Annotated in this window: 99 protein-coding genes and 1 riboswitch (2 of these 100 only partly in view); of the genes, 17 read left to right on the top strand and 82 right to left on the bottom strand. The window is 27.7% G+C overall.

Translation table 11 applies throughout. From position 1 onward, the window contains the following. From IC213_RS07540 to nrdE, 16 genes are all read right to left on the bottom strand, one after another. Window positions 1-107, bottom strand: partial view of a hypothetical protein gene (locus tag IC213_RS07540; RefSeq protein ID WP_227851189.1) — the 5' portion only. 103 nt of this gene lie to the left of the window's left edge; 107 of the gene's 210 nt are visible here — the first part of the coding sequence; its start codon is at window positions 105-107; its stop codon lies beyond the left edge, outside the window. Between the two features lie 287 nt (window positions 108-394). Further along, window positions 395-829, bottom strand: a complete 435-nt coding sequence (locus tag IC213_RS07535; RefSeq protein WP_227824359.1) for an N-acetyltransferase — start codon at window positions 827-829, stop codon at window positions 395-397. A 265-nt stretch (window positions 830-1,094) separates the two neighbouring features. After that, a complete protein-coding gene (locus tag IC213_RS07530) occupies window positions 1,095-2,048 on the bottom strand; it encodes a WYL domain-containing protein (RefSeq protein WP_227862945.1) in 954 nt (317 codons plus the stop codon). A 235-nt stretch (window positions 2,049-2,283) separates the two neighbouring features. After that, window positions 2,284-4,200: an ABC transporter permease gene (locus IC213_RS07525; RefSeq protein WP_227851197.1), complete on the bottom strand. Its 1,917-nt coding sequence runs from the start codon at window positions 4,198-4,200 to the stop codon at window positions 2,284-2,286. Continuing rightward, a complete protein-coding gene (locus tag IC213_RS07520; RefSeq protein ID WP_227433941.1) occupies window positions 4,200-4,946 on the bottom strand; it encodes an ABC transporter ATP-binding protein in 747 nt (248 codons plus the stop codon). The genes IC213_RS07525 and IC213_RS07520 overlap by 1 nt, the downstream gene beginning before the upstream one ends. 103 nt (window positions 4,947-5,049) lie before the next feature. Further along, window positions 5,050-5,901, bottom strand: coding sequence for an undecaprenyl-diphosphate phosphatase (locus IC213_RS07515; protein ID WP_227433940.1), 852 nt, complete (start codon window positions 5,899-5,901; stop codon window positions 5,050-5,052). Between the two features lie 266 nt (window positions 5,902-6,167). Next, a complete protein-coding gene (locus tag IC213_RS07510) occupies window positions 6,168-7,160 on the bottom strand; it encodes a sensor histidine kinase (protein WP_227862944.1) in 993 nt (330 codons plus the stop codon). 9 nt (window positions 7,161-7,169) lie between these two features. Then, window positions 7,170-7,862 (bottom strand): response regulator transcription factor, encoded by a 693-nt coding sequence (locus IC213_RS07505; RefSeq protein WP_227433938.1) that lies wholly within the window; start codon window positions 7,860-7,862, stop codon window positions 7,170-7,172. A gap of 519 nt (window positions 7,863-8,381) precedes the next feature. After that, entirely contained in the window at window positions 8,382-9,341 is a 960-nt protein-coding gene (locus IC213_RS07500) for an NrtA/SsuA/CpmA family ABC transporter substrate-binding protein (RefSeq protein ID WP_227862943.1), read from the bottom strand. 31 nt (window positions 9,342-9,372) lie between these two features. Then, complete coding sequence (locus IC213_RS07495) at window positions 9,373-10,242, bottom strand: ABC transporter ATP-binding protein (RefSeq protein ID WP_227482014.1); 870 nt, start codon at window positions 10,240-10,242, stop codon at window positions 9,373-9,375. Then, entirely contained in the window at window positions 10,235-11,017 is a 783-nt protein-coding gene (locus IC213_RS07490) for an ABC transporter permease (protein WP_227482013.1), read from the bottom strand. Before IC213_RS07490 ends, IC213_RS07495 begins: the two co-directional genes overlap by 8 nt. Continuing rightward, the gene (locus IC213_RS07485) at window positions 11,018-11,647 is read right to left on the bottom strand and encodes a hypothetical protein (protein WP_227482012.1); all 630 of its coding nucleotides are present in this window, start codon (window positions 11,645-11,647) and stop codon (window positions 11,018-11,020) included. A gap of 341 nt (window positions 11,648-11,988) precedes the next feature. After that, complete coding sequence (locus tag IC213_RS07480; protein ID WP_227862942.1) at window positions 11,989-12,888, bottom strand: helix-turn-helix transcriptional regulator; 900 nt, start codon at window positions 12,886-12,888, stop codon at window positions 11,989-11,991. 63 nt (window positions 12,889-12,951) lie between these two features. After that, a complete protein-coding gene (locus IC213_RS07475; RefSeq protein WP_227862941.1) occupies window positions 12,952-13,578 on the bottom strand; it encodes a GyrI-like domain-containing protein in 627 nt (208 codons plus the stop codon). 84 nt (window positions 13,579-13,662) lie between these two features. Further along, on the bottom strand, window positions 13,663-14,634 hold the full coding sequence (gene nrdF, locus IC213_RS07470; RefSeq protein ID WP_227862940.1) for a class 1b ribonucleoside-diphosphate reductase subunit beta: 972 nt from the start codon (window positions 14,632-14,634) through the stop codon (window positions 13,663-13,665). Window positions 14,635-14,646: 12 nt separating this feature from the next. Further along, window positions 14,647-16,746, bottom strand: coding sequence for a class 1b ribonucleoside-diphosphate reductase subunit alpha (gene nrdE / locus IC213_RS07465; RefSeq protein ID WP_227830908.1), 2,100 nt, complete (start codon window positions 16,744-16,746; stop codon window positions 14,647-14,649). Window positions 16,747-17,171: 425 nt separating this feature from the next. Here nrdE and IC213_RS07460 point away from each other — a divergent pair, with 425 nt between their 5' ends. Then, window positions 17,172-17,897 (top strand): pentapeptide repeat-containing protein, encoded by a 726-nt coding sequence (locus tag IC213_RS07460; protein WP_227824368.1) that lies wholly within the window; start codon window positions 17,172-17,174, stop codon window positions 17,895-17,897. A 174-nt stretch (window positions 17,898-18,071) separates the two neighbouring features. Here the strand turns inward: IC213_RS07460 and IC213_RS07455 are convergent, their stop codons facing one another. The 8 genes from IC213_RS07455 to IC213_RS07420 all read right to left on the bottom strand — a co-directional run bounded on the left by IC213_RS07455 (window position 18,072) and on the right by IC213_RS07420 (window position 26,607). Beyond that, window positions 18,072-19,268, bottom strand: coding sequence for an ABC transporter ATP-binding protein (locus IC213_RS07455; protein WP_227862939.1), 1,197 nt, complete (start codon window positions 19,266-19,268; stop codon window positions 18,072-18,074). A gap of 2 nt (window positions 19,269-19,270) precedes the next feature. Then, window positions 19,271-20,296, bottom strand: coding sequence for a FecCD family ABC transporter permease (locus tag IC213_RS07450; RefSeq protein ID WP_227433927.1), 1,026 nt, complete (start codon window positions 20,294-20,296; stop codon window positions 19,271-19,273). 72 nt (window positions 20,297-20,368) lie between these two features. Next, a complete protein-coding gene (locus IC213_RS07445; protein ID WP_227862938.1) occupies window positions 20,369-21,499 on the bottom strand; it encodes an ABC transporter substrate-binding protein in 1,131 nt (376 codons plus the stop codon). 202 nt (window positions 21,500-21,701) lie between these two features. Then, window positions 21,702-21,882, bottom strand: a riboswitch (cobalamin riboswitch). Window positions 21,883-22,004: 122 nt separating this feature from the next. Further along, window positions 22,005-22,898 carry a dihydrodipicolinate synthase family protein gene (locus IC213_RS07440; RefSeq protein ID WP_227830910.1) on the bottom strand — a complete coding sequence of 298 codons (894 nt, stop codon included), beginning with the start codon at window positions 22,896-22,898 and terminating at the stop codon, window positions 22,005-22,007. Window positions 22,899-22,981: 83 nt separating this feature from the next. Continuing rightward, a complete protein-coding gene (locus tag IC213_RS07435) occupies window positions 22,982-23,884 on the bottom strand; it encodes a fumarylacetoacetate hydrolase family protein (RefSeq protein ID WP_227433924.1) in 903 nt (300 codons plus the stop codon). Window positions 23,885-23,936: 52 nt separating this feature from the next. Beyond that, window positions 23,937-25,097 carry a UxaA family hydrolase gene (locus tag IC213_RS07430; protein ID WP_227433923.1) on the bottom strand — a complete coding sequence of 387 codons (1,161 nt, stop codon included), beginning with the start codon at window positions 25,095-25,097 and terminating at the stop codon, window positions 23,937-23,939. A 152-nt stretch (window positions 25,098-25,249) separates the two neighbouring features. Then, window positions 25,250-25,555 carry a UxaA family hydrolase gene (locus IC213_RS07425; protein ID WP_227851203.1) on the bottom strand — a complete coding sequence of 102 codons (306 nt, stop codon included), beginning with the start codon at window positions 25,553-25,555 and terminating at the stop codon, window positions 25,250-25,252. A 77-nt stretch (window positions 25,556-25,632) separates the two neighbouring features. Next, window positions 25,633-26,607, bottom strand: a complete 975-nt coding sequence (locus tag IC213_RS07420) for a 2-keto-3-deoxygluconate permease (RefSeq protein ID WP_227482003.1) — start codon at window positions 26,605-26,607, stop codon at window positions 25,633-25,635. 568 nt (window positions 26,608-27,175) lie between these two features. Between IC213_RS07420 and IC213_RS07415 the strand changes: the two genes are divergently transcribed. Together IC213_RS07415 and IC213_RS07410 are read left to right on the top strand one after the other, a co-directional pair. Then, on the top strand, window positions 27,176-27,952 hold the full coding sequence (locus IC213_RS07415; RefSeq protein ID WP_227433920.1) for an IclR family transcriptional regulator: 777 nt from the start codon (window positions 27,176-27,178) through the stop codon (window positions 27,950-27,952). A gap of 263 nt (window positions 27,953-28,215) precedes the next feature. Continuing rightward, the gene (locus IC213_RS07410; RefSeq protein WP_227835652.1) at window positions 28,216-29,361 is read left to right on the top strand and encodes an iron-containing alcohol dehydrogenase; all 1,146 of its coding nucleotides are present in this window, start codon (window positions 28,216-28,218) and stop codon (window positions 29,359-29,361) included. 143 nt (window positions 29,362-29,504) lie between these two features. On the opposite strand, the gene IC213_RS07405 is transcribed toward IC213_RS07410, so the two are convergent. The 10 genes from IC213_RS07405 to IC213_RS07360 form a co-directional block, all read right to left on the bottom strand. Continuing rightward, window positions 29,505-30,374, bottom strand: coding sequence for a L,D-transpeptidase family protein (locus tag IC213_RS07405; protein ID WP_227862937.1), 870 nt, complete (start codon window positions 30,372-30,374; stop codon window positions 29,505-29,507). 81 nt (window positions 30,375-30,455) lie between these two features. After that, a complete protein-coding gene (locus IC213_RS07400) occupies window positions 30,456-31,169 on the bottom strand; it encodes a DUF434 domain-containing protein (RefSeq protein WP_227862936.1) in 714 nt (237 codons plus the stop codon). 235 nt (window positions 31,170-31,404) lie between these two features. Next, window positions 31,405-32,787, bottom strand: a complete 1,383-nt coding sequence (locus tag IC213_RS07395; RefSeq protein ID WP_227862935.1) for an FAD-dependent oxidoreductase — start codon at window positions 32,785-32,787, stop codon at window positions 31,405-31,407. 93 nt (window positions 32,788-32,880) lie between these two features. Further along, window positions 32,881-34,179 carry a cytochrome c biogenesis protein/redoxin gene (locus IC213_RS07390; protein ID WP_227433915.1) on the bottom strand — a complete coding sequence of 433 codons (1,299 nt, stop codon included), beginning with the start codon at window positions 34,177-34,179 and terminating at the stop codon, window positions 32,881-32,883. Window positions 34,180-34,303: 124 nt separating this feature from the next. Beyond that, entirely contained in the window at window positions 34,304-34,636 is a 333-nt protein-coding gene (locus IC213_RS07385) for a winged helix-turn-helix transcriptional regulator (protein ID WP_227433914.1), read from the bottom strand. Window positions 34,637-35,058: 422 nt separating this feature from the next. Then, window positions 35,059-37,659, bottom strand: a complete 2,601-nt coding sequence (locus IC213_RS07380; RefSeq protein ID WP_227862934.1) for a glycoside hydrolase family 38 C-terminal domain-containing protein — start codon at window positions 37,657-37,659, stop codon at window positions 35,059-35,061. A gap of 131 nt (window positions 37,660-37,790) precedes the next feature. Beyond that, the gene (locus IC213_RS07375; protein ID WP_227433912.1) at window positions 37,791-38,891 is read right to left on the bottom strand and encodes a PTS fructose transporter subunit IIC; all 1,101 of its coding nucleotides are present in this window, start codon (window positions 38,889-38,891) and stop codon (window positions 37,791-37,793) included. A gap of 15 nt (window positions 38,892-38,906) precedes the next feature. Further along, window positions 38,907-39,227, bottom strand: coding sequence for a PTS fructose transporter subunit IIB (locus IC213_RS07370; RefSeq protein WP_227433911.1), 321 nt, complete (start codon window positions 39,225-39,227; stop codon window positions 38,907-38,909). 2 nt (window positions 39,228-39,229) lie between these two features. Next, complete coding sequence (locus tag IC213_RS07365; RefSeq protein ID WP_227433910.1) at window positions 39,230-39,688, bottom strand: PTS sugar transporter subunit IIA; 459 nt, start codon at window positions 39,686-39,688, stop codon at window positions 39,230-39,232. Next, entirely contained in the window at window positions 39,688-41,652 is a 1,965-nt protein-coding gene (locus tag IC213_RS07360; protein ID WP_227862933.1) for a BglG family transcription antiterminator, read from the bottom strand. Before IC213_RS07360 ends, IC213_RS07365 begins: the two co-directional genes overlap by 1 nt. Window positions 41,653-41,817: 165 nt before the next feature. Between IC213_RS07360 and IC213_RS07355 the strand changes: the two genes are divergently transcribed. Next, the gene (locus IC213_RS07355; protein ID WP_227862932.1) at window positions 41,818-42,672 is read left to right on the top strand and encodes a GRP family sugar transporter; all 855 of its coding nucleotides are present in this window, start codon (window positions 41,818-41,820) and stop codon (window positions 42,670-42,672) included. 378 nt (window positions 42,673-43,050) lie between these two features. On the opposite strand, the gene IC213_RS07350 is transcribed toward IC213_RS07355, so the two are convergent. The 16 genes from IC213_RS07350 to trxA all read right to left on the bottom strand — a co-directional run bounded on the left by IC213_RS07350 (window position 43,051) and on the right by trxA (window position 59,096). Beyond that, entirely contained in the window at window positions 43,051-44,001 is a 951-nt protein-coding gene (locus IC213_RS07350; protein ID WP_227824374.1) for a DUF1848 domain-containing protein, read from the bottom strand. A 125-nt stretch (window positions 44,002-44,126) separates the two neighbouring features. Beyond that, window positions 44,127-45,701 carry a ClC family H(+)/Cl(-) exchange transporter gene (locus IC213_RS07345; RefSeq protein ID WP_227851208.1) on the bottom strand — a complete coding sequence of 525 codons (1,575 nt, stop codon included), beginning with the start codon at window positions 45,699-45,701 and terminating at the stop codon, window positions 44,127-44,129. A 416-nt stretch (window positions 45,702-46,117) separates the two neighbouring features. Further along, the gene (locus IC213_RS07340; protein ID WP_227862931.1) at window positions 46,118-46,405 is read right to left on the bottom strand and encodes a 4Fe-4S binding protein; all 288 of its coding nucleotides are present in this window, start codon (window positions 46,403-46,405) and stop codon (window positions 46,118-46,120) included. A gap of 86 nt (window positions 46,406-46,491) precedes the next feature. Beyond that, entirely contained in the window at window positions 46,492-46,779 is a 288-nt protein-coding gene (locus tag IC213_RS07335; RefSeq protein ID WP_227862930.1) for a hypothetical protein, read from the bottom strand. A 67-nt stretch (window positions 46,780-46,846) separates the two neighbouring features. Beyond that, window positions 46,847-47,593, bottom strand: a complete 747-nt coding sequence (locus IC213_RS07330) for a DUF2087 domain-containing protein (RefSeq protein ID WP_227862929.1) — start codon at window positions 47,591-47,593, stop codon at window positions 46,847-46,849. A 341-nt stretch (window positions 47,594-47,934) separates the two neighbouring features. Further along, on the bottom strand, window positions 47,935-48,405 hold the full coding sequence (locus IC213_RS07325) for a PTS glucose transporter subunit IIA (RefSeq protein ID WP_227481992.1): 471 nt from the start codon (window positions 48,403-48,405) through the stop codon (window positions 47,935-47,937). A 23-nt stretch (window positions 48,406-48,428) separates the two neighbouring features. After that, complete coding sequence (locus IC213_RS07320; protein WP_227481991.1) at window positions 48,429-49,028, bottom strand: KpsF/GutQ family sugar-phosphate isomerase; 600 nt, start codon at window positions 49,026-49,028, stop codon at window positions 48,429-48,431. A gap of 19 nt (window positions 49,029-49,047) precedes the next feature. Next, entirely contained in the window at window positions 49,048-50,229 is a 1,182-nt protein-coding gene (locus IC213_RS07315) for a MalY/PatB family protein (RefSeq protein ID WP_227481990.1), read from the bottom strand. Continuing rightward, window positions 50,222-51,799 carry a PTS transporter subunit EIIC gene (locus IC213_RS07310; protein ID WP_227830917.1) on the bottom strand — a complete coding sequence of 526 codons (1,578 nt, stop codon included), beginning with the start codon at window positions 51,797-51,799 and terminating at the stop codon, window positions 50,222-50,224. Before IC213_RS07310 ends, IC213_RS07315 begins: the two co-directional genes overlap by 8 nt. A gap of 434 nt (window positions 51,800-52,233) precedes the next feature. Further along, window positions 52,234-53,070 carry a PRD domain-containing protein gene (locus tag IC213_RS07305; RefSeq protein WP_227481988.1) on the bottom strand — a complete coding sequence of 279 codons (837 nt, stop codon included), beginning with the start codon at window positions 53,068-53,070 and terminating at the stop codon, window positions 52,234-52,236. 791 nt (window positions 53,071-53,861) lie between these two features. Then, a complete protein-coding gene (locus IC213_RS07300; protein WP_227433899.1) occupies window positions 53,862-54,548 on the bottom strand; it encodes an ATP-binding cassette domain-containing protein in 687 nt (228 codons plus the stop codon). Window positions 54,549-54,558: 10 nt separating this feature from the next. Further along, on the bottom strand, window positions 54,559-55,929 hold the full coding sequence (locus tag IC213_RS07295) for an FtsX-like permease family protein (protein WP_227862928.1): 1,371 nt from the start codon (window positions 55,927-55,929) through the stop codon (window positions 54,559-54,561). Window positions 55,930-55,986: 57 nt separating this feature from the next. Then, complete coding sequence (locus IC213_RS07290) at window positions 55,987-57,051, bottom strand: sensor histidine kinase (RefSeq protein WP_227862927.1); 1,065 nt, start codon at window positions 57,049-57,051, stop codon at window positions 55,987-55,989. Beyond that, entirely contained in the window at window positions 57,039-57,710 is a 672-nt protein-coding gene (locus IC213_RS07285) for a response regulator transcription factor (RefSeq protein ID WP_227433896.1), read from the bottom strand. The genes IC213_RS07290 and IC213_RS07285 overlap by 13 nt, the downstream gene beginning before the upstream one ends. 772 nt (window positions 57,711-58,482) lie before the next feature. Further along, a complete protein-coding gene (locus IC213_RS20970; protein ID WP_255606358.1) occupies window positions 58,483-58,608 on the bottom strand; it encodes a hypothetical protein in 126 nt (41 codons plus the stop codon). A gap of 170 nt (window positions 58,609-58,778) precedes the next feature. Further along, window positions 58,779-59,096 (bottom strand): thioredoxin, encoded by a 318-nt coding sequence (trxA, locus tag IC213_RS07280; protein WP_227862926.1) that lies wholly within the window; start codon window positions 59,094-59,096, stop codon window positions 58,779-58,781. A gap of 370 nt (window positions 59,097-59,466) precedes the next feature. On the opposite strand from trxA, the gene IC213_RS07275 reads away from it, so the two are divergent. After that, window positions 59,467-60,213 (top strand): TrmB family transcriptional regulator, encoded by a 747-nt coding sequence (locus IC213_RS07275; protein WP_227481983.1) that lies wholly within the window; start codon window positions 59,467-59,469, stop codon window positions 60,211-60,213. After that, the gene (locus IC213_RS07270; RefSeq protein WP_227862925.1) at window positions 60,206-61,087 is read left to right on the top strand and encodes a PhzF family phenazine biosynthesis protein; all 882 of its coding nucleotides are present in this window, start codon (window positions 60,206-60,208) and stop codon (window positions 61,085-61,087) included. Before IC213_RS07275 ends, IC213_RS07270 begins: the two co-directional genes overlap by 8 nt. A 204-nt stretch (window positions 61,088-61,291) precedes the next feature. On the opposite strand, the gene IC213_RS07265 is transcribed toward IC213_RS07270, so the two are convergent. From IC213_RS07265 to pepI, 6 genes are all read right to left on the bottom strand, one after another. Further along, window positions 61,292-62,647: a peptide MFS transporter gene (locus tag IC213_RS07265; protein ID WP_227433892.1), complete on the bottom strand. Its 1,356-nt coding sequence runs from the start codon at window positions 62,645-62,647 to the stop codon at window positions 61,292-61,294. 2,405 nt (window positions 62,648-65,052) lie between these two features. Then, window positions 65,053-65,550 carry a CarD family transcriptional regulator gene (locus IC213_RS07260; RefSeq protein ID WP_227433891.1) on the bottom strand — a complete coding sequence of 166 codons (498 nt, stop codon included), beginning with the start codon at window positions 65,548-65,550 and terminating at the stop codon, window positions 65,053-65,055. 232 nt (window positions 65,551-65,782) lie between these two features. Then, complete coding sequence (locus IC213_RS07255) at window positions 65,783-67,192, bottom strand: VWA-like domain-containing protein (RefSeq protein WP_227830925.1); 1,410 nt, start codon at window positions 67,190-67,192, stop codon at window positions 65,783-65,785. Between the two features lie 3 nt (window positions 67,193-67,195). Further along, window positions 67,196-68,326, bottom strand: coding sequence for an AAA family ATPase (locus IC213_RS07250; protein WP_227433889.1), 1,131 nt, complete (start codon window positions 68,324-68,326; stop codon window positions 67,196-67,198). Window positions 68,327-68,338: 12 nt separating this feature from the next. Beyond that, window positions 68,339-69,142, bottom strand: coding sequence for a hypothetical protein (locus IC213_RS07245; RefSeq protein WP_227862924.1), 804 nt, complete (start codon window positions 69,140-69,142; stop codon window positions 68,339-68,341). A gap of 397 nt (window positions 69,143-69,539) precedes the next feature. Then, window positions 69,540-70,421, bottom strand: coding sequence for a proline iminopeptidase (pepI, locus tag IC213_RS07240; protein WP_227835639.1), 882 nt, complete (start codon window positions 70,419-70,421; stop codon window positions 69,540-69,542). Window positions 70,422-71,076: 655 nt separating this feature from the next. Between pepI and IC213_RS07235 the strand changes: the two genes are divergently transcribed. Next, the gene (locus tag IC213_RS07235) at window positions 71,077-72,051 is read left to right on the top strand and encodes an aromatic acid exporter family protein (protein WP_227481978.1); all 975 of its coding nucleotides are present in this window, start codon (window positions 71,077-71,079) and stop codon (window positions 72,049-72,051) included. A 128-nt stretch (window positions 72,052-72,179) separates the two neighbouring features. Here the strand turns inward: IC213_RS07235 and IC213_RS07230 are convergent, their stop codons facing one another. The 7 genes from IC213_RS07230 to IC213_RS07205 all read right to left on the bottom strand — a co-directional run bounded on the left by IC213_RS07230 (window position 72,180) and on the right by IC213_RS07205 (window position 85,615). After that, window positions 72,180-73,199, bottom strand: a complete 1,020-nt coding sequence (locus tag IC213_RS07230) for a sensor histidine kinase (protein ID WP_227862923.1) — start codon at window positions 73,197-73,199, stop codon at window positions 72,180-72,182. Further along, on the bottom strand, window positions 73,199-73,873 hold the full coding sequence (locus IC213_RS07225; RefSeq protein ID WP_227433884.1) for a response regulator transcription factor: 675 nt from the start codon (window positions 73,871-73,873) through the stop codon (window positions 73,199-73,201). The genes IC213_RS07230 and IC213_RS07225 overlap by 1 nt, the downstream gene beginning before the upstream one ends. Window positions 73,874-74,024: 151 nt before the next feature. Next, window positions 74,025-75,932 carry an FtsX-like permease family protein gene (locus IC213_RS07220; protein WP_227862922.1) on the bottom strand — a complete coding sequence of 636 codons (1,908 nt, stop codon included), beginning with the start codon at window positions 75,930-75,932 and terminating at the stop codon, window positions 74,025-74,027. Then, window positions 75,933-76,685 (bottom strand): ABC transporter ATP-binding protein, encoded by a 753-nt coding sequence (locus tag IC213_RS07215; protein ID WP_227433882.1) that lies wholly within the window; start codon window positions 76,683-76,685, stop codon window positions 75,933-75,935. A 390-nt stretch (window positions 76,686-77,075) separates the two neighbouring features. After that, window positions 77,076-77,264 carry a hypothetical protein gene (locus tag IC213_RS07210; RefSeq protein WP_227830931.1) on the bottom strand — a complete coding sequence of 63 codons (189 nt, stop codon included), beginning with the start codon at window positions 77,262-77,264 and terminating at the stop codon, window positions 77,076-77,078. 88 nt (window positions 77,265-77,352) lie between these two features. After that, window positions 77,353-77,481 carry a hypothetical protein gene (locus IC213_RS20965; RefSeq protein ID WP_255612965.1) on the bottom strand — a complete coding sequence of 43 codons (129 nt, stop codon included), beginning with the start codon at window positions 77,479-77,481 and terminating at the stop codon, window positions 77,353-77,355. 52 nt (window positions 77,482-77,533) lie between these two features. Continuing rightward, the gene (locus tag IC213_RS07205; protein WP_227862921.1) at window positions 77,534-85,615 is read right to left on the bottom strand and encodes a DUF11 domain-containing protein; all 8,082 of its coding nucleotides are present in this window, start codon (window positions 85,613-85,615) and stop codon (window positions 77,534-77,536) included. A 188-nt stretch (window positions 85,616-85,803) separates the two neighbouring features. Here IC213_RS07205 and IC213_RS07200 point away from each other — a divergent pair, with 188 nt between their 5' ends. Further along, on the top strand, window positions 85,804-89,235 hold the full coding sequence (locus tag IC213_RS07200; RefSeq protein ID WP_227862920.1) for an isopeptide-forming domain-containing fimbrial protein: 3,432 nt from the start codon (window positions 85,804-85,806) through the stop codon (window positions 89,233-89,235). A gap of 99 nt (window positions 89,236-89,334) precedes the next feature. Here the strand turns inward: IC213_RS07200 and IC213_RS07195 are convergent, their stop codons facing one another. From IC213_RS07195 to IC213_RS07185, 3 genes are all read right to left on the bottom strand, one after another. Next, window positions 89,335-90,252 (bottom strand): DUF11 domain-containing protein, encoded by a 918-nt coding sequence (locus tag IC213_RS07195; RefSeq protein ID WP_227830934.1) that lies wholly within the window; start codon window positions 90,250-90,252, stop codon window positions 89,335-89,337. A 45-nt stretch (window positions 90,253-90,297) separates the two neighbouring features. Further along, window positions 90,298-90,801 (bottom strand): hypothetical protein, encoded by a 504-nt coding sequence (locus IC213_RS07190; RefSeq protein ID WP_227830935.1) that lies wholly within the window; start codon window positions 90,799-90,801, stop codon window positions 90,298-90,300. An 818-nt stretch (window positions 90,802-91,619) separates the two neighbouring features. Next, a complete protein-coding gene (locus IC213_RS07185; RefSeq protein ID WP_227830936.1) occupies window positions 91,620-92,276 on the bottom strand; it encodes a pentapeptide repeat-containing protein in 657 nt (218 codons plus the stop codon). 175 nt (window positions 92,277-92,451) lie between these two features. Here IC213_RS07185 and IC213_RS07180 point away from each other — a divergent pair, with 175 nt between their 5' ends. Then, on the top strand, window positions 92,452-92,637 hold the full coding sequence (locus tag IC213_RS07180) for a hypothetical protein (protein WP_227830937.1): 186 nt from the start codon (window positions 92,452-92,454) through the stop codon (window positions 92,635-92,637). On the opposite strand, the gene IC213_RS07175 is transcribed toward IC213_RS07180, so the two are convergent. Further along, entirely contained in the window at window positions 92,598-92,741 is a 144-nt protein-coding gene (locus IC213_RS07175; protein WP_413927296.1) for a helix-turn-helix transcriptional regulator, read from the bottom strand. The genes IC213_RS07180 and IC213_RS07175 overlap by 40 nt on opposite strands. Window positions 92,742-92,881: 140 nt before the next feature. On the opposite strand from IC213_RS07175, the gene IC213_RS20960 reads away from it, so the two are divergent. From IC213_RS20960 to IC213_RS21285, 3 genes are all read left to right on the top strand, one after another. Further along, the gene (locus IC213_RS20960; RefSeq protein WP_255612966.1) at window positions 92,882-93,109 is read left to right on the top strand and encodes an EFR1 family ferrodoxin; all 228 of its coding nucleotides are present in this window, start codon (window positions 92,882-92,884) and stop codon (window positions 93,107-93,109) included. A 16-nt stretch (window positions 93,110-93,125) separates the two neighbouring features. Continuing rightward, entirely contained in the window at window positions 93,126-93,632 is a 507-nt protein-coding gene (locus IC213_RS07170; RefSeq protein ID WP_255612967.1) for an EFR1 family ferrodoxin, read from the top strand. A 358-nt stretch (window positions 93,633-93,990) separates the two neighbouring features. Beyond that, a complete protein-coding gene (locus IC213_RS21285; protein WP_413926939.1) occupies window positions 93,991-94,056 on the top strand; it encodes a hypothetical protein in 66 nt (21 codons plus the stop codon). Window positions 94,057-94,271: 215 nt separating this feature from the next. On the opposite strand, the gene IC213_RS07160 is transcribed toward IC213_RS21285, so the two are convergent. The 4 genes from IC213_RS07160 to IC213_RS07145 all read right to left on the bottom strand — a co-directional run bounded on the left by IC213_RS07160 (window position 94,272) and on the right by IC213_RS07145 (window position 96,981). Further along, window positions 94,272-94,463 carry an ATP-binding cassette domain-containing protein gene (locus IC213_RS07160; RefSeq protein ID WP_227830938.1) on the bottom strand — a complete coding sequence of 64 codons (192 nt, stop codon included), beginning with the start codon at window positions 94,461-94,463 and terminating at the stop codon, window positions 94,272-94,274. Window positions 94,464-94,603: 140 nt separating this feature from the next. Beyond that, window positions 94,604-94,960, bottom strand: coding sequence for a DUF4180 domain-containing protein (locus IC213_RS07155; protein WP_227830939.1), 357 nt, complete (start codon window positions 94,958-94,960; stop codon window positions 94,604-94,606). 20 nt (window positions 94,961-94,980) lie between these two features. After that, window positions 94,981-95,442, bottom strand: coding sequence for a helix-turn-helix domain-containing protein (locus IC213_RS07150; RefSeq protein WP_227433880.1), 462 nt, complete (start codon window positions 95,440-95,442; stop codon window positions 94,981-94,983). 339 nt (window positions 95,443-95,781) lie between these two features. Next, on the bottom strand, window positions 95,782-96,981 hold the full coding sequence (locus IC213_RS07145; RefSeq protein ID WP_227830940.1) for a S41 family peptidase: 1,200 nt from the start codon (window positions 96,979-96,981) through the stop codon (window positions 95,782-95,784). A gap of 605 nt (window positions 96,982-97,586) precedes the next feature. On the opposite strand from IC213_RS07145, the gene IC213_RS07140 reads away from it, so the two are divergent. The 3 genes from IC213_RS07140 (at window position 97,587) to IC213_RS07130 (ending at window position 100,456) form a co-directional block, all read left to right on the top strand. Continuing rightward, entirely contained in the window at window positions 97,587-98,360 is a 774-nt protein-coding gene (locus IC213_RS07140; protein WP_227860596.1) for a sulfite exporter TauE/SafE family protein, read from the top strand. 111 nt (window positions 98,361-98,471) lie between these two features. Then, window positions 98,472-98,639 (top strand): DUF1254 domain-containing protein, encoded by a 168-nt coding sequence (locus IC213_RS07135; protein WP_227862919.1) that lies wholly within the window; start codon window positions 98,472-98,474, stop codon window positions 98,637-98,639. Window positions 98,640-98,725: 86 nt separating this feature from the next. Further along, complete coding sequence (locus IC213_RS07130) at window positions 98,726-100,456, top strand: alkyl sulfatase dimerization domain-containing protein (protein WP_227862918.1); 1,731 nt, start codon at window positions 98,726-98,728, stop codon at window positions 100,454-100,456. A gap of 176 nt (window positions 100,457-100,632) precedes the next feature. Here IC213_RS07130 and xylA read toward each other — a convergent pair whose 3' ends face one another. Both xylA and xylB read right to left on the bottom strand, forming a co-directional pair. After that, window positions 100,633-101,970: a xylose isomerase gene (gene xylA, locus IC213_RS07125; protein WP_227862917.1), complete on the bottom strand. Its 1,338-nt coding sequence runs from the start codon at window positions 101,968-101,970 to the stop codon at window positions 100,633-100,635. 69 nt (window positions 101,971-102,039) lie between these two features. Next, the gene (gene xylB, locus IC213_RS07120) at window positions 102,040-103,587 is read right to left on the bottom strand and encodes a xylulokinase (RefSeq protein WP_413927174.1); all 1,548 of its coding nucleotides are present in this window, start codon (window positions 103,585-103,587) and stop codon (window positions 102,040-102,042) included. A 206-nt stretch (window positions 103,588-103,793) separates the two neighbouring features. Here xylB and IC213_RS07115 point away from each other — a divergent pair, with 206 nt between their 5' ends. Beyond that, the gene (locus tag IC213_RS07115; RefSeq protein WP_227481969.1) at window positions 103,794-104,975 is read left to right on the top strand and encodes an ROK family transcriptional regulator; all 1,182 of its coding nucleotides are present in this window, start codon (window positions 103,794-103,796) and stop codon (window positions 104,973-104,975) included. 475 nt (window positions 104,976-105,450) lie between these two features. On the opposite strand, the gene IC213_RS07110 is transcribed toward IC213_RS07115, so the two are convergent. The 5 genes from IC213_RS07110 to IC213_RS07090 are packed head-to-tail and all read right to left on the bottom strand — an operon-like array spanning window position 105,451 to window position 110,044. Next, window positions 105,451-105,855: a PTS sugar transporter subunit IIA gene (locus IC213_RS07110; RefSeq protein WP_227862916.1), complete on the bottom strand. Its 405-nt coding sequence runs from the start codon at window positions 105,853-105,855 to the stop codon at window positions 105,451-105,453. 20 nt (window positions 105,856-105,875) lie between these two features. Then, entirely contained in the window at window positions 105,876-106,358 is a 483-nt protein-coding gene (locus IC213_RS07105) for a PTS sugar transporter subunit IIB (protein ID WP_227481967.1), read from the bottom strand. A gap of 20 nt (window positions 106,359-106,378) precedes the next feature. Next, window positions 106,379-107,194, bottom strand: a complete 816-nt coding sequence (locus IC213_RS07100) for a PTS system mannose/fructose/sorbose family transporter subunit IID (protein WP_227835629.1) — start codon at window positions 107,192-107,194, stop codon at window positions 106,379-106,381. Continuing rightward, window positions 107,181-107,960: a PTS mannose/fructose/sorbose/N-acetylgalactosamine transporter subunit IIC gene (locus IC213_RS07095; RefSeq protein ID WP_227481965.1), complete on the bottom strand. Its 780-nt coding sequence runs from the start codon at window positions 107,958-107,960 to the stop codon at window positions 107,181-107,183. Before IC213_RS07095 ends, IC213_RS07100 begins: the two co-directional genes overlap by 14 nt. Beyond that, the gene (locus IC213_RS07090) at window positions 107,960-110,044 is read right to left on the bottom strand and encodes a TIM-barrel domain-containing protein (RefSeq protein WP_255619062.1); all 2,085 of its coding nucleotides are present in this window, start codon (window positions 110,042-110,044) and stop codon (window positions 107,960-107,962) included. Before IC213_RS07090 ends, IC213_RS07095 begins: the two co-directional genes overlap by 1 nt. A 531-nt stretch (window positions 110,045-110,575) precedes the next feature. On the opposite strand from IC213_RS07090, the gene IC213_RS07085 reads away from it, so the two are divergent. Then, window positions 110,576-110,788, top strand: coding sequence for a hypothetical protein (locus tag IC213_RS07085; protein WP_227845992.1), 213 nt, complete (start codon window positions 110,576-110,578; stop codon window positions 110,786-110,788). Window positions 110,789-111,112: 324 nt separating this feature from the next. Here IC213_RS07085 and gatY read toward each other — a convergent pair whose 3' ends face one another. From gatY to IC213_RS07065, 4 genes are all read right to left on the bottom strand, one after another. After that, entirely contained in the window at window positions 111,113-111,985 is an 873-nt protein-coding gene (gene gatY, locus IC213_RS07080) for a tagatose-bisphosphate aldolase subunit GatY (protein WP_227862914.1), read from the bottom strand. A 19-nt stretch (window positions 111,986-112,004) separates the two neighbouring features. Beyond that, window positions 112,005-113,921 (bottom strand): PTS fructose transporter subunit IIABC, encoded by a 1,917-nt coding sequence (locus IC213_RS07075; RefSeq protein WP_227862913.1) that lies wholly within the window; start codon window positions 113,919-113,921, stop codon window positions 112,005-112,007. Window positions 113,922-113,923: 2 nt separating this feature from the next. Next, entirely contained in the window at window positions 113,924-114,844 is a 921-nt protein-coding gene (locus IC213_RS07070) for a 1-phosphofructokinase family hexose kinase (protein ID WP_227835162.1), read from the bottom strand. A gap of 102 nt (window positions 114,845-114,946) precedes the next feature. Continuing rightward, on the bottom strand, window positions 114,947-115,343 hold the 3' portion of the coding sequence (locus IC213_RS07065) for a MurR/RpiR family transcriptional regulator (RefSeq protein WP_227851227.1). Its footprint extends 356 nt past the window's final position; 397 of the gene's 753 nt are visible here — the last part of the coding sequence; its start codon lies beyond the right edge, outside the window; it ends in the stop codon at window positions 114,947-114,949.

Genomic DNA, 115,343 nt, shown 5'->3' with positions numbered 1-115,343 from the left:
ACATACTTTGTTTCTTCTATTAAATTATCATATACTTTAGAATTATATATTTCATGTCTTGATTCAAATAATTCTTTATCATAAATAGTTTTAGTATTACTATTCAATTTAAACAGCACGAAATTATGGCTACTTATATAAGGTATATTTTTCTATCTTATATAAGATTATGTTATAGGTTTTTGTAAAATAGCCACAACTTGTGCGCTATCCTCTTATTCTAAAATAATACATAAATGCTCTTTTATTCATTATTTTATCCTCCCATAGTTATATATTTTGTAATATTGATTAAATTACAAGCATATATAATTCATGATTTTAAAGTTTACTATTATAAAAATACATCTATTCGAGTAATAAATTCTTTTATTACTATTCTAATGTGAATATACTAAAGTTGTTTACTATATTCCATTATATATTCTTTAAATCCTGAATCTTCATTTATTTGTTCTTTTACTATATTAAAACCTTTTTTGATATAAAATACAACTGCCTTTTTATTATCTTTATATACTGCTAAACTTAGATTTTTATATTCTTTAAGTGCATAGTCTAAAAGTTTACTTCCTATTCCTAAGTTTTGATAATTTGTACTTATAAACAATGCTCCTATAAATTCATTGTCTATAATACTTATAAATCCTTTTATTTCTTCTTCGTCATCATATACAAAAGTTTCAGATATAGGCATATATTCGTTTTTGACAGTATTGTAGTTATTTTTCCAATAATCTTTATTTATAAAATCATGTGCTTTGATTGTACTTTCTTCCCATATTTCCATTATTTTTTCTATATCTTTGTTATTTGATTTTCTTATCATAAATTTTATTTCACCTCATTTTTTTATTGCTTTCTTATTATTATTTATAGAATACGTATGTTTTATTTAGATATTATTTAGTTAATATAAAACCTAATAGCTTCGAAACTTCTTCTACTTTCCAATCCACTTTACATACAACTTAGTTAATATAAAACTACTATCATGATTAAAAGACATAAATCGTACACAAATCTCTCTCAACTACTATATTAACACTAGACCGTGAACTATACCTGTCTTAATATAAAACTAATTAAAAAAATTAGTAAAGTTTTCTCAATTTTTCAATTTCAGATAAGATATCATTCTTCAGTCTCTCAGGTTCTATGACTTCAACATAAGCTCCCATACTTAAAATCCAGCTTTTTATTTCCTCATAACCTCTCATTTTAGCTTTAAACAATATAGATTCTTCATCAACATCACTAATTTGTTGATTATTAACCCATACCTTTTCCCTTATAATTGTTGCAAATGGTTGCTTAATTTTTATAGCTATATTAATTTCTTCTCCTTTGTAAATATCTATACTATTCTTACTATATTCGTTCCAATTGAAATTTCTATCTACAATATATTTTTCGTCTAAAACAATATAATCTTTAATTCTACATAATTTAAAATCTATAAACTTAAGTCTTTTTTCACAAAAAGCTACCATATAAGTATCTGATTTATAGTTAAACAAACCATATGGATGTACAACTCTTTCACTATTTCCAGAATTCAAAGAATAATATTTTATCTTAATTTTACGTTTTGTTGTATATGCTCTAGTTATTTCATTGCATTTCTTTTTTTCAAATCCATAATCACAATTACATTTTGCTTGTATTGTGAAATAATCCATATATGTATCGCTTTTTTCCCCTGTATTTAATACTGCTTTTATTTTGTCTACAATATTATTAAATTCATTTTTATAAATATCATTATTATACTTTAGTTGTGAATTTATCATATCTAGAATTGAAACTTCATTATCTAATAATCTAATGTATGAAAGGCTATTACATTTATCTATTTCATAACCACCATAAATTCCAGGTGTTGAGTTTACAAATATGCCTGCTTGTTCCAAATATTCTTTGTAACTTTTTATTTGCCTTTCACTTACTTCCAACTCTTCTGCTAACTCTTTGCATTTCATTTTACCTCTACTTTGAATTAATATCATCATTCTCAATGCATTAGCTAATTTACTAATAAATAACACCCCCTAATAACATTAATTAATATTTTATATTATTTATTTCTACAGATATGTGCATATAACCTCTTTATACTTTATATAAGTAGAATATTTTTATAATTTTGACATTTATTATGTCATATTCGTATAGAATCTTAATAATTAATACAATAAAAAATATTACTGAAAAAATAAACATTTATAATTTCAGTAATATTAATTAATTTTAAACCTTTTTGTTATTAGTTAATTATATCCATTAAAAATTGACTAAATTTAATCTTATCTCTTTTAAATAACTATTTCTTACAAGTAAGAAATACACTATTTGAACTATAAACAAGCTTCCCATTACTAAAATCGCAGATGACGCAACCTCTATATCAAATGAATTTTTCAGTGCAGTAAGTGCAAATATCGAATGTATAACAGCTACTACATAAGGTAACAAAAACACAATCCCAATCTCAATGGTTGAAGCTCTCTTAATCTCCTTATATGTCATCCCCAATTTATTTAACTGTTCATACTTTTTCTTGTCAACTTGACAATCCATATAAAACTTATTATATAAGAAACTGCTTGTAGTAACAAAGAAAATTAAACCTATAAATATTGCTAAAAACATAAATGTAGAATATGTTAGTTTACCAGTTTCTATCATTAATTCTTTGGAGAAAAACAAATATGGTTGCATTCCAGACTCATTATCAAATTTATCTTCGAATTGTTTACATACATCTATAGTTTCACTTGAACCTTTTACCTCAAATGCTGAGAATCTATCTACTATAAATTTTGATTTTATACTATCATAAAAATTATCCTTTACCACATACATATTTTTATAATATGCTGGCATAACACATTCTTCTACCTGTTTTGCCACTCTTAAGCTTATATTCCCTATAATGACATTTTCTTTTACCTTTTTATTACCAGGTAGTCCTGATGAAAATAATGATATACATTCATTATCTTCAAAATTTATAGGCTTAACCCCTATACTCTTCGTAATTTCTAAGTACTTGGATTCTTTAATTATTCTTACATTAAAATCACTTTTCTTAGGAAATACAGTTTTAAACTCACCATTAACTCTTTCATAATCTATACCTTCTTTTTTTAACTTACTTTCTATAAAACTCATTCTTTCCTTATCTTTCTTTTTACTATCAGGTTTATTAGTGTCATTATGCAGAGTCATTGTTGAATAATATATTGTGTTAGGGTATATTAAATTAATTTGACGTTTTACATCTTTCCAAAATGAGTAAACTGTACCTATAGCAGTGAATGCCACTGCAGAAGTTATAGTTATCAAAAAGAATATCCTAGCATTATCCTTTACCTTATAAATTAAATTTGAAATCCAAAGCATATTTGTATTTCTTCTATAAAAACTTTTCTTCATCTTCAATTTTTTTATAAAGTACACACTAAATTGAGAAAAGAATAAATAAGTTGCTACTATAGTAAGAGATGTAACTGGAACTAATCGTAAATAAGTTGTATACTGGTCAGTTGATGTAACAGCACTATAATATGCTATTACAAACAGGCAAATACTTAATATAGCAAGTATTAGTGATGTTTTAGGCTCTGGTTTTGGAGTTTTTGTACCTTTAAGTAACCTCAATACTTGATTTTCTTTAATTATAAAAGAAGTAAATATAGATGTTAATATAGCTAAAACCATAAAATAAATTAAAGTGGAAAACATTGCATTTAATGGTATATAAAAGTTTAGAGGTGATAATTCTAAAAAGGTAGACATAACTACTAAAAATACCTTTGAAAAAATTAAACCTACTATTATTCCAATTAAAGAAGATACTATATTTATTACTATATTTTCTATAAGAACCAATTTCATTACTTGTCGTTTTGATATACCTGTAATATAGAGTATTCCAAACTCTTTATATCTACTTTTAAGAAAAACACTCACTGAATAAAATACAAAGAAGAATAAAAACAAATATGCAATTATTTTACTCATCTTAAGCCCTTCTTTTAAATAGTCAGGAAATTGAGATATATCTAAATCTGGATGACCTGTAAACATAATAAAAGAAAAAAGTAGTGACGAGGATATAACAATACTTGTTAAATATCCTAGATATGCTTTAATATTTCTTGAAATATTATTAATGGCAAATTGTTTTATGTTCATTAATTATCTCCTCCCAATAATGTAAGCACATCCATTACTTCTTGATAAAATTGTTCTCTACTATTTTCCTTATATATTTCATTGTATATAGCTCCATCCTTTATAAATAAAATACGATTACAATAGCTTGCTGCTAATGGGTCATGAGTTACCATCATAGTAGTGACTTTATTGTCTTTATTTATCTTTTGAAATAGTTCCATTACAGTCTTTGATGACTTTGAATCTAAATTACCTGTTGGCTCATCTGCCAAAAGTATTGATGGTTTATTGATTAAGGCCCTAGCAATAGCAGTTCTCTGAGCTTGACCGCCAGACACTTCAAAAGTTCTTTTATTTAATAAGTCTTCTATACCTAAAATTTTAGATACTTCATTTAGCTTTTCATCTTGCTCTTTTACACTTACCTTATCCAATGTCAATGGCAATACTATATTTTCGCCAATAGTTAAAGTATCCAATAGATTAAAATCTTGAAATACAAACCCCAACTCTCTTCGTCTAAATAATGCAAGTTCTTCACCTTTTAGTGATAATGGATTTTTACCTTTTAATTCTATTTTTCCTGTAGTTGGCTTATCTATAGTAGAAATCATATTTAAAAGAGTGGTCTTTCCACTTCCAGATGGTCCCATAATTCCTACAAATTCTCCATCATCTATACTAAAACTTATATTGTTTAATGCATTAAAAATCATTTTTTTACCATATACCTTGCTCAAATTACTCACAATTAAAGTTTTCATTATTTATAGCTCCTTTATAAGTTATAAAATGACATGCAGTATATATTAAATACTACTCATATTAATTAAAGAAATTTTATATAAATACTGAATTTATTTTAGTTTATATACTAATTATGTTAGTAAAAGCTAATACAGCAAGTACTATACCTGCCACTATTCTATATACAGCAAATACTCTCATTGGTTTTTTCTTTAAAAAATTTACGAACTTTTCCATAACTACTATAGACACAAGAAAAGCTACTATAAACCCAACAATTAAAGCAATCCATAAAGTTGGTGTCATTATTGAATAATCAAATTCAAATAAATCTAGTCCTGAAGAAGCTACCATTGCTGGTATAGCTAAGAAAAAAGAAAATTCCGCTGCTGTAGGAGAATTAAGCCCTGCTATCCATCCACCCATAATAGTGGATGCACTTCTTGACATTCCCGGCCACGCAGATAAAACTTGTAATACACCAATCTTCAAAGCTTGTACTGGAGTAATTTTATCTATATTATCTGTTGAGTGCTTCTTTTTTCTGAATAGAGTTTCTACAACTAATAATAAAATTCCTCCAACTATAAACCCTACAATTACAGATTGTAAATTAAACAATGCTTTTATGTTATCATAAAATATAACTCCCACAATTCCAAATGGTATGCAACCTACAATAACATTTATTCCAAACTTAAATCCAATTTTTCCTTCCTTTCCTCCAGTAAATATAAATTTAAAAAACTCTATAACACTATTCTTTATTTTTTTCCAATAAAGTACTACTACTGCTAGGATAGCTCCAAGTTGTATTACAACTTCAAACATTTCAGCAAATTGACCTTTAAAATCTATCAAACTTCCCACCAAAATCATATGACCTGTAGATGATACTGGAATAAATTCTGTAAGTCCCTCCACTATAGCTATTATTATTGATTTTAATATAAAAATGATATCCAAACTCATTGATAAACACCCTTTCCCTACTATATAATCTTCTTAAAATTTCTTTTCTTATGTCATTTCTTATACTAATTTTAATTGACATTAGAAAGTTTCACTATCTACAAACATTACACAAACATTACATCTATGTAATGTTTGCAAAAAATAAACTATTTTAAAATTAGATTGTATAATTATAAATCTCATTAAAATATATGGACATATTAATTTTAACAAGATATTTAAATTATAAATACAATATTAATCCATCTTAAAATAGCCTCTTATTAGTTTATATTATCTTTACTGAATATTATTGAAACTTCAGTTCCTTTCCCAACTTCTGATTTTATATTGACCCTATGACCTAAGTTGTCACATACTTTTTTTACTAAATAGAGCCCCATACCTGTGGATTCTCCAAATTTACGTCCATTTTCTCCTGTAAAAAATGGGTCAAATACTCTTTTTATATCTTTAGATACAATTCCAACACCTTTGTCTATTATACTTAAAATTATAGACTTATTATTTTCTTCAGATTTTATAATTAAATCTTTACTGTAATCTTTGGAATATTTAACTCCATTTGTAATTAACTGATTTATTATAAATTTCATCCATTTTATATCTGTATAAATATAAATAGATTTATCTATATGTATTTTAGGAATTATACCATTCTTTATGAATAATCTCTTTTCCTCATTTATAGTATCTACTATGATATCATTCAAATTAGCTTTTTCAACCACAAAATCTTTCTGAAATTCATCCACTCTTGCGAAATACATGGCCATGTTTAAGCCTTTATTAAGTCTATCTATCTCTTTTTTTATATTTTCAGTAACTTCTTCACCTTCATATTCCTGAAGTTGAAGACTTATAACTGATATTGGAGTTTTCATTTGATGAATCCATTGGTTGATAAAAGTTAAGTGTTCACTATGTATTTTTTTATGTTCTTGAATCATTGATTGATATAATCTATGTTGTTGTTTTAAAATAACTGATATGTTTTCTCCGAAAAAAGAGTTCCCTAAATATAAAAAGGATTCATCTAAGGAGTTTATACCTTTTGTAAATATAGTATATACTTCTCTGTTTTTATAATATTTATATACCAAAAAACATAATAATATAAAAGTACTAAACAATAAGATATACAAAGCTTCTTCTACATTAATAAATTTCATAAGACTACAATAAATAATTGTCATAGATATTCCTAAATAATATATAAAAATATAGCCTTTACAATCTTTAAATAATAATTTCATATTTTCTCCTTACCAATTTTTATTTAATTTATATCCTACTCCTCGTACAGTTTGAACAGCATCATTTATACCTAACTCCTCAAATCTTTTTCTTATTCTGCTAACATTTACATTTAGAGTATTTTCCTCTACAAACTCAATATCATCCCATATCTTTTCTAATAGATAATCTCTACTTACTACTTTAGGGTATTTTTTTATAAGACACTCAAGTAATATTCCTTCTTTTTTGGTGATAACCAAAGTCTTATCCTCTAACTCTATCTCTAATCTTTCTGGATAAAATTTTAGTCCATCTAGTTCTAATATTCTCTCATCTATTTTAGGCGAATATTCACCATATACCCTTCTTATCTGACTTTTTATCTTTGCCATTACTACATCATAATAAAAAGGCTTTGTTATATAGTCATCTGCTCCACTTTCTAAAGCTCTAATCTGGTCTAAATTACTATCTCTAGCTGATACAAAAATTATAGGAATGTTTGACTGTTGTCTAATACATCTACACCAATAGAATCCATCAAATTTTGGTAAATTTACATCTAAAAGCACTAAGTCTGGCTTGAAATTTGCAAATGTAGTAATTATATTATCAAAGTTTTCTTCAACCATTACTTCAAATCCATATTTCTCTATATAATCTTTAAGTAATGTACTTATTGATATATCATCTTCTACAATATATATTTTATGACTCATATAATTCCTCCATATTTTAGTTTTCTTATTTACCATATATTCATATAACTTTCACATATGGCTTTATGTATAGTATAGATACCTACTCAGATATCTATCAATTTATTAAATTTCAAAATACAGTATATTAATATTTATTAACAATTATTGGTAATATTTATACTTATAATTTTCTAATTTTTTGTTTGATATACACTTATTTACATAATATTATATATTATATTTATACCTGTATACTATCTATATTAAGCATGATATCTTTGTATCTATATATAATAAAATATTATTGTTAACTTTATTAATATAATTGTATTATAAAATACCTTATATAAAATACTATAAAAATATCTTCTTCTATCTGTAAATAAATATATTATATATTTAAAAACACTCTAATAATTTAAAATTAAAACATATCTCTTCGCTATATAAACATACCATTAGCATATATTTTTATCAATAGAATAGAAAAAGTTACCTTAAATAAGGTAACTTAAACTTTTAACACTATTATCACTACTACTTAGCATTATATATTAATTCTTTTATGTTTACTTTTTTCTCTTGTAATCCATTTTTTATTAAGAAGTCTTGTGTCTCCTCAAGAGAAGATATATCTTTGTCTGTTATATCTAAACTAAAATCATACCAAGCATATAATTCTTTAGTTTCTTCAACGCTTAAATCAACTTCTTTTGCTACCTTTTCCATAGCTTCATCAAAGTTATTATCTACATATTCTAAAGTTTCTTTTTCAACTTTCATAAATCTTTCAACTACCTCTGGATGTTTTTCAGCAAAATCCGTACTAACAGCAGTTACTATTATGCCATCTACTAAACCTTCACCATTTGCTACAAGTTTACTTCCAGACTTCATGGCTTTAAGAGCTGCTGGTCCAGCAATCAATGCAGCATCAACACTACCATCAGAAAGAGCTGCTGATGCTTCTGGAATACCCATGTTAACAAACTCTACACCATCCATACTTAATCCTTCTTTATCAAGTGCTGCAATTAATACTTGATGTAATATAGTCCCTTTTGGTCCTGCTACTTTCTTACCTTCTAAATCTGCTGCTGATTTTATTGAATCATTATTTGTTAAAATCATAAATCCTTTTGGTGACCTACTATAAGTGTTTAGTATCTTTAATTCCACTCCATTAGATGCAGCTATCAAAGCTGATGTACCACCTAATGCGTGTAAAAAGTCTATTTCTCCAGCAGCTAAAGCCTGTGTTTGCTCTGGTCCTGTAGTAATTTCATGAAAATTAACTTTTATATTATCCTTTTTAAATTCTTTCCCAAATAAATCATCCTGTTTTTGAATTATAGAAGGTACATTTAGTGGTGATTTTACATAAGTTAAATTTATTTCTGAAAGATTTTCACTATCATTCTTTTTTGCACATCCAGCTAAAGATGCTGTCGCAAGTGTCAATATTGTTATACCTATCAATAGTTTTTTTAATTTCATATTTTTACTCCTTAAAATATTATTAATTTCTTTAAATGCCTTTATTTGATTTCATTGTCATTAAAATATCTTTTTTTAATTTAATATAGTAATTTGAAGTTAAATCTCTATTATAATCATCCTCTATATTAAATTCTTCTATTTTTCTTTCATTTGTAAAAACAACTATTTTCTTGCCTATCTTTAATGCTTCATCAATATCATGAGTTACAAATATTACACCTTTATTGGTTGACTTATGTATTCTTACAACTTCATTTTGCATATCAATCCTTGTAAAATAATCTAGTGCTGAAAAAGGCTCGTCCATAAACAACATATCTGGATTAAAAGAAAGTGCTCTAGCTATACTTACTCTCTGTGCCATACCTCCTGAAAGCTCATTTGGATAAGAATTTTTAAACTTCTGTAAGTTCATCATTTTAAGATATTTTTCTATATCAATACTGTCTTGCTTATTTGATTCACTTACTTTGTTCTTCTCATTTAAATAAATATTATTATCATGCCTATCTTTATTAATGGTACTTTTTGAGTGATTTAATTTATTGAATATTTTATTTAAAAGATTACTTTTTTGTTGATTGTGAAAAGCTATGTTTTCGCTCACATTTAGCCAAGGCATCAATCTACTTTCTTGAAATACAAAACCAACATTAGGTTTATACTCTTTATTATCTTTTACAAACCTAATATCACCACTATTTATATCTTCAAGTGATGCAATTGCCCTAAGTAAAGTAGTCTTCCCACATCCACTTTCACCTAAAATTACAGTTATATGACTTCTGTCTATATCTAAAGAAATATCACTAAGCACTACATGTTCTTCATTATCAACTTTATAACTTTTAGATAGATTTCTGATTATATACCCAGAATTACATACTGTATTACTCATATGCTTCCACCATCTTTCCCTTACTTACCTTTTTTACAATAATTGAAAATATATAGTCTGTAATTATTCCTAGAAGTCCAATTACAATTATTCCTACAATAACAACATCTGTCCTAGACATTTCTTTTCCATCAGATATTAAGTATCCAAGACCAGATGAAGCAGCTACAAGCTCAGCTCCTATAATTGCTCTAAAACTATATCCAAGTGCTAACTTTAGACCAATAGCAATATCGAGAATTGCATTAGGAATAATTATTCTAAATATTATCTGAAGCTTTGACAATTCAAATACTCTACCTACTTCAATTAACTTTGAATCACAATTTCTAATCCCCTTTAATGTACTTGTAAAGATTGGGAAAAAAGATGCCAAAATTATAATTATTATTTTTGATTCTTCACCTATACCAAACCACAATATAAGCATTGGTATTAAAGCAAGTGGTGGTGTATTTCTCAAAAAATTTATTAATGATTTAAAGTACTCATAAACTTTACCATAAATTCCAAAGAATATACCTAAAGGAACACCTATAATTGTACTTATTACAAACCCTATCAAAACTCTTTTCATACTTGCATATACATTAACAAATATTGAACCATCATTTATCATATTTAAAAATGTACTATACACTTTTTCAGGTGGTGGTAATATATATTCACTCCAAATACCAAGATAATTTGTAATTTTCCACAATACAAGAATTATAAAAAATATCAAAACACTTTTTATTAACCTTAAAAGTTTATCATTAATTTTATTGCCCATTTACAAACCATCTCCATTATTACATCCATCTTTACAATAAAACATTTCTACTATATCATACTTATCCTCAGAGCCATTTTTAATTTCTTGTATTTTACTTAATATTTCATCTTCGCTTGACACTTCAAGAACTTTTTCAAAAGAATCCTTAAAATACCCTAATGGAATTGGAGATTCATCTATTTTTCCAAGTGATTTTATACCTTCTTTTTCAGCAAATTCCTTCCATGTATAAAATAGAGCATTATCTTTATCCTTAAATTTTTCACTAGCAAAATCTCTTAATTGTGTACATGGACAGGTTACTATTAACATATCCTCTTTACTCTTAATATATTTTTCGTATAAAACTCTACAAGTCCTTACTAATATTGGTTCTATCATAGGAACTTCAAAACCATCTATCAAATTATTTCTTTTTAAAAGATTTATGCTTTCTGGACATCTACAATCTAATATCGTGTTTTCAGTCTTTTTTGCATATTCTTTGTACTGATTCTTTACATATTCTAATTGTGCCTCACATTCAACCATTATGTACCCTTTTTTTATCAAAGTTTCTTTAATAGTATTAAACTTTTCCTCATACATTTTTTCTGCTACTGGATTTATTAGAAGATATTTATTCATAGCTCCTCCTATTATTTAATATTGAATATTATTCTCAACTATTAGTTTAAATGAGTACTTTATTTTTGTCAATATATTAATTTTTTCTTTAAAAAATAATGTTTATTTACAATTTTTCACTTTTTTACTTACAATATTAAAATAATACATTCAATTTATTTTAACAATAAGATATACATTTTACTATTAATCTACTTATAATGACAAATATATAATTAGTTTCGATAATTTGATGTCAATGTTACACATGTAAAAATATACATATTATACAAAAATCAAACTGGGTTTTACCAGTAAACTAAAAAAGTGAAGTCTAATTAATACTTCACTTTTTACAATAATTATAAATATTTTATTTTAATATCATCAACAATCTGTAAAATCTTATCTCTAACATCTATGGGTTCTAATACTTCAATGTGATTTCCAAAAGAGAGCACATATCCATAAATCCAATCATTTTGAGGATACTGTACATTTACAATAAAATTTCCATCGTTATCGTATAATATATTATCAATATCAAATTCATCATAAACTCTATATGCTATATCTTTAGAAATTTTCAATTTTAAAATAATATTTTTATTCTTATCTTCTTTTATCTCTCCCACTTCAATTGGTATGCTTCGTATAAATGTCTGCTCACAAATACAGATATTCTTCATCCTTACGACCTTAAAAATTCTATAATCATTTTTTTGACGACAATAAGCTTTAATATACCATGACTTTTCTTTAAACCAAAGCATAAGTGGCTCTACACAACGTTTAGTTATCTTTCCATAAGTACTTATATACTCAAAAGTTATAATATTACAATCTAATATAGCTGATTTTATCTTTATAAATTTATCTTTTTCTACATTATTACTACACCAATGAGAAAAATCAACAGTTATCCAATTTAAATCTGATTTACAAAACAAGGCTCTAAGTTTTGCTAATGTAGAATTCATATCTGGATATTTAAGCATATTTAAACCCTCTAATGATGCTAGAATTTCTTTCTGCTCTTGCTCAGATAAAATAGATTTATCAAAAGTAAAATTATCTAAAATACCTATACCACCATTTCTACCTTTATCAGTATAAATTGGAATACCAGAAGATGACAATATTTCAATATCTCTACAAATAGTTCGCCTAGATACTTCAAAGTGTTCAGCTAACTCCTTTGCAGTTACTCTTTTCTTATCTAACAGGATATAAATAATTTCAAATAATCTATTACTTTTCATATAATCACCTCATTGCTTTATTATAGTATAAAAATAAAGCAATCTAATATCATAATATAATGCTTACATTTCCCTTTCTACTTCAAAACGCAAAACAGTTTTCAATGACTCAGGAGATACTTTTCTAGCATCACTTATATAAATTTCACGATGTATATAAGATTTTCTTAGAAGCTTATTTTTTTTACAAAATTCTCTCATAATGTCAAAGCTTTCTGGTTCATCATCATATGAGCCTATATGAAGCATTTGAACACATAGACCTTCATTAATAGACCCAAATCTAACTTTTTCAAGAAGATTATGTGGTTTCTTCTTTTTTAATATATCAATAGCTTTATTTAACAGGTCTTGTGTAACAAAATCTGGCTGACGTATCATTATAGTATAAATCAAATCTTCTTTAATAAGTATATCTGAGCATTTACTTTTTTCTCCCTTATCCCATATACCTTCTAAAGGAAAAACAGTATAATCAAAATACCCTTCTGGTACAATTCCCTTTTTGGGCATGGTTTTTATTGCATATGCCAAAGAGTAAAGTACTCCTATTGCTTCAGTAAATTCTTTAGTATTTGGGTCTCCACTCCCTTTTAACATGATAAATTTCTGCTCTGGTACTTCAACTATCACAGGATTCTTCTTAGGTAAATATAACTCTTTATCTTTTTTTCTCCATTCATATTTCATAAAAAATACCTCCGTATATACATTTTATACATTGATATTATCATGCTAAAGGTGACATCAGCGTGTCACATTTTATAAAATAAATTATATTCTAAAATCTTCATCTTCTAACTCTTCATAGACCCCTTTTTGATATCCATTACCTTTAGTTGAAAAGAAATCATGTGTTTTAGTTTCAGTACTAAGTCCATTTAACACAATTGGATTGATAGCATTTACATTATAGAGTCTTTCAAATCCTAAATTTTCTAAAGCTCTATTTGCATTGTATTTCAAAAAATCTACAACCTCTTCTTCAAGTCCACTATCTTTATATATTACATTTGTATACTCTATCTCATTTTCCATAAGACTAGCAAGTATAGAATACATCTTATCTTCTAATTTTTTCTTATCAGTATTATTAAATGAATTGTATATCTCTTGTGCAAGAAGCCCTATGTATTTACCATGTAAAGATTCATCTCTAAGAATAAGTGATATTATTTCTCCACTAGCCACCATTTTTCCTTGACCAGACAGATACAATGGATAAAAGAATCCTGAATAAAACAAGAAACTCTCCAAAAACACACTTGTAACCATTGATAAATATAAATTCTTTTGGTTTGTAGTATTTTCATATTGAGCTAGAACTAAATCAGCCTTTCGTTGTAATGTTGGCTCTGTTTCTATCCATTCAAATAAATCATCTATCTCGGAGTTAGAAAGCAAAGTCATAAATATGGAAGAATAACTTTTTGCATGTATTTCTTCCATAGTACCCATAAAAGATAAAACTGCTTTTCTTTGAAGATTATCTGTTAAACCCATCATTGATGGAATTCCATTATTCCCTTGCTTTGTATCCAATAATGTCAGTCCACCTAACACTTTTTTATATAAGTCTTTTTCATTATCATCTAATTCATTCCATACCTTAATATCTTTAGAGACAGATATTTCTTCAGGAAGCCAAAATTGTTTTACATTTTGTTCCCAAAAAGCCTGTGTGAATCCATCTTCTTCTTTATTCCAATTAACTGCATCATGTGTTTTATGTAATTTAAATGTCATATATTTCTCTCCCTATACTGAACATACTAGACACTCATGAGTATCTCTTGTCATCTTTGTTCTTGTGTAATATAAACTTTTAAGACCTTTTTTATATGCATATATGTAATGTCTAGCTATATCTCTAGTTGTCTTTTCATCTGTAACAAACAATGTTGTTGATATTCCTTGGTCAACATGTTGTTGAACTGTTGATACTAAATCTATAACTTTCCTCATATCCATTCTATATGCTGATTGATAATACAACATATTTTCATTAGTTAAAAATGGCATTGGATATATTGTAGTTGAATCTCCATATGTTCTTACTTCTACTGGCTCAGTAATTGGCATTATACTTGATGTTGCATTTTGGACATAACTAATGCTTTGAGTTGGGGCTACTGCCATTAAATATGCATTATATATACCTTTTTCTTTGACCTCATCCAATAATTTTGTCCAATCTTCTTTTGTTGGTATATAAATACCTTCAAATAATGCTTTTACCTTTTCTAGCTTAGGTAGATAAGATTGTTCATAGTATTTTGATAATACCTTGCTTTTTCTTCCCTTAGCATATTCTGATTTTTCAAACCCTTCAAAAGTTTGATTTTTTTCTATAGCTATTTTCATAGATGCTTTAATTGAATAATATCTAATCATTGCAAAAAATACATCAGAAAACTCTACAGCATCCTCTGAAGTATATAAAATATTTTCTCTTACTAAGTATCCATGCAAATTCATAGCTCCCAATCCTATAGAATGAGATTTGCTATTACTATTATTTACAGTTGGTACTGGCTTTATGTTTGTTTTGTCCGCTACAAATGTCAATGCTCTTATTGATGTCTCAACTGTGCTTTCTATAGTTTTATTGTCCATAACATTTGCTATATTTAAAGAACCAAGATTACAACTTATATCTTGACCCCATTTATTTTCTCCACCATAGCCTTCTATTTCTGAAGATGTTTGATACTGGAAGATTTCACAACACAAGTTAGACATTTTTACCATACCAACCTCTTTCAATGTATGTTCCCTATTGGCTGTATCTATATACACTACATATGGATATCCACTTTCTTGTTGCATTTGTGCTATTTTAGTCAACATTTGTCTAGGATTTATTTCTTTTTTTCTTATATCTTCATCATTAACTAATCTATCATACCACTCACTCATTTCTATCTCATCAAGGTAAACTCCATACTTTTTATACACAGTATGAGGATAAAATGCATAAGCTACTTCATTTTTTTCTGCTAACTCCATAAATTTATCAGGTATAATAGCTCCCAGCGATAATGTAGCAAGTCTTATTTTTTCATCAGCATTTATCTTTTTAGTATCCATCAATAATTCAAAATCAGGATGAAATACTGTGAGATAAACTGCACCAGAACCTTGTCTAGCTCCCATCTGATTAAAATAGCTGAATGATTGTTCCAACATTTTAGCTACTCCAACAACACCTCCAGCTGCACCTTCTATATCTTTAATAGATTCACCTGATGCTCTAAGCTTAGATAAGTTTAACGCAACTCCTCCACCTATTTTTGATAAATGATTTGATGAAGATATAGCATATGAAATACCTTCTGTGCTATCTTCTACAGATAGTAAAAAACATGATACCATTTCTCCTGCTCTCTTTCTTCCAGCATTTAAAAATGTAGGTGTAGCTGGTTGAAATTCTTGTTTTACTATTTTGTCTGCCAAGTTTAAAGCTAGACTCTCATCACCATTTCCTAATGTTAAAGCTACAATTAATACTTTTTCATTATATGTTTCTAATATCTCTTTTCCATCATTACTTTTTAATGCATAATTTTGATAAAATTTATTTGCACTCATATATGATTGAAACTTAAATTTATGTTCCTCAATAAGTTTGTATATCTTTTTAATAAAATCCATGCTATATTTATGTATTACTTCTTCTAAATAATAACCTTCATCCATTAGATACTTCAATCTTTCTTCTAGATTATTAAATTTCTTTAACTTTGGATTTATAAATTCTTCTATGTAACTACTTAGGGCTTCCTTATCCTTTTCCAGTTGATATTTCCCTTGTTCATTTTTAATTATCACTTGATTGTTAAGCTCTATCCAATTCATTATTTACCGTCCTTTTAACATAATCTTGTGCTATAATTTCATTTAATTTACTTATTATTTCTTTTAATATTTATCAGCGTAAATTCCAAAAACAACCTATAATTATAGGGCATAATAAGTATTTTTCAAAAACAAAAGCACTACATATAGTTAGTGCTTTATCTATTATATACTACATATAGTATATACACAAATTTTTTTATATCTAAACTTTTATTATTGTATTACTGATATTATTTTATTCTTTAAATAAAACCATAAAAATGTTTACCCAGTGTTTATATGTTACTAGAGATAATAAATCTTCAATAATATATTTAATATTTTATATATTATTTAGAAGTTTTTTATTCATTGTTATATAATTAAATATATGACTATTTTGCTACTAAATATATAAAAATAAATTTGTGAAGGTGATTTTAATGAAAACTATTTCTAAACAAGAATTAGAAAAAACACTTGAGAAACATTATTTGTGGCTTAAAAATAATAACGATGGAGAAAGAGCTGATTTAAAAGAAGTAAGATTAGAAAATATGGATTTAAGAGGATATTATTTAAGTAATATTGACTTTTCCTGGTCTGACCTTATCAATTTAAATTTAGAAAATGCAGATTTAGAAAACTCTAGCTTTAAGAATTCTTATTTTTCAGATTGTTCATTAAAAAATTCTATATTAAAAAATACAGACTTAAGTGGTGCAAATTTTAGATTTTGTAATTTATCTAACTCAGATATTAGAGGTACTAATCTAGAAAATTCTAATTTAGAATATGCTACATTGGATGGAGTAATATCAGATGAAAGTACTCGTTTTTTTAAATTATACTGTCCTGAAACAGGAGCGTTTATAGGCTATAAAAAATGTTTTAATTTTAGAATGGTACAATTATTAATACCAAGTGACGCAAAAAGAGTATCTGCTACATCAAATGCTTGTAGATGTGATAAAGCAAAAGTACTGTCGATTACAAGTATAGATGGCAAAGAATCTTTTAAAACTGCTCGTGCATATGCTGATGAAAATTTTATATATAGAGTAGGAGAAATGGTGGTAGCTGAAAATTTTCATGAAAATAGATGGAAAGAATCAACTACAGGAATTCACTTTTTTTTAACTAGAGAAGAAGCTGTTGGTTATCTGTAAAGTATTATTTTTTTATTGAAGTGTGTAATTGAAAATACACAATAAAAAAATGTATTACTAAATAAATATTTTCTAAAAAAGAGTATCTAGAGATTTAAAAAATGCACTTTAAAAATCTCCTTATGATACTCTTTTATATATTTTATCATTTCTAAATATGCCATAAATTACAATTTACAGTAAATTATTTATATCAATACTATCCACCATTTTAAAAACTTTATCTACATATTCTATATTATTACTCAGACTCTTATAATACTTATTACTCTCACTTTTATTTCTAAATGAATAAACTTTTTTATTTATTTTTAAAGCCTCTTTTATAATATCTATATTTCTTTTATTAGTTTCTCCTACGCTAAATCCTGTGTCTATTATAATCTTAGAATTATTTAAATTTCTAATAGCCAAATCGAAACTTTCATCACTTATTGACTCAAATGGCTTTTCTGTAAACAACTTTATGCCCATAGTCCTACCAATTTCATAATCAATATCATTTTCATGTATTATGCCAGAATATATACCTATGCCTCTTTTAGTAAAAGCTCTGTAGATTGGTGTTGCTTTACCACCTCCACCAATTATAAAAACTTCATTTTTTGATTTATTGCTAATTTCTACTGCACCTAATAAACTATTAAAATTTTTATCCTCTAATTCATAGAGTGAATTTATCATATTTTCGTCTACCATATCTTCTGGCTGACCATAAGCTATAACTTTGTTATTTTTTACAAGAGCAACCTTATCACAACTTTTTAGTGCTATATCTATTTCATGTAATGAAAGTATTACTGATATTGATTTTTCCTTACTTAGTTTTTTTAGTATATTCATAAGTTCCAATCTATGCTTTATATCTAAATGGGTTGTAGGTTCATCTAATATGATTATTTCTGGCTCTTGAACTAATGCTCTTGCAACCAAGACTTTTTGTTTTTCACCATCACTAAGTTCATCAAAATATCTTTTTTTTAAATGAAGGGCATTTACAGATTTTAATGAATCATCCACCATCATTAAATCTTTTTTAGAGAGATTTCCAAAAAATCCTGTATAAGGATATCTCCCCATATTAACTACATCTTGTACAGTCATTAAATCTCCTAATAATCTATTTGTAAGTACTAAAGCCATCATTTTAGACAATGTCTTTCTGGATATATGCCTTATATCCATATCGTTTAAATATATTCCACCTTTTATCGGTGTTATAAGTTTAGATAGAGACCTTAATATAGTAGTTTTCCCAGCTCCATTGCTTCCCAAAAGACATAATATTTCTCCTTTTTTCACCTCTATGTTTATATCACTTACAACCACTTTTTTATCATATCCAACACTTAAATTGTTAGTTTTCAACATGTCTAAGCCCTATCCTTCCTTTTCATCAATAACATTATTACAATTGGAGCACCTAATAATGAAGTTATTGCACTTATTGGTAATTCTATTGGTGACAAAATTACTCTGGATACTAAATCACAAAGAGCTGTAACTATACTTCCTAAAAGAATTACTACTGGTATCAATACTCTATTGTCTGATGTTTTAAATATCAATTTTGAGATTTGTGGTACTGCAAGACCAATAAATCCTATAGGACCTGCAAATGCTGATACTATTGCCGCTAGTATACTAGATATAAATACTACCAAAAATCTAAAAAATTTTATATTTACACCAATACTCTTTGCATATTCTTCTCCTAGTAAAAAAGCATTTAAAGGTTTTATTATGAATATAGTCATCAAAAGACCTAATATCCCAACTATCATAAGTATTTCTACTTTTTCCCATGTAAATCCAGAAAAACTACCCATAGACCACATAGTAAATTCCTTCAATTTTTCATTATTTGCAAATGATTGTAATATATTTGTAATTCCACTACATACATAGCCAGTCATAATTCCTATCACCAAAAGTGTTGTTATATTTTTTACTTTGCTGGCAAATAGAATAACTATAGACATTACAATTAAAGCTCCTACAAATGCTGCTATAAATATACTCATTGAATTTATACTTTCAAATCCTAATGTATATCCTCCTAAAATCATAAGTGCTACTGATAAAGTCGCTCCTGAAGACACCCCTAATATATATGGTTCAACTATTGGGTTTTTAAAAAATATCTGTAGTAAAATACCAGATACTGCTAAACATGCACCTCCCACCATAGTTGCAAGGACTCTAGGAATCCTTATATTATAAATTATTTTATAGTGTTCTGTACTATCCATTCCTCTTAATACAACATCTATTATTTCTTTAAATTCGATTTTTACAGAACCAAATGCTACACATATCAAAAAAGTAAGTATTATACCTACAATTAAGGTTATAAATATAGTAGTCTTTTTAATTCTGTTTTTATTGGTAAAGTCCATCTATATACTCCTCTTAATAAAACTAGATTAACTCAAATTTATAAAGTTTTCTTGTTAATTTAATCTTATTTATTATTTATCATAATTTATATAATGCTTAATCTTTTCACCTGTAGTACCTGGGTGAAATATTTCAACTAAATCCACTATTAATTCATCTGTCTTATCCACTGATTGATAATAATCCGGAGCAAACACCCATAAATTTCCACTTTTGACAACATCTAAATCAGATAACACTGGTGCACTAGATTTTATAGACTCTAAGTTTGGTGCATAATCTGAACTTGATGAATATACAAATATATCTGCATCTTTTGCCACTTCATGTAATTGCTCAATGCTTACTCGCCCTTCATTTGAATCGATTGAAGCACAAGCATTTATTCCACCTGCCATGTTTATCATATTATCTACATATGAATTTTTAGGTGCTATATAAGCATTACCTTCATATACAGATGCCCATACAACTTTAGGTTTACTTTTGTTTTTTATTTTTTTACTAACCTCTTCTATTTTTTGTACTGTTTTATCTAATTCACTAGTAGCTGTATCCTCTTTATCATAAAATGCAGCTATCAAGCTTGTCCACTCCATTCTTCCAAATGGATTTTGTTCCTTATATTCATTATCTACAACATAGTTAAGTCCCAATTCTTCTAATTTATCTATAAATTTTGTATCCGCTTCTGATAAACCACTACTCACTATAGTCAAGTCAGGATTTAAGTCTACTATTTTTTCATAATCTGGTGCTAAATTTGAACCAACATAATGTATCTTCCCATCCTTCATTAAATTTTTAATTTCTTTGATAGTCCAATATTGTTCTTCTGTTGTTACTGCTTTTATACTATCTAACTCACCTATTGTCCTTAAAGAACAAGCTTGTGTTGTAGATGCTATCAATACATTATCCACAGGTGTTCTAACTATATTTGTATTCTTGTATTTTTCAGGTATTTTTATCTTTTTAGGAATCAAAATTAGTTCTCTATTATCTCCATCAACAACCTTTTTAATTCCATCTTCTAAATTCTCAACACTAAATCCACTTGCATATTTTAATTCTAATTTTTTCCCATTACTAACTTGTTCATTAGTTTTGTCTTTTTTGCTACAACCTACAATACCTCCTGCCAAAAAAATTACCATTACAACTAAAAAAAACTGCTTTAAAACATTTGACTTGAATTTCATCACTTTCACTCCATTATTTTATTTTTTATGAGTGGCTACACATATTTTAAAAAAATATTTTACTAAAATTAATTTTATAAATATAGCTTTTTAGCAAAATAAAAAACCTCTCCTAAATTAGAAAGGAGAAGCTTCTATATCAATTTTATAAAAAATGAATTGATATCTCATTTTATTATAAACTACAATCTCCACCCTAAATTGTATTTATGTAATACTGGGCAGGTCTCCTGACTCACGGCCTGTCCTCCATCAACCTTCCCAAAATTATTATGAATCTCAGTGGATTTGATTTTGTATCCGTATACAGTAGCGGGGGCTGTAGTGAATTTACATCACTTTCCCTATTAAACTAAAATAGTACCCTAGTATTATTTACATTTAATTTTTCATTAAGATAATTGTAGTTTATTGTTAATTACTTTGCAAGGTTGATTTAATATATCCACTCAAAAAGAGGGCTTAAAATGACTATAAAAATCAATCTAAAACCCTCTTTATCTTCTTAGTTTATATTTAATTCATCCATCAAAGTTTTAATTTTACATACTTGATTTTCATCTGGTTTTATAAATGGAGCAGTTACGTAGTCACTTATTTCTAATCCTCTAATATTCATAGCTTTCTTCATTGCTGGTATAAATGGATTTGTTATTAAATAAAAATCCATTGCTTTATTAATATATTTTTGAATTTCGATAACTTTATCCATATCCTTATTATTATAAGCTTCAGCCCATTTAGAACATACTTCTGGAATTAGATTTGATAATCCTCCTATACATCCTGCTCCTCCAGACATTAAGTTGTGTATAAAATTTTCATCATATCCACTGTATATCTTAAAGTTTGGGAACTCTGTTTTCATAGTATTTATTAAATCTCTAGTATGTCCCATTAAAGTTACTGTATCTTTATATCCAACTATGTTTTCATGCTTTCTTGCAAGCTTTAATGTAAGTTCTGGACTTAAATCATAACCAGTTCTATCTGGATAATTATATAGGTATATTTCAGCATCTGTGTTCTCAGCTATCTTACTATAAAAAAGTTCAATACTATCATCATCAAGCGAGAAATAATAAGGACTTATTATCATAACTCCATCTGCTCCACTATTATGTGCATAATTTGAAAGTTCTATAGACTCATCTGCACACATACGACTTGTACCTATAAACACTTTAACCCTCTTATCGACATGATTAACCACTAAATCTATAAGTTCTTTTTGCATATCCATAGACATATTAAAGAACTCTCCAGTACTTCCCATTATAACTAGACCATCTACTCCCCCATCTATAAGGTAATCATATACTTTTTTGTTTCCTTCTCTATCTAAATTTCCGTCTTCATCAAATATTGTAACAACTGGTGTCAAAAATTCTGCTTTCATAATTTAAACTCCTAAAATTTATTTTGATATGTTCATTTAATATGCTTATAGCCTATGTTTTAAGATTATATATAATAAAACATTTACTTAACATAATTTTTCAATATTCCAATACTTTCAATCTCACATTCAATTACATCTCCACTATTCATATATAGAGGAGGAGAAAAGCCCATCCCTACTCCAGAGGGTGTTCCAGTTGCTATAATATCCCCTGCCTCTAAAGTCATCCCTTTTGAAAGTTCTGAAATTATATCTGAGATATCTGATATGAATAACTCTGTATTAGAATTTTGTCTTTCTTCATCATTTACTCTACTATATACATTAAGTTTTACTGGAAAAGAAACTGCACTTTTATGTAAGATACATGGCCCTAAAGATGTAAATGTATCTAATCCCTTTCCCCTAAACCATTGAACATGTTCTTTTTGCAACTTTCTAGCAGAAATATCATTTATCACAGTGTAACCAAAGATATAATCTTCTACATCTTCTTTTTCTATATTAACACCTGTTTTACCTATTACTACTCCAAGTTCAACCTCATAATCCAACTGATTATTTATATCAAAGTGAGCATCTATCTCATCTTCTGGACCTATCGCCTTTGTCACACGTTTTGTAAAATAGACTGTTTTCTCAGGTTCTTCAAAGCTACTATCAAAATGAGTTTGAGTTTCTTCAAGATGTTCTTTATAGTTTACTCCTACACATAAAATATCGTGTATTGGCTTTTCTATAGGAACATGTATAGTGCACTCCTCTTTTTTAAAAACATTATAGTCATTAAATGATTCTTCACTTATAATATTTTTTAACTTAATAATATCATCCTGAGATATACCTTGAATTAAATCATTTACATCTATAAAAAATTTGCTAAGACTTATGGAATTGACATCAATAACAAACAATTCATCCTTTGAGAGAATTCCTACCTTTTTAGATGTATCTTCTATACTACTAAAACTAACAAACTTCATACTATCACCCTTTAGTAAAATTCTAAGTGCATACTTTTTTAAGTCTTATATTTTATACATAATTACATACTCTAGCTATTGCCATTTCAGTATATCCAAGTGATTCTGCTTTTGATTGCTTACCATTTGCTACATCTACAACTAGATTTAATAAATCATCTGTCAATTCTTCCATTGTCTGTGGTCCATATATAACTGGACTAGCATCAAAATCCATATTATCTTCCATATTTGCAAAAGTTATTTTATTTCCAGTTATTTTTATTACTGGAGCTATTGGATTTCCTGATGGAGTCCCTCTCCCTGTACTAAATACTACTACTTGAGCTCCTCCTGCAACCATACCCGCAACAGATGAGGCATCATTTCCTGGTGTATCCATTATTACAAGACCCTTCTTATCAATTTGCTTTGCATAATCATATACTTCACTTATTACTCTGTGCCCACCTTTGTGTATACAGCCTAGTGATTTTTCTTCCAAACTTGTAAGTCCACCAGCTATATTTCCAGGAGATGGATTTCCTTCTCTAACTTCTTCTCCAACTAATTTTAATGAATTTTCATATCTATGTACTATATGTAGTATTTTTTCTTTTACTTCTTCATTTACTGCTCTTCTAGCTAATATATGTTCTGCTCCTATAAATTCAGTAGTTTCACTTAAAATTGAAGTAGACCCTAAATCAACAAGTCTATCACTTAATTCTCCTATTAGCGGATTAGCAGCTAGCCCACTTGTTGGGTCAGACCCCCCACATTCAGTCCCTAATATAAGTTCAGATATTGGGAATTCTTCTTTTCTAAGTATAGAAGCTTCTTGTGCCATTTCTCTAGCATAACGAACAGCTTTTTCTATAGTTTTTAAAGTTCCATGCTCCTCTTGTATTACAAGAGTCTTTATTGGTTTATTTGTTCTCTCTTTTATTGCATCAACTACCAAGTCATTTTGACAATTTTCACAACCTAAAGACACAACTATCACACCATATACATTAGGATTTGCTGCATATCCAGCCATAACATCCATAGTTAATTGTTGGTCTGAACTTACTTGAGAACATCCATTTTGATTATTAAAAGTAACAGCTCCTTGAACTTGTGAGGCTATAATTCTCGTTGTATCTGATGCACACACACTTGTAGGTAATATTAATATGTGATTTCTTATGCCAACTCTTCCATCTGGTCTTTTATATCCATAAAATTTCATATTGATTTCCTCCTAAAATAGTCTATTTATCATACTTTATTTGATTTTCTTGTACTATAAATTTTATTCTTATTGCTAATTAGATAACTATAATCCTACTTGTTTAATCATTTAATACTAAATATGACTTTTATTGAATTATAAATGTTACTTTATATGTTCGATACAATTTGTTTATCTAAATCTTCTCTAACACTTTTAACATTGTGAGTATGTACATGTTGACCAATTTTTATTTCTTGATTAGCTTCTCCTATGTGTTCTCCATATTTAGTAACTTTATCTCCCTCAGACATATCCTTTATAGCCAATTTATGATAAATAGTTATATCATCTAAAGCTGTTATTGTCTTTATCGTTTTATCTTTTAATTTAAAATTAATTTCACTATTCTTAGATATTGCCTCAATAGCCACTGCAACATTATCTTTTTCATCAATTATCACTGCATTTATCATTATCTTTATTCTCCTTTATAAATAATATAATTTTATTAATATACAAAATCATCTTAGTAATTATATATCTGTATTCATCAGGCTACTATTGTCCCATCATCTTTTTGTTTTGGGAATTTAGGACATCCATATTTCTTCGCCCACCAGCTAGTTATAAGAGGAACTAATATTGCAGTAACAACTACTGCAGCTGCTACTTGAGTTGTAGCTGTTGCAACATATGGTTGCCATGTTGGGTCAACTAATGCAACAGCAGCAGGAACAGCAATTGCATTCCCTGCAGTTGTAGCTACAGCCCATCCTGCATACCCTGGACGTTTACCTATAAATCTATCACAGAATACTATAAATATACCTCCTACAAACACAGATATTAATCCAAGTAATACTCCAGATAGTCCTCCTTTTAATATACTTGCAAGATTTATGCTACTTCCAAGTGCAAAACCTACAAATGGTACTAATAAATTACATCCTGGTTCTAAAAATTCTTTCATCTTTTTGTCAAAATTACCTATTATCATACCAACAAGTATTGGTACGATTGCAGCTAATAATGACATTAATGGAACATTTGCAAGTCCTGAAGTCCCAAGAGCTATCAATGTAAAAAATGGACCATCATTCAAAGTAAGTAAACTCATAGTTGCACAATCTGTTTCATCTCCATATGAAGTCATTAATGAAAGATATATACTACCATTACTATTTGTAACTGCACTTATAACTGCCAAAGTTGTAAGACCTAATACTCCATCCATTCCAAATAATTTTCCTATAAGTATGCCTATTAAAGCACCTATAGCAAATTTAGAACCAAGAAGTATTCCTCCTCTTTTTAATACTTTTGGCATTTCTTTAAATTGAAGCTGAGTTCCAAGACATACTAGTTGAACCCCTATTATAGTTGCAGAGCCAACACTTGAGAATACTGCTGTTGTAAATGAACCTATTTGTACAATATCTGGGCAAAATGTATTAATGAAAGCTGCTATAAACATTGGAACTATCATCATACCTGCAGGAATTTTTTTAATAAAATCCATTATCATAAAGTTACTCCTCCTAAAACATGATATTTAATTACTTGTATTAAATTTTTTAGCTTTAATTTTAACGGCCGTTTCGGTTCGTATTTAAGAACTAAGTTTTTATTTACGAATCTTTGAATTAATGATAGCATTTTCCCAATTATGAGTCAATAAAAAAAATAAATTTTTGTCAAAATTTTTTCAAATTATCTGATAATATAGCAATAGTTAGCAATTATCTTCATTATATGCAAAATATAAAAAGTAATTTTTCTCATTTCACATCTATATATCCCAATTTATATAATCTAAATTCACAATATTTCGATATTTTTATATGAAATACGATTATTATTGTCTTATCTTAAATTATATAGCTAAATACAGTTCACTTTCTCAGGTATATTTTGGAAATTATTTCAAGTTTTTAGTATGAATTTTCATCAAAAAAATCATCTATAAATATTTATAATTAAAGCTTATTTGCACATGCTGTCATATATTTTATTTCTACATTGTAAATTATCACACAGTATGCTAAAATCAACATATTCTAACACTTTAAATTAACAAAGATAGGGGGAAATTTATGACTTCAGATAATCATCGCCCAACAGCTAGGATATTAGATATTTTAGAAGCATTAGCTGAATCTGAGAATGGATATACTCTTACAGAAATAGCAGATGCTATCAATGCTCCAAAAAGTAGTATCTTTCCTATAGTTCATACACTTAATGCTAGAAAATACATTACTATTGATAAAAATACGTCTAAATATTCCATAGGTATACGTTCTTACACATTGGGGTCTTCGTTTTTTGAAAAAAGAACTATTTTTAACTACATAATTGATGAAATGACTAATATAGTTAATTCTTGTTCTGAAACTTGTCAACTTGGTATACTCGACAATAACGAAGTTCTTTATATTGGAAAAGTTGACTCTCCAGAGCCAATTAGACTTATTTCTTATGTTGGTAAAAAGATACCTGCTAATTGTACAGGTCTTGGTAAAGCACTTTTATGTGATTTTGATAAGGAAAAACTAATAAATTTATATCCAGACGGATTAAAAGGATTTACAAAAAAATCAATTACTGACTTTGATATTTTATATGACCAGCTTCTTGAAGTTCGTGAAACTCAAATAGCTTCAGAATGTGAAGAATCAATGGAATACCTAAAATGCCTTGCTGTACCAATAAGAAAAAACGGATGTATAAGGGCCGCTGTTAGCGTAACACTTCCACTTTTTAGGTCTAGTGAAGAAAAAATAGAACTGATAAAAAAATTACTTCTAAATGCACAAAAAAATATTCAATCTATGATGGAAGAACGTAATGAAGATATTATAATAAATTAGATTGATAAAAACAAAGTTGCTGACTTAATTACAGCAACTTTGTTTTTTTATGCTCTTTTTTATTTTTAATATTTTTATTGACATGATAAAAATACTATGTTAAATTCTAATCATAATCGTAATTACGAACTTAGTTCTTATATAAAAACTCACAATATATATTTTAACCTCAAAAACCAATATCTAATATGTGAATTAGTATAAGACTATTGTAGGTATGTATATTATACATAAAAATTAATTCAAAAAAGGAGATTTTAACTATGAGTATCTATTATGTACCACCAATAAACTTACTTGGAAAAGGGTGTCTTATTGAATCTAAAGACTCAATTAAATCCTTAGGCACTAAAAAAGCATTTATCGTTAGCGATAAATTTCTAACTTCAAATGGTACTGTAAAAAAAGTAACAGATATGTTGTCTCAAATAGGTGTGAACTTTGCTATTTATGATGAAGTTAAACCAAATCCAACTGTGACTAATGTCAATAATGGACTTGAAATATTAAAATCAGAAAATTGCGACTTCGTTATAACTATAGGTGGTGGTTCTCCACAAGATTGTGGTAAAGCTATTTCCATATTGGCTACCAATGGTGGTGACATTAGAGATTATGAAGGTGTAAATAAAACTTCTAAAAAATGTCTTCCTATAGTTGCTATAACTACTACTGCTGGTACATCAGCTGAAGTTACAATAAATTATGTCATAACGGATGAAGATAGGCACGTAAAAATGATAATGGTTGATACAAATGCACTAGCTACAATGACAGTTAATGACCCAGAATTAATGATTAGTAAGCCAGCTAATTTGACAGCAGCTACTGGTATGGATGCACTGACTCATGCTATAGAAGCTGTAGTGGCTAATGGTGCTTATGATGTTACAGATTCAACTGCGCTATATTCTATAAAGCAGATATTTGAATATCTTCCTAGAGCTGTTAAAGATGGTAATGATATAGATGCTAGAGAACAAATGTGTTATGCTTGTTTTCTAAATGGAATTGCTTTTAGCAATGCAGGTCTTGGAAATGTACATGCTATGGCTCATCAATTAGGAGGTTTATATGATTTACCTCATGGAGTATGTAATGCTATGTTGCTACCAATAGTTGAAGAAGAAAATGCTAAATCTGCACCTTCTAAATTCCGTCCAATAGCTGAGATTATTGGAATGAATATACATGACAAATCAGATAAGGAATGTGTTGATTTTGTAATAAATAAAATAAAAGCTCTTTCAGAAGAAGTAGGAATTCCAAAATCTTTAAAAGATGTTGGTGTTGATAATCCTAATTTTGAGTTGCTTGCTGAAAATTCTATGAAAGATGCTTGTGCTGGAGCCAATCCTGTTTTCTTTGATAAGGATAAAATTATAGAATTATTTAAGAAAATCTCTTAATATAATCACACTTATAAATTAATTATGTATATTTATAAGGGAGTGTCTCAAAATATTTTTATTTGATTATAGACACTCTCTTATTATCTAAATCCATATTTTTAATTTAATTTCAAACTCTTTAAAATTAATAAATAGTATTTTTAATGAATTATAACTGTTGTTGTGTCGGGTATATTGTCATATATCCACTTAGCATTTTCTGTACTTAGTCTTATACATCCATGGCTAAGAGCTTCACCGAGCCTAGCATCTATTATATAACTTCCTGTTGAATTATATAACACAGAATGATAATAATACCCACCTTTAATTCTAGTAGCGTACTTAACTGAATACTCATCTGTTCCAAAAGAAGGTTTTCTCCCACTTATATAAAAAATACCTGTTATAGTTGGAGTTTCAGGTTTACCTATAGTACATTCCCATTTATATAATTGCCCCCAACCACCATTATCTTTCTTAAAAATATAAGTGTATTTATTTTTAAGGTCTGTGGTAATTAGATAGTCACTAGTACTTTTAATATTATTTTCATTAACAAATTTAGTCATATCAGTGTAAAAATACTTATAATCTAATTCATTAGGTTTATTTCCATCACTTGACAAGAAATAATTAAAAACATAACCTGTTTTATCATCATATATAACTTTACTCCAGTCCCCTTCTACCTGTAGAACTTCGACTCTAGACTTTTCAGGAATTACTGTAATTATAGTAGAGGTTGTAGACTTACCTTCTCTTAAATTTAAATTACTCCAAGCATATTCACTTACTGATATTAAATCTCTGTATACATACCCTTCTTGAAAATTGTAGATTACTTTAATCCAATCATCTTCTTCATCTAGAACCTCTAATTTAGAACCTTGAGGTATTACAGTTATAATACTTGAACTTGTAGATTTCGCAGACCTCAAATTTACATTTACTAAAGCATATTTATATATAGGTGCTCTGTATTTTTTAATGTTTATTTTAAATAGCTTCACACATACCCATCCTCTCATATGTCTTTTTACAATACTTTATGAAATTCGATATATATTCGTTCTTCTATTTTTAAACTTACTCTGTATAATTAAAGGTTATTATCCATTTAAATTTACAATATTACAATCTTTAATATATTCTTCAATTATACTTCTAGCTACATTAAAATAACTTATACATTTATCAACTATAACAGCATCACTGCTAACTACTCTATCAAGTTTTTCTAATATAACATCTGCATTTTTTACTAGCTCTACTTCTGTTTCAATTTTCCATACCTTGGCATGTTCTAATATCTTATATCTTAGATTTCCAGAATTAGAAACTGGTGCATCTAAGTAAAATTTAATTTTTGTAGCCTTATATTTATTAAAAAACTTTCCTATTAGATTTAAAGCTCCTTCTGTTTTATCTATAATTTTATATGTTCCTCTAAGACCTGCTAAATCTCTTATATTTCCATCTCTACCTATGACTAGAGTTCCTCCAGATAATGCTACTTCTAGAGCTATTATCAAATTAAAACCATCTATGTATATAATTCCTTCATTTATTTTATCTAAGGAAAGTATCTTTGATTGTCTTATTCTATTTTTTTCATCAGTACATACTGCTCTCTTTAGTGCATCTCTTTGTCTTATTGAAAACTGATATCTATCTCCCACAAAAGTTACAACTGGGTCTATTTTATAATCTCTATTTATTAACCATTCTATTTCTTCTTGAGCCTTTACAAGTCTTACAAGTTCTTTACTTGAAAACCATCGTTTATCACTCTCATCAAAACCCCTTTTAGATATTTTATTCATAGAATATTTCACCGCCTTAATATGAAGTTTGCTAATATTATCTTATCCATTTATATTATTCAATATTTAGATTATACCTTTTAATACTCTCTTAAATACAAAATAATTACTTTTTTACTATATTTATACTTTATAATGTAAAGAAAGGATACTATTAGTAACTTCTCATAGTATCCTTTCTTTAAAATTTATTTATAATGATAATTTTAGGCTTTATTTATATATTACACTTATTCTATACTTCCTTTATCATATTAGGAGATAAAACATCATTAAGAGCCTCTGTCATAGTTGGATGTGCATAAACACGGTCTCTTAAATATGTATATTCTACTTCTAAATCTATGGCTAACTGAATTAAATGTATAATCTCACTAGAATCTTCACATATCATGCTAGCACCAAGTATCTTATTGGAATTTTTATCTATTACGATTTTTATAAATCCATCTGTCTTTCCAATTTGTTTAGCTCTTGGAATTGCCTCAACTGGCATCTTTGCTACTAATACATCATATCCTTTTTCCTTTGCTTGTTTAACATTAAGACCAACTCTTGAAAATGCTGGACTTATGAATATAGCATTTGGTATATTTTTTCTATTACTAGTCGTTCTAGTCTTATTTTCAAATAATTGATTGATTATTATACGATAGTCATCTAGTGATATATAAGTAAATTGAGGACCTCCATTTATATCTCCTATAGCCCATATGTGTTTTTTATTAGTCTTAAGGTTATCTGATACTTTAATAAATCCTCTTTCATTTAACTCTATGCCTGCATTTTCAAGTCCTAAACCTTCAGTATTTGCTTTTCTACCTGTAGCAACAAGTATTATATCACTTGTTATTTCCTTTAATTCACTATTTATATCATATTCCACTGTAGCTAAATTAGAAACTTCCTTAATCTCTTTTACCTTTGCATTATTTATAATTTTTACATTTCTCTTTTCAAGTAATTTTATTATTTCTTCTGAATCTTCAATATCTTCATTTGGTAAAATCCCATTATTTGAATTTAATATTGTAACTTCTGTTCCAAAGGAACTATAGATGCCTGCAAATTCTAAACCTATAAACCCAGCACCTATAATTGTCATTTTTTTAGGTAAGGTTCTTAAATTCATAAGAGATTCACTATTATATACTATCTTATTGTTTTCAATACCTTTTATATTAGGTATAAATGATTTTGAGCCAGTATTGATAAATATCTTCTCTGATACTAATTCATAAACTTCATTTTCAGTTTTTACTTCTACTGTATTTTCATCAATAAAAGTCGCCATTCCTGTAAATATAGTTACATTATCATTTGAATTTAATTTATTATAGTTAGCTTCTCTAAGCTTTGTAACCAAAGTTTCTTTTTTTTCTATAGCTTTTGCATATTCGATTTGTGCATCATTCCAAGAGTTTATATTTTTTACATTGTTTGCTGAATTTTCTAAGCTTTTAGTTGGGATACATGCTACATTTATACATGTTCCTCCATACATTTTATTTGACTTTTCTACTAAAGCTACCTTTAATCCTCTATTAGCTAAATCTCCTGCTAATGTCTTTCCACCTTTTCCAAATCCTATTATTATTGCATCAAATGTTTTTTTCATATAAATTTCAACCCTTTCCTTTGTTATTTATACTCTTACTATAACAAGATTTTCTAGGTGGTACAATTAGGTACTTTTTTGTAACCTTCTATATTAATACTTTTTATTTTTTTGATTTTCAATGAAAGACATCATAGTCTCTTTATTCATTGCTCCTGGAATGTACTGTGTTACATATCCTTCTTTATCAATTATAAATGTAGTTGGAAAAGCATTAATTCCATATTGATATGCTAATTCTCCATCTTCATCAAGTGCAACGGGAAAAGTATAGCCTTCATCTTTTAAAAAGTTAATTACATGTTCTCTTGAACCTTCTCTACCTAAATTAGGTGATGCTACACCTAAAATTACTACATCTTCATTATTTTTCTTATAATCCTTGTACAACTGCTCTATATGAGGCATTTCCTCTTTACATGGAGGACACCATGTAGCCCAGAAATTTAAAAACACAACCTTACCTTCATAATCACTTAATTTATGTGTTTTACCATATTGGTCAGTTAAAGTAAAATCAATAGATTTTATTCTCTCTTCATCATTAGAGCCGTTATCACTATTTTCATTATTAGATTCTTTTTTATTATCCCTGTTACCAGACTCTTCTTGTGTATTGCCATTAGAATTTCCTTGTTTATTATCTTCTTGATTCACACTTTGATTATTTTCAACTTTATTTTTTTGTGGAACATTAAAATGCTTGCTCACACTTTCAAACCCATTTATCATCATTAATATTCCTGATATTATAAGTATAGCTCCACCTATCTTTTTAATAATTTCCATATTAGATTTTATTTTATCTATAGTCTTAAACAACTTACTATAGAACATAGCTGTAATTATAAATGGCAAAATAAATCCAATGGTATATACTACTATTAAAAGATTTGCATTCAAATGATTAGTTGAACTAGAAACCATTACTAATACAGATGCTAATATTGGCCCAATACAAGGTGTCCACCCAAAACTAAATGTAAATCCAAGTAAATATGCTGTTATTGCTCTCATTTCTTTAAACTTTACATTTAATCTTTTTTCTCTATTTAGTATTGAAGACTTAATTATTCCCATATAAAACAATCCCATGATAATAATTATAATCCCACCTATAAACATTATTAAGTCTTTATTCTCATTAAAAAACATACTCAATACTCTTACTGATGAACCTAATATAAAAAAGGTTGTTGAAATTCCTAGAGTAAATAAGATAGTATTTTTAAATAGAGAACTTTTTATAAAATTAGTTTTTCCTTCTTTTAAATTTTCCACACTACTATTTGACAGTATACTTAGATAAATAGGTAGTATTGGTAATATACATGGCGAAAAAAACGATAATATCCCTTCTATAAATACCACAAATAAATTTATATTTTGCAAATTAAAGCTCCTCCTCATTCTATTTACATTATTACAATAAAAAATTATGTCCTTTTATTGCTTTTACTTTTATTCTCACGATAGCCTAATTAAGTCACTGTAAATTCAAAAGTAATTTAAAAGCTTACTTATCGCAATTTAAATTATTATTGCTCCACATAATCATCTTTTCCATAACAGGAAGTAATAGTACCCCTGACTCACTTAAAAAATATGTTGATTCTACAATATTATTAATTGATTTTTTATTGTTGATTATAATTCCTTGCTCAATTAAAAAATCTAATTGTTGAGTCAACATTTTCTTACTACATTCTGGAATGGCTCTTTGTAATTCTCCAAATCTTTTTTTATCTTTTTGTAACTCCCATATTATTATAGCTACCCATTTTTTACCTAATATGCTTGATAATGCCTCTACTGGACAGTCATATATCATATCATCTATATTATACATTTTATCTCCTCTTTCTTTTTATTAATTATTAAGACATGCTTTTATTTAATTTATAAATGTTACAAATGTGTTGAGATTTACTAGTTTAAGGTTGTTAATATATATTTTAGTTTTAAAATATTTCTGAGGTTTCATATAATTACTATATCAGTTTTATAAATGCATCACAATTGGGTACTTTTTTGTAACTACATATTTATAACTACATAAAATATTTATAACTACATAAAATTAAAGTTAACTATATTAAATAAATTTAGCTCTTATATAATAATTCTTTATCTAAGTTCTTTATCCTGTTTTAATAATTTCTATATACAACATCAAACCCATACCTTGATATCTACCCAAAATTATACAAATTAAAAAATCTGACAGATATTTATCTGCCAGATTATTAAATGATAAACTTACTTTTACACTTATAAATCTAATAATATTGAAATAACTTCAAAAGGTGCTATTTCATATATTTGTTGTTCCTCTAATTCTTCTATTGCATTTATAACTTTCCCGTTTCTATCTTTAAATATTTGCTCATCTAATATCAACTTCTCACTTGTTGGATTTTCTAACCTTATTACAAACTTCTCTTTATCATAGTAAGAAAGATAACATGCTGATACAAGATAATTTTCTGGTAAAGATATTATCTCTAACTCTCTGTTCACAGATTTTTCAACAATTGACCTTTGAATCTTATTATCTATACGATATAAAAAGAAGTTATAATCCTGTAATTGATAATTTATAGATTCTTGCAAATAGTTATGAGTTAAACTTGCAACTTCTGATTCATCAAAAGATTTAGAACTCATATATATTGCAAATGAAAACTCTACTTCTCTAAGTATTTGTGCCTTTTCAGTTTTAATTCTGATATGTCCCTTTTTAGTGGTATCTCCAGAAGCACGTCCTGGTCTATATAATAAATCAGGTTTTCCTAATTCATCTGTAGTAGCAAGTAAAGTCAGTGCTATTTCATCATTGACATGTTGATACTCCTTTATTCCTCTAGTAAAGACAGTACAACTTCTCTTCTCATTAGTAAGCGTAATATTACTTTCTAAAGGTTCCAAATCTATAGGCATTTCACTATAAGTATTTTCCCAATTACTTAAAACCCCATTTTCTCTTGTTATATATCCAAATGGTAATGATGCTATATTTTTATTATCATTTATATTCGTTTTTACATGAACACGTAATCTATGATTACATATTGTATTGTTGACATGAAGTTTTACCTCTATCAATGGATTATCTTTTGATAAAATAATGCTAGCTCTTACATTTAATTTTCCATTGAGATTTTTATCTTTTCTATCTTCCAATGTAAGTGGTAGTAAAGTTGTACCTTCAACTACTATCTTTTCATATCCTAATGTTCTTTTTGTCGAAACACTATTAAACAAAAGTTCTATCTCGTCATCGTCTTGTAATGGTGAGAAATCATAAGTATCTCCTGCATTTCCGCTATCTTTTAAAGTTAAAAAGTTTGATATATAAGTTCCATCTTTAAGTTGTAAATCCAAGCTTCCATCTTTATATATTACCTTGTATTTATCGTTAGATATAAAGGTATCATTAGACTCACTAAGTGACAACATCTCTTTATTACTTGTTTCAAAACTAATAACTTTATAACCAAGTGCAGGAAGTTGTATATTTATTCTTACTTTTAGTATATAATAACCTGGTTCTTCAATAAATATATTACCAGCAGGTGTCTCTTCCAATACATTTTCTCTTGGTTGTATGTAAGTTTCTTCAATTATAGTAGCATCTAAATTTTCTTTAAAACAAATATTTTTACTATCACTCACTACTTGTATTTCTTTATATCCATTAAATCTTTTAGCTTCTGAATTAAACACTAATACATCATTTTGAGATAACTTAAGCCCTTCTGAAATTTTCTTTACAATAGTATTTTCAATGCTATCACAGATTTCATTAGCTTCTCTTATACGGTGAAGAATATCATCTGTTACAGTATCAGTTACACAACCAGCCAAACTGTCATGAGCTTGCCCTTCTAAAAGCTTTTTCCATGTGTTTATTAATAATTGATTGCTTATTTCTATTCCACTCTTTTTAGCAATTACTAGTAATGGCTCTATTCTCTTAATTAATTTATTTTCAAGTTTATCACATGCTAATTTTATATCCATTCTACTAGAACCAATTGATTTATGTATTCTTGCAAGCATTGGTTCTCTAAATTCACTTCTGTAGCTTTCTAATGATTCTATAGATTTTACATATTTCAAAAAGTCTTGATATGAACTTGTTATATAAGAATACTTTCCAATATTATTAATCTCTTCAACTTTATTTTTAAAATCACCTATTATATTTAATTGGTCATTTCCTGAAGGTATTAATACCTCTTCTACATCACTATATGATTTAATAAAATCAATAGCGGGGTCTAATCGTCCATTGACATACTTTGGTGAAGGTTCTAAAAGCATACCAGTTCCATATCCATGTGGCATATTTACAGCATATATATACTTTTCTCCATTTAAACTTTTCCATTTAAAATACGGTGATTGAACTTGCTTTCCTAAGTGGATACCCCTCCAAAAGAAAATATTATCAATCCCTACATGTCTTAATAAAATAGGCATCTGTGCATTAAAACCAAAGGTATCTGGTAAATACCCGATTTTCATGTACTCACCATACTTTTTACTTTCAAATATTCCAATCATTAAATTTCTTAAAATAGATTCCCCTCTAGCGAAGAATGCATCTGTTTGTGTAAACCATGGTCCGATATATAATCTTTTTTCTTCTATTAATTTTTTAATACTTTCTATTTTTTCTTTATGTACTTGTGTATAATCATCCAAAATAGAAAGTTGTCCATCAAGTACAAAACTTACATCTGGATTACGCTCTAACTCATCAATTATATCTGTAAATAATTGCTCACTAAGTACTAATGCATCTCCAGAAGTAAAATACCACTCTCTGTCCCAGTGTGTATGATTAACAATATGTGCTTTTATCATTTATGCTCCTCTATTTCTTCATTTTAATATTTTTAGGCTGTAATCAAGACTCAACAATACTCAAAACTTATACTAACTATAAAATTTATATTAAACCTAAATTATTACTTTTCTTAAATTTTTATTGAATTTTAAGATTCCCATTCTGCTTCATCAAATTCATCATCTTCAAATTCATCATCTTCGATAACTGGATTTCCACGTAATATTATAACTAAACCTGCTACAATTACTGTTCCTACTGCAATTGATAATACATACATTGGCCAGTTTTCTACTGTAAACCATCCATAAAATCCACTAATTGGAGTTGCATTCACTGAACCTAATCCAACTGCCATAGCTGAGGCAATTGCTGTACCAATCACACATGATGGTATTACTTTTAATGGAGATTCTACTGCAAAAGGAATTGCTCCTTCACTAACTCCAATCAACCCCATTATAAGAGATGATTTACCAGCTTCACGCAGCTGCTTATTATATTTTTGTTTTGCTAATATAGTAGCAAGACCTAAGCCTAGTGGTGGTATAACAATTCCTACCATTGCTGCTGTATTAGGTGCGTAAATCCCACTTGTTAATAATGCAAGTGATGTTGTCAAAGCTGCTTTATTAACTGGCCCACCTAGGTCAACTGCCATCATTGCTCCAATAATAGCTGCCATCAATATCTGATTTGTACCTGATAATCCATTTAACCAATTTTCTAAGCCAGTATTTAATGTTGCAAAAGGAATGCCTATGACATAATTAATTAATATAACAGTTATTAACGTTCCAAATACTGGTACTATAAATATTGGTACTATTGAAGCTGCTGACTTTGGTAATTTAACATTATTTTTAATAAATAAACATGTATATCCTGCGATTAAACCAACTGCTAAAGCTCCTAAAAAACCTGCTCCGATATCCTTAGCAATCATACCTCCAACAAGTCCTGGTACTATAGCTAATTTATCAGCTATAGAAAATCCTATAAAGGCTGCAATTACAGGAAACATTAATCCTAAAGCAGTGCCTCCAAAACCATCTAAATCATGTAATAATCTAACAATACTACTAGCACTTTCTGCATATTTAACGTCCCATATATCTGGTATATTATATAAAGAACCCCCTACACGAGATATTGCCATTATCATAGCACCTGCAATTACTAATGGAATCATATATGAGATTCCTGTTAAAACATGCTTTTTTAACTCAGAGACTATCTTTTTTAACATTATATTTCCCTCCATTTATTTAGTGTCAATTAACTTTAGTGCATCATTGATTACCTTTTCTGCATCTTTTATAGGTGCATTAACTGGTACTTCTAATATTTCTTTGCCTTCAAAACGTTCAGCATTTCTAACTTTAGTATCTACAGCAAATATTACTACTTCTGCAATTTGCGCATCTTTTTCAGTTAATTCATTGTCAATTCCAGTTGCTCCTTGTGTTTCAACTTTTATAAGATGACCCATTTTTTTTGAAGCCTTCTTTAATGCTTGTGCTGCCATATATGTATGTGCAACCCCTGTTGCACATGCTGTTACTGCTATAATTTTTCTTTTCATCTCTACATTTCTCCCTCATTAAATATTTTAATTACTTCTTGTGCTGAATCAGCTAATTTTAATGCATCCACATTGTCATCATCCATTAACTTAGTTGCCAATTTAGACAATAAGACAAGGTGGTTACTGTCTTTATCAATGTTACTTATAGCCAACAAGAAAATGCTATCTACTGGTTTTTCATCTAAGGCTTCCCATTCAATTTTATTTTTGGATTTTGCAAATATTATAGAAGATTTCTTAACAGCATCACTTTTCCCATGAGGAATAGCAATACCATTCCCAATACCTGTAGTTGCATGTTCTTCTCTTTCTAAAACAGACTTAACATATTCTTCTTCATTATCCACAATCCCATTTTCAACAAATATACTACTTAATTTTTTTATTGTTTCTTCCTTGGTAGTTGCATCAAGATTAAAAACAATCTGCTCTTCCTTCAATACATCTGATATTTTCACTATATATTCTCCTCCATTAGCAAATCGTACACTTCTTTTGGTGAAGTTGCACTTAATATGTTATTTATATTTTTTTTATTGTCAATGAAGTCATAAAAAACTTCATATATTTCATCAAGCTCCAAATTTTTGTCATTTTCTAATGAAATAAAGAAAACAACTTCTACATTTTCATTTCCCCATATAATAGGATTTTTTAAAGTTGCAACAGATATATTAGATTTTTTAATATAACTAGGATTAGCATGAGGTGTAGCTATATATTGAAAAGATGTGTAAGATAAATTTTCTCTTTCAATTGCACTTTCAGCTATACCTTCTTTCGCATAACCTCTTTTTATTAAGTTATCTGTTATACATCTAATTACATCTTCATAATCTGATGCCTCAATATTTAACAAAATATTTTCCTCAAATATTAACTTTTTAAAAGATTTAGATTTTCCAGAAGTAGTTCTTGGAACATTTTGTATGTTTTTCTCTAAAGTTCTTATATCATTTTCATTTAAAATAGGGCTAACTACTATAGTTGGAATAGTTTCTAATTCTAAATAAATAGTACTGATTACTAAATCTGCATCAATTTTACTAGATACTAATTCTTGGACAGAAAGTATCTTTTCAATCTTTACCATAGGGAAGTATTTTTTTAACCTTGCAGATAATAACCTAGAAGAACCCAACCCTGTACTACATACTAGAATTACCCTAATGCTTTGTGGTAGTTCTTTCATTCTTTCTCTAAAAGCTTCAAAATGTAGTGCTATATAAGCACATTCGTCATCATTTATTCGAATATCATATATAAATTCAATTACTTTTTTCAAGTTTAAAGCTTGTTCAAATGATAGAGAAAAGTTTTGCTTAATTGTATTTACATATGGGTTTTTGATACTAAGACCATATGTCAATCTATTTATCGACGAATGTATATGTGTAGTTAATCCATCAATTAAATCTTTATCATAGGCTGTCTTATACAATGTATTTTTGATAATTTCTCGAAGATTTGACATATTGTTTGTATTCGCTTCATAAGGTTTACTTGAATTACTTTTTAGTTCAGTAGTGTTTCTATGCTGGTCAGCAGCTACTAAGTGCAGATTTATATATCCAATTTCAGAATTTGGCAATAATATTGAAAATTTTTCTTCTAGTTGCTTTGCTAGATAATTTGTATTTGGCATTTGATTATTTTCTATCTTATTAGTATATAAATTTTCTTCTATATATTCACCTTTTCTAATTCTTTCTACTGCTATAGCTAAATGAATAACCAGTGATTGAAATTCATAATCAGAAAACTCAAATTTTCTTTCCTCACTAAAAGTTCTAAGAATCTCAATAATGATAGATAAATCATCCTCAAAAAAGATACCATTCACATCTGCTTGTATCTTTTCAAAAGCTTGATAAAAACTTTCTTGTTCTTGCTTAATATACCAATTTCTACTCCAAAATTTATGTATAAACTTAGCAGTAAGCTGTCTTTTGTCTCTTTCACTTATATTCAATTTAATTCCTTTACTAGGTTTCTTATATATAGAAACTCCTTCACTTTTTAGTAATTTTTCAACCTCAGCTAAATCTCTTTCAATTGTTCCTCGACTTATATATAATTCTTCAGAAAGTTGTTGTATAGTAATATAATCATTACTTTTTAACAAAATTGAGTATATATATATAACTCTCTCCTCTCTTGTTGTAGGAATTTGACTTCCTTTATTATCTAGGTAAGGAAGTATTTTTCTTAAATCTCCTTCAATATAAACACCTATTTTAGGTTTTCTCACTAAAGAAAGACCTATCTTTTTAAGTACTATTTCTACTTCTTTGAGAGATTTTGAAACTGTTTTTTCTGAAACATCTAAATCATCTGCTATTGCTTTAACAGTTGTATGACCTTCTTTTAATAAAAACTTTATTATTCTAATTTCACGATTTTGAATCATATCAGTTAACATTTTCAAACTTACTCCTTCCCTTTGTTTTTATTTTAATGGAAAATGTTTTTCTACAAAACTACTAATATTTCCTGATTAAATACGGTAATTTTTATGTATTGAATACTTTAATTTTAGATGATAAATTAAAAACTGTCTAAATTTAATATGAAAGGAAATAATTTAATGCTGACAATAATTATTGCATTACTTCCTGTAATAGGGTGGGGATTAATGCCCATAGCTGCAAACCTCAAAAAAAGTTCTCCCTACGAACAACTTTTAGGTACCTCTATAAGTGCGTTTATATTTTCCACTATAATAACTTTGGTTATGCATCCTGAGATTACATTTTTTTCATTTTGTGTGAGTATGATTTCTGGGATATTTTGGAGTTTAGGTCAGTTAATGCAGTTTAAAGCAATTCAAATTGCTAGTGTATCTAAAGTAATGCCAATTTCAAATGGTTCACAATTAACTTTTACAACTTTACTAGCTGTAATCTTATTTAATGAATGGACTAGTTCTAAAATGTTTTTGATTGGCACCTTATCAATCTTATGTATAATAATAGGTATACTTCTCACAAATTATCAAACAAGAAAATCTACTAATAGCAATATGTTGAAATGTATTGGAGTTACATTATTATCATCCTTGTTTTTAGCATTATATGTTGTAGCCAATCAAATATTTTCAATTGAAGGATATAGAATTATATTGCCTCAATCTGTTGGGATGTTAATAACTGCATCAATTATTGTTAAGTATTTTTCTAGAGAGACTTTACATAAGGAAAATGTTTTATTTAATCTAATTACTGGAGTATTGTGGTCAATAGCAAATTTAGGTATGTTTATTACAACCAATACTTTGGGAGTTACGATAAGTTTTTCTATTTCTCAGAGTTGTGTTATAGTAGCTACTTTAGGAGGAATTATCTTCTTTAAAGAAAAGAAAAATAAAAGAGAGTGGCTTGCTATTTTTCTTGGAATAATATTAATCATGTTTGGTGTTTTTATGTTAAGCACAATAAAATAGATATTTATTTATATAAATTAAAATGAAAAATTGATTATCCTCTAAAATACTGTGTTTATCACTGATTTAGCTATAATTAAGAGTCTATATTGCCACTAATTTATCACTTATGAATGAATCTTAATAAGACCATAAATAGTAATAAATATTAAAAGAGAGAAGCTAAACAGTACAATTACTGAATTGCTTCTCTCTAGAGCATTGTCATAACCCCATACATTTTATAGTAATTATTATCTTATAGAAAACATCTATTTATACTTGTTCTATTATTACAATTTTATATTTTTTTAACACATTAAAATAGTGTTTATTTTACATTTACTTTTTTATATATTTTTTCAACATATTAAAGTAGTAACCATTTTATATTTACTTTTAATCAAATATACTAATCTGATTATTATTGTTTTTATCTACTTTAATAGTCTTCATATTTCTAACAGTTATTTTTTCATCTTCTCTTATAGCACCTACAAGTACTCTATTTTCTTCATTATATAGTCTACAATTTTCTTCTACTCGTGTATAATTAAAATTAGCATAACAATATAAACAATAATGTCTACAAGTATTGTACTGCCCTATATCAATACTCTTAACACATCCACAAATATCCCTTTGTGTATCATCCTTTTTGACTTTCACTTCACTACCTATAATCTTTGATATTAACTTATCATCAATACATTTACTTTTTCCAATGCCAAACTTACTTAAATTATATTCATCACAACATATTTCAAGTGTTATATTATACTTATTAGATATTCTAAAAAGTTCCTTCGACAATATTTCTATTTCTTTAATTTGTATAGGTTTTATATGTAATGACTTTGTATTAACTTTTGTTTTCTTGTATAAATCTATAAAACTTATTATACATTTTTCTGTAAATCCATTAAGTTGACTGCATAATCTCTCAAATGCTTTTATATGATAATCTAAGTTATACTTTTCATTTAGAAAAATTGGGTCATATCTCAAAATTACTCTTTCTTTTCCTATGCTTCTAGACAATTCTTTAAATGACTCTATTATCTTCTTTTTATCTAAAATTCGTGTTTCTACATCTTTACCATATGGAGTTATAGTATAGTGAAAATAATATTTGTAGTCTTTTAATTTGTTCAAATCACATATCATTGGAGTTGCATCTTTTGTCCAAAATATAAAGCAATCAACAGTATGTGGATTTAACTCTATCTTACTGACTTGTTTTGGATTCATCGGATTAACAACATACACAAAACCCTCTTTAAGTCTGTTAAAAAACCACTTACTATAAAAAGCAGGTATATCAGTTCTTCTACTTACACTTACTATCATAATTTAACCTCCATCTAAAAGTATAGCTGATATCACTCTTAGAATTGTCCAGACCACATTCTACACACACATTATTTACTAGTTTTCATTCACACAGAAAACATCTTTTTTATAGCTTATTATCCCTAGACAATATATGATGTATTTTCTTTGCAAAGTTTTTCCATTTTATCATACACAACACTACTGTCTCTCTCATCTGTCATGGTAACAATTATATCACTTGCCTTAAGAATTGTTTTTCCTTTTGGAATAATTTCTTCTCCTCCTCTTTGAATGGCTACCAAAAGACAATTTTCTGGCCATTGAATATCCTGAATTGCTTTGTTAGCAACAGGAGAACCAAACATAATGGAAAACTGATCTAGTATTTTCTCTCCCCTCTCTCTATGAACAGGTTCTCCATTTTTCTCAAGTAATCTCTCCAGAAGACTTTCATAAATCGGCTTAGATTTCAGAAGTGTAGCCACAATATACGCCACAATTGAAATAACGGATAGGGAAAGCATCTGGCTGACAGAACCTGTCATTTCAAAAATCAATATAATTCCAGTCAAAGGCGCACGTACAATGGCAGTAAAATACCCTGCCATAGCCAGAAGTATAAAATTATTGACATAGTCTAAGTTCATTCCAAAAAACTGTACACCTACCATTCCGAACATTCCCCCAATAAAGGCTCCTAAAACAAGTAGCGGGAAGAAGATTCCTCCTGGCGCACCAGACCCAAAACTAACAGCCGAAAATACAAAACGGATGACAAAAATCAAAACTACCATTCCCAACAAATATTCATGGCTTGTTAGTGCTTCCACCAGATTATGCCCACTTCCAAGCACCTCAGGCATCAAAAGACCCAAAATACCAGCCATAAAAAATGGAATCAATATTTTTCCAAATGTACCTATTTGGGGAATCTTTTTATATAAAGACTGAACAAATAAGGTAAACCAATTATAAAATGCCCCCATAACGCCAAGCACAACACCTAAAATCAGTATCAACCAATAATAACTCTGTGGTAACACATTTCCAATATCAAACTGGAACACTGATTCCATTCCTAGAAAATTAGCTGATATATAGTCCGCTGTTAGAGATGCTGTCATCACAGAAATCAAAACAGACACTGAAAAGTTTTTATGTATTTCTTCCAGTGAAAACATGACGCCTGCCAGTGGTGCATGAAAGGCTGCTGATAATCCTGCACTTGCCCCACAAGTAAGCAAGAACTTTTCCTCTGTCTTTCCTCTATCAAGAGCTCTGGAAATACCCTTTCCTGCCATAGCACCAAGCTGTATAGAAGGTCCTTCTCTTCCCAAGGCAAGACCACCCATAAGCGATAAGAATCCTCCAACAAATTTGGCTGGCAACACACGCCACCATACTTGCTTGATTTTCCCTGTCATCTCTCCTTCTAGCTGAGGAATACCACTACCTGAAATCATTGGCTCCCAATTTACTAGCCTTGATACAATCCACGCAAGCAGTGCAAGCACTGCAAACCAAACTGCTGTTTTCACAGTTGAACCTTTTGCAAAATTTAATATTTGGTTAAGCCAGATACCAGCCTGCCCCAAAAGTATCCTATATAAAAGTACAATCAAACCAGCTATAGCGCCTACAAGAAGCCCTTCTCCAATCAAAATGACCTGAAATCGCTCGGCCCGCTTAATTACATGAGATGTATCTTTTTTCATAATCTTTCTCCTCCACTCCATAATTCGGTGTAATATGAATAAATATATTTTTTAGTTCATTTCACACAAAATCATATGTTACTTTTCTTCTATGTTTGATACACATAACCAACTTATAATGTAATGTAAATACTGAATAATTATTGTTATCCAACTTAATTTCATCGTATTTACCACTGAATCAATAATACAATACATTTTTAGAAAAATAAAGAAGGACATATTATTTTATTTTTACTTTATTCTTGACTTTGATAAAAAACATGATAATATTAATCCTAATTCAGACTATCATTAACATCAGTCTAAATTATTATATTTAATAATATTAAAAAGGGTGCAATTATCAAGCACCCTATAAGCTTATTTTTTTAAGAAAGCTAAAATACAATAAAAATATCTATCTCATATCTAGATTATAGTTTTTGATTTGCATATTTCAATGACCATTGGCAATTTACCATACATTTTAAAACACAAAAACATTTAGAAATATCGATTATAGACTCTCTTCCCCCTTGAAAAGTCCAAGCATTTCCATGTATAGCTTTTGCAGGGCATTTTTCTACACAAACACTGCAATCACCACATTTTGAAGCAATCAAAGGATGCTTTTCAACAGAAATTGGTGCATCCGTAAGTACTGTACACATGCTAAAAGCACATCCAAATTCCTCAGTGATAAATAAATTATTTTTCCCCATGAATCCAATACCACTAATATTCGCTATTGTCTTATGTGGTAAAGGGCTATTAGGGTCAATATATCCTCTTTCAATGTATCTGTGTTCTATATTATTTTTTTCTGATTGAGCATAAGCACTATAACCTTTTTTTGAAGATATTCAGAAATCCAATCAGCTAGTTTTTCCACCTTTTCCTCTTTTTCCAAAAACTCATCTCTGTCTGTAGGTAAATTATTGTATATATCTTTAATAAACTTCTTTGATAATCCTATACAAAATAAAATCGCCTTAGAAAAGCCTAGTGTTTGATTTATTGGAAATTCAGATATATCAACAAAACGAATAATGTCTACACCTTCATTGTACAAAATAGATTTCAACTCATCATTCATTTTTAACTCCTTTCACAGCTAATCAAGCAAGAAATAGCTTTATATACTGATAGGTTTTGGCTTTTTATTATGTTAACCAATACTTTGTACATTCTTTATTTCTACTCATAAAACCATATTCAATTAAATATCTTCTAATCGTTGCAAAATCATAATATATAGACTCTAAAATTTGATTAACTTCTTTTTCTGAATATTGCTTTCCTTGCTCAAATTGTTCTAAAATTTTAGACAAAATAACAACTTTTTTCTTTTCTTTTGATGAAAAAGCTTTTAATTTTAGAAGATTCATACTTTCAAATGATGTTTCTAAAATGTGTTTTCTTTCTTCTTCAGTTACTACGTATCTCTCATCTACCATTTTGGCATGTTCGTGGATTGGTATTATAATACTATCTCTATTAGATTTATCTTCAAATACAGATTCATATAAAGCCAAGTATAGCTTAGCTTGTTTTGCTTTTTCTCTAAACATAAATTTTTGATGACGTATTGTAGAAGTAGATACACCAAGCTCTTTTGCAATTTCTTTATCTGATAAATCACTAATAAATAATTTAAATAATTGTTTTTGATTATCTGTTAATGTATTGTACTTTGAATCATTATTGACCAATTGTTCCAAATAGTTACCATGTTTTAATTCTGTATGCAATTCAATAGCTCTTGATGCTTCAAAAAATCTATCACCAACTCTGTATATTTCTCCTACTTCATACGTTTTTCCACAAATAATGCAACTATAACAATTTAAATCTGCATTGAATACATAACCTTTTTTGATATCTTTAATAGAAAGATTTTCAATCTTCATATTATTCACCTCCAGTATATGGTTTATTATTTCAATAAACATATATTACTAAAGTTTATTATTATTGTCAACATTTCTATTTTAAGTTTATGAAGTTCATATATTATACAACGTTTAAATTATAATGTATCTCAAAACAATATATTTAAATCTCTATTTGAACAATTATTATTTATAATTAGCTATTCTTATATAAAGAGAAGAGTATAAAACTAATTACAAAAAATAAAAGGAACTACTCAATTTAAAAGCAAGTAAGTCCCTTTTTATCTAACATATTTATATTAAATTTACATTGTACAACATAAGTTTATAGACAGTAATCTTTTATTTTATACTTTTTATTTAAACTCAATTACAGTATCTTTTCCACCCTCTACATTATTACCTACATTATATGTATTCATATTGTACTCCGAATGATTAGTTATTGTAACTGGAGTAATAAGTGAGATACCATTTGATTCAATTAATGAACGGTCAATTTTTAACATTGGTGTCCCCTCTTTTACTTGGTCTCCTACACTTACTAATGCTTCAAATCCTTCACCTTTTAAGTTTACAGTATCTAAACCAACATGAATAAGAAGTTCCATTCCATTTTCTAATTCTATAACAAGTGCATGTTTAGTTTCTGCTAAAACTGCCACCTTACCATTATATGGAGCATAAACAATATCACCTGTAGAATCTATAGCTACACCTTCGCCCATAAGTTTTTGAGAAAATACAGCATCTGGTATTTTAGATAACTCTATTACCTTTCCTGATATTGGTGATTTTATTGATTTTTTCTTAAACATTTTAAACATAAAATATACTCTCCTTTTTACTTTTAACCATTATTAGCTGCCTTTAGTTTTTCACCTAAACTTCCTCCTGGATGATATTTATAAAAATCAGCTGAGTCAAAATTACTGTTTTTAGATAATGCACATGCAATAGAATCTCCTAAAACCAAAGTAATCGTAGATGATGTTGTTGGTGCTAAATTTAAGTGGTCAGCTTCACCCTTTGCAGGATATATTAAAGCATAATCGCACTCCTTTGCCAATACTGAATTTCTATTTGAGGTAAAAGCAATTGTTTTAGAACCTATTGCCTTAACATATTTTATACAATTTACAACTTCCATAGAATTACCACTATTTGAGATTAAAATTGTAATATCTCGACTTTCAATCATTCCTAAATCTCCATGTACTGCCTCTGTTGCATGTACAAAAAAACTTGGTGTACCAGTACTTGCAAATGTAGCTGCCAATTTTTTACCTATATGTGCAGATTTACCTACACCCATAAAAATCACTTTACCTTTACAATTTGCAATTTCATTAACTATATTTTCATATTCAATACCTGCTTCATCTATTAAACACTTTATAGCATTCATTTCAGTAGTCATAACATCAACCATTGTTTTTAAATAGTTCATAATCATCTCCCCTTCTATATTAAATATTTTTTGCAATATAATCTATAGTTTTTTTAATTCTATTTAAACCATCTTCAAGTTTTTCTCTTGAACATGCCACATTTAACCTCAAATAAAACTCACTTTCTTCTCCATATACCTTGCCTCCCATAATAGCAACTTCACCAATATCTATTAATAGATTTTGGAATTTTTCACTACTTATTTTAAGCTCCGAGAAATCAATCCAAGCAAAGTAACAACCTTCTGGCATAACCAACTTTAATGGCCTTAAATTATCTTCTATATAGTTAATTGTATATTGAAGATTCTCTTTAATGTATTTCAGTAACTCATCTAGCCAATATTCACAGTCATTATAACAAGTCATTGTTCCCAAAATAGCTAGTATAGCTGGTGAATTTACAAAATCACGATATCTAGTTATATTTTCAAACTTAGTTCTTATCTCTTCATTAGGTATAATTACATATGACCCAGTCAATGCTGGTATATTAAAAGACTTAGATGCTGATGTACAAATAAATATAGACTCCAAATAATTGTCTGCCACATTTAAAACAGGTGTCATTTTACTATCATATACAATATCCATATGTATATCATCTGATATTATTTTTACATTATTTTCCTTACAAATCCTTACAATCTTAATAAGCTCTAATTCACTCCACACCCTACCTGTTGGGTTATGAGGATTACATAAAATAAATATCTTAGAATCTTTACATTTTTTCTCAAAATCATCAAAATCAATAGAGTAAAATCCATTCTTATTTGTAAGAGGAGATTTTATAATATTGCGATTGTTATTTCCTATTACTTCATAAAAAGCATTGTATGCAGGAGTGTTTAGTAATACTCCATCTCCTTCATCACTAAAAATTTCAATGAGTTTACTAATTGAATACATTACACTTGGACTGTAATATATCCAATTGCTATCAATACTGCAATTAAATCTCTTAGAGTACCAATTTCTGATAGAATCTTTAAAATCATCATGCTTCCATCTGCTATATCCTAATACTCTATGATTTAATCTTTCTTTCAATACTTCTGTTATCTCATTTGGAAATTCCAAATCCATATCTGATATTGTAAAAGGAAGTAATCCTTTTTTTCCAAATCTATCTTCTACATAATCCCATTGGGTACAATATGTACCCAATCGGTTTACTTTTTTATCAAAGTTAATCATTACATTCCTCCAAATGACCTTCCATCGCCTTATCCATTTGCTTTCTTAAAGAATACACTTGAGTACCTATAATTACTTGAATTGTGTGTTCATCTAATTTAACAACTGCTATACCACCAGCTTCTTTAATTGCATCTTCATTTATTAGTGATACATCTTGTAATTTTAAACGTAATCTAGTTACACAATTATCTAATGATAGTATGTTAGATTTCCCTCCTAGCGCTGCTATCATTTGCTGACCTTTGTATGTAGATAGATTTTTAAAATCTGAACCATTTCCTTCAGAAACTTTTATTTCTTTATCTTCACGTCCTGGAGTTTTTATATTAAATTTAAGAATTGCCCATTTAAATACAAAGTAATATATTGCAAAGTATAAAGCTGCTACTAATACTGCTATTGGCCATCCTGTAGCTGTTCCTCTCAAGACTCCAAAACTTATAAATGCTATTAAATCTCCTGTGAATCCCATCAATACACCTAAGTATGGAAGTACCATGTTTGCTAAACCATTCATAAATGTATGGAAAGCAAATAATGCTGGTGAGATAAATAAGAATAAAAACTCTATTGGTTCACTTATTCCACCTATAATAACTGTCAACACTCCTGATATTAAAAGCCCTTTAAGTGCTTTTCTATTTTCTGGTTTTGCTGTACGATATATAGCTAATGCAGCTCCAGCTAAACCATATTGAATCATTAATTTACCTTGCTCCATTTTACCAGCTAAATCAAGAGGTATAATCTGATTATTCTCCACATATGCCATAAACATATTCAATGTTCCAAAGTATGTTTCTCCATCAATAACAGCAGTTCCACCTATTGGTGTAAAACGGAATACAGATGTTACAAGGTGGTTTAATCCAAATGGTATTGTAACCCTTTCAGCTACTGCATATGAAAAATATCCTAATGGCCCTGCTGAAGAAATCCATCTTCCTAAACTTTGGAACGCATTGAAAAATGGTGGCCAAACAATAGGTATTAATAATCCCACAATACTCATAACTATTAAACTAACAATTGGAACTAATCTTGGTCCACTATAGAATCCTAGTGATTCTGGTATTTTCAAATTACTAACTTTATCATACATTGCATAAACAATTAAACCTGCTATAATACCACCTAAAACACTTGTGTTATATGTTTGTATACCCATAATCATGGCTTGACCATTAGTTGACATTTGGTCTGCTGCTACTAATAAATCAGCTCTTGTTAAATAAAAATTTGTACCTATATGCATTGCTATAAATCCTACTAAACCTGAAAATGCACCAAACTCTTTTTCTTTTTTTAATAATCCTAGTGGAATTGCCATTGCAAATAATGCTCCCAAGTTATTAAATGCAAATAATCCTATTGTTAACATGAAATTTAAAATCATATTAACATATTCATTTCCTAGAAATGGAACCATTGCAATCATCTTAGGATCTGTAAAACCAGCCCCAAGACCTAGCATCATACCAGAAACACTAAGTAATGCTATTGGGAACATAAACGTTTTTCCTAACATTTGGAAGAAATTCCATAGACCTAACTTATTTTTTTTCATATTTTCACCCTCCTATTTTTATATAAAAAACATAATCTAATTTATAGAAAAACCTAAATCAAAAAACTTAATCCAATAACTAAGTTCAATGATTTAGGTTTTGCCTGCTCAACCAGTTACAACCCTAAAAGTCACTGTTTGTATTTAATAAAAAAGCCTAAATCAAAAAACTTAATCTAATAACTAAGTTCAATGATTTAGGTTTTGCCTGCTCAATCAGTTACAATCCTAAAAGCCATTGTGTTTATTTAATAAAAAAACCTAAATCAAAAAACTTAATCTAATAATTAAGTTCAATGATTTAGGTTTTGCCTGCTTAACCAGTTACAATCCTAAAAGTCACTGTCTGTATTCAATAAAAAAGCCTAAATCAAAAAACTTAACTAAAATTAAGTTCAATGACTTAGGTTTTGCCTGCTTTATCAGTTACAATCCTAACAACCACTGTTTGTTATTTTATTTATATGAATCATTAGATATAATTCTTCTTCTTTACTAATTTTATATTCAAATCTGTCTAATACCAATGCTGCAATTTCTTCAGTACATACTTTAGGTTTATTATAGTTTTTATTTACTAATTTATACATATCTTCAACATCACTATCTTTGTAAGTTTCTTTTCTTAAAATTCTTTGAACGAAAAACTTTAAGTGAGTTATAAGCCTAGAGTAATTCAGTGAGTTTACATCTAATTTAAATCCATGTACTTCTTCTATTATCTGAACAACTTGTTTTGAAAACTCTAGTATATTAATACCTTCATCTTTTTGAGAATTTTCTAATCCATTGATTATATGAATAGCAATATAGCCTGCTTCATCTTCAGGCAACTTTATACCTATCTTTTTTTCAATTTCATCAATTGCCCATAATCCAAATTCAAATTCTTCTCTATAAAGTTGTTTTGTTTCATTAAGTATCAGGTTTGGTAATTTTATACCCTGTTTTTCTCTTTGGACAGCGAATTCTATGTGACTAGTTAAAGCCAATATTATTGAATCATTTACTTGAGTATTTAAAACTTCATTAGCTTTTTCTATAATTTCTTCTGAAATTTTAAAATATTCAATTGAGGTTTTATTAAGTATTTGATTGTATTTGTCTTTTTGATTATCTTGAACAAAATATTTCTTAGAAATCAAACTTTCATCTATCAAATCTCCTACTTTTTTCTTGAATCCAACTCCAGCACCAGTTACAATTATTTCTGTGCCATCTTCTAGGGAGCTTACTACTACATTGTTATTAAATACTTTTTTTATATTCACTATAAATCCCCTCTGAAAAAAATGTTTCATCACACTTACATAGTATATTATATTTAATTTAATGTCAATATTTAAAATTTCACTTTCGCATATATTTTGCATTTTCCCCTATAATACTACAATTGCAAAATATTTTAATTGTGCACTATATAATTGTCGTTTTTTGTATTTTTTTATTTAAATATATTTAAATATTTATTATATATATTCAATTCTTTAAAGTTATTCAAGATTTTTTATTACACCATATATTTTCCAGTATTTTCAAGTATCTAAATGCGCATTTATTAAGTATTTATTGAAATTTAAATTATATTGTATTATAAGTTTTTTTTTAATAGATATACCTAAAATGAGATTAATATAAAATATTCTTTATATGAAATTTTTATCAAATATTTTTTAAATTATATTTTTATTTTGTATTTATGAATAGATTTCGTATTTTTTCCTAAATTGCTGTAAATACATTAATATTTTAATACCTTATATAATATTTTCCAATTATTTATAATACATTTTTTCATTAATTTTCTCTAATTATAACTTTATCACTTCTAATAATATCTAAGCAATTATAACATTTAACATTTTATGTAAAATTTATAAAAAAATGTATATAATCTAAAATAAGTGACTATACTAAAAATATGATACGGATAACCAATAAGTTCAACCTATCTCCCCCAAAATAGAATGAGCTACAGTTCCCCCCAACTGTAGCTCATTTTCGTGTAATTTAAATATTTTTCATATAATTTCAATCTAAACTGAAACAACTTCTTTAAAGTTTAATCCATATTCTTTTCTTTACTTTTTATAAACATTAATTTTCCATTATTTATTCCCCATATCTCATCCGCAAATAAAGCAACTTCCTCTGAACTTGTTGCTATTATCACACATTTATTATCTTTATGTGCCAAATTGTAAAACACATTTATTAGACTTTCTTCACTTTTATCATCCGTGCTTTCTATAATATCATCACATACTATTAAGTCAGGATTATTAGATAATGACTTAGCAATACACACTTTTTGTTTATCATAATAAGATAAGTTTTCTACTCTATCCAGTACTTTTTCTCTATCAATTCCTACCTTTTGTAGAATTTTACATGCTATTTCCCTCTTATTCTTTTTCTTATTTTCACTAATTCTCATTGGTAAAAACATATTCTCCAAAATAGTTTCATTATTTAATAAGTTATAATCTTTAAATATGACTCCTACATCTTTATTTCTATACATATCCTTATTTATATCTCTTAAATCCTTACCCTTGTAAATAATACTTCCATCAGTATAATCATCAAGACCTGATATTATAGATAACAAAGTACTCTTTCCTGCCCGAGGCTTTCCTATAACAACATACATTTTTCCAGTTTCAAATTTGGCACTTACATCTTTTAATACATATTTATTACTTCCCTCATACTTGTAATTAACATCTATCAGTTCTAGTATTACCAATCTACATCACCTAATTTCTATCATAAATTATCTGTATTGGTTTATATACAATTGTACTATATATGGCCACTATGTTAGTTAATAATATCAATATTATCGCTACAATAATTATCTTAAATATCAGATTTGGAATCAATTTATCTCTTAAACTTTTTATTTCTTGTTTGATATCATCACTATTTATATCTATATTTTTATATTCTCTATTATTCAGTAAATCAACATTATGTATTACATTATATTGATTTTGATATTCAAAAACATAATTTGATAGTTTTGAAACTGATATACTTACAATTCCTCCTCCAAGTATAAGGCATACTAAAGTTATCATAATACTTTCACATATGAAACTCTGAACTATCTTAAATTTAGGCATTCCAGTTAATATTAACACACTAATGTAATACTTTATTTTTTTTATTGATATTATAGAATTTATCATCAATAATATCGAACCTAATATTAATATTCCAAGCGTAACTGTAAAAGCTATATTAGACAAATGTTGCATTGGAGTTATTAATTTACTGTACGCAAACTCATCTATAGTAACTTTATAAATGTCACTTAGACCTTTATCTCTTACCTCTTTCTCAAAATCTTTTCTACTATTAGAGTCTATCAATAAAAATCTAGCATTTGTATAAATTATTGAATTTTCTGATTCAATCTTCTTTTCAAATTCTACTAAAGTATTATACGTAGTTAATATATTATCATATATACTTTCATCTTGAGCTATTTCTATATCGTTAACATTCTTATTATCTTTTTTCTTATATGTTCCTACTATTTTTAAATTCAGTTTTGTATTAGTACTATAATCACTTAATAGAGATATCGTGTCTCCAATTTTCAACTTATTAATATCAATAAATTCTTCGCTTACCATACATTCATTATCTTTTTGAAATAATCGCCCTTTTACCTTTTCCAGATTATAGTGCTTAAGACTTTCATTCTTTTCTGTATATCCCATAATCCCGCAATTTTCAGCCCTCATATCATCATATAAGATTTGTCTGTCATCATTAGAATTATATTTTTTATTATCAAAGTGTGCTGTGATATTTCCAATAAAAGATACTTTTTTTACATATTTTGACTTTGCAAAATTTAAATAATCATTTACACTCAAGTTACTATATTTTATTAGAGATTCTCCTGAATCACTTTGAACAATCTTTTTAGCATCAAGCTTAATTTGAACTTCTGATTCAAATTTTTTCTCATAATTCGCCTTTATCACATTAACGTTTGAATTTATTATTGAGGAAATTAATATTGCTAAGACCATCAATAATATAACAACTGTACTAAATGAATTACGCAATTTATTTCTAAGTAAGTTTTTGATTGCATTATTTAAAATATACACTTCACATCTCCTCTTACCAATTCAATAGTGTCTTAGAGTTATTATATCTATCTTAATTTATTCTTTATATTCTTTAAATACTAAATAAAAAATTGACCTTTTACCTTCTTCACTTTCTACCCATATAAATCCATTACATAAGTTACATACATGTTTTACTAAACTAAGACCTATACCATATCCATCTTTATTTAATTCATTTATTCTATATCTATCATAAAATATTTTTTTCATACTCTGTTTGTTCATTCCAATGCCATTATCTCTTACTGATACAATAACACTACCTTTTTGATTTTTCACATTTACACATATATCTTTACCTTCACCATATTTTATTGCATTGTCTAAAAGATTGGATACACCTCTATAAATCCACTTTTCTTTCCCATAGATACTCATATTTTCATCTTCATCAAAATCAAAACTTAAATTAGCATATACTTTAGAATAGTGGTCACATACTTGTGCACATATTAAAGCTATGTCAACTTCATACATATCTTCATTATTTTTTGTATCACTTATTGCAAGTACATCTTCTACATTATTTGCAACTTTATTGAGAGTATTCAATAGTTCTTCATTTCCGCTTAATTCTAAGCTTGTTCTAAGTATTGCTATGGCATTTTTTTGTTCATGAGATAAATATGAATTTAATCTTTTATAATCTTCAATATGAGAATCAAATTTATCTTTTAAATCTTTATATACTTTAGACATAATAGGGTCTATACTCAACACTTCGTCTTCATCTTCTATATTATTTATATTATTTAATATCTCCATTCTTTCTTTAAACTCTAGTCTATTCAATATTGATAAAAGGATAAAGTTAGAGGTTACTGTAAAGGCAAAAAATAACATTATAATTATATTAAAGTTACTATTAAGTACAATATTATAATCAAAACTTAATCTTTTATCTAAAGTCTTATCTTCCATAGTGTTATAAGTATTATCTATATTCGTTCCATAATATGAATTTGAATCATTAGCTATTAATTCTTTACTTGTATTAGATATATTTATAATATATTTCAAACCTACTGTAAAAATTATAAAGACTATAACAGAATATAAAATTAAAACTATAGTTTTTTTATCTTTTAATCCTTGCATATAGAATATCCTATCCCTCTAGTAGTTATTATTATCTCTTTTCCTGCAACTTCTCTTAATTTCTTTTTTAATCTAGCTATATGCACCCTTAATACAGATGATAATGGGTCAAAGTATTCATCATAAACATGTTCTGATATATCTATACTTGATACAATATCTGGATATCTACTTGCAATATATTCTGCTATATCAAATTCTTTAGTTCCTAAGTTTACTTCTTTGTTATACACATACACTTTTCTAGATGATGGACTTATTGTAAGAGGACCTGCCTCTATATTTGAATTTGTCCTACCATAAAATCTTCTTATAACTGCTTGTATCCTAGCTCTCAATTCTATAATTTGAAATGGCTTTACTATATAATCATCAGCTCCCAAATCAAGACCTTTTGCCAATTCATTTACTCCATCTCTTGCTGTTACAATTATTATAGGAGTATTTAGATTATTACTTCTAAAAAATTCTAATATCTCTATTCCATCTCTATCTGGTAAATTTAAATCTAATAATATAGCATCATAGTCATTTATAAATGCTTTCTCTTCTCCATCTAATCCGCAATTTGCTATATCTACTACTAATCCTTCATTTTCCAGCCCTATCTTCATATTATAAGAAAGCTCTTTATTATCTTCTATTATTAATACTCTCATATAATCATCTCCTAAATAAAATATCAACTTAATCATTATATATAATTAATGTTTATTGAATGTTAATTATATTATAATTATTTAATTCTTATATAAAATCTAACCTTATTATTATTCAAATATTCATACTTGTCAAATTTATGCTTAATTACTATTCTATTTAATATCTCTACCAATATAACTATTAACTTGTTCATCATATTTAATAATTCCAAAATATAGATTAATAAGAATTAATTAACAAAATTCTTTACAAGAACATAACCTATATTAAACAAGCTCATAACTAAAACTTGAGTTTATTAAATTTAAAAATACGAAAGAGAATTATTTATATGCTATTAAAAATTTGGCTTTTAAATAAAATTTTTTTATTCCTTTTTAGTAATAGATAAGTAATAGCTAAAAAGACAATTTTATTGCACACTTAAAAAGGGGATGTCTTACAATATTCTTAAATTATAAATGAGATACCCTTTTTTATTTACATATAGACTATTCAACACTTTACAAAAAAAGTGGACTCATCTGATAAAGTCCACTTTTTTCTGTAGTCAAATCTTTATTTTGAAATAACTTCTTTTGGTGTTAGGAGTGTATTAAATAAATAATACCTGTAATTTCTATTTTATTAACTTTAAATACTTCTTTCAATATTGTATAAAACAACAATAAATACTTATAATAATTTCAAATATATGTAAAAATTTATTAACTATATTATAAATATAAACTTATAGTTATAACCACTAGTACTACTATTTACTTTTACTTAATAAGTATCAACAAGTACAGATTTTTTTATTTTCTGTTTATCTAAATGTGAAATTGCACTAGATACAGCAGTTTGACCTTGCCCTGCTGGTCCGCTTCCTATTATTGCAATGTCGTATCTCATAATCTCACCTATTTTCTAGTAACCTTTCTTTTTTCTTTTATATAAATATAATATCAATAGCCAATATCACTGACAATTAGGCACTTATTTGTAACTACATAAATAAATCTTATAAATAAAAAAACTCATTTTATGATGAGTTTTTTATTTATATATATAATTGAAATTAGTTATATATATGATTCAATTTTATTTTTCAAATTATCTTTAGGTATAAACCCTATTAATCTATCTATAGGTTTACCATCTTTGAATATTATTACAGTTGGTACTGTAGAAACTTCAAACTTTTGGGCTAATTCCATACTTTGGTCTATATCTACTTTTAAGAAATTTGCTTTTTCAGACATTTCGTTTCCTAAAACCTCGTATACTGGTGATAACATTTTACAAGGTCCACACCATGTAGCAAAGAAATCTACCACTACTAATCCTTCTTTGTTATCTACTTCATTTATAAATTCATTGTTATTTATTATTTTTGACATAATATATATCTCCTTTATTATTTTATTGTTTTCTTGATATTAATATACTACGACTTATGTACTAGTTCAATTAGTCACTTTTTTGTAACCATCTATTTTTAACACTCTTAAGATTATCATCATAATCAAACATTAATTAAACTTATTTATGCAAATTCAATAGTTACTTATGTAGTAATTATAGAAATCTGTAAACTTTATATATATGTTAACTAAATTTGAGCTTCATTTCAAAAATACACTAAAAAACTTTTCTAATTTATAACTTAATTTTTTGCTTTGTATGATTGACAATTATATATATACATTATAAAATAATATTAGTACCTACTAAGGTAGTTATTATACTTTTTGTTAAAGGAGTTTATATATGGATACTATAGTTAACGAACTACAAAACATAGGATTTACCAAATATGAATCACAAATCTACATATCATTACTAAAGGAAAACCCTCTAACTGGTTATGAAATAAGTAAATTATCAGGTGTACCACAATCAAAAGTCTACGAAAATATAACAAAATTACTTAACAATAATATAATTATCAATATTGAAACTGACCCTATAAAATATGTACCTATAAACCCTAATGAATTACTAAAAAGTAAAAAAGAAGAATTCAATAATTCTATGGACAAACTAGAAAACAACTTACAGGTATTAAATAAAGGAAAAAGTATAGAATATGTTTTAAACATAAAAAGCTCTAAAAATATATTAAAAAAAGCAATCGAAATGATAAATAACGCCAAACAAGAAATTATAATTTCTTGTTCTCATGAAGAAATTCTTGACCTAAAAGATGAGCTTTTAACTGCTTCTAAAAAAAATGTTAATGTTGAAATACTACTTTTGGAAGATAAAAAGATAGAAGGTCTAAGCAATATTCATATCCATGGAGGTAATGAAACTACACTTAAAAACAAAAAACTTTATAAAGGTATTCTTTTAATTGTAGATGATTCTGAAATATTAACAGGAAATTTATCTGAAGGTAATGAAGCTATTTCAATTTGGACAAAAAATTCTAATATTTTATATATTGGAAATCAATACATACAACATGAAATTTATATTTCACAAAAAATAAAAGGGGGTCTTAAAGATGAATAAAGTTAAAATCAAACAAGTTGATGCATTTACAACAATACCTTTTGGAGGAAATCCTGCTGGTGTAGTCACAGATGCGTCCAATATTTCTGATGAAATCAAACAGAATATAGCAAAGGAAATGAATTTATCAGAAACTGCATTTGTTTCAGAATCTGATGTAGCAGATTTCAAGGTTCAATTTTTCACACTTGGCTTAGAAGTTGACTTGTGTGGTCATGCTACAATAGGAACATTCCATGCTCTTTTAGAAGAAAGAAAACTTAATACTAATAAGAATATCTTTTATCAAGAGACAAAAGCTGGTGTACTATCTGTAGAACTTAAGAAAATAGATAATGAAAACATATTTATGATGGAACAAAATCCTCCTAAATTCGAAAATCTAAATAGCTATAAAAAAGAGATTGCACAAATGATAGGTGTAAAAGAAGATAGACTTCTTGAATATCCAATTATGAAAGTAAATACAGGAATTTGGTGGCTTGTTTTTGGATTAAAGTCTCTAGATGATTTAGAAAATATTTCTCCAGACTTAAATAAAATAAAAGAATTTAGTGCTGATAATAATCTAATTGGAATAACTCCATTTTGTATAGAAACTATAGACAAAAATTGTGACTATCATTTAAGATCTATAGCTCCATATGTTGGAGTCACAGAAGACCCTGTATGTGGAACTGGCAATGCTTGTGTATCATCTTATATAGTACAACACAATATTTTAGATAAAACTGACTTTATTGGTGAAGAAGGAAACTTCATAAATAGACCTGGAAAGGTATATGTAAATATATGTAAAGAAAACAATGATATCACTTCTGTAAAAATTGGAGGAAGCGCCTATACTATTTTAAGTGGAGAAATTGTGTATTAATTCTTTATCTGATTTAACAATAAATAAAAATACTAGTCTTAATTGACTAGTATTTTTATTTATATATTTTATTTAACAAACTTATTTCACCATATATCGTGTTAAAAAGTAACACTTTATGATTATTAACAATTAGCTTTATATCAATCTAATACAATATAACCATACTAAATTAATCTCATTAGTATAATAGTTATTTATTGATTAGTTATCTTCCTCAACAAGTTTACTTAATGTCTTGTCAAATAAGAATAATAATATAGCTGCAACAAATAGTATCACTGGAATTATAGTATATACTTTAATCATATCAAATTTAAGAGTAAATGCATATATATATCCATATCCTTGACCAGCTATAAAAGTAGCAAATGTCCAAACTCCCATAAGAACACCTAGAAGTTTTTTAGGAGCATACTTACTTACGAAAGAGTTCCCAAGTGGTGAGAATAACATTTCTCCAAAACTTAGAAGTATACCAAACATAATTATCCATATTATACTAGCTTTAACAGTTTCAGGAGCTCCAACACCTCTTGTAAGCTCTGCTCCAACAAGCATTAAAAATGCAAGACCTAAGAATATTAATCCAAGACCTGTCTTTTTAAATAAACTTATATCACCTTGTGGTCTACTAGCAAGTTTAAACCATAATGCTCCAAGAACTGGTCCTAGTACAATACATACAAGTGCATTTAATGAGTCAAACCAAGCTAAAGGAATGTCAAATCCTCCAATAGTCATGTTTACAAACGCTGCACCATAATCATAAACTGCAAGATAAGTTAGGTACCAGAATAACCAGAAAATTACAGAGAAGAATGAAATAAGTATAATAGCCCAAATTCTCTTCTTATCCATACTTGTAAGAGGAGCATTATCTTTTTCTTCAACTTTCTCAGCTACCACACCTTCTTTAAAAGGTCTTTTTCCTGCATTTCCAAGGAATCTCCATCCATATGTGAACCATATTGCACCAATTACACAAAGAACAGCTGCTATGAAGAAACATTGAGAGAAACCATATACTCCATTTTTCATGAATGTATTGGCATAAAGTATACCTACTGCTGTTGTTCCGATGAAAGAACCTATATTAACAAAAGAATATTGTACTGAGAATGCTGTATCAAGTTCTTCTTGATTATCAAAAAGTTGTCCATTTACTGCTGATACATTTCCTTTAAAGAATGCAGTACCAATTGAAACTAGAATTATCATTGCATTTACCATAGAAGCTGTAGTTGCAATAGAACCAAGATAGTATCCTATCCCCATGATAAGCATACCTATAGGTATAGTATACCTAGCTCCTATCCATCTATCTGATATATATCCTCCAATTATTGGCGCAAGATATGTGAATGCAACAAGGTTAGCTTGCATTATAGCTGCTTGCCCTTTATCTATTCCAAGACCACCTTTAACAATTGCTGTTGTAAGGAATATATAAATTAAAAACTTTGCAGAATAATATGCTGCTCTTTCAAACGAGAAAGTTGTTGCACAGATATAAAATCCTATAGGGAATTTACCCTTTTTATTTACTGTTGTGCTCATAAGTTTAAATCCTTTCTTAATTGTATTTTTATATTTTCTACGTTTTATCCAGACTCTTTCTTTCAATGAAAGATATGGTGATATTGTTTTGTAAAACAATTCGTAATAATTATTAAGATAATTGCGTTTTTATTTGTAGAATCTAGATGTTTTCATGGAATAAAGATTAACATCTTTATTGTCAATAAGTTCAAAATAATATAGCTATAAATTTAAATTATATAAATTCATTATTTTCAGGTATATTTATAACCTGTTATCTTTATAAATTGACACCACAAAAAACCAAACTATAAATTATTAGTTCATTAATTATTATTTAGCTTAAATACAATATTGCCATAACACAATGGATAATTTTATATCTAACTTCTAAATTCGTCACTCTAGTAATTTTTTCTAATTTAACTACTACTAATTAAATGGGAAACTCTTTACTATATGCAATTCTTATTTTTTTACTTGATAGTATTTTACAAACTAAATTCCTCCTTTTGTGGCAAACGGTGTAATCACCTTACTATTGCCTTTTTAAAGGAGTTTTGAATAAAGCAACATGTATTTATACAAATAAATACTGTCTTTATTTTTTTGAAAAATTTCTAAATACTTCATTCAATTACTTGTCAACTTAAATAAATAAACTACTATCTCTTCACAGATTAAATTTATTTCTTATTAAACATACACATGAATTCTGTGAACCTAAATATAAAAACTGTTGTTTTAAAGTGATTACCTAGATATTCGCTTTGACATTATTAATTGAGGTGATACTATTATAATTTATTAACCATAAAATACCTCAATTTGAAAACTTTTTCACGAATATTTATTTTTCACCTCCCTTTATTTATTTCACCATGTAAATCGTACCATAAACACATACTTATATGCAACAAAAAAATAAGAAAAAAATCGAATAATCGACAGTAAATAATTAGAATAAATCAAATTATACTTGTCAAGTATATTATATAATTTTTTTGTTTGGAAATATAAGTTAAACTAAGCCTCAAAATAGTTTTTTAGATATGAAATTTTGTTGTTCTATGTATTCATATTATTTATTAGATAGGTTTTTGATATGCAACTTATATTATTTAGACTATACTTCACCAAATAACATTTATTATTTAAGAAATATTATCAATGATAAAATTAAAAAAAAGGATATTCTAATCAATTTTAATTAACTATTTTTAACTTTTAAATGATTGTTATTTTTTTGATTAATTTAATAAATTTCATTAATTTTTAGAATAGTAGAGATACTTCACCTTTAAGATATAACTTTATTTCTTAAACTTATAAATTCTAAATTTACACCTAATCATAATTATTCTAAATACACAATCAATGAAATTGTTAAATAAATACAACAAAAGTAGTAAATACTTTTTTAATAAATTTAAATTCTTTAAAATCCATCATTTTTTATCTGTTAACTTAATATTTACTTAATTAAAATAAAAAAGTTTGATTAAAAACAAACTATAGTAATTATTATATATTACTATTTTAGAAATACTCTAAATTTTGTATATCTATAATTTTTCAAGTTACACTATAAATATACAGCAAATATATCAATTCAAATTATAAAGATATATTTAGTCTTATTTTGTCGATTATATTTATAATGTACTCTTCTAAGCTAGAAGCATTTATCTAATCTATGTTTTCATTTATAAAAAATAATTATTTCTTAAATAAATAGCTAAATTGTAGTATTTATAATAAATATAGCTTATGTTTATATTAGTATAATTCCAAATAATTTAATGTTAATATTTAAAAACATCTTCGTAATATACTTAATTCTAGCAATAATATAAAAATAATAATCTGGATAAATTTAAGTTAAAAGTTTGTTTATATGAAGCTGAAAATAAGATTTTTTACATAGAAATTAAAACTATGTGTAACTTAAATGAGCCTATTTTACTTTAATAAAATATAAATTTTTACGATGTAGGTAAAATTAAATAAGATGACTTCTATTTAATATAGTAGTCACCTTATCAATTAACACTAGAATATATTTTATATTGTCATATATTTTAAATGATAATACTCTTATAATATTATTAATTTTACTTCAGATTTTCAACATGCTTATTAAACTTACCATTCAATCATCCCCTTGATTAAAAAGTATTTTCAATAATAATTTAATTTTTTAAGAATTGTATATTATAAACATCATTTTAACAATTCCTATAATATTATATATTCAATTTTTAGTAAAACAATGCGAATAAATAATATTCTGAAATAATTAAAAATAGCAATAAAATATTCATAAATACTTATTGTAAAATTATATTTAAATATTATTTTCTTTTTCTTTATAGTTTTAACTATGCTATACTTTTTAAGTAGGAGATAATATAAAAAATACTTTATTGCGGTATATGACTTGATATATATGAAGTAACTTCATCAGGAGAAATATTCAAAACAGTTGCAAACTCTTCATTTAATAATCTTTCTGCTTCTTTCATCATATTATCGTCTGCTTGATGTGATTTTTTACCAAGAGATTTTATATGTTCTTTATTACAGTATATACTTCTTATTAATTTAAGTAACTCTTCACACTTACCACTTCTAAGCATCACTTTAAATTGCTCACTTCTCATTTTTTCATTATCTATCCATGATGTATCCATATTAGGTATATCATTTATTAGCGAAGCCACAGTAACTTCAGAAAGTATCTTTCTCATTGGAACTTTCTTATTATCAACAGGTATTTTTATTATTGTATTATTAGAATAAAGGGGACTTAATACATAATATTCTTTTTGTACACCATTTGTAATTTTTTCGTTTGTTATGTCCAAAACTTTACAAACACCTGTCATTCCGTACATTATATAATCATCAATCTTAAACACAAAACCTCACCATCCTTAACAAAAAATAGTTTTGACAACTGAATTTACATCATCAAAACTATCTACTATATACTAATTGTACCATATTTTGAGAGTTTAAGCTAAGTAAAACTTTTATTGTTTAAATAATAAAAAATACATTGACTATTAATCAATGTATTTTTCATTAATTTGGATAGTAAGTAAACCATAACAATCGAACAAATCATAACAATCATACCCATTATAATATTTATAAAATTGGTGCTTGACTATTCATTGAGTATCCATCATTTCTAATATCGTTTATCTCTAATATATCATCTTTTGTTTCAACTTTACTAAGTTTTTTAACTGCTCCATAATGCTCTCTCAGTGAAAGTTTATCTCCATTTCCAGAAATAACCCATAAAACTTTATAACCTCTAGGTATTACTTGTAGCTTATTTTCACCTTTACCATCAGTAAAGTAAACTAATAAGTTAATCTTTTTATTATTAGCATATTCGAAAACTGGAGTAAATTTTGTGCCTCCACCTATTTTAACTCTATCTTTTATATCTTTTATAGTTTTTGCTTTATATACACGTCTAATTTCACTGTCACACTCTATAATAGTAATTTCATGATTATAATTTTTAACTATATTAAGAACTTCTTTAATTGCTTGTTTAAATTCTTCATCACTAATACTTCCACTTATATCAATAGCAACGGCTATTTCTGCTTTATGACTTCTAAGTTCTCCTCTTAAATCTAATCGATTAGGCTGTCTTCTATTTCTCCTTGTTATAGTCTTCTTTTTATTGTTTTCAACAGTTCCCATTAACCTACTAAGATATAAATTCCATGGTAATTCGCCTTTACTATTTTTAAGGGCTGCTATCATGTTTTCTAAGTGTGTTGGAATTTTACCTTTTTGAGAACTATCAATAAATTTCTCTGTAAATTCTCTAAGAGTTCTTTCATCTATATCATCGGATTCTTCCCATATATCATGAGTTTTTTCTGGTCTATAATCAGTTTCTATAGTTCCATACTTGTCGCTATCATCTTCTTCACCATCTTCATCCTCTTCTAACAAATCTAATTCAGTTTGAATCTTTTCTACATAATACTCAAAAGGTTCATATGGCTCTAGCTTTAGAGAGTATTTTAGATTTACCCATTCTAAAGTAGTAGCATATGGTGGTAAATTATTCAAATATTTATTTACTACTATATCCATTGCCATATTAATGGCTAATGTACTATACTTTCCTTTTAATTCTTTTGCTCTTACCAAATGCATAGATACTATATGATAAATTTCATGCTTTATTGTACTTTCCATCTGTTCTATACTGAGAGTTAAAAAAATTATTGGATTAAAGTATATGACGTATTTAGCTCCTTTAAAATTCACACCTGTAGGACTACTTATATCAAATCTTATCTCTCTTGACATCTGAAACAAAAAATAGCCATAAAAATTATCTTTTTCTTCCATAAGGCTTAAGCTAACTTTATCTACAAGACTAAAAAATTCATCTTTAAAATCTTTTGGTATATCTACCTCAAATTTCTCATTAGCACGATTTGCCTTTAACATAGAATGAGTATTTATAATTTCACTAGCTTTAATATAGAGTTCTTTTGCCTGCTTATCAAAATAATTTTCCATATATTATCCCCTTATTAAACGATATGACTCAAAGTAAGATTTTACAAACTCTTCATTTTCTATAGCTTTTTTATACACTTCAATATAGCTATTTCTAATATCCTTCATAATTCCTATCATTAAATCTATAGGATATATTTTTAAGAACTCAATAAATCTATCAATATAATATTTTGATTCATACTCATCATTTTTCATATTTAATTCTAAGTTTTTTAGAATATTTATCGCTGATAAATAAAGTCTTGTATGACTTTCATTTTTTACTCTTTCTACAAGATGTTCATCAATAGTATCACCTAAAAAAACATCTTCATAAGATATCAATGGACTAGAATCTGATTCAATAAAACTTATAAACTCTTCTGCTATAACCTTACCTACATTCCCCTTTATAACATTTAGAAATACTGATCTAGGAATTTCTTTATTTTTGTCCTTATAAACTTTATAAATTTTAGAAACTCTCTCATAACTTCTCGGAGTTGCTCTTACATCATCTTCATTTGTTTTATGCAGATATTCTGGAAAAGTTGAAATAAACTCTATAATCTTTTTTTCAATTCCTTCATCTATTGCCCATTTCAACCATTGTGTATGGTCACTCTCCATATTTAACCAAACAAATCTATTTTCTTGAGCTGAATCCATATCTACAACTTGATAATCGAAATCTGAACCATATTTACTTGATGGATTCATTGCTGCTAAAATCTTTACATCATCATGTAACTTATATCCATTAATCTCTCTATTTAAAATTAGATTCATAAGTTCTTGTTGTACAGTATGCTCACAACGATTTATCTCATCTATAAATAAAAGAACTGTTTTTCCTTTAGATATTTCTTCATCAATTTCTCTTAATTTATTATGAACAGCATATACTGTAGTTTTCTTTTCTGTCTTATATCCATTAGAATTAATTCCTACATAAGATTCTATAGTTGGAAGACCTCCTATTTCACCCTCTTTAAGTAGATTTCCATCAATTACAATCAAACTCCAATTATTGTCTTTAGCAAGTTTTTTTGCTAGAGCTGTTTTTCCTATCCCACTTTCACCAACTATTAGAGGTACTTCTCCAGTGGATAATATTAAGTCAACGCTTTTTAATGTATCTATAAAATTCATTTTTTCTCTCTCCTACATAATTTTCAATTTTTCGTCTACAGCTATTTTTTTTGCTGTTTTACTTCCATATTTGTAAATAAACATCATTTTGTCTATTGCTATATAGTCACTGTTTCTATCTATAATATTACAATTTAAAAAATCTCTAATATACTTTTCTTCAACATCTTCTTTTGATAGTACTTCTTTTAATACTTCTTCTAATTCCTCTTTAGATATTTTCTTTACAATATACTTAATCACTAAAATATTTACTTTTAGGAATTCTAATATTTTATTCTTATCTAAATTAGTTATAAAGTTAATAGCTGCCTCATTATTCTTAATAGCTATAAGTTCTGTATTATAACTAGGAAAATCTATATATCTTAATGCATCATAACTTATTTTTACTGCTTCTTCTTGTACACTTTCATAAGGTTGTTTTATAAACTTTATCGAATCATAATTTTTTCTTATTGCTAATAATTGTAACTCTTCACTTGGATTTTTAGAATATTTAATAGCCCACCCTGCTTGATTTATAGCTAATTTAATCACTTTATCAGTTGGATTTTTTATATAGTCTAATATACTCCATCCATCATTTACTGCTTTTATCATCATATCTTCTGTTGGGTCATTTATAAATTTAATTGCTCTAATATTGTTATCAATTGCTAATTCTTGCATCTCTCTAGTTGGATTATTTATATATTCTAGTACAAGTCCATTTACTTTGATAGCTAATAGTTTCATCTCATCAGTTGGATTATTTATAGTTGCTATAATATTAGGATTATTTTTTATCATTTCAATAACTTTTGACTTTTCCATAATATGCCTTTCCTTCTATAGTTATTTTTATTTATATATTAATATAATAATCTATTCCTATTTATATAATTGTTTCTTATTATAATAAATATACTTTTTAAGCAAGTTTAAACAGAATAATTATACCAATTTTAAAAAAAATTTCTAAAATCTCATAAAACTAAGTGTTTTTAAATTCTGTTATTATATGTTAATTATAGTAGTTTTTTAATGATTTGTATGATTTATTGAGGTTTTAAGACTTTTTTTCTCTTTAAATACTTTTAAACTTTTTACAATTGTTCATATTATTCTTATTCAAAATTTATCACATATAAAAAATACTCTAATTTATAATAAAATAATAAAAAAAGAGATTAAACAATCAGTTTAATCTCTTTTATAAATTTATATAAGCTTAATCATTTTCATTTAACCATTTAGTTAGAACTTCTATATATTTATCATTTTCTTCAACAAATGGCATATGTCTTGAATATTCAAATAGTTCCCATTTACTATTAGGTATCCTATCATACATAGTCTTTGCAATATATGGTGAACACAAATCTATCGCTCCACTAGTTACTAAACAAGGTTCCTTTATTTCATGTAATCTATCTGTAAACTCATATCCAGAAAGAGTACCTGTAGGAGAAAATTCATTATATCCCCATCCTACAATATATGCTTCAGAACCAGACTTTTTAGGTCTTCTTAAACATTCAGGAGAATCTTCAGTTACTTCCCCTGCACAATACATCTCCATAAACTTTTCTAATGCATCATTATATTCTTTACTAGAGTAATCTCCAGTATTTACTGCATCAAGTAACGCTTTTTGGTCAGCTTCACTCATATATGATATTCTTCTTTTTTGTTCTTTTTCCCAAAGTTTTGCAGAAGAAAGAGTAGATGAAAGAATGTACGACTTGATACCCTTTGGTTTATATTCAATAGCATACCAAATAGCCTGCATACCTCCCCAAGACTGACCTAATAGATGTATTTCATCAAGCCCTAGATGTTTTCTTAGTGCGATAAGTTCTTTTATCCAAGTGTCTGCATTAAATAACTCAGGATGCCCTTCTACAAATGAATTACCACAACCAATTTGGTCATACATTATAACTTGTCTTCCACTTTCAGCTATCTTGTCCAATACTTCAAAATAGTTATGTGTAGAACCTGGACCTCCGTGAAGTAGTACTAATGGTTTCTTTCCTTCTGTAGCTTCTCCCACTATACGGTAATAGGTTTTAAAACCTTCAAAAGGCATGTATCCTTCAGTGATTTTCATGTTTATCTCCTCCAATTTGTCATTATGAACAATAATTAAGTTCATTAATAAGGCTATTTAAAACTTCTCATACATATTTAATTATGTATTTTTATCTTTATACTTACTTTTATAAATAGTATAACATAAAAGTTAAAAATCACCATACCAAACCAATTATAAAATCATATTAATTATATAATTTTATTTTTTATTAATAATAGTATATACATTTTTGACTATTTTCATTTGCTACAACTATTTTTATTTGTTATTATGATATGAAATAAAAAAAATATCATCATGATGTATACCAGTTTTCTTGCATTTCTAATATTCTTATGAACATACTATACTTATAATCACATAATCATATTTTAAAGTCAGTTATACTTGTCAGTATGAGCTTTATAGCGCTATTTATTGGTATTATTAACAAATCATCAAAAGCAACAATTATTACATCATTTTTGTTAATATTTTTAACTCAAGCAAACGTATGAGATTTTACACTGGCAAATAATATATACAAAAAACTTTCATAAAATAAAAATATACTGATTGTATTTAGCTAAATAGGGCAATAAAATAATTAAGTACAATTAATTACATTTCAAACCCTATTAGTTTTATGTTAAAATTATCTTTATTATATTTGTTTACAGGAGGTTTATATTTGAATAATATTAATTCACTTAAAGTAATAAAATTATCTCTTGGATGCTCTCTTGCTATATCTATTGCTTGGCTGTTAAAACTAGAATACTCTATGGTTGCTGGAGTTATAGTACTACTTACAGTAAAGGACACTAAAAAAGAAACGCTTAAGGGTTCTATTGGAAAGGTTTATGGTTTTCTTTTATGTACTATTTTTTCCTATTTATGTTTTAATATTTTAGGATATAATTTGACTTCATTTTCAATATTTATATTCATAATTATACCACTTTGTTTTTTATTAAAAATTCAAGATGTTATTGCCATGTGTGTAGTAATTGCATCCCATTACTTCCTACAAGGAGAAACATCTATTAAATGGATTTTAAATGAAGCTGGAATATTTGCAATAGGTACTGGAATAGGTGTCATAATAAATATGTATATTCCAACAAATATACATAAAATCTATGAAGTCCAAAAAAAGTTACAAGAAGAAGTGAGTATTGTGCTTATAGATATTGCCAATATTATTGTAAATCCTAAAAAAGAAAATAGGTTCAGTAGAGATTTATATACCTTAAATTCACTTATTGATAGTAGTATTTCTGAAACTTATGATAATATTAATAATACTTTATTAAGTGATACTAAATTTTTCTTAGAACATATGGATATTATAAAAAGCCAACGGGATATCTTAGAAGACTTGTATAGTTATATATCTCAACTAGACTCTACTCCACCACAAGCTCATATTCTATCTGCTTTCATACATAAGATAGGTTATACTGAATTTGAAGCCGAAACAGGGAATCTTCTTCTTGAAGAATTGGGCAGGTTAATGCTTAGTATGCAAAATCAACCTCTACCTGTTGATAGAACAGAATTTGAAAATAGAGCTATTTTATTTTTCTGCTTAACTAAATTAAAACAGTTTTTAATTAACCGTATACGTGCTCAAGTTCTCAGAGATAATAATTTTTATAAATAGTATTATGAATCAAAAACAGGTAGATAATCTCCCTGCTTTTTGATTCGTAATACTATTTCAAATTATATTCTACAGTAAAATACTACTATATTTTTTAGATTTAAAGTGGATACACTCAATCTATTAATTTAATTATTTAGATTTAAATAATCAGATATATTATAAAAATGAATATTAAAAATTGTATAAACACCATTTTCTGAGTATACATCAATCTTATGACCTAAGTTATCTATCATCTTTTTTGCAAAGTATAATCCCATTCCAGTAGATTTATACAATCTATTTCTTCCATTTGTTCCTGTAAATCCTCTATTAAAAACTCTACATATATCCTCTTCATTTATACCTATACCATAATCCTTTATAGATAGCACTACTCCGTTTTCTAATGGCTTTGCATTAAATTCAATTTTACCAACTTCTTTTGAGTATTTTATAGCATTATTAATAATTTGGTCTAAAATATAGGCTATACATTTAGAATCAGTGTAAACGATGTAATTTAAGTTGTTTAAACTAACTTCAATATTGTTTTTTATGAGTAAAAACGAGTTATTCTTTATAGAGGATTTTATTAATTTTTCTAAATTAACTTTATTCATAAATATGTCCTCAAACATACTATTACTTCTACTACTATATAAAATAGAATTTACTAAAAAGTTTATTTTTGCAATTTGATTCTTGACATCTATACTATCTTCTATATTATTTAATCTATCTGTAATTATACTCAAAGATGATATTGGAATCTTTATTTCATGAACCCATTTAGCTATGTATTCATCTAATTCTTTTAGAGATTGTTTGTAATTTTTTGTATCATCATTATTCTTTGATTTCAAATTTTCAATAATCTCTCTCATTATATTTGCTTCAAAGGATTGTCCACTAATCAAGTAGTTGTCTATATCATCATTATTTTCTAGACACTTACATAAATCTTTATAGCTATTTTTAAAGTTTATATAATCTACAACAAAAAATACTATTATTATGAGTAAAGCTAGAAAATCTAAGTATACTAACTCTGCATATTGATTATCAAATATATTTATAGCAAGTAAGTAAATATTTATTATACTAATGATAATAAAAAAAAGCACAATATACTTGAATCTGTCTTTTAAATATTTTACTATCATTATATTATATATCCTATTCCCTTTTTAGTTTTTATAAAATCATCAACACCTAACTCTTTAACCTTACTTCTCAATCTATTTATATTTACAGTAAGAGCATTATCTGTAACAAATTCATCATTATCCCATAAAGTCATCATAAGACTTTCTCTTGATACAACTTTATTTTTATTTTTTAATAATAAGTTTAAAATTTTTATTTCGTTTTTAGTCAATTCTATATCTTTTTCCTTGTACTTGTGTTTTATAATTCCTTTTCCTACATCAAACATTAAATCTTTGTAGTATAGAATACTATTAGAGTCGCTATAATTATAAGCTCTTCTTATTATCCCATTTATTTTGGTAACTAAGATATCTATAGAAAATGGTTTTGTAATATAATCATCTCCTCCATTATTTATTCCCATTATTAAATCCATATCAGAATCTCTTGATGAAAGGAATATTATTGGAACATTTGAAACACCCCTTATTTTCTCGCACCAGTAAAATCCATTATACAGTGGTAAATTAACATCCAAAAGTACTACATCTGGTTTTTTATCTATAAATTCTTCTAAAATCAGTTCAAAATTATCAATTACTTCTACTTTAAATCCCCATCGTTCTAATGCCAAAGCAATTTCTTTTGATAAATCAATATCATCTTCTATTAATAAAATTTTATACATTTATGCAATCTCCATTATTTTAATATTTTATTATAATATAAATTATCTCTATCATATTATATTTTGTATACATTTATTAGTCAAACGGCTTAAATCTAATTAATAAGAGACTCTTATTGTAAGAGTCTCTTTGTTTTAATAAATTTGTTGATTAATTTTCGTATATTACCTTCTTAAACTTATTAATAGATACTGCTCCATATATTATGAAGATTATTAAGCATATTACTAAGCTTAATATATATATACTAAATAAATCAGCCATTAGTAAACTGCCTGCTAGTCTTAATGCAAAGTAACTTGATATTGTTGCACTTAACATTGGTAAAGTGTAAAATATAGCTACTTCTTTAAAGACAGCTTTATTTATTTCTTTTTCTGTAGTTCCTATCTTCAATAAAGTTTTATATTTATCTCTATCTTCATAAGCATCACTATATATTTTCATGTATATTATGCTTCCAGCCACAAGCGTAAATACTAAAAATAAAAATACAAGCACTACATATGCAAATTTCATCCATTGACTTTCGTTTTGAGCTTTATATCCATTTCTCATATAGCCACTTTTCATACTTAAATTTTTTTCAATATTATCGAACATCTTTTGGCTATTTTCTTCCTCAGATACTTTCGCTCCATAAAAATATATTTGTTCTCCTTTGTCTTTTAACTTAGAGTAGATGTTATCATTTACTACTATAATACTGTCATTAATCCCTGTTCCCAATACTGGTACTTTTATTTCCCCTTTTGTAATATTATATACTTGTCCATCAATGTTCACACTAGTTTCTTTTTTAGCTAATGTTAATATCGTTTGAGGACTTTTTAACTGCATTACATTATTTCCTTCAACTAATTTTTCGCCATACTCTTTTAATTCCTTCTCATTTCCATTTACTTTGAGAATATTGTAAAAATCACTGTATTTCATTATTATATTTAATTTATCATAATCATCTTTGCTATCTGGATTTTCTAAAGCTATTAGTTCTGGATTTACTGAATATCTTATACTATTAGTATCTTTTATTATATCTTCTATTTGTGTTCTATCTACTTCATTTTTATCTGTTGAAACTATACTAACAGTATATACATTCCTCTGTTCTTGAGCATTTTGTTGTATATGTTTTATGGCAACTGATGCACCAAGGGTTGATATTGTAGTCGTTATAATTATAGCTATTATAGAGTAAGTTTTATAGTTTTTATTTAATCTATAATTTATATTGTTTATAGCAATTATATTATTTCCATTGAATAATACCTTTTTATTTTTCATTATCATATGAAATACAACAGGCATAACTGATTTAAATAAACCATAAGTACCTATTATTATTATCACTATAACTGGTATTACACTAGCTATGTTTCCAGAGCGTATATCCATAGAAAGATAATAACCATATCCTAATACTAAAATTGATATTATGGCTAATATGTATAATCCTATTCCTACTTTTGGTATTTTGTCTTGCTTCTTAGATGTGTTAATTAGGTTTATTACACTACTTCTACATATTGTTACAAAACCTTTTATAGTCATTATCATAAATATAGAAATAAATATCAAACTGGCATACATTATAGCTTTGATACTAAACCCATTGGATACATTTATATCAAATCCTGATAATTTTATTATTACTACCTGGAAAAATCTAGATGTTATTATCCCTATAAGTATTCCTGTGATACAAGAGCTTATTCCTATAAGCATATTTTCTACAAAATATATTTTTCCTATAGTATATAAATCCAATCCCATAAAAGATAGTATCCCTATTTCTTTTGACCTATTTTTAAAGAATATATTTGTTGCATACCATATAAAGAAAAATAAAAATACTGACAATATTATTATTACAGATATTAACACTGATAATGTGAATTTCTGATTTTCCCCTTGCAATACATTTATGGCATCACCATATCTTAGTAATTCAAAATTAGTCAATACAACTACTGAAAAGACCATAGATATAAAAAATGCCAGATAAGTTCTTATATTACTTTTAAAATTATTATAAGCAATTCCAAGTACACTCACTTACATTTCACCTCCCATAGAGGCCAACATATCCATAATCTTTCCATAAAATTCTTTTCTACTACTTCCTTTGTTCAATTTACACTTTATAGTTCCATCATTTATCATATATACTTCATTTGAATAACTTGCTGTTAGAGGGTCATGTGTAATCATTATAATAGTAGCATTATTCTCTTTATTTATTCTTTCTAATGAGTTTAAAAGTTCATAAGCTGATTTAGAATCTAAAGCACCTGTTGGCTCATCAGCAAATACTACTGCTGGATTTGTAATTAGTGACCTCGCTGCTGCACCTCTTTGTTTTTGACCTCCTGATAATTGATATGGATATTTATCTAAATGATTTTCTAATCCAAATTTTTTGGCTATCGAAAATACCTTACCTTCAATTTCTTTACTTTTCTTTTTCCCTAATGCCAGAGGAAGTGCTATATTATTCATGAGTGTCATATTATCTAATAAGTTATAGTCTTGAAATATAAATCCTATCTTCTCTCTTCTTAATTTTGATAGTTCATTATTTTTTACTTTAGATATGTTAATTCCATCGAGTATTATTTCTCCTGAGGTTTGTTTGTCAAGTGTAGACATTAGATTAAGTAATGTTGTTTTTCCTGCACCTGATGGCCCCATTATTGCTATAAAATCACCTTCGTTAACTGTGAGAGATATACTTTTTAATACATTTGTTTTAAATCCTTTTATTCCATAGTCTTTTGATATATTTTTTATTTTTAATATTTCTTTCATAATAATAACCTCCACTTGTTCATTTCTTAGTATATCTTTATTTTAAAGGTTTTGTAGAGTTAAGTCCTTATGTAAGCATTACATTTTGACTACTAACATTACACTTTTGTAACATATAAAAAGGTTATTAAAATAAGTGTGTTATAAAGTTTATTTGCATTTGGAATTATGATTCTTAATCTATCTGCTGTTTTATAAGAATATAGCATTATGTCTTTTCCACCAACAAGTAAATTAATAGGAATTGTTATTCTTCTAATTTCTTCAGCTTAATAAATGAGTATCCATTCTTTTTAATAATTAAATCTATAATCAATTGAAATAAATTCTAAAAGGATTAATTGTCATCTTCAAGTTTCTCAAGCTAAGAACATAACTTTTGCTTGTTATTTAATCACTAATATGTTCAAGTTCCAATACCTTTTTTATGCAGTTATCATTTTTTATAATATTATATACATACTTAAAGTCATCTATCTTTTCTCTTTTAGATAGTTGATTATTTTTAGAATGAATGAAGTTACCTAATAAAATTATAAATATAAAAATAATTACTAAGAACAATACTTTCTTTTTCATACACTTCACATAGACTCTCAAATTTAGTATTTTAATATAAATATCTAGAATAATACTTATATATTATATTTCATTATAGCTTACATATCTACAGATATATCTTATAACCTGTACAAAATCTACTACAATTTATCATATTGTCTTTTAAATTATCATATTTTTCTTGTTTTATTAAATATTTGTAAGTTGCTACCTCATAACCATCTAATATACTCAACAGCCCCTCAAAGATTTATCTTTAAGGGGCTAAAATAATCTATTTTATTTCACTAACATAAATTTACAACTTGAACTTGGTAAATAACCGTTATTATTTGGCCAGGAACCATAATATTTAAGTTAAATCCAGCTGATGGGTTAAGAGTTTTATCTCCTACTCCATTTATAGTTACTGATCCTAAAACAAATATTGAGTTAGCTGGCGTTGGATCTAGAAATACTACATTAGTAGCATTAATATTACCATTATTAACTATTTTAACAGTATAAGTTATTATATCTCCTATTGTTGCATATTTCTTATCTACTGACTTATTTACACTTAAACTGCCATATGCAATATTAGTAGCTACAGCATTAGAATAAGCTGTATCACTGTATGATGATTGTTTTGGATCAATAACATACTGGAATGGTATTACAGCTTGATTTATTACTTGGTTAGTAGAAGGAACTGAAGTTACTATTACTGTAAATACCACTATAACAACATTACCTATTCCAATACTTCCAAGGCTAAATCCTTTTGTTGGGTCTGCTGATGAATTTGTTACTCCATTTACAACTACACTTCCTTCATTAAATGTTACGCCAGTTGAAGGAGTATCTTGGAACATTACATTACTATCTATAACATTACCTACATTTGTCAATGTTACTGTATAAGTTAGTATATCTCCAATTGTTGCAATTGATTTATCTACCATTTTCACTACATTTATCTTACCTGATACTACATTGGTTGTTACTGTATTACTATATTGAGCGTAAGTCAATGGTGCCCCATTAGGATCTATATAGTAACTAAATTGAACTTGTGAAGTGTTAGTTACATATGGTGGTGTTGGTAAAGTGTTTATCTTAGCACTAAATCCTACAATTACGGTTTGACCTGGAGCCAGATTTGGTAAAGAAAATCCAACGGTTGGGTCTAGTGATGGATAAGTTACTCCATTTATTGTTACAGTTTGTGTAACAAAAGTTAATGATGATTGTAATATATCTAAGAATTGTAGATTATTTGAAATAACATTACCACTATTTACTATAGTTGAGGTATACGTTATTGTATCTCCCACCTTAGCATACATCTTATCAACTGTCTTAGTATTTGTTAATTGCCCCAAGTTAATATTAGTAGTTACAGTATTTGATGTTGCTGATATTTGATATGGACTTGAGCCTATATTATAACTTCCACTTGATGTTGCGTAGTTGGTAACTATTGGTGGTGTTGGTAATGTGCTATTTACTGTAACTTGGAATTGAACCAAAGAGGTATTCCCAGCTACTAAATTATTCGGTAAAGTAAATCCTCCTATTGGATTATAGTTTGCATAACTTATACCATCTATTATTACAGTTCCATTTGCAAACGTTGCTCCATTTGATAAGAAATCTGTAAATAATATATTAGATATAGGTGTATTTCCTGTATTTTTAACTAATACACTATAATTTAATGTATTGTTTAAAGTTACATATAACTTATCTACACTCTTAGTTAAAGTTAAACTAGGCTGAACTATTATTGTACTTGTAGTATTAGACTGATAAGAACTACTATAAAGAGATCCATTTGGATTTACATAATAGTTAAATGTTCCTATAGCATAGTTTATTACAGAATCGTGAGTCGGATTATTTATTACAGTTACTGTAAATTGTACTGTAACTGATTGTAGTGTTGGTATCGTACCCAAAGTAAATCCTTGAGTTGGGTCATAGTTTGTATAAGGCGTTCCTCCTATAGTTACTGTTCCACTATTAAAAGTTACATCTGATTGTAAGTTATCAAGAAAATTTACATTTTTAGCATCAACATTTCCAGTATTAGCTACAACTACTGTATATGTTAAGACATCACCCATAGTTGCATATGACTTATCTACGCTCTTTGTTAGAGTTATTAATCCTACATTTATTTGAGTGGGTACAGTATTAGAGCTAACTTGAGAGTATATATATGATCCTGATGGATTTATTAAATATGAAAAAGTAACATTTGCTGTATTGCTAATCAATGATGGATTTGGTAATAATGTCACTGTAGTATTAAAGCTTACTACCACTGTAGCACCAGGAGCAATATTTCCTAATGTAAAACTAGCATATGGGTCATAACCAGAGTATGATATTCCATTTATACTTACTGAGTTAGTAATAAAAGTCAATCCACTTGGTATCACATCTCTAAAGTTAACAGTGTTAGCTACTACATTACCTGTATTTACAATAGTAACTGTATAAGCCACTGTATCTCCTATAGTAGCATATGCTTTATTTACATTCTTAGTAACTGATAATGAACCTACATTTATTGCTGTAGACACAGTATTACTTGTACTTTGAACTGTAACTAGTGGATTAGATGGATTTATATAATATCCATAATTTGCTGTAGCTGTGTTGTAGATATTATCAGTAGATGGCAATGTACTAACTTTTACTGAAAAAGTTACTGTTGCACTTGAGTATCCAGCAATATCTGGTATATTAAATCCTGCATTTGTATCAGCATTAGGTTGAGATATTCCATTTACTACTACTGAGCCACTTATAAGCTGAGCATTTGATTGTATAATATCTTTAAATAGTATATTAGTACAGTTTGCATTACCTGTGTTATTGATTGTTATTGAATAGTTTAATGTATCTCCTATAGTTGCATATGCCTTATCTACTGATTTAGTAAGTGTTAATACTCCTAATTGTATATATGTTTTAACCGTATTAGAAGTAGCAGTCATTGTTTGTTGGTTATCTGATGGTGTTAACTGATAATTAAAAGTTGTAGAAGCTGTATTATCTACTTCTCCACTTGTAGGTATAGAAGTTATATTAACACTAAATGTTACTGTATGGTATTGATTAGGCGCTAAATCAGTTAAGCTAAATCCTACTGTCGGGTCATAGCTTAATTGTGGTGTCCCATCTACTACCACAGAATTTATATTAAATACTGTTGATGCTGGAGCTAAGTCCTTAAAGTTTAAACTTGTAGCATTTACAGAGCCTGTATTTTTAACTATTACTGTATAAGTTAAGCTATCTGGTTCAGTAGCATAAGCTTTATTAACTGATTTTGTAAGAGTTAATTCACCTACTGCAACATAAGTTTGTGTAGTATTAGTTTTAATTTGAACACCAGTATAGGTTTCGCCACTTGTATAATCGTAAGTTATTGTAGCATGGTTGTAGATAATATTGCCTGTCGGTCTAGTCTGTACAGTTGCTTGGAAACTAACTGTTACAGTTGTTCCTGGAACAATGTTTGGTATAGAGAACCCTTGACTTGGGTCAGCACCAGTTTGTTGAGTAGTACCTATATAAACTGAGTTTGCTACTAACTTAATATTAGAGTCCAAGGTATCCAAGAACTGTACATTTGTTGCATTGACATCACCATCATTAGTAATAGTTATACTAAAGTTTAAAGTATCTCCTATTTTAGCTATTGATTTATCTACAGATTTATCTGCTGACATTATAGTATCATAAACATAAATAGTAGTTGTATTAGAACTTGCATTTGTATTTATTGCACTACCAGTAGGATTAACATAGTAAGAATAATCTATTGTGGCTGTATTTAACAATTCATTATTTGTTGGTATTGAATTAGCAGTTACCTCAAACCTTACTGTAGTTTGTTGTCCTACCTGTATATCATTTAAACTAAATCCTATATTTGGATTATAGCTTGACATGTTAGTTCCATTTATATATACAGAGCCTGAAACAAAAGATGATTCTACTTGAATGATATCTGTAAAGTTAATATTCTTTAATACTGTGTTTCCAACATTAGCTATTACTACAGTATAAGTTATTATGTTATTTAATTTTACAATAGTTCTATCTGCTGATTTAGTAACAGCCATATTTCCATAGTTAATATAAGTTATAGTAGCATTACTTGTCGTATTAGAAGATATACTCTCTGTTCCAACAGTGTATTGATAGCTTAGATTTGAAGTATTGGTAATATATCCACTACCTGGTACACTAGCTACTTTTACTTGGAAACTTATAGTTACAGATGCTCCAGCTGCAATAGTTCCTAATGAAAACCCTTTACTTGGGTCATAAGATGATTGTGCTGTTGAGCCTATCATAACTGAGCCTATTACAAAAGTTGTATTACTTGGTATTATATCTAAGAACGTTGTATTTGCAATACTTTCATTGCCATTATTAGTTATTACTGAAGTATAAGTTATTGTATCATTTAAGGTTGCATAACTTTTATCTGCAGTCTTTGTATTAGTAACAGACATAGTTACAATATTTGTAGTAACTGTATTACTTGTTAAACTTCCACTAATATATTGACCTGTAGGGCCTAATTGGTATTGGAAGTTCATACTAGCAGTATTGTTTATTTGTGGTGGTGTTGGAATACTAGTTATTGTAACTTGGAAGGTTACAATAGTGCTACCACCTGGGCTTATATTCGGTATAGTAAATCCATTGTTAGGATTAACATTTGAATATCCTGTACTTACACCATTTACTGCAACTGAACCAGGTACAAATGTAGCTCCATTTTCAATAATATCTACCAAATTAACATTTGTTAAAGGTACTGTTCCTGTATTATTTGCTGTAACAGTATAAGTTAATGTATTTCCTAGCATTGCATAAGATTTATCTACTATTTTTGTTATTGTTGCTGAATAAGAATTGATTGTTGTAGTAACAGTATTACTTGTTATATTGTTAGTTACTGGTTGTTGTGATGGATCTATATAATAACTATAAGATGCTGTTGCACTATTTTTTATAACATTTGGTGAAGGTGTATTATTTACAGTCACTTTGAAACTAATAGTTATTGTTTGCCCAACATTCATAACCCCTAATGAGAAACCTTGTGTTGGATCATAATTTGATTTTGATACTCCATTCACTACTACACTACCTGCTACTAAAGTTGCTTCTTGTTGAAGAGTATCTGTAAAGGTTGCATTAGATATAATAGCAGTACCATTATTTGTAGCTGTAAATGAGTAAGTTAAGGTATCTCCTACTGTTGCATATGCTTTATCTACACTCTTTGTTAAACTTAGTGAACCTACAGGATCATAGGTTACAACTGTATTAGAGTATATAGTCTTAGTAACTTCTGGCGAAGTTGGATTTACCTGATAGTTTATTATCGCTTCTGAATAGTTTGGTATATATCCAACAGGTAGATTTACAACTATTGTAGTCGCAAATACAACTATTACAGTATCACCAGGATGAATATCTCCTACAGGGAATGATTGAGTCGGATTATATGATGGATAATTTACTCCATTAATATATACAGTCTCTGGATATAAGTTCATGTAAACACCTATATAGTCTGCAAATACAACATTTGTTAAAGATACTGTTCCTGTGTTTTGAATAGTCGTTGTATAAACCAATGAATCCCCTAGCTGAGCATAGTGTTTATTTACAGTTTTTGTAATTGTATAAGCCACTTGATTTACTGTTGTTTGTACAGTATTACTATATATAGATCCATTTAGTTCACTATTGTTAGGGTCTGGTTGATAGCTATATACTAAAGCACTTTGATTATATACAATGTTTGGAGTAGGAACTGAATTAACCTTAACTTGGTATGTTACTTCTATGGTATCACTTGCACATATTGTTCCAAGAAGAAATCCTTGATTTGGATTATATGATGAATATGACACACCATTAATTGTAACCGTTCCAGGTATAAGAGTTGTGCCTGATTGAATATTTGATAAAAACATAGTACTAGTTGCATTAATATTACCATTATTAGTAATATTTACAGTGTAATATAATGTATCACCTATTATTGCATAGGCTTTATCCACACTTTCAACAATATTCATACATACATAATTAGCTATAGTATCAACTATATTAGAATCTTGCTCTGTAGTTACCACACTAGATGTAGGTGTTATTTGATACTTAAATGGAACTTGAGCTATATTTTGTATTGTATTTGCTGGATTAAGTTGTGTTACAGTAACTTGATAGCTAATATTTGTAGTTGCTTGAGAATTTATAGGATTTGGTAATACAAATCCAGTAAAAGGATTTAACCCTGATTGAGCTACTCCATTTATTTGAACACTGTCACTTACAAATGTAGTTCCAGGTATTGTTGGCTCAGATATTTGAAATTTAGAAGCTGGTTGATTTCCTACATTACTTAAGCTTAAAGTATAAGTTACTGTATCGCCAATATTAGGATAATTATTATTATTACATCTTTCACCTATTACATCTATATATCCCACTTGTATACTAGTATGATTACTAAATATAGTCTTTTTTCTTATATAACCATATTGATTATACATATACCCAAAACTTACACATGAATAATTATCTATATTTGTTGATGGCGGTAATGAATTTATTTTTGATTGAAATAATATTTGTGTGCTACTTCCTGGCGCTAAATCTTGTAAAGATATACCTACTGTTGGGTCATCTGTTATATCTGTTATACCATCTATTGTTACACTTCCAGTAACAAAGGAAGAATATCGATTAATTTTATCTTGGAGTAATATATTTGTTGCAGCTATGTTACCTGTATTAGTTATATTTATTGTATATGTTACAGTATCTCCAACATTTGCAGTACTTGCTGAAGCTGATTTTGATATATTTAAAAGAGCTTCTTGAACCATTATTTGAACAGTATTTGTATTTGCATTGTTTGTAATAGTATTTTGACCTGATGTAAATTGGTAACTATAATTTACAGTATCATATATCAAATTGCCTGGTGTTGCAGGCAATGAATTTGATTTAACTGTAAAAGTAACATTAGCAGTCCCATAAGCTGGAATACTTCCTATATTTACACCTTTTGTAATATCTCCACCTTGAATAGTTTGATTGTTTACTATAACTGAGTTTTGAACAAAGCTAACTGATGGGTCTAAAGTTGTAGATAATATAACATTGTTAGCAATAATACTTCCATTATTTTTTATTTGAACTGAAAATACTAATTGTTCTCCAACCTCAGTGTTATATTCTCCATCACCGTCTATATCATATAGCTCCAAATAAGCTGTAATATCAGGTGCTTGAGCAAATACTTGAGTACCAAAAGCTACTATTTGTACTCCATCTCCAGATACACTTTCAGTTATTTGAGTAGCTAATAATGATTGATTTGTAATTAATGTATTTGAAATATCTACATCTACAATATCCCATTTATTTCTTGCTCCTACAAGTTGTGTAGGTACAAACCCATCATTGTTATTAGTTGCATTAGTTCCTGAAATATTTAGTAAACCATTACTAGAGCTTGTAGGGTCTGCTACATTTATTACTCCACTAAAGAAATTATTTTCTGGATTATTTGGTGATGTCCCAGGATTAGTATTTGGTGAAAAAACTGAGTTACCAACATTACTTAATTGAGCAAAAGATGGTCCTACTTCTACATATTCATTTCCATCAAGTGGAGAACCATTTGCACAAGCAATAAACATATTGCCTTTTAACATTGATGGATCTGTACTAGTTGTATATCCAGACATCGTCATTTGTAATGGTGTATTAATAGTTGCTACTGATATGCCAGAGTTATAAAGAATCATTTGAGGTTTAAATAAATCATTTCTATATATTACTGTTAATGTCCATCCTGCTCTTGTATTACTTAGACCTGTAGAGGGTACACTTATTGGTACATTTGATACTGTATAACTTCCTGATAGTGCTGCCTGAACATATGTTGTTACATCTGCAGCTCTGTATCTATCAACATTTCCTGTTGGCCCATTATAAGTATCCATATACTTAGGTATTATGGAATATATTCCTTGTGGAGTTGTAAAAGTTATTGCGCTATCTTGAATACTGCTAACACTTTGTGCCCCTGATACACTACTAGTCACTGTAGAATACCAAACAAGCTCTGCATATAATACTTTACTGTTTGATAATATATTTAAATTTGCAGAACTTCCTGCTTTAGTCCAATCTCTTGTTGTTGTTCCATTAGGCATAATTAAATCAGATGTACTTACTGTTAAAGCTGTACTACTACCACATACAACTAAACTGTTTCCTGTACCCACTAAAATAGCTTTATCTATTGCCTTAAAACGTGGTGTTAGTGACATGTTTACCTCCTTGCAAAGAATATTTTTAATTTTGCATTATCATTTTTAAGAATTACTGTATATTATATTAAAGTAGTAATTTTTTAGTTCCTAAAAATTAAATTTTTAATTAAAACAAATATTTTTTTATCGAAATATGTATATTTATTTTGAATATAATTTATTAATAAACTTAAAGGAGTGATTTAATGGACTCAAACATGTTAAATATTATTGTAAGTAATACTCAAAAGATTCCTATAATAATAGGAAATACTTCTACTTTTAGTATTACTATACAAAATCTCAGCACTGTGCAAAGATTTTATAATCTAGGCCTTACTATTACAATACCTGATGGTCTAGTCCTTTCGACATCTACTTTTTCACAAACATCTAGTATAACAAATGCTGATAATAGCATCACATATTCTTGGGTTAATATGAAAGACCTTGCACCTATGGAGGTAAATTTCACTTTTAGTATCACTGTTAAGTGTAATACTAAATTTAAAAATGGAACTGTAATACCATTTGGATATATATTTTCTGGAATAAGTGTATCTTGTCAAGCAGATACTATGCCTAGAGGGAGCTATGATATAGGTGATGTAGTAATTACTAATAGTATAGCTATGTCTTTTCAAACAATAATGTTTAATAGTACTATTACTACCCCTGGAAAAGTATTAAAAGGTGCAGGTAGCCTACTCACTTTAAATGATTATACTCAAGTTAACACTGCTACTTGCAAGTTTTATAATAATTCAGATTCTTCATCTTTAGTTAATATAACAATACTATTAGATGATGGAATTAGATATATAGGAAATATTACTACTTTAGGTACTGATGCATCACAATTTACAACTCCTACTATTAACTTGGTTAGTATTAATAATAAAATGTATACTCAACTTTATTATAGTAATGTAAATCTTTCAGTAAGTAGCAATACTACCTTAAATTTTAATTTTGCAATATGGAATCAATATAACAGTAATCAAGGAAATTATATTGTTCATGGTACTACATTGAATATGTACATTAGTATGGTATCAGCAAACCCTCAAGTAACAGCCAGTTCTAGCAGTACTACTAGTTTTTCAGCAATGGATTTGATAATAGCTACTTCTACAAGTAAATCTATAGTTGATATACAAAATACAGTAACTTACACCTATGTATATAAGGTTGGGCAATATTACAATATACAAAATATATTAGTTCATTATTTGTTACCTGATGGAATCCTTTATCTATCTAGCTCTATTAATCCAACTTCAGTGGCAAATAGTTCTACAATGAAAGGATATTATCTAACTTACAACTTTGCTTTTATGCCACAAAACTCTACACAGACTGTAACAATAAGTGCAAAAATTAATAGTTTTTATACCTATAAATTTGATACAAATAACATAAATCTACCTGTTGTAGCTTCTGATCCTTTTACTTCAACTACTGATATTACAGGTACTCTTGTAGGTTCATTAACTCAAGTCACTGATAATTCTAGTGTATCTTCAAGTATAAATGTAGGAACAATTACCAAACAGTTTGTTAAAGGATACTATAAAAATGGAACCTCTAAAACAATAAATTCTTTAGCTCCTGGAGATTTTGCTGAGTATTTATTAACTTACAATGCATCTACATTACAAGCTACTCAAAAACAAGTTTATATAGATGACTTTTTCCCATTATCATCTAATCCTATAACCAACTTAACTTACAACTACACTGGTTATAATCCTGTATCTCAACCTAAACTAATAAGTCCCCATGGAGTGGATTTCTTCTATGGAAATATACCTGGCTTAACTACTGCTACTATTAGTTTTAAAGTACAAATAGAGCAACTGGGTTCTTCTGGCCAAAATGCTAATCTAATGAAACTAAAAGGAATAAATACCTATGGATATGCCTATAGCAATCGTGCGCAAGTCAACTTTAATATAGGCACTCCTAATATTCAATTAACTAAGACTGTTAATGGTCCTAACACAACCGTTATAAAATCTAATGAAATCTACACATATGCAGTTACTATAAAAAATACTAATACACTAGGAACAGAAACAGATGCATTTAATTTTACTCTTAATGATACTTTATCTAACTGGTTTACTCTTAAGAAAAATAGCTTAATAGTTAATGGAACAGGTAGTTATGATGAAATTGAAATTGAAGATAATAGTATTATTGTTAGTATTGATAAACTTGCTCCAGGTCAATCTATTACTTTAACATACAGTGTAACTATAAGCTCAGTCATAGCTCCAGGAGTAAGTATTACCACTACAGCAACTAATACTAATCCATATTCTCAAGAATATGATGATTATTCAGATAACTACCAATATTCTAATCTTAATAAAAGTGCATCAGTTAAAATCTCTTCAGCTAACATAATAGTATCAAAAAGTAATGTAGCATCTACATTTAAGGTTGGCTCTTTAATAACCTACACAATTACAATGACTATTCCTCAAGGTACCATTGCATATGGACTATATGTAAAGGATGTTCTTCCAAATGGAGGTCAATCTTATGTAGGTTCTGCATTTAAAAACGGTGTATCTATAATACCAACAGTATCATCTTATACAGTTACATTACCTACTGAAGGAACAATAGATGCTAGAGTATCATCACAAACAATAGCTTACAACATGACCTGTAGAATAATTAGTGCAACTAAGAGTATTGGTGCATTAACTTCTACACAAAATAATATTGCACAATGCCTATATCAACAAATTCAAGGTGGTAGTTATACCACAGTTTCTAATACATTAGTTGTAACAGTAAATCATCCAAACTTGGTGATGACATTAAGTGCAACAGATAAAACTACTTCTACTATATATAACCAAACTGCTAGTATAAGCACTAATTCTGTTATGCAATTTTTACTTATATTCCAAAATAACAGTTTAGTAAATTTAGTAAATGGTACTATACAAATTCCTATAAATAATAATTTCTTATTTACTTCTATAAATACAACTTCATTCTGTAATGCAACCTATAATAGTTCTACAAAAAATGTTGTTATTTCAATACCACAGTTAGGTCCATCTATGTCTGGATATGTAACTTTTACAGTAATACCTCAATTAATGTTAATCTCTGGTTCTTCAATGACTACTCAGGCAACTGCTGTTTCTTACTATAATGATATATTGCCTACTAAAATATATAGTGGTGAACAAAGTAACACTATAACTTGCTCTTTAGTCCCTGGAGTTTCATTATTGCCAAATCCAGCTAATAGAATAGATGATTCAACGTCATATATTGTTACACCTGCAGGCAATACTGCAGTGATATTAAATTATTTTAAAAACACTGGCGGAGGCTATGACAGTTATTCAATAACTATACAAAAAGTAGCTATTTCTTATACACTGTACATTAATGGTACAAAAATAACTGATGTAGCTACTAATACATTTTATCAAGCAACTTTACCTCAATTAACAAATTTACCTCCTAATAGTAGCAAATTAATAGAACTAGATGCGGTCATTCCTTCTAATCAACCATTAGGTGTTAGGTATGATTTTTATATTACTGTTACATCACAAACTAATCCATATCCAAGTAAGACAGTTTTAAATATAGATCCTAGTTAAAAATAAAAATATCTTCTATCATGAGTATTTATAAATACTATACAGTTTATTTCTTTATTATAAAAAACCATCGATTATACTTGATAATATTCGATGGTTTTAATAATATAGTAATATATTTGAGCTAACAAACAATTTACCTTTATAAATTTGGCTTGTTGATGTATTTTCAATATTTATTTTTATATTATCTTTATTTAAATAGGTAATACCAATAGGTACAAGCATGTTACAAGAAAATCCAAAAACACTTACTTTAGTTTTCATTTTTTGGTTTTTGTTTTTTCTATTAGTTTTTTTACATTTTGTTTTATAATTTATTTCGTATTCTATGTTACCTAAAATAATAAAGGTGCATACATCAGAATTTTGTTTTCTATATACATCATTAGCAGGAGTGTTGACAATCTTTGTTTCTAGTATATTTACTTTTACTTTTATATCGATTATTTTATCTATTTTCTGAGATATTTTTACATTGTTATCCACTTGTAATGATTTAAATACTTTATTTTCAACATGTGTGTTCACTTTATTACTTTTCATTACTACTCTAGTGGGAGACATCTCAATATTGTAAATATAGTCATGTTCTATAGTGGAGCAATTTTTTATTGTATTACATAGATAATGAGGTAATACTATAACTTTAAATGTTATTATTATGCATTTTCCTGAATTAATATCATACAAACTAAACCCTTTTTCTGGATTTATGAAATATTTCTTTATACTATTTATAGTTACTGAGTTATTTATAAATTTTGTCCCTGTTGGAATTTTATCTTGAAAAAATGCATTAGTTACAATATACTTACTAACATTTGAAATGCAAACTGTATATGTTATTATATCAAAAGAATATGAATGTTTCTTATCTACATATTTTTCTATCTTTAATATATCCTTTACTATATCAGTAGAAACTACATTACTACAGATAGTCTTTACTATTACAGGACTTTTAGATGATAATCTATATTGAAAGTCTATCCTACATTCATTTATGACCTTCATTACATCACTCTTTTCTATTTATGTCTGTTAGATATTAGATTATTATTACTCTAAATATTGCATTAACATAGTTACACTTACAAATACTTTACTCTGATTGAGCTTTACACTGACGTCTTCTACAAAGTATCTAAGATTAATTCTTTCATCATTACTATCATAATTTGGTATAACTATGAAAGTACTAAATGGCAGCATAATATTTAATACTTTATTTTTTTTATGTTTATTACGCTTACATTTTTTTTTGTTGTTTTCATATTTTAATATTAAACTCATATTAATATTACCCAATATAATAAGATTTTTCCCACTTAAATGTTGCCCTTCTAATGAAGTTCCTTTTACTGTATCCACTATTTTTGTATCACATAATTTTAATGAGTATATTTCTATAGATGGAGTTGTATATTCTATTCTATAATCTTTAGACTTTTTATTAGATAATTGTATATTTTGATACGTAGTAAATTGTTTAAAATATTTTAGTGGATGTAATTCTCCAAAGCAAGATATATTGTATGTCATTTCACCTATACTATAATCCATATTCTTTTTTCTCCCTTTTAGTATATTCTTCAATACAATAAAAAATTTATAATGTGGTATTCTCTACCTATTAATATATTATATGATATTAAAACTATTAATACTAAATAACCAAAAAGTATTGTATCATCTATATATTCTTCACATTAACTCCCTTGCTTAATATTTTTTCAAGTTATTACCTTAGTATATATACTAAATGTTGGGTATTATATAATAATTATTTCATGCGGTATTTTTTTATTTATCTAACAAAAAAGAGTTTATCTTTTTTGGATAGAACCTTGTATAAAAAAATGCTACCTTCTTTGTAGAGGGTAACATTCCTAAAATTTTGGTTCAATATAAGTCCGATGAGTGGTATTTTTTCACCAACAACTAGCATACTAAATTTACAGAAAACCTTACAACTTACTTCAAAGAAAAAATAAATATGAGATGTACGATTCTATTTTTAATGTTAGAAATAACTTTTCTAAAGCTGATACATCTACACATATGAAGACATATTAGTTATTATATTTAACATCTCAGGAGTTTTTCAATGACAAAGTCCTTGTTGCCAATTTTTAATCCAAATATACATGCCATTTACAATGTATATCACCTATTACTTCACTTATACGTTTATACGTTTCATATATATAAGTTTATTCCACATTGGCATAATTTTAAAATTTACTTTGATTGTTTTCTAAAAAATATTCACTTAGTATATCATAAAAAGGTATTGATTATTTATCCAATACCTTTTTCTCAGATTTTAATGGTGGAGATGATAGAAATCAATAATATCCACGATTATATTTTGACATAAATTATAATATACCTTCAGACTTATAAACTTCTAAATTTTTCATTATATAACTTAGTGTACAAAATTCCTTATCTATTCTTTCTCCAATTAACGTCAATCCATCTATTAATTGCTTTTCTTTAAAGTTTTCTAAAAGTATCATTATACTTATATAATTAATGCCACCATCTTTAGTATCTAAAGTTCTTGATTTTTTAACATACTTATTTCCCATTGCAAATTTTATTGCATTTTCTAATTTTTCACTCATCTCTATAACAGGCATTACTTTAAATACTTTTATTTGAGGTGAGTTTATATCAAAGTTTTTAGCTTTAGTTATGTCTGTATTTAAAAATATTACGTTTTTAAATTTAGTACCAGAAAAATCTACTTCTTCTAAATTAACTCCTTCAAATATAGTATTTTCAAATTTTGCATTTTTAAATTTACTTCTTTTTAGGTTTGCCCCTATTATTTCTGCTGATTTGAACGTACACCCATAAAAGTTACAAGACTTAAAGTGAGCTCCTCTTAAACTTGTAAAATTAAAGTTTGAATTTGAAAAATCAGTGTTATAACAGTTACTTCTTTTTAAGTCTTGATACATAAAGTTTTTGTCCATTTTTTTTGCTTTATTGTATTTTAATCCTGTCTCTATCTTTTGCGTATTATTCATTCTTCCTCCATAATTTAAAAGTTCATATACTTATAAGTATATACACTTGATAATAATTATTCCTAATATTAACACATAGCCTCAGCCATAACAACCTTATTATATATTACTGATAATAATAAAATGCTGTATTTTTTATATAATATAATTAAATTAAACTTAGGAGATTTGTAAAATGAATTATGAATTTAACAATAAAGATACTTCTAGTAACTATGCATGGAATAATGCTATGATTTTATATAAAATACAAGAAATTTTAGAAGACAAAAACATAGATGATTTAGAATTTACTAAAGGAAATCAAAAACATTTAGAGGCTCAATTAGGAAAAAGTATTTCTTCAGAATCTATATCATGAGCAGATTCTCCACTTTCCCATTTTGCTACTGATTGTCTATATATATTAAACTTTTTAGCTAAATCCTCTTGTGTGTACTGGTGAATTTTTCTTAGTCTTTTCAAATTTTACAGTAATCAAATTCTTTACCAATGAATATAAAAAATATTAATGTGTTATAATTTTTTTAACTAATAAATTACTTTATTAAAGCAAAAATATTCAGTATTAAAACAAAAAAATAGTTAGGGAGATATAATTAATTATGATTTTATATTTTAGTGGTACTGGCAATAGCAGATATGTAGCTCGTAAAATTGCACAAGAATTAAGTGATGAAATGATATCACTAAATCAACTTATAAAAGAAGAAAAAACAGATGACTTGGTATCAACAAATAAACCATTCATATTCGTATGCCCCACTTATGCATGGAGATTGCCTCTAGTAGTTACAGATTTCATAAAAAAAAACAAAATTTTTAGGAAATAATAGAGTTTACTTTGTAATGACTTGTGGAGCAGATACAGCAAAAGCTGTAAATTATATTCAAAGTCTCTGTAAATACAAAGAGTGGCAACTAAAAGGCATGGCAGAAATTAAAATGCCAGAAAATTATATAGCTTTATTTTCTGTAACAGACAAAGAAACATCAAAACAAATGATTAAAGAAGCAGATAAACAAATATATAAAATTATCTCTTATATACGTAATGAAAATGAATTTGAAACTATTACCCCTAGTGGCTTAGGTGGTACAATTAAAAGTGGTATAATAAATACAGTTTTTTATAAGATAATTATTAATGCCAAAGGATTTTACTATACAGATAAATGTATTGGTTGTGGAAAATGTGTAGAATTATGTCCTTTAAATAATATTAATTTAAAAAATCAAAAGCCAGATTGGGGGAATAACTGTACTCATTGTATGGCATGCATTTGTGGTTGCCCTGCTGAAGCCATTGAGTATAAAAATAGTACTCAAAATAAGGAAAGATACTATTTGGAATAATATACTTTTGACATTTAAACCATCATAAAATGGGCTGTTGCGCTAAAAAAGAGTGCTACGCCCTTTTTTGCATAAAAAAATAAATCCCAAGTTCAAAAGAGCTTGGGATTTATGTATAATAATTGTATGTTAAAACAAAATAATATATAAATTGATTATACTACTACTTATGGTGATAATTATCAATTTAAATTACCACTAAATATTGATTACATAATCCCAAAAGATGATTCTGTAAGGTTATTAAGTCAAATTATTGAGGAGATGAATTTAGAAAAATTATATAAGACTTATTCTCGAATTAGAGAAAATAGAGTAACCCCAAGACAACCTTTTGAAGATTATAATATATGCAAATATGAACTGTATCTATTCTTCTAGGGAAATAGAAAAAGCATGTAAAAGAGATATTAACTTTATCTAAATGATTTTCTAATCCAAATTTTTTGGCTATCGAAAATACCTTACCTTCAATTTCTTTACTTTTCTTTTTCCCTAATGCCAGAGGAAGTGCTATATTATTCATGAGTGTCATATTATCTAATAAGTTATAGTCTTGAAATATAAATCCTATTTTCTCTTTTCTTAATTTTGATAGTTCATTATTTTTTACTTTAGATATGTTAATTCCATCAATTATTATTTCTCCTGAGGTTTGTCAAGTGTAGACTTTAGATTAAGTAATGTTGTTTTACCTGCACCTGATGAACCCATTATTGCTATAAAATCACCTTCATTAACTGTAAGAGATATACTTTTTAGTACATTTGTCTTAAATCCTTTTATACCATAATCTTTTGATATATTCTTTATTTTTAATATTTCTTTCATAATTAATAACCTCCATTTGTTCATTTCTTAATTCTGAAAATATCATTTACTTATTAAATAATCATCATATATATGTATTTTATTTTTATATTCAATACTTCTAAATGCCTTACTTATATTATATATTTTATTAGTCTCCGTCATTTTAGATTTAAAATATAATTTTTAGCATCCTCAAAATTATCAAATAGCCTAAAATTATTTGATTTATTTAACTCTAACACTAGTTCTGAAAATCTTTTATTTATCCTATTTTTATCATCAACAATTGCAGCAACTTGTATCCTATAATTTATAAATTTTTGTATTGTAATACCTGCCAAACCTGTCTTTAAATTAAAAAAATCATCTGTAAGTGAATTCTTACTAAACATCAAATAATCTGTACCATGTTCCATACACAGTGATATAATATCCATGATTTCTTCTTCATTACTAAATTTGCTATCTACAAAAATATATTTTTTATCCTTTTGTTCTCTTATATCGTAATTCATTTTAATTCCTCATTTCTACTTTAAATATTTTCTATTAATAAAGATATAGAGCTTAACATTTCCTCAATAAACTTTATATCTCCCCATAACATAACCCTAAGCCTATTTTCATTTTCAGCATACTTCAAATTAATGGTAGAACCACTTGATATTGAAGTTGGATTATTTGTAAGTGCCAAAAGCAAATTTGATAAACGTGAATATTCATTATTAGATATATTATTTATCTCAACTACTGTAGATACATTAACTTTTGGGATGCTCGCTAAGTTTTCAGATGCATTTAACCTAAATTCTATACCCTTATCTTCATTTTCACTCTTTACATCCATAAAACTATTTAAATCCTCTTGTGATACTCTCCACTGCTTACCGAGTTTATTAGCTTTTAATTTCCCATCTTTTATAAACTTTCTTATTGTTTTATGATGCATTTCTAAAATATTCGCAACTTGGTCTATTGTATAAAACTTTTCCTCCATAACTACACTTACCTTTCATTTGATAATAATAATAATAATAATAATAATAATATATTAGTTTAAGAATATCAAAAAGTCAAATTTATTTTGTATTTTATTGCTATTTATTATATTTTATTGCTTTTTAATGCTCTATTGAAATTATTATAATCTTTGTATAGAGGTTCCAATCAAATTCTAAAAGGACAAATAAATCTTATAAAAAACTTCAAAACTTACATAAAAAAGTAACTCAAAATCATTTAAAATCATTTTGAGTTACTTTTTTACAATTTTTCTATAATTTTTAATGCTAAAGATAAATCTCTAAAATAATATCCAGCAACATTTAATTGTTATTTAATAATTGATATTTTCAAGCTTTAATACCTTTTTTATACTGTTATCATCTTTAAAATTTGTTGTTCTTTTACAGTCTTTTACTTTAAACTCAGGAATAGTTTTAAATTCTTCATCGCATATTCCGTCTTTGTTTAAATACATACAACTTGACATTCTAACTATTAAACCACTATTTTTTAACTCAAACAACACAGGGTCTATTCCTCCACCATCACCTCCAGTAGTTTCTCCTACTAAAGTTGCAAACTTAGTCTCTTTACAAAACATAGAAAACGACTCTGATGATGAATATACTTTTTCATCTACAAGTAAGTATATATTACCTTTAAATTCCAAATCATTATTAGTATTTATGGTATAAGAAGTTTTTTCAAAATCACTAAAATTTTTTAAAGTTTCCTTTGGTGCATTTTTCTTTACACCTACTGGTAGGTTTTCTATAGGCTCTAACTTTATATTTCTTGCATTGGTGTATTTTTTAACTATTTTATTATTATTTCTATAGAGTCTATAACCCTCTATTTTTATATCATTTTTTATAAGTTTAGATACAATTCCTTTCCAATACCTATCACTTCCGCCTGAATTTCCTCTTATATCAATAATTAGAGTTTGATATTTTTCTAAAGTATTAACATAATCTCCTATCATTTTTAAATCCTTATCCATTGACCCATTTTGTGGTGACATTGATGGTAAATACATGTATCCAACCTTACCTTTAATTATATCTTCTAAAATCAGTTCTTTTTTTACAAAAATATCATTTGGTATTTTTATTTTAGTATTTATAGAATTATATCTATCTACAACTTTTTTGTCATTAAGAAAGTCATACCAATTATTATTAGAGTATGATTTTTTAAAAAGTTCATATCTGTTTTTATTATCTATTAACTCAGTATGTTTATTGTTTAATTCTGATAATATAGAGGATACTTCTTCTATAAACTCTTCATCACTTTCAGTATTTTTAATTCTTTTTATATATTTGTCCTTATTTTCTAACCAGTCAATATGATTAAGTCTCTTATTTACATCCAAGTAAGGATACCCTGTTTTTATAACATTATATACATATTTAAAGTCATCTATCTTTTCTTCCTCAGATAGTTGCTTCTTTTGGGAATAAGTATTATTACTTAGTAAAATTATAGATATACAAATAATTCCTAAAAACAATATTTTCTTTTTCATACAATTTTCATCAACTCTCCAAGTTTATATTTTAATAGCCTATATTATTATAACTATTCTACACTAATACTTATATCTTATTATAATTTATATTTCCACAAATATACTTAAAATTCGTCTTCTTATGATTCTATAAAAAACCTCTAAATATATAAATATACTTGAATGTGGCTACTCTAAAGTAAAATTACTATTTAAATAATTTTCTTTTATATCTAAGTGCATATATTATTTTACAAAACTATCATAAATATTATAATTAATTTTTAACTGCAACCATACATACTGTAATCTTATTTGATATAGAATTTTCTATATTTTCTTTTAACAAGTCAATTATTTTTTATACAACCATTACTATTTTTAAGTTTAATTTATTACTAATGATAATATTAAGTTTTTATATCCTATTTTTTATATAATCCTTTTTTATTTTCTACTATTAATATTACATAGTTTTATATTTCATTATAGATAATAGTATTTGTAAAAATATATGAATTATTTCAAATTTAACCCTTATTAAAAATAAATTATTTTACTGTTTTAGGGCATACTTACTATTAATAAAATTAGCATAAAACTTTAGGATAGGAGAAACACATATGATATTTTTCATTGTAGGATTTATTGCATCTATTGTAGGAGCAATTTCTGGACTTGGTGGAGGAATTATTATAAAACCAGTGCTAGATGCAGTAACTACACTAGATGCTTCAGTTATAAGTTTTTTATCAACTTGTGCTGTATTTACTATGTCTTGTTCAGCTGTTATTAAACATATTAGATATAAAACTAAATTTGAAAAACCAACAACTATATTGCTTGGAAGTGGAGCAATTTTAGGAGGTTTAATTGGTACTGAAATATTTGAATTTATAGTTGAATTTATTAACAAAGATAAACTTGTAAAAATAATTCAGAATGGACTTCTTTTTACTTTATTAATATCTATATTAATATACATAAATCTACCTAATAAAAAACAATTCCATATAAAGAATCGTATATTTATAATTTTACTTGGATATACTTTAGGAATGATTTCATCTTTTTTAGGAATAGGTGGTGGTCCTATAAACATAACAGCCCTGACGTTGTTTTTCTCGATGGATTTAAAGAACGCATCTGTTAACTCAATAATACTGATACTATTCTCTCAAGCTTCAAAAATAATAACTCTGTTAATTTCAAGCTCTATACCTTTAGGTCTTAATATATCAATGTTATTATGCATAATACTTGCTGCAGTTTTAGGTGGGTTGTTAGGTACTGCTATTAATAAAAAAATAAGTAAGGCAAAATTAATCATTGCTTATAATGCTGTTATGTTGTTTGTAATAATAACATGTTCATGGAACATAGTAAGGTTATTTTAAAGGAGGAATTCTCAATGAATAAGAATGATTTACTTAAAATAGTTAAAAATACTTATATATATGGATATCCAATAGTAAGTAAGTATGTATGAATTGCTATATACACAGATTATGAATCCCCAAACTAAATTAACAAATTTTAATGAATTTGCTCATACTGCCACTGTAGCATCACCACAAACATCGTTTATACCAGCACCAAACAATGATACTACATACTCAACAGCTTGGCTTGACTTACGTAAAGAACCTGTAATAATAGAAGTACCTAACACTTGATAGATGCTATTTGTGGTAAATGGTTACCTCCTGTTGTTACTAGAGTAAACTAATAAAATTTTTAATATTTAAAAGGAGTTATGTCTATGAGTAATTTCGCTTATACTGAAAAATCGAAGTTTGTTAATCCTAGATTGACAGAACATTCTAAAACAATGGAACAAAAAATTTATAAAACAGGTGAAAATGTATATAGTGCTGTTGGATTTGGATTATCTTATCCAGTTATGATTGAAGGAACTGATGGCATTATAATCATAGACCCAGCTGAAACTATAGAAATGATGGAAGAAATAATGAAGGGCTTTCGTAAAATCACTGATAAACCAGTCAAAGCAGTCATAGTTTCTCATAATCATGGTGACCATTGGGGCGGTATGAGTGTCTGTGTAAGTCAAGAACAAAGCCAAAATAAAGAAGTTTTAGTTATTGTCGATGAAACATTTATAAAACATTTCTCTCAAGCTAGTGGGGAACTACTAGATATTAGAATGGGAAGAGCTGTTTGGATGTATGGTTCTATACTTCCCAAAGGAGAACATGGCTATGTTAACTTAGGTTGTGGACCTGTTTTATCTAAAGGTTCTAATAAATTTATTACACCAAACACATTTGTATCTGTTGAAAATGGATTGAAAATTACTATATCAGGTGTTGATTTAGAGTTATTCCACTGTGAGGCTGAAACTGAAGATGCTGTATGTGTATTTTTACCTAAAGAAAAGATAATGTTTGTTGGAGATGCTGTTCAAGGCGAAATATTTCCTAACATATATACTGTTAGAGGTACTGTTCGCGATGCTAAGAAATGGTATGCAGGAATTGATAAAATTCGTAATTATCAACCACATTATTTAGTTGGAACTCATATGAGACCACTACATGGTAAAGATGAATGTACTTCTCTTCTAACAGACTATAGAGATGCTATACAGTATACTCATGACCAAACAGTTAGACTTATAAATATGGGATATACTCCTGATTATGCAATAAATGAATTAGGACAACTTCCCCCGCATCTATTTCAAAGAGAACGTTTAGGTGAATTTTATGGAACTTTTAAACAAGGCATTAAAGGTGTTTATGACCAATATATAGGCTGGTTTAATGGTGAAGCAAGTAAATTAAATCCTATTTATCCTAAAGATGCAGCTAAAAAATATATAAAAATTATGGGTGGTCGTGAAGTAATATTAACTGAAGCTAAAAAGGCTATCGATGACAAAGATTATGAATGGGCTGCAGAAATATTAAACTATCCTATCCGTATAAATAGTAACGATATGGAAGCTAGAAGTCTTAAGGCATCTGCTGTTCGTATGCTTGGATATCAAACAGAGAATGCCACTTGGCGTAATTGGTATCTAACTAGTGCAATGGCATTAGATGGAACTTTTGAACAGATAGTAAAACAAGGTGGAGCCAATGCAGGATTCCCTCCTTTTTCAAATTCATTTATAGGTCTAACATCCAAAGCTATGTTTGAATCTTTCAAAGTTAAGCTAAATGGTCCTAAAAGTTCTGCTGTTCATATGACACTACTAGCATGTGTAACTGATACTAATGAAGTGTTTAATTTAGAGTTACGTAGAGGAATTATTGAAATACATGGTCAAGATAGTGATATAGAAGCTGATGTTTCAATTGATGCTTCCAAAGAAATATGGGCAAAGCTAATAACAAAAGAAGTTAATATTATTGAAGCTATTGAAAATGGTCTAGCAAAATGTAATGAACCACAAAAAGCCCAAGATTATTTGGACTTATTTGATGAATTTACTCCATTTGTAGATATGCCATTCTGGTTACAATAATTTTAAAGTGCCTATTTTGGATTTATTATTCAAATATAGGCGCTTTGTTGTAATTTAAATTAATTTTTTAGTATCTTTGGCCTCTTACTTTGCATCTTTAGTCTTCCACTTTAAAATAAAAGCTAGAGAATACTCCCTAGTTTTTATTTAATCAGTTAAGATTCATAACTATACAACTACTTGTTGCAAATTGTATCAACTTCATATATATACCTATTAAGTATGTTTTCTAACATTTCTTGTCTCCCAGACTTATTCTTTATAGTTGACATTTGTAGTGCATAAGTTTCTAATTCCTTAAATCCAACCTTACCTTCTACTATGTCTTTACCTATACCTTCACTAAAGCTTACATATCTACCTTTAGTAAAGTTTTCAAATACTTCATCCTCTAATAATTTATGAGCTATTAATAATCCTTTTGCAAATGTATCCATTCCTGCAATATAAGCTAAAAATAAATCTTCTACTTCAAAAGATGCTCTTCTTACTTTAGAGTCAAAGTTAAATCCACCTGGTACTATTCCACCTTGCTTTAACACTTCATACATTGCAAGTGTTGCATCATATATATTTGTTGGGAATTGGTCTGTATCCCATCCTAATAATAAATCTCCTTGATTTGCATCAACACTTCCTAAAACATTGTTTATTCTAGCTATATTTAACTCATGTTGGAAAGTATGACCTGCAAGTGTTGCATGGTTTGCTTCTATATTCATTTTGAAGTATTTATCTAAATTGTACTTTCTTAAGAATCCTAAAACTGTAGCAGTATCAAAGTCATATTGATGTTTAGTAGGCTCCTTTGGCTTAGGTTCTATTAAGAATTGTCCAGTAAATCCAATTTCTTTAGCATAATCTACAGCCATTTTTAGAAATCTTGCAAAGTTATCCATTTCAAGTTCTGTATTAGTATTAAGTAAAGTTTCATAACCTTCTCTTCCACCCCAGAATACAAAGTTTTCTCCACCTAAATGCTTAGTAACTTCCATAGCCTTTTTCACTTGAGCCGCTGCATAAGCGTAAACATCAGCATTACAAGTTGTAGATGCCCCATGAACAAATCTTGGATTACCAAACATATTAGCAGTTCCCCATAACAATTTTATACCTGTCTCTTTCATTTTAAGTTTTATGTACTCAACTATTTCATCTAATATTTTATTTGTTTCAGCTAAATCTTTTCCTTCTGGAGCTATATCTCTATCATGGAAACAGAAATACTCAATTCCCATCTTAGTCATAAATTCAAATCCTGCATCAACTTTAAACTTTGCTATTTCCATTGGATTTGTCATGTTATTCCAAGGTCTATCTACTGTACCTACTCCAAATGGGTCATTACTTTCTCCACATAAAGTATGCCAGTAACTCATTGCAAACCTTAAGTGCTCTTTCATAGTCTTATCTCCTACTACTTGTTCAGGATTGTAGTATCTAAATGCTAACTCATTTTCAGAATTTATTCCTTCAAATTTTACTTGTCCTATTCCTTTAAATATTTCACTCATTTTATATCCTCCCAATGTTTTACACATATGATGTATGTAATATTTTTTATTAGTTTAAACCTGTTTTAATTATTTATCTTTAAAATTAACTGCTTCATCTAACATCTTAAAATCATCTTTTAAAGACTTGTATAATTTTTTATACAATTTGTGATATCTCTTGTACATGTCCACATTTTCATTTATTGGTTCTAACTTAGTTGAAGTTTTTATTATGACATTGCAAGCTTGTTGTATATTTTCATATATTCCTGACCCTACTAGTGCAAGAATTGCAACTCCCAATGCTGGACCTTCACTTGAGTTTATAGTATATACATCTTGATTAAACATATCTGCCTGCATCTGTCTCCAGACTTTACTTTTACCTCCTCCTCCAGAGGCTCTTACTTCATTAACGTCTATATTAAGGCTTTGTATTATATCCATACAATCTTTTAAACTGTATGAAACACCCTCCATAATTGCTCTTGCCATTTCTTTTTTAGAGTGCATTGGAGATAATCCAAAGAACACTCCTCTAGCATAAGGGTCAAGATGAGGAGTCCTCTCTCCCATCATATATGGTAAGTAAAGTAATCCATTACATCCTGATGATACCTGACTTACTTGCCCATTTATAATTTCATATACATCTTTCTCTAAAGATTTTGAAATTTCTATTTCTCTTTGACAGAAATTATCCTTAAACCATTTTAATGATAATCCTGCCCCTTGAGTAACGCCCATAACATGCCATGTATTTGGTACTGCGTGACAGAAAGTATGAACTCTACCTTCTTTATCAACTTTAGGTTCTTTTGTATATGCAAATACCACCCCTGATGTGCCAATAGTAGATGAAACTACCCCTTCTTCAACTATTCCATTTCCTATAGCTCCTGCTGCTTGGTCTCCAGCTCCACCTACAACTATTGTTCCTTCTTTAAGCCCTGTTAAGTCTGCTACCTCTTTAGTCACATACCCTGTTATTTCTTGAGATTCATAAACTTTACCTAAAAGGTTTTTATCGATATTTAACTTTTCAAGTACTTCATCACTCCAATTTCTTTTACTTATATCAAGTAACTGCATACCACTTGCATCTGATACTTCTGTAGCATACTTTCCTGTCAACTTGTATCTTATATAGTCTTTTGGAAGAAGTATTTTATTAGTATTTTTGTAAATATCAGGTTCGTTATTTCTAACCCATAATATTTTTGATGCTGTAAAGCCTGTAAGTGCTGGATTAGCAGTTATTTCAATTAATCTTTCTTTTCCCACTAAGTCAGTTATCTCTTCACATTCTTTTATTGTACGTTGGTCACACCATATTATGGAGTTTCTTAATGTATTACCTTCTTTATCTAGCATAACTAGACCATGCATCTGTCCTGATAATCCAATTCCTTTTATATATTCACTACTTATATTTGAACTTTGAATTACATGTCTTATAGATTCTACTACAGCTTTCCACCAGTCATTAGCATCCTGTTCTGCCCAGCCTGATTTCTCTTGTATAAGAGGATATTCATATGTACAGCTTTCTATAGTATTTCCTAGTTTATCAAATAAGACAGTTTTCGTACCTGATGTACCAATATCTACACCTAATACATACTCCAATTTAATCCCTCCTTGAGATAGTACTTATAATTATCGTTTTCCTATTCCAATTTTTTTATGTTTAGATATATTTTACTTGCTTTATTTTTGTTAGTATATTAAACTAACTTATGAACTAATAATAAAATATTTAATTATCTTTGTCAATGCAAAATAACCTTTTATTTTTAACTAAAAAGTATTACAATATTATTTTAAGGAGGAATATCAAATTGGTTACTGATAAATACACTATTCGAGAAATGAATGAAAGATTGGTACTTGAACAAATTATAAAAAATGGTCCTATTTCTAGAGCGAGTATCGCCTCTACCATAGGATTAAACAAAGCAACTATATCTGCTATTACCAAAAAACTTATTGATGAATCTCTAGTCCATGAAATAGGAATTGGAAATAGCACTCATAGTGGTGGAAGAAAACCCATACTTTTAGTATTTAATAAATGTGCAGGGATTTCTTTAAGTATGGATATTGGATATGACTATATATTCTCTTCTCTATCTTATTTAGATGGAACTATTATAAAGTCAAAGAATTTGACAGATATACAGATAAATAAAGATAATGTCATACAACTAATAGATGAAGTCATAAATAGTTATAATATATCCAAAATAGATACTCCTTATAATGTAATAGGATTCACTCTGGCTATACATGGAATTACTTGTGAAAATAAAATACTGTTTACTCCATATTATAATCTTAATGAGATTGATTTATATAGTATCCTTAGTGAAAAATACGACTTCCCTATTCATATAGAAAATGAGGCAAATTTAACAGCTTTAGCTGAGAGTACTTTCTCAACGATACATAGTTCATTACTTAGTCTTAGTATTCACAGTGGATTTGGTTCAGGCATTATAATAAACAATAAATTATATAATGGTAGAAATGGTATGAGCGGCGAAATTGGCCATACTATTATCATGCCTAATGGTAAACCCTGTCCTTGTGGAAACCTTGGATGTTTAGAACAATATTGTTCAGAGAAAAAAGTATTTGAGCAACTTTCTTCTTTAGAAAATATCCCTAAGATGGATTCTAATATGGTAAAACAGCTATACTATGCAAATAATCAAAATGCTAAAAAAGTTATTAAGGATTTTTGCAGTTACTTATCAATAGCTATAAATAATGCTATTGCAACCTATGCTCCTGAGATAATCTATTTAAATAGCCAAATAATTAGAGATATACCTGAGATATTACAGATTACAAAAGATATGTTAGTTAGTTCTTTTAACAAAGGTATAAATATAGAAATTTCATCATTAGGGTCTGAGGCATCTCTATATGGTGGTTCTGCTGTAAATATCAAGAGCTTTTTAAATATACAAAATTTAACTTTGATGAACGAAATAAATGATAAAATAACTACACTATAATGAGTAATCTAAAAACTAGCTTAAAAAGCTAGTTACATTTTTTAATACCTAAACGAATTCAAGCCCATTACTTATACTATAATTGTAATGGAACACTGAAAAAGGTAACTACATCTAAATCGACATTTACAACAGATGAATCACTTCATAAATCACTTTATTTAATAACTTCCAGTATTATATATAAGTGAATTCAAAGTTTTAGAACCTGACCTAAAGTATTAAATCGATTAAATATTCATCTTAATGAAATATTAGTTACAGTCATTATTAAAGTCAAAAAAATTAAGAATAGCTTTATATAGATGCTATTTTTATAAAGATGGTAATAATCTTAAATAAGGGTTATGACTACACAGCCATAACCCCTTTAAAGTATAAATTCTAAAATTAAATTTATTCTGGAGTTTACACAAGATTATTTATATTCTCTTTCTCAGAAGTTGTACATTAATTAGATATTAATATAAAGTTTCTATTCATCATCAGATAATAAACTCATTGTAGGTTCAACTATAGAAATATTGTCTTTACCTATCTTCTCTAACTTTACTGCTAATTCTTTTGCATCTGAAAAAGCTGATTCAATAACCATACCTAAATTTAACCCTGAAATGATTTTAATTCTACTATCAATACTGGCCTCTAATAAAGCAGCATTACATGGCGTTCCACCAATTAAATCCACCATTATAGTTATTTCTGAACTTTCTTTATATACTTCTAAAGCTTTTTTTAGTTTTTTTATTGTTCCTTCAATTCCATCATCCTGTTTCATATTTACAGTAGGATAATCTATAGTATCCCCTATTATCATTTTTGCAGAATTCAAAACTTCTTCAGCCATATTTCCATGACTCATTAAAATAATACTATTCACTTTAATACACCTCTCTAATTTTATAAAATATCTACAAGATAAGTTTTTTTGTCATCAGGTGTCATTATAGTTGTAATTTCAATTCCTTCATCTAGGAGTTTTCTAAATGCTTCCTTCTCTTCTTCTGTAACACTAATATTAGGTTTTAATACTGTTGTATCTTTTCTACTTGACATATTTCCTACATTTATATTATGTATTTTTAATCCTGCCTCCACAAATGGAATAAGGTCAACAGGAGACTTGACAATTAATAATACATTTTGTCCTTCATACTTCCCAGCAGTAATATTTTTTATAGCAGTTTCTTCTGTAATTATAGATGATGCTATTCCCGCAGGTGTAGCCATTCTTAGAACTTGTTTTTGAACAGAATTATTAGCTACTGCATCATTTACTACCATTAATCTTGTAACACCTAATTTATTACTCCACATAGTTGCAACTTGACCATGGATTAAACGGTCATCTATACGAATATTTTTAATGCCTTTCATTTCCATATCTAAATATCACCCTTTCCTTATTTTAAAATACCTAATGCATATAAAATTATTGAAACAACCATTACACCTAAAATTAAGTATATAGGCTTTATGTTCTTTTTAAGAGCCCAATACACAACTAAAACTAAAATTGCAGGAACTAATCCAGGCATAATTTGGTCTAATATTTCTTGACCTTTCATTGTAAAGTCGCCTTGTTGAAAGTTCAAAGCAACATTAGCTTTTACTACAGATGGTATCAATGCACCTACCACCATTAAACCTAAAATAGATGTACTTTCAGTTAAAATCTTCAAACTTTTTTCAATTGAAGATATTAGCTTAGTACCTGATGTATACCCAGCATTAAATAGTGGTATACTTAATAATTTTAACGCTACACTCACTGCAATCCATAGCAGGATTCCAAATGGACTTCCATCTATCGCCATATTAGCTGCTATTGCTCCAAAAATTGTCCATGGAATAACAACAAATAAACTATCTCCTAAACCTGCTACTGGTCCCATCAAACCTGTTTTAATTGAGGTAACAGCCTCTTCAGTGTCTTCACTTGATAATTCCTCCATAGCTACATTAATACCCAAAATATAAGGTGCAACCCATGGGTTAGTATTAAAAAATTGTAAATGATTTAATACAGCATTTTTAAGTTTTTCTGGATTATCTTTGTATACTACTTTTAGAAATGGTAGTACTGCATAACAATATGCTAAAGCTTGCATCTTCTCATAATTTGAAGAGACAGAACTAGTGAAAAACCAACGCCATAGAACACTTTTTTTAACTTTTTCATTTGATTTATTTACTGATACATTATCACTCATCTTCATCCATACCTCCTGCCACAGTATAATGTTGTGCTTGATTTTCTACATTCTTTTTGTAAATTATAAGTGCAATCGCTCCTCCAATTAAAGCTACACCTAACAATGGTACTTTCATATATACTGCTAAAACAAAACCAATTACTAAATAACTAAAATACTCCTTAGCAGGAAGGTATCTAAGTAATAATCCTATTCCTACCGCTGGAAGTAATCCTCCAGCTACTGTTAAACCACCTGTTAACCATTCAGGTGTATATTTTAAAATTGTGTTAATTAAAGAAGGTCCAAATATTACAGATAGAGCTACTGGAATACCTGTTGTAGCTGCTGTTAATAATACTCCTAACATTTGCATATATGTTATATTTTTATAATTTCCTTTTCTAGCTCCATCTTCTGCTTTATGAACTAGCCATATACCAATAGTATTTCTAAGAACATCTAACTGTACCATCAATAAAGCAACTGGGATACCTATAGAAATTCCTACAGATGCTTCTTGCTTAGTTGTAATAGTTATAAATGTAGCTACTATACTTGCTGTTTGATAATCAGGTATTGATGCTCCACCAAAGTTACTAATACCTAATGATAATAGTTGTAGTGTACCTCCAATATATAAACCTGTGTTTATATCACCTAGGATAAGACCAGTAATAAAACCTGCTGTTACTGGTTGATATGTACCAAACATTGTTGAATTTTTTTCATAGTTTATAAAAAATCCATACAGTACGATTAATAATAATTGCCATAATTGTGGCTCCATTATGATTTCACCTCTCTCAAAATATTTTTTAGTTCTTCAAAATTATGCTTAGAATTTTGCTTTAAGAAAATAGGAATTTCTTCAAGTGGGCATTCAATTTCATAAGTTTTTCCACCTTCATAACTAACCCCACTAAAGATATTCTCCCATGTATATCCTTTTGGCAAATATACTTTTCTACTTCTATCTTTATAATTCATTATTGGAGCAACCAAAATTTCATCTCCAAACATATATGTATTATCAATCTCCCAAGTTTTATCATCTTCAGGAAATTCATAAAATAGAGTTCTCATAACTGGTGTTCCCTCTTCATGAGCTTCTTTCATTAATTTTTTTAAATAACTTTTTAAACTTTCTCTAATTTTTATAAACCTTGTAAGAATTCTTTCAACCTCTTCACCATAAGACCATATCTCATTAGGAGCTCCAGTAACCATTGAACCTCCACCTTTATTTGATAATGGCTTACTGTGAGGTAGCCTATCTCCATGCATTCTCAAAATTGGTGAAAAAGTAGCATATTGGAACCATCTCACCATAAGTTCTCTAAATTCTGGGTCGTTAGGATTTCCTCCATGGAAACCTCCAATATCTGTCGTCCACCATGGTATACCTGCTAGTCCCATATTTAACCCTGTATTTACTTGATTATTAAAAGCCTCAAAACTAGAATCAATATCACCAGACCATACTAAAGCTCCATACTTTTGAGCTCCTGCCCAAGCTCCTCTTACAAGAGTTACAACTGACTCTGTATCATCATGTAAACCATGATAAATCATTTTTAAATAATCAATAGGATAAATGTTACCACAGCTTAAAACATTTCCTTTTTTGTATCTATAATTATCAAAATCATAAACAGAATATCCAGGTTCAGCTACATCTAACCAATAATAATCAATTCCCAGTTGCTTATAATTTTTATCTATTCTATCCCAAACATAGTCCCTTGCATCTCTATTTGTCATGTCTACAAATACTGTATTTCCTTGAATTTGCATTGTCATTCTGACACCACGATTAACATTGACTAAATATCCATTTTCTAAATAATCATTGTAGTTTTCTGCATCACTTTGAACTGTAGGCCATACAGATACTATTGGTTCTACTGAATACTCTTCTTTTAGTTTCCTAACTAATTCCTTAGGATTTTTCCAATAATCTAGGTCAAATTTATATTCACCTTGCTTAGGCCAATGAAAATAGTCGATTGCAATTGACGAAAGTTTAATGCCTCTTTTTGAGTATTCTTTCACAACATCCAAAACTTCCTCTGAAGTTCTATATCTTAATTTACTTTGCCATAGCCCTAATAGGTTTTCAGGCATCATAGGTACAGTTCCTGTAACTTGAGAGTAATTTTTACTTAACTCTTTTGGGCTTTCTCCACAAGTAATCCAATAATCTATAAAGTTTGTAGAAAACATCTTCCACTCTGTTATGTTCTTGGCAAAAGATACTCTTCCAATCCCTGGATTATTCCATAAAAATCCATAACCTAAGCTAGAAATATAATAAGGAACTGATATTTGAGAATTTCTTTGAGCTAACTCCAAAATGGTATTCTTTAAATCTAGAAATTCATGTTGGTATTGTCCCATCCCAAAAACCTTTTCACAAGGTTTAGACTCAAATCTAGTAGTTACTTCAAATTCTCCATTACAACTTGGTCTATATTCTCTTGATTTTAATTTAAGTGTGGAGTTAAAGTCTTTGGTAATTTCAATGGTTCCTACATCTTCTCCACCATCATCGTGTTTTACAGCTCTTAATCTAATAAATTCCTTTAACAATATTTCATTTTTATCGTTATAAAATGTAATTCTATCTCTATGGTCTAAGATAGCCTTTAATTTTCCATTTTTAATACTTACACTACCATCTTCACTCTTATCGATTTTAATATCTTCTTTATTCAACTTAGGTTTTTCATTAAGAGCATAATTTTCATCAATAAAATTTTGGTCGACAAATGACCTAATACGTAAAGAATTTTTTCCCCATGCTTCTATTCGCAGTAGTTCATTGTCAAATCTTTTTTCAATATAATCTTCAAATATTCTTACCACAGCCATCCTCCTAAATCGATAATTTAATCTTCCATTTTGATGTACTTTAAAATTAAATAACTCAGTCTAATATCTTAATTTTATATATTAAACATTGCATATAATTTATTTGTACATTAAACTAACTTACTAATAATATACTTTATTTAGTTCTCTTTGTCAATCGTTTTCCAAAATTTGATAGAATTTTCCAATTTAGTTATAGATAACAGCTTTTGTATAACCTAATACTCACAAATAAACAAATCCCTTGTTATCCTTATTGTCATCTATAACACTTATTCTTAGTTATAAAAATAAGGAATAGTTTGTCTACTATCCCTCAAAAAAATCTTAATATTCAAATTTATAATATACACCTTACCTATAATTCTAATAAATTAAAAACCATACAAATAATAAATACTTCCTATATACTTAAGCTCTATATACTTAAAGTTTATTTTAGAGACTCCATATTATTTATAGTATTTAAAATCTTGATAATGGAATATCTATTATTATTATAAATTTATTTTCATTAACTTTTATTTTTTATTGTTTGGTGGTTTAAGTGGAAGTGGTGCTGATTTATTGGTCGGTTTTTTAGTTCAGTCTGGTCAGAAGATATTTACTGCTGCATTCTTTCCAAGAATCCTTAGCAATATAGTAGACAAGCCTTTATCTTGTATTATGGTTGTGTATTTTATAAGTAAAATGCCTAAAGGTTTTATATCTCAATATAATAGAAGTACATCTAGTTCTTCTTAATAAGTTGCATATCATATCTAATTTATTAAATATTATGATAAATTTATATACATATATTTGTATAACAATATTTTCTACTTCATTTTTCATTAATTTTAATATTAATGATTCAATTATGCAATATTTGTATTAATTTAATTAAATACAATCTCTTAATATAAATTTAGATTCTAAATCTGTATTAAGTGGTTGTATTTTTATTTATTTCTAATTACCATACATATCCCTCCAAACTGCTCATTTATTCTCTTAAATATATAAAATAAAGTAAGAGGTTTATAATAAACCTCTTACTTTATTTTATATATTTATAATTAGATTTTATTAACAGTACTCCACTGCCCCTACTACTTTTCCTACACATCCACAAACTTCCATCCTACTCTTAACAAATTCTTTAACCGAATCTAGACCTTTTTTACCATATTTCTTAGGGTCAATTACCTCTGGGTCAGAATTAAGCACATCCTTAACCCCATTACTATAAGCAATCCTTAACTCTGTTGCATAATTAACCTTGCAAATCCCTCTTTTTATAGATTCTTTAATAATCTCATCTGATATCCCTGACCCACCATGTAATACTAATGGAACTGATACAACCTCTCTAATTTCAGACAATCTATCCAAATCAAGCTTTGGCTCTCCTTTATATAACCCATGTGCTGTGCCTATTGCTACTGCTAAAGATGATACCCCTGTTCTTTCTACAAATTCTTTTGCTTGTAGTGGGTCTGTATATGCTCCACCATCACCACCATCCAAATCGTCTTCCTTACCTCCAACTTTACCTAATTCAGCTTCAACAGGTATATCTGAAGGTGTACATGCATCTACAACAGCTTTAGATACTGATATATTATCTTCGTAACTTTCATGAGAACCATCAATCATAATAGAAGTATATCCAACTCTAAGTGCCTGCATTGCTAGCCCAAAACTTGAACCATGGTCTAAGTGCATAGCAACAGGAATACTTGCCTTCTCTGATGCAACCTTTACATTTGCTAAATAATAATCCAATCCTGCATACTTTATTGTTGAAGGTGTTGTCTGTAGTATTACAGGTGATTTAAGTTCTTCAGCAGCTTCTATTACTGCCATAACCATCTCCATATTTTCAACATTAAATGCTCCTACTGCATAATGCCCTTCTTGTGCATCTAATAATATTTGTTTAGTTGTCACTAATGCCATAATTCATCCTCCTATATATTTATAATGATTTAATTTCTTCATTATTTAATTTTGATACTATTTCTATGCTTGTCTTACTATTTATTAACTCATTTAAAAATTCTTCGTCCATTAGTTTTGCAGATAGTTGAGACAATGTCTTTAAATGTAAATTATCACCATTGTCTGTAGCTGCTATCATAAATATAAGATGTACTGGGCTTCCATCCTCTGATTTAAAATCAAACCCTTCTTTTGATACACCAACTGCTACTCGTGGTACTTTTACTGCATCTGTTTTTGCGTGTGGTATCGCTATGCCCATACCAAAACCTGTAGATGATATTTCTTCTCTCTTATGAATTTCTTCTTTAAATTTATTTTTATCTAAAAGAACACCTGATTTATCAAGTATTTCAACCATTTCATCAATTACATCTGTTTTACTTTTTCCTTTAACATCTAAAACTACTGTTTCTTCGTTATACAAAGAGACTTTATTAGATACGTTTTCCGATTTTGTAATTTCCTTTTTATATTCATTTTTAATTTCATCTGTATTTTCTGTAGTATTATTGTTATTTACTACCTTAGGTGTAACTATCATATAAAGTATTGCTCCTACTAATGAACCTGCAAGTATACATCCTACCCATAAAAGCGGCTTATTTACTAGTCCTAAGACTAAAAATCCTCCATGTGGAGCTGGTACTTCTATTTTCATTATGTAAGTTAAAATCGCTGATATTGATGACCCAATCATAAGTACTGGCAACACTTTCAGTGGATTCTTTGCCGCGAAAGGTATCGCTCCTTCTGTTATATGAGTACTACCTAGTATATAATTAATTAATCCTGCCGCTCTGTCTTCTTCTGTAAATCTATTTTTAAATAAAGTAGATGCTATAGCTATTACTAATGGTGGTGTTATACAAGCTGCAGATACACCTGCCATAAATAAGTAGTTTCCTTGACCTAGAAGCATAGTTCCAGTCACATATGCTGCTTTATTTACTGGACCTCCCATATCAAATGCTGACATACATCCTATTACTAATCCTAGGATTATAGGACTTGAGTTCTGTAACCCTGAAAGGAAATTCATCATAGCATTGTTAAGAGCTGAACATGGTCCCCCAAGTAACAACATAGATATACCAACAACACCCACACTGACTATAGGAATTATAAAAATAGATTTAAGTCCTTCTAACTGTCTTGGTAATTTTCTCAATAAGTACACAAATAATTTAACTGCATAACCTGCCAAAAATCCCGATATAATTCCACCTAAGAACCCTGAACCTGTGTCAAACGATATCATTCCTCCAACAAGCCCTGCCAACATACCAGGTCTACCTGATACAGATTGAGCTATAAACGCCGCTAATACAGGAACCATCAAATTCATAGAATATCCACCAACAGATTTTAATGTAGCTGCTATCTGATTATACTGTTCTGAATTTGGGTCAAATGAGTAAATCCCCCACAAAAATGATATAGCAGTTAGCACTCCGCCTGCTACTACTAAAGGTAGCATATGAGATACTCCATTCATTAAGTCTTTATATAGTTTTTGACCAAACGATAAATTCCCTTCTTCTGTAAATTTGCTACTTGATGTATTTCCCTTTCTAACTGCTACTTTACCATCAATACACTTTTGTATAAGCTCACTAGCTTTGTGTATACCTTCTTTTACAGGCACCTCTATTACTGGTTTTCCATTAAATCTATCCATATCAACGTTTTTATCACAAGCAACTATTATTGCATCTGCCATTTCGATATCTTTTGCTGTTAATTTATTCTCTACTCCTATGGCTCCATTTGTTTCAACTTTTATATCACATCCTAATTCTTTAGCTGATTTTTTTAATGCTTCTTCTGCCATAAATGTATGTGCAATTCCAGTTGGACAACCTGTTACCCCAAGGATTATCTTTCTCCCCATTTTTATACCACCTTTCTGACTTTTATATTTTTTATGTACTCTTCTACATTCGCCAAACTACCGATACCATTACTTTCAGCCACACTTGCACCCGTTGCAGCAGACCTTTTCAATGCTTCTTCAATATCTTCTGGATTTTCCAACCATATACTTAAAAATGCAGCTAATGCAGAATCACCAGCACATGCAGAGCTAACAACTGTAACTGGTTGAGCACTAGCATAATAAATTGCTTCTCCATTGTAAAAATAAGAACCTTTTTCTCCTAAAGTTAGTAATATATTTTGAGCTCCTTTCAAATGTAGTAACTTAAGCACATCCTTAATGTCCTCTTCATCTCTTACAATAATTCCAAATATATCTTTGATTTCTTCATCATTTGGTTTTATCAAGTATGGATTATATTCTAATAACTCCTTTAATTTCGGTGAACTTATATCAAGTATTGTTTTTATATTTTTATTTTTACAAATCTCAAATATATCTTCATAGTAATTATCATCAATACCAGGTGGTAAACTTCCACTTATTGACAAGTAATTTATATCTTCTAATGACTCTATCTTCTCTATCATTTCTAGCTTTTGCTTTGCATTTACATATGACCCAGAGTTTACAAATTTAAACTCATCATTTCCATCATTTAAAAATATATTTATACGAGTAGTATCTTCTACCCAGGTAGGTAGTACATCAAACCCTTTCTTTTCACTTTCTTCAACTATATATTTTCCTGAGAATCCTCCAAAAAAACCTAATATCTTGGACTCTATACCATAATAACCTAGTACAAATGTCACATTTAAACCTTTTCCATTAGGAGAATATGTAGCATTTGATGTACGATTTACTAATTTACTTTTTATACCGTTAGTAGATATGTTCATATCTATTGCTGGATTCGTGGTTAATGTATATATCATTGTCTTCCCCCTTGCTTCTGCTGTGTATGTTTTCATTATAATAAAAAAGTCTATGAAAATCTTTTCATAAAAAGAAAATAGATTTTCATAGACTTTTTCAATTTAATTTTCAGAATTATTATATTTGACCATATAATCTATAATTATCCTAGATATAATGTACAATGGTAACCTAGATGACACTTCATACTCAGAGATTGAGATATGATAATGTTTATATCCTACAATATATAAATCAGAATAGTTTATAAGTTTTGCATTTTCACTACAACAACATGTTATAACTTTGGCTCCACTTAAATTGGCATTTTGTGCTGATTCTACAAGTTCTTTAGTGTTTCCATTCAACGAAAATATGATTATAAGTTCATCTTCTTTCATTGATTTAGATTTTATTTTCATTATATTAGGGTCATTTATAAAAAACACATTAAAATCAAGTAATTGTAACTTAAGGCTAAACTCTTTTGCTACATATTCAGTAAGACCTCTTGCTAAG

It is taken from the genome of Clostridioides sp. ES-S-0049-02, from assembly GCF_020658465.1.
Lineage (GTDB): Bacteria > Bacillota > Clostridia > Peptostreptococcales > Peptostreptococcaceae > Clostridioides.
The sequence above is the reverse complement of the archived record's forward strand: the minus strand, read 5'-3'. Positions and strand labels throughout refer to the sequence as shown.

Bases quoted from the DNA above. Each gene is read 5' to 3' on its own strand.
- IC213_RS07535 (WP_227824359.1), bottom strand. From the start codon at position 829: ATGATAAGAAAATCAAATAACAAAGATATAGAAAAAATAATGGAAATA.
- IC213_RS07525 (WP_227851197.1), bottom strand. From the start codon at position 4,200: ATGAACATAAAACAATTTGCCATTAATAATATTTCAAGAAATATTAAA.
- IC213_RS07520 (WP_227433941.1), bottom strand. From the start codon at position 4,946: ATGAAAACTTTAATTGTGAGTAATTTGAGCAAGGTATATGGTAAAAAA.
- IC213_RS07515 (WP_227433940.1), bottom strand. From the start codon at position 5,901: ATGAGTTTGGATATCATTTTTATATTAAAATCAATAATAATAGCTATA.
- IC213_RS07510 (WP_227862944.1), bottom strand. From the start codon at position 7,160: ATGAAATTATTATTTAAAGATTGTAAAGGCTATATTTTTATATATTAT.
- IC213_RS07505 (WP_227433938.1), bottom strand. From the start codon at position 7,862: ATGAGTCATAAAATATATATTGTAGAAGATGATATATCAATAAGTACA.
- IC213_RS07500 (WP_227862943.1), bottom strand. From the start codon at position 9,341: ATGAAATTAAAAAAACTATTGATAGGTATAACAATATTGACACTTGCG.
- IC213_RS07495 (WP_227482014.1), bottom strand. From the start codon at position 10,242: ATGAGTAATACAGTATGTAATTCTGGGTATATAATCAGAAATCTATCT.
- IC213_RS07490 (WP_227482013.1), bottom strand. From the start codon at position 11,017: ATGGGCAATAAAATTAATGATAAACTTTTAAGGTTAATAAAAAGTGTT.
- IC213_RS07485 (WP_227482012.1), bottom strand. From the start codon at position 11,647: ATGAATAAATATCTTCTAATAAATCCAGTAGCAGAAAAAATGTATGAG.
- IC213_RS07480 (WP_227862942.1), bottom strand. From the start codon at position 12,888: ATGAAAAGTAATAGATTATTTGAAATTATTTATATCCTGTTAGATAAG.
- IC213_RS07475 (WP_227862941.1), bottom strand. From the start codon at position 13,578: ATGAAATATGAATGGAGAAAAAAAGATAAAGAGTTATATTTACCTAAG.
- nrdF (WP_227862940.1), bottom strand. From the start codon at position 14,634: ATGACATTTAAATTACATAAAACACATGATGCAGTTAATTGGAATAAA.
- nrdE (WP_227830908.1), bottom strand. From the start codon at position 16,746: ATGAATTGGATAGAGCTTAACAATCAAGTGATAATTAAAAATGAACAA.
- IC213_RS07460 (WP_227824368.1), top strand. From the start codon at position 17,172: ATGAAAACTATTTCTAAACAAGAATTAGAAAAAACACTTGAGAAACAT.
- IC213_RS07455 (WP_227862939.1), bottom strand. From the start codon at position 19,268: ATGTTGAAAACTAACAATTTAAGTGTTGGATATGATAAAAAAGTGGTT.
- IC213_RS07450 (WP_227433927.1), bottom strand. From the start codon at position 20,296: ATGGACTTTACCAATAAAAACAGAATTAAAAAGACTACTATATTTATA.
- IC213_RS07445 (WP_227862938.1), bottom strand. From the start codon at position 21,499: ATGAAATTCAAGTCAAATGTTTTAAAGCAGTTTTTTTTAGTTGTAATG.
- IC213_RS07440 (WP_227830910.1), bottom strand. From the start codon at position 22,898: ATGAAAGCAGAATTTTTGACACCAGTTGTTACAATATTTGATGAAGAC.
- IC213_RS07435 (WP_227433924.1), bottom strand. From the start codon at position 23,884: ATGAAGTTTGTTAGTTTTAGTAGTATAGAAGATACATCTAAAAAGGTA.
- IC213_RS07430 (WP_227433923.1), bottom strand. From the start codon at position 25,097: ATGAAATTTTATGGATATAAAAGACCAGATGGAAGAGTTGGCATAAGA.
- IC213_RS07425 (WP_227851203.1), bottom strand. From the start codon at position 25,555: ATGATAAATGCAGTGATAATTGATGAAAAAGATAATGTTGCAGTGGCT.
- IC213_RS07420 (WP_227482003.1), bottom strand. From the start codon at position 26,607: ATGATAATGGATTTTATTAAAAAAATTCCTGCAGGTATGATGATAGTT.
- IC213_RS07415 (WP_227433920.1), top strand. From the start codon at position 27,176: ATGACTTCAGATAATCATCGCCCAACAGCTAGGATATTAGATATTTTA.
- IC213_RS07410 (WP_227835652.1), top strand. From the start codon at position 28,216: ATGAGTATCTATTATGTACCACCAATAAACTTACTTGGAAAAGGGTGT.
- IC213_RS07405 (WP_227862937.1), bottom strand. From the start codon at position 30,374: ATGAGAGGATGGGTATGTGTGAAGCTATTTAAAATAAACATTAAAAAA.
- IC213_RS07400 (WP_227862936.1), bottom strand. From the start codon at position 31,169: ATGAATAAAATATCTAAAAGGGGTTTTGATGAGAGTGATAAACGATGG.
- IC213_RS07395 (WP_227862935.1), bottom strand. From the start codon at position 32,787: ATGAAAAAAACATTTGATGCAATAATAATAGGATTTGGAAAAGGTGGA.
- IC213_RS07385 (WP_227433914.1), bottom strand. From the start codon at position 34,636: ATGTATAATATAGATGATATGATATATGACTGTCCAGTAGAGGCATTA.
- IC213_RS07380 (WP_227862934.1), bottom strand. From the start codon at position 37,659: ATGATAAAAGCACATATTGTTAATCATACACACTGGGACAGAGAGTGG.
- IC213_RS07375 (WP_227433912.1), bottom strand. From the start codon at position 38,891: ATGTTAAAAAAGATAGTCTCTGAGTTAAAAAAGCATGTTTTAACAGGA.
- IC213_RS07370 (WP_227433911.1), bottom strand. From the start codon at position 39,227: ATGAAAAGAAAAATTATAGCAGTAACAGCATGTGCAACAGGGGTTGCA.
- IC213_RS07360 (WP_227862933.1), bottom strand. From the start codon at position 41,652: ATGTTAACTGATATGATTCAAAATCGTGAAATTAGAATAATAAAGTTT.
- IC213_RS07355 (WP_227862932.1), top strand. From the start codon at position 41,818: ATGCTGACAATAATTATTGCATTACTTCCTGTAATAGGGTGGGGATTA.
- IC213_RS07350 (WP_227824374.1), bottom strand. From the start codon at position 44,001: ATGATAGTAAGTGTAAGTAGAAGAACTGATATACCTGCTTTTTATAGT.
- IC213_RS07345 (WP_227851208.1), bottom strand. From the start codon at position 45,701: ATGAAAAAAGATACATCTCATGTAATTAAGCGGGCCGAGCGATTTCAG.
- IC213_RS07340 (WP_227862931.1), bottom strand. From the start codon at position 46,405: ATGGGGAAAAATAATTTATTTATCACTGAGGAATTTGGATGTGCTTTT.
- IC213_RS07335 (WP_227862930.1), bottom strand. From the start codon at position 46,779: ATGAATGATGAGTTGAAATCTATTTTGTACAATGAAGGTGTAGACATT.
- IC213_RS07330 (WP_227862929.1), bottom strand. From the start codon at position 47,593: ATGAAGATTGAAAATCTTTCTATTAAAGATATCAAAAAAGGTTATGTA.
- IC213_RS07325 (WP_227481992.1), bottom strand. From the start codon at position 48,405: ATGTTTAAAATGTTTAAGAAAAAATCAATAAAATCACCAATATCAGGA.
- IC213_RS07320 (WP_227481991.1), bottom strand. From the start codon at position 49,028: ATGAACTATTTAAAAACAATGGTTGATGTTATGACTACTGAAATGAAT.
- IC213_RS07315 (WP_227481990.1), bottom strand. From the start codon at position 50,229: ATGATTAACTTTGATAAAAAAGTAAACCGATTGGGTACATATTGTACC.
- IC213_RS07310 (WP_227830917.1), bottom strand. From the start codon at position 51,799: ATGAAAAAAAATAAGTTAGGTCTATGGAATTTCTTCCAAATGTTAGGA.
- IC213_RS07290 (WP_227862927.1), bottom strand. From the start codon at position 57,051: ATGCAAGGATTAAAAGATAAAAAAACTATAGTTTTAATTTTATATTCT.
- IC213_RS07285 (WP_227433896.1), bottom strand. From the start codon at position 57,710: ATGAGAGTATTAATAATAGAAGATAATAAAGAGCTTTCTTATAATATG.
- IC213_RS20970 (WP_255606358.1), bottom strand. From the start codon at position 58,608: ATGAGATACGACATTGCAATAATAGGAAGCGGACCAGCAGGGCAAGGT.
- trxA (WP_227862926.1), bottom strand. From the start codon at position 59,096: ATGTCAAAAATAATAAATAACAATGAATTTATAAATGAAGTAGATAAC.
- IC213_RS07275 (WP_227481983.1), top strand. From the start codon at position 59,467: ATGGATACTATAGTTAACGAACTACAAAACATAGGATTTACCAAATAT.
- IC213_RS07270 (WP_227862925.1), top strand. From the start codon at position 60,206: ATGAATAAAGTTAAAATCAAACAAGTTGATGCATTTACAACAATACCT.
- IC213_RS07265 (WP_227433892.1), bottom strand. From the start codon at position 62,647: ATGAGCACAACAGTAAATAAAAAGGGTAAATTCCCTATAGGATTTTAT.
- IC213_RS07255 (WP_227830925.1), bottom strand. From the start codon at position 67,192: ATGGAAAATTATTTTGATAAGCAGGCAAAAGAACTCTATATTAAAGCT.
- IC213_RS07250 (WP_227433889.1), bottom strand. From the start codon at position 68,326: ATGAATTTTATAGATACATTAAAAAGCGTTGACTTAATATTATCCACT.
- IC213_RS07245 (WP_227862924.1), bottom strand. From the start codon at position 69,142: ATGGAAAAGTCAAAAGTTATTGAAATGATAAAAAATAATCCTAATATT.
- pepI (WP_227835639.1), bottom strand. From the start codon at position 70,421: ATGAAAATCACTGAAGGATACATGCCTTTTGAAGGTTTTAAAACCTAT.
- IC213_RS07230 (WP_227862923.1), bottom strand. From the start codon at position 73,199: ATGATAGTAAAATATTTAAAAGACAGATTCAAGTATATTGTGCTTTTT.
- IC213_RS07225 (WP_227433884.1), bottom strand. From the start codon at position 73,873: ATGTATAAAATTTTATTAATAGAAGATGATATTGATTTATCAAAAGAA.
- IC213_RS07215 (WP_227433882.1), bottom strand. From the start codon at position 76,685: ATGAAAGAAATATTAAAAATAAAAAATATATCAAAAGACTATGGAATA.
- IC213_RS07210 (WP_227830931.1), bottom strand. From the start codon at position 77,264: ATGAAAAAGAAAGTATTGTTCTTAGTAATTATTTTTATATTTATAATT.
- IC213_RS07205 (WP_227862921.1), bottom strand. From the start codon at position 85,615: ATGTCACTAACACCACGTTTTAAGGCAATAGATAAAGCTATTTTAGTG.
- IC213_RS07200 (WP_227862920.1), top strand. From the start codon at position 85,804: ATGGACTCAAACATGTTAAATATTATTGTAAGTAATACTCAAAAGATT.
- IC213_RS07195 (WP_227830934.1), bottom strand. From the start codon at position 90,252: ATGAAGGTCATAAATGAATGTAGGATAGACTTTCAATATAGATTATCA.
- IC213_RS07190 (WP_227830935.1), bottom strand. From the start codon at position 90,801: ATGGATTATAGTATAGGTGAAATGACATACAATATATCTTGCTTTGGA.
- IC213_RS07185 (WP_227830936.1), bottom strand. From the start codon at position 92,276: ATGAATAATACGCAAAAGATAGAGACAGGATTAAAATACAATAAAGCA.
- IC213_RS07180 (WP_227830937.1), top strand. From the start codon at position 92,452: ATGAATTATGAATTTAACAATAAAGATACTTCTAGTAACTATGCATGG.
- IC213_RS20960 (WP_255612966.1), top strand. From the start codon at position 92,882: ATGATTTTATATTTTAGTGGTACTGGCAATAGCAGATATGTAGCTCGT.
- IC213_RS07170 (WP_255612967.1), top strand. From the start codon at position 93,126: ATGACTTGTGGAGCAGATACAGCAAAAGCTGTAAATTATATTCAAAGT.
- IC213_RS07160 (WP_227830938.1), bottom strand. From the start codon at position 94,463: ATGAAAGAAATATTAAAAATAAAGAATATATCAAAAGATTATGGTATA.
- IC213_RS07155 (WP_227830939.1), bottom strand. From the start codon at position 94,960: ATGAATTACGATATAAGAGAACAAAAGGATAAAAAATATATTTTTGTA.
- IC213_RS07150 (WP_227433880.1), bottom strand. From the start codon at position 95,442: ATGGAGGAAAAGTTTTATACAATAGACCAAGTTGCGAATATTTTAGAA.
- IC213_RS07145 (WP_227830940.1), bottom strand. From the start codon at position 96,981: ATGAAAAAGAAAATATTGTTTTTAGGAATTATTTGTATATCTATAATT.
- IC213_RS07140 (WP_227860596.1), top strand. From the start codon at position 97,587: ATGATATTTTTCATTGTAGGATTTATTGCATCTATTGTAGGAGCAATT.
- IC213_RS07135 (WP_227862919.1), top strand. From the start codon at position 98,472: ATGAATCCCCAAACTAAATTAACAAATTTTAATGAATTTGCTCATACT.
- IC213_RS07130 (WP_227862918.1), top strand. From the start codon at position 98,726: ATGAGTAATTTCGCTTATACTGAAAAATCGAAGTTTGTTAATCCTAGA.
- xylA (WP_227862917.1), bottom strand. From the start codon at position 101,970: ATGAGTGAAATATTTAAAGGAATAGGACAAGTAAAATTTGAAGGAATA.
- IC213_RS07105 (WP_227481967.1), bottom strand. From the start codon at position 106,358: ATGGAAATGAAAGGCATTAAAAATATTCGTATAGATGACCGTTTAATC.
- IC213_RS07100 (WP_227835629.1), bottom strand. From the start codon at position 107,194: ATGAAGATGAGTGATAATGTATCAGTAAATAAATCAAATGAAAAAGTT.
- IC213_RS07095 (WP_227481965.1), bottom strand. From the start codon at position 107,960: ATGGAGCCACAATTATGGCAATTATTATTAATCGTACTGTATGGATTT.
- IC213_RS07090 (WP_255619062.1), bottom strand. From the start codon at position 110,044: ATGGCTGTGGTAAGAATATTTGAAGATTATATTGAAAAAAGATTTGAC.
- gatY (WP_227862914.1), bottom strand. From the start codon at position 111,985: ATGGCATTAGTGACAACTAAACAAATATTATTAGATGCACAAGAAGGG.
- IC213_RS07075 (WP_227862913.1), bottom strand. From the start codon at position 113,921: ATGGGGAGAAAGATAATCCTTGGGGTAACAGGTTGTCCAACTGGAATT.
- IC213_RS07070 (WP_227835162.1), bottom strand. From the start codon at position 114,844: ATGATATATACATTAACCACGAATCCAGCAATAGATATGAACATATCT.